At 44.5% G+C, this 115,343-nt stretch carries 95 protein-coding genes and 1 tRNA gene (2 of these 96 only partly in view); 63 read left to right on the forward strand and 33 right to left on the reverse strand.

Translation table 11 applies throughout. From position 1 onward, the window contains the following. From mshL to tldD, 21 genes are all read left to right on the forward strand, one after another. On the forward strand, positions 1–1,342 hold the 3' portion of the coding sequence (gene mshL, locus AC3CID_RS01610; protein ID WP_488526864.1) for a pilus (MSHA type) biogenesis protein MshL. Its footprint begins 326 nt before the window's first position; only the last 1,342 of its 1,668 coding nucleotides appear in the window; its start codon lies beyond the left edge, outside the window; the stop codon is at positions 1,340–1,342. Positions 1,343–1,394: 52 nt separating this feature from the next. Next, positions 1,395–2,234 (forward strand): ExeA family protein, encoded by an 840-nt coding sequence (locus AC3CID_RS01615; RefSeq protein WP_428783951.1) that lies wholly within the window; start codon positions 1,395–1,397, stop codon positions 2,232–2,234. Positions 2,235–2,236: 2 nt separating this feature from the next. Then, positions 2,237–3,388: a tetratricopeptide repeat protein gene (locus AC3CID_RS01620; RefSeq protein ID WP_488526865.1), complete on the forward strand. Its 1,152-nt coding sequence runs from the start codon at positions 2,237–2,239 to the stop codon at positions 3,386–3,388. Beyond that, positions 3,378–5,102 (forward strand): MSHA fimbrial ATPase MshE, encoded by a 1,725-nt coding sequence (mshE, locus tag AC3CID_RS01625; protein ID WP_065207164.1) that lies wholly within the window; start codon positions 3,378–3,380, stop codon positions 5,100–5,102. The genes AC3CID_RS01620 and mshE overlap by 11 nt, the downstream gene beginning before the upstream one ends. A gap of 12 nt (positions 5,103–5,114) precedes the next feature. Continuing rightward, positions 5,115–6,338, forward strand: a complete 1,224-nt coding sequence (locus AC3CID_RS01630) for a type II secretion system F family protein (protein WP_065207165.1) — start codon at positions 5,115–5,117, stop codon at positions 6,336–6,338. Between the two features lie 3 nt (positions 6,339–6,341). Beyond that, the gene (locus tag AC3CID_RS01635; protein ID WP_102454299.1) at positions 6,342–6,797 is read left to right on the forward strand and encodes an MSHA biogenesis protein MshF; all 456 of its coding nucleotides are present in this window, start codon (positions 6,342–6,344) and stop codon (positions 6,795–6,797) included. 79 nt (positions 6,798–6,876) lie between these two features. Then, positions 6,877–7,452 (forward strand): prepilin-type N-terminal cleavage/methylation domain-containing protein, encoded by a 576-nt coding sequence (locus tag AC3CID_RS01640; RefSeq protein WP_017096097.1) that lies wholly within the window; start codon positions 6,877–6,879, stop codon positions 7,450–7,452. 35 nt (positions 7,453–7,487) lie between these two features. Next, positions 7,488–7,991, forward strand: a complete 504-nt coding sequence (locus AC3CID_RS01645; RefSeq protein ID WP_136973955.1) for a type II secretion system protein — start codon at positions 7,488–7,490, stop codon at positions 7,989–7,991. 153 nt (positions 7,992–8,144) lie between these two features. Beyond that, a complete protein-coding gene (locus tag AC3CID_RS01650) occupies positions 8,145–8,636 on the forward strand; it encodes a prepilin-type N-terminal cleavage/methylation domain-containing protein (protein WP_488526866.1) in 492 nt (163 codons plus the stop codon). After that, on the forward strand, positions 8,633–9,202 hold the full coding sequence (locus tag AC3CID_RS01655; protein ID WP_488526867.1) for a type IV pilus modification PilV family protein: 570 nt from the start codon (positions 8,633–8,635) through the stop codon (positions 9,200–9,202). The genes AC3CID_RS01650 and AC3CID_RS01655 overlap by 4 nt, the downstream gene beginning before the upstream one ends. Beyond that, positions 9,202–9,942: a prepilin-type N-terminal cleavage/methylation domain-containing protein gene (locus AC3CID_RS01660; protein ID WP_488526868.1), complete on the forward strand. Its 741-nt coding sequence runs from the start codon at positions 9,202–9,204 to the stop codon at positions 9,940–9,942. The genes AC3CID_RS01655 and AC3CID_RS01660 overlap by 1 nt, the downstream gene beginning before the upstream one ends. Next, entirely contained in the window at positions 9,932–10,360 is a 429-nt protein-coding gene (locus tag AC3CID_RS01665; RefSeq protein WP_488526869.1) for an MSHA biogenesis protein MshP, read from the forward strand. Before AC3CID_RS01660 ends, AC3CID_RS01665 begins: the two co-directional genes overlap by 11 nt. A gap of 2 nt (positions 10,361–10,362) precedes the next feature. Then, entirely contained in the window at positions 10,363–14,256 is a 3,894-nt protein-coding gene (locus AC3CID_RS01670) for a DUF6701 domain-containing protein (RefSeq protein ID WP_488526870.1), read from the forward strand. 150 nt (positions 14,257–14,406) lie between these two features. Next, the gene (locus tag AC3CID_RS01675; protein WP_017080865.1) at positions 14,407–15,450 is read left to right on the forward strand and encodes a rod shape-determining protein; all 1,044 of its coding nucleotides are present in this window, start codon (positions 14,407–14,409) and stop codon (positions 15,448–15,450) included. Between the two features lie 94 nt (positions 15,451–15,544). Next, complete coding sequence (gene mreC, locus AC3CID_RS01680) at positions 15,545–16,432, forward strand: rod shape-determining protein MreC (RefSeq protein ID WP_488526871.1); 888 nt, start codon at positions 15,545–15,547, stop codon at positions 16,430–16,432. Beyond that, positions 16,422–16,910, forward strand: a complete 489-nt coding sequence (gene mreD, locus AC3CID_RS01685) for a rod shape-determining protein MreD (RefSeq protein WP_004735926.1) — start codon at positions 16,422–16,424, stop codon at positions 16,908–16,910. The genes mreC and mreD overlap by 11 nt, the downstream gene beginning before the upstream one ends. Before the next feature lie 7 nt (positions 16,911–16,917). Further along, a complete protein-coding gene (locus AC3CID_RS01690) occupies positions 16,918–17,604 on the forward strand; it encodes a Maf family protein (protein ID WP_488526872.1) in 687 nt (228 codons plus the stop codon). 20 nt (positions 17,605–17,624) lie between these two features. Beyond that, positions 17,625–19,094, forward strand: coding sequence for a ribonuclease G (gene rng / locus AC3CID_RS01695; RefSeq protein ID WP_004735923.1), 1,470 nt, complete (start codon positions 17,625–17,627; stop codon positions 19,092–19,094). 10 nt (positions 19,095–19,104) lie between these two features. Further along, on the forward strand, positions 19,105–22,977 hold the full coding sequence (locus tag AC3CID_RS01700; protein WP_488526873.1) for a YhdP family protein: 3,873 nt from the start codon (positions 19,105–19,107) through the stop codon (positions 22,975–22,977). Positions 22,978–23,052: 75 nt separating this feature from the next. Further along, entirely contained in the window at positions 23,053–23,865 is an 813-nt protein-coding gene (locus AC3CID_RS01705; RefSeq protein WP_488526874.1) for a carbon-nitrogen hydrolase family protein, read from the forward strand. A gap of 19 nt (positions 23,866–23,884) precedes the next feature. Further along, a complete protein-coding gene (tldD, locus tag AC3CID_RS01710; RefSeq protein ID WP_004735920.1) occupies positions 23,885–25,330 on the forward strand; it encodes a metalloprotease TldD in 1,446 nt (481 codons plus the stop codon). 151 nt (positions 25,331–25,481) lie between these two features. On the opposite strand, the gene AC3CID_RS01715 is transcribed toward tldD, so the two are convergent. After that, complete coding sequence (locus AC3CID_RS01715) at positions 25,482–26,861, reverse strand: PhoH family protein (RefSeq protein WP_004735919.1); 1,380 nt, start codon at positions 26,859–26,861, stop codon at positions 25,482–25,484. 465 nt (positions 26,862–27,326) lie between these two features. On the opposite strand from AC3CID_RS01715, the gene rapA reads away from it, so the two are divergent. Next, positions 27,327–30,236 carry an RNA polymerase-associated protein RapA gene (gene rapA / locus AC3CID_RS01720; protein WP_017086997.1) on the forward strand — a complete coding sequence of 970 codons (2,910 nt, stop codon included), beginning with the start codon at positions 27,327–27,329 and terminating at the stop codon, positions 30,234–30,236. Positions 30,237–30,375: 139 nt separating this feature from the next. Here rapA and AC3CID_RS01725 read toward each other — a convergent pair whose 3' ends face one another. Continuing rightward, on the reverse strand, positions 30,376–31,653 hold the full coding sequence (locus AC3CID_RS01725; RefSeq protein ID WP_488526875.1) for an NRAMP family divalent metal transporter: 1,278 nt from the start codon (positions 31,651–31,653) through the stop codon (positions 30,376–30,378). A gap of 158 nt (positions 31,654–31,811) precedes the next feature. Between AC3CID_RS01725 and rluA the strand changes: the two genes are divergently transcribed. Together rluA and AC3CID_RS01735 are read left to right on the forward strand one after the other, a co-directional pair. Continuing rightward, positions 31,812–32,546, forward strand: a complete 735-nt coding sequence (rluA, locus tag AC3CID_RS01730) for a bifunctional tRNA pseudouridine(32) synthase/23S rRNA pseudouridine(746) synthase RluA (protein ID WP_237300563.1) — start codon at positions 31,812–31,814, stop codon at positions 32,544–32,546. A gap of 34 nt (positions 32,547–32,580) precedes the next feature. Continuing rightward, entirely contained in the window at positions 32,581–33,543 is a 963-nt protein-coding gene (locus AC3CID_RS01735; protein ID WP_488526876.1) for a D-2-hydroxyacid dehydrogenase, read from the forward strand. Between the two features lie 146 nt (positions 33,544–33,689). On the opposite strand, the gene AC3CID_RS01740 is transcribed toward AC3CID_RS01735, so the two are convergent. The 4 genes from AC3CID_RS01740 to argR form a co-directional block, all read right to left on the reverse strand. Further along, positions 33,690–34,127, reverse strand: a complete 438-nt coding sequence (locus AC3CID_RS01740) for a universal stress protein (RefSeq protein ID WP_004735912.1) — start codon at positions 34,125–34,127, stop codon at positions 33,690–33,692. 104 nt (positions 34,128–34,231) lie between these two features. Beyond that, positions 34,232–36,811, reverse strand: coding sequence for a TRAP transporter permease (locus AC3CID_RS01745; RefSeq protein WP_017078820.1), 2,580 nt, complete (start codon positions 36,809–36,811; stop codon positions 34,232–34,234). 255 nt (positions 36,812–37,066) lie between these two features. Next, positions 37,067–38,035, reverse strand: a complete 969-nt coding sequence (locus tag AC3CID_RS01750; protein ID WP_017078819.1) for a TAXI family TRAP transporter solute-binding subunit — start codon at positions 38,033–38,035, stop codon at positions 37,067–37,069. A 342-nt stretch (positions 38,036–38,377) separates the two neighbouring features. Next, positions 38,378–38,848, reverse strand: a complete 471-nt coding sequence (gene argR, locus AC3CID_RS01755; protein ID WP_004735909.1) for a transcriptional regulator ArgR — start codon at positions 38,846–38,848, stop codon at positions 38,378–38,380. A 332-nt stretch (positions 38,849–39,180) separates the two neighbouring features. Between argR and mdh the strand changes: the two genes are divergently transcribed. Both mdh and AC3CID_RS01765 read left to right on the forward strand, forming a co-directional pair. Beyond that, positions 39,181–40,116: a malate dehydrogenase gene (gene mdh, locus AC3CID_RS01760; RefSeq protein ID WP_102487784.1), complete on the forward strand. Its 936-nt coding sequence runs from the start codon at positions 39,181–39,183 to the stop codon at positions 40,114–40,116. Positions 40,117–40,240: 124 nt separating this feature from the next. Next, positions 40,241–40,432 (forward strand): hypothetical protein, encoded by a 192-nt coding sequence (locus AC3CID_RS01765; protein WP_054547893.1) that lies wholly within the window; start codon positions 40,241–40,243, stop codon positions 40,430–40,432. 102 nt (positions 40,433–40,534) lie between these two features. On the opposite strand, the gene ispB is transcribed toward AC3CID_RS01765, so the two are convergent. Beyond that, positions 40,535–41,506, reverse strand: coding sequence for an octaprenyl diphosphate synthase (gene ispB / locus AC3CID_RS01770; protein ID WP_004735906.1), 972 nt, complete (start codon positions 41,504–41,506; stop codon positions 40,535–40,537). Positions 41,507–41,774: 268 nt separating this feature from the next. Here ispB and rplU point away from each other — a divergent pair, with 268 nt between their 5' ends. The 6 genes from rplU (at position 41,775) to folA (ending at position 45,792) form a co-directional block, all read left to right on the forward strand. Then, positions 41,775–42,086 carry a 50S ribosomal protein L21 gene (gene rplU / locus AC3CID_RS01775; protein ID WP_004740823.1) on the forward strand — a complete coding sequence of 104 codons (312 nt, stop codon included), beginning with the start codon at positions 41,775–41,777 and terminating at the stop codon, positions 42,084–42,086. Between the two features lie 19 nt (positions 42,087–42,105). Continuing rightward, entirely contained in the window at positions 42,106–42,363 is a 258-nt protein-coding gene (rpmA, locus tag AC3CID_RS01780) for a 50S ribosomal protein L27 (RefSeq protein WP_004735905.1), read from the forward strand. A gap of 326 nt (positions 42,364–42,689) precedes the next feature. Next, positions 42,690–43,862, forward strand: coding sequence for an Obg family GTPase CgtA (cgtA, locus tag AC3CID_RS01785; RefSeq protein WP_009847831.1), 1,173 nt, complete (start codon positions 42,690–42,692; stop codon positions 43,860–43,862). Between the two features lie 169 nt (positions 43,863–44,031). Then, positions 44,032–44,799, forward strand: a complete 768-nt coding sequence (locus AC3CID_RS01790) for a threonine/serine exporter family protein (RefSeq protein ID WP_114632943.1) — start codon at positions 44,032–44,034, stop codon at positions 44,797–44,799. Further along, positions 44,799–45,272 carry a threonine/serine exporter family protein gene (locus AC3CID_RS01795; RefSeq protein ID WP_009847830.1) on the forward strand — a complete coding sequence of 158 codons (474 nt, stop codon included), beginning with the start codon at positions 44,799–44,801 and terminating at the stop codon, positions 45,270–45,272. Before AC3CID_RS01790 ends, AC3CID_RS01795 begins: the two co-directional genes overlap by 1 nt. 40 nt (positions 45,273–45,312) lie before the next feature. Then, positions 45,313–45,792 carry a type 3 dihydrofolate reductase gene (folA, locus tag AC3CID_RS01800; RefSeq protein WP_065207181.1) on the forward strand — a complete coding sequence of 160 codons (480 nt, stop codon included), beginning with the start codon at positions 45,313–45,315 and terminating at the stop codon, positions 45,790–45,792. Between the two features lie 136 nt (positions 45,793–45,928). On the opposite strand, the gene apaH is transcribed toward folA, so the two are convergent. The 6 genes from apaH to lptD all read right to left on the reverse strand — a co-directional run bounded on the left by apaH (position 45,929) and on the right by lptD (position 52,709). Then, the gene (gene apaH / locus AC3CID_RS01805) at positions 45,929–46,732 is read right to left on the reverse strand and encodes a bis(5'-nucleosyl)-tetraphosphatase (symmetrical) ApaH (RefSeq protein WP_065207182.1); all 804 of its coding nucleotides are present in this window, start codon (positions 46,730–46,732) and stop codon (positions 45,929–45,931) included. A gap of 29 nt (positions 46,733–46,761) precedes the next feature. Then, positions 46,762–47,142, reverse strand: a complete 381-nt coding sequence (gene apaG / locus AC3CID_RS01810; RefSeq protein ID WP_004735899.1) for a Co2+/Mg2+ efflux protein ApaG — start codon at positions 47,140–47,142, stop codon at positions 46,762–46,764. A gap of 82 nt (positions 47,143–47,224) precedes the next feature. After that, the gene (rsmA, locus tag AC3CID_RS01815; protein WP_004735898.1) at positions 47,225–48,040 is read right to left on the reverse strand and encodes a 16S rRNA (adenine(1518)-N(6)/adenine(1519)-N(6))-dimethyltransferase RsmA; all 816 of its coding nucleotides are present in this window, start codon (positions 48,038–48,040) and stop codon (positions 47,225–47,227) included. Further along, positions 48,037–49,026, reverse strand: coding sequence for a 4-hydroxythreonine-4-phosphate dehydrogenase PdxA (gene pdxA / locus AC3CID_RS01820; protein ID WP_162808203.1), 990 nt, complete (start codon positions 49,024–49,026; stop codon positions 48,037–48,039). The genes rsmA and pdxA overlap by 4 nt, the downstream gene beginning before the upstream one ends. Beyond that, positions 49,016–50,311 (reverse strand): peptidylprolyl isomerase SurA, encoded by a 1,296-nt coding sequence (gene surA / locus AC3CID_RS01825; protein WP_017087006.1) that lies wholly within the window; start codon positions 50,309–50,311, stop codon positions 49,016–49,018. The genes pdxA and surA overlap by 11 nt, the downstream gene beginning before the upstream one ends. 43 nt (positions 50,312–50,354) lie before the next feature. Then, a complete protein-coding gene (lptD, locus tag AC3CID_RS01830) occupies positions 50,355–52,709 on the reverse strand; it encodes an LPS assembly protein LptD (RefSeq protein ID WP_488526877.1) in 2,355 nt (784 codons plus the stop codon). A 149-nt stretch (positions 52,710–52,858) separates the two neighbouring features. Between lptD and djlA the strand changes: the two genes are divergently transcribed. After that, a complete protein-coding gene (djlA, locus tag AC3CID_RS01835; protein ID WP_065207186.1) occupies positions 52,859–53,713 on the forward strand; it encodes a co-chaperone DjlA in 855 nt (284 codons plus the stop codon). A 57-nt stretch (positions 53,714–53,770) separates the two neighbouring features. Continuing rightward, on the forward strand, positions 53,771–54,316 hold the full coding sequence (locus tag AC3CID_RS01840) for a DUF924 family protein (RefSeq protein ID WP_171308581.1): 546 nt from the start codon (positions 53,771–53,773) through the stop codon (positions 54,314–54,316). A 100-nt stretch (positions 54,317–54,416) separates the two neighbouring features. On the opposite strand, the gene AC3CID_RS01845 is transcribed toward AC3CID_RS01840, so the two are convergent. The 5 genes from AC3CID_RS01845 to leuA form a co-directional block, all read right to left on the reverse strand. Next, positions 54,417–55,199 carry a DUF547 domain-containing protein gene (locus tag AC3CID_RS01845; protein WP_488526878.1) on the reverse strand — a complete coding sequence of 261 codons (783 nt, stop codon included), beginning with the start codon at positions 55,197–55,199 and terminating at the stop codon, positions 54,417–54,419. Positions 55,200–55,393: 194 nt separating this feature from the next. After that, a complete protein-coding gene (gene leuD, locus AC3CID_RS01850; RefSeq protein WP_237291169.1) occupies positions 55,394–55,996 on the reverse strand; it encodes a 3-isopropylmalate dehydratase small subunit in 603 nt (200 codons plus the stop codon). Positions 55,997–56,010: 14 nt separating this feature from the next. Further along, entirely contained in the window at positions 56,011–57,423 is a 1,413-nt protein-coding gene (gene leuC, locus AC3CID_RS01855; protein ID WP_488526879.1) for a 3-isopropylmalate dehydratase large subunit, read from the reverse strand. A gap of 117 nt (positions 57,424–57,540) precedes the next feature. Beyond that, positions 57,541–58,632, reverse strand: coding sequence for a 3-isopropylmalate dehydrogenase (gene leuB / locus AC3CID_RS01860; RefSeq protein ID WP_102298541.1), 1,092 nt, complete (start codon positions 58,630–58,632; stop codon positions 57,541–57,543). Between the two features lie 97 nt (positions 58,633–58,729). After that, positions 58,730–60,277 (reverse strand): 2-isopropylmalate synthase, encoded by a 1,548-nt coding sequence (leuA, locus tag AC3CID_RS01865; RefSeq protein WP_065207191.1) that lies wholly within the window; start codon positions 60,275–60,277, stop codon positions 58,730–58,732. Positions 60,278–60,845: 568 nt separating this feature from the next. Between leuA and AC3CID_RS01870 the strand changes: the two genes are divergently transcribed. From AC3CID_RS01870 to AC3CID_RS01915, 10 genes are all read left to right on the forward strand, one after another. Beyond that, complete coding sequence (locus AC3CID_RS01870; protein WP_065207192.1) at positions 60,846–61,505, forward strand: TetR/AcrR family transcriptional regulator; 660 nt, start codon at positions 60,846–60,848, stop codon at positions 61,503–61,505. Next, positions 61,505–62,842, forward strand: a complete 1,338-nt coding sequence (locus AC3CID_RS01875) for an efflux RND transporter periplasmic adaptor subunit (RefSeq protein ID WP_488526880.1) — start codon at positions 61,505–61,507, stop codon at positions 62,840–62,842. The genes AC3CID_RS01870 and AC3CID_RS01875 overlap by 1 nt, the downstream gene beginning before the upstream one ends. Then, a complete protein-coding gene (locus AC3CID_RS01880; RefSeq protein ID WP_488526881.1) occupies positions 62,839–65,946 on the forward strand; it encodes an efflux RND transporter permease subunit in 3,108 nt (1,035 codons plus the stop codon). The genes AC3CID_RS01875 and AC3CID_RS01880 overlap by 4 nt, the downstream gene beginning before the upstream one ends. A gap of 291 nt (positions 65,947–66,237) precedes the next feature. Next, positions 66,238–66,762 (forward strand): phosphatase PAP2 family protein, encoded by a 525-nt coding sequence (locus tag AC3CID_RS01885; RefSeq protein WP_054547846.1) that lies wholly within the window; start codon positions 66,238–66,240, stop codon positions 66,760–66,762. 56 nt (positions 66,763–66,818) lie between these two features. Continuing rightward, positions 66,819–67,874, forward strand: a complete 1,056-nt coding sequence (locus AC3CID_RS01890) for an MJ1255/VC2487 family glycosyltransferase (RefSeq protein ID WP_488526882.1) — start codon at positions 66,819–66,821, stop codon at positions 67,872–67,874. Between the two features lie 346 nt (positions 67,875–68,220). Beyond that, positions 68,221–69,180 (forward strand): transcriptional regulator LeuO, encoded by a 960-nt coding sequence (leuO, locus tag AC3CID_RS01895; RefSeq protein WP_171308574.1) that lies wholly within the window; start codon positions 68,221–68,223, stop codon positions 69,178–69,180. A 201-nt stretch (positions 69,181–69,381) separates the two neighbouring features. Further along, positions 69,382–71,190 (forward strand): AMP-dependent synthetase/ligase, encoded by a 1,809-nt coding sequence (locus AC3CID_RS01900; protein ID WP_488526883.1) that lies wholly within the window; start codon positions 69,382–69,384, stop codon positions 71,188–71,190. Positions 71,191–71,650: 460 nt separating this feature from the next. Next, positions 71,651–73,408, forward strand: coding sequence for an acetolactate synthase 3 large subunit (locus AC3CID_RS01905; RefSeq protein ID WP_145569906.1), 1,758 nt, complete (start codon positions 71,651–71,653; stop codon positions 73,406–73,408). Between the two features lies 1 nt (position 73,409). After that, on the forward strand, positions 73,410–73,904 hold the full coding sequence (gene ilvN, locus AC3CID_RS01910) for an acetolactate synthase small subunit (protein ID WP_004735875.1): 495 nt from the start codon (positions 73,410–73,412) through the stop codon (positions 73,902–73,904). A 110-nt stretch (positions 73,905–74,014) separates the two neighbouring features. Next, positions 74,015–75,898, forward strand: coding sequence for a sensor domain-containing diguanylate cyclase (locus tag AC3CID_RS01915; protein WP_488526884.1), 1,884 nt, complete (start codon positions 74,015–74,017; stop codon positions 75,896–75,898). A 664-nt stretch (positions 75,899–76,562) separates the two neighbouring features. Here the strand turns inward: AC3CID_RS01915 and AC3CID_RS01920 are convergent. Further along, a complete protein-coding gene (locus AC3CID_RS01920; RefSeq protein WP_004735872.1) occupies positions 76,563–77,186 on the reverse strand; it encodes a GntR family transcriptional regulator in 624 nt (207 codons plus the stop codon). A 221-nt stretch (positions 77,187–77,407) separates the two neighbouring features. After that, positions 77,408–78,820 carry a pyruvate kinase PykF gene (pykF, locus tag AC3CID_RS01925; protein ID WP_054547842.1) on the reverse strand — a complete coding sequence of 471 codons (1,413 nt, stop codon included), beginning with the start codon at positions 78,818–78,820 and terminating at the stop codon, positions 77,408–77,410. 429 nt (positions 78,821–79,249) lie between these two features. Here pykF and AC3CID_RS01930 point away from each other — a divergent pair, with 429 nt between their 5' ends. Together AC3CID_RS01930 and glmS are read left to right on the forward strand one after the other, a co-directional pair. After that, positions 79,250–80,020, forward strand: coding sequence for a DeoR/GlpR family DNA-binding transcription regulator (locus AC3CID_RS01930; protein WP_004736011.1), 771 nt, complete (start codon positions 79,250–79,252; stop codon positions 80,018–80,020). A gap of 107 nt (positions 80,021–80,127) precedes the next feature. Continuing rightward, positions 80,128–81,960 (forward strand): glutamine--fructose-6-phosphate transaminase (isomerizing), encoded by a 1,833-nt coding sequence (glmS, locus tag AC3CID_RS01935; RefSeq protein WP_102453216.1) that lies wholly within the window; start codon positions 80,128–80,130, stop codon positions 81,958–81,960. Between the two features lie 104 nt (positions 81,961–82,064). On the opposite strand, the gene AC3CID_RS01940 is transcribed toward glmS, so the two are convergent. The 6 genes from AC3CID_RS01940 to rpsU all read right to left on the reverse strand — a co-directional run bounded on the left by AC3CID_RS01940 (position 82,065) and on the right by rpsU (position 88,254). Then, complete coding sequence (locus AC3CID_RS01940) at positions 82,065–83,333, reverse strand: O-acetylhomoserine aminocarboxypropyltransferase/cysteine synthase family protein (protein WP_017080208.1); 1,269 nt, start codon at positions 83,331–83,333, stop codon at positions 82,065–82,067. Between the two features lie 182 nt (positions 83,334–83,515). Continuing rightward, positions 83,516–83,591 (reverse strand) — tRNA-Ile (locus tag AC3CID_RS01945). Between the two features lie 163 nt (positions 83,592–83,754). After that, the gene (rpoD, locus tag AC3CID_RS01950) at positions 83,755–85,599 is read right to left on the reverse strand and encodes an RNA polymerase sigma factor RpoD (protein WP_009847799.1); all 1,845 of its coding nucleotides are present in this window, start codon (positions 85,597–85,599) and stop codon (positions 83,755–83,757) included. A gap of 99 nt (positions 85,600–85,698) precedes the next feature. Then, positions 85,699–87,450, reverse strand: a complete 1,752-nt coding sequence (dnaG, locus tag AC3CID_RS01955; protein WP_017080230.1) for a DNA primase — start codon at positions 87,448–87,450, stop codon at positions 85,699–85,701. Between the two features lie 119 nt (positions 87,451–87,569). After that, positions 87,570–88,013 carry a GatB/YqeY domain-containing protein gene (locus AC3CID_RS01960; RefSeq protein WP_009847797.1) on the reverse strand — a complete coding sequence of 148 codons (444 nt, stop codon included), beginning with the start codon at positions 88,011–88,013 and terminating at the stop codon, positions 87,570–87,572. 25 nt (positions 88,014–88,038) lie between these two features. Continuing rightward, the gene (gene rpsU, locus AC3CID_RS01965) at positions 88,039–88,254 is read right to left on the reverse strand and encodes a 30S ribosomal protein S21 (protein WP_004396009.1); all 216 of its coding nucleotides are present in this window, start codon (positions 88,252–88,254) and stop codon (positions 88,039–88,041) included. A gap of 258 nt (positions 88,255–88,512) precedes the next feature. Between rpsU and tsaD the strand changes: the two genes are divergently transcribed. Next, a complete protein-coding gene (gene tsaD / locus AC3CID_RS01970; RefSeq protein WP_004735972.1) occupies positions 88,513–89,529 on the forward strand; it encodes a tRNA (adenosine(37)-N6)-threonylcarbamoyltransferase complex transferase subunit TsaD in 1,017 nt (338 codons plus the stop codon). A 179-nt stretch (positions 89,530–89,708) separates the two neighbouring features. Further along, the gene (locus tag AC3CID_RS01975) at positions 89,709–90,524 is read left to right on the forward strand and encodes an alpha/beta fold hydrolase (protein WP_488526885.1); all 816 of its coding nucleotides are present in this window, start codon (positions 89,709–89,711) and stop codon (positions 90,522–90,524) included. A gap of 92 nt (positions 90,525–90,616) precedes the next feature. On the opposite strand, the gene plsY is transcribed toward AC3CID_RS01975, so the two are convergent. Further along, complete coding sequence (gene plsY, locus AC3CID_RS01980) at positions 90,617–91,213, reverse strand: glycerol-3-phosphate 1-O-acyltransferase PlsY (protein ID WP_004735970.1); 597 nt, start codon at positions 91,211–91,213, stop codon at positions 90,617–90,619. Between the two features lie 138 nt (positions 91,214–91,351). On the opposite strand from plsY, the gene folB reads away from it, so the two are divergent. From folB to AC3CID_RS01995, 3 genes are read left to right on the forward strand one after another with little or no spacing between them, the layout of a single operon-like run. Next, entirely contained in the window at positions 91,352–91,711 is a 360-nt protein-coding gene (folB, locus tag AC3CID_RS01985; RefSeq protein WP_488524763.1) for a dihydroneopterin aldolase, read from the forward strand. Next, positions 91,708–92,190, forward strand: coding sequence for a 2-amino-4-hydroxy-6-hydroxymethyldihydropteridine diphosphokinase (gene folK, locus AC3CID_RS01990; protein ID WP_065605345.1), 483 nt, complete (start codon positions 91,708–91,710; stop codon positions 92,188–92,190). The genes folB and folK overlap by 4 nt, the downstream gene beginning before the upstream one ends. Before the next feature lie 15 nt (positions 92,191–92,205). Then, positions 92,206–93,009, forward strand: a complete 804-nt coding sequence (locus AC3CID_RS01995) for an undecaprenyl-diphosphate phosphatase (protein WP_004735967.1) — start codon at positions 92,206–92,208, stop codon at positions 93,007–93,009. Between the two features lie 100 nt (positions 93,010–93,109). Here the strand turns inward: AC3CID_RS01995 and AC3CID_RS02000 are convergent, their stop codons facing one another. After that, entirely contained in the window at positions 93,110–94,426 is a 1,317-nt protein-coding gene (locus tag AC3CID_RS02000) for a multifunctional CCA addition/repair protein (protein WP_488526886.1), read from the reverse strand. Positions 94,427–94,462: 36 nt separating this feature from the next. On the opposite strand from AC3CID_RS02000, the gene AC3CID_RS02005 reads away from it, so the two are divergent. Next, complete coding sequence (locus tag AC3CID_RS02005; RefSeq protein WP_488526887.1) at positions 94,463–96,133, forward strand: ExeA family protein; 1,671 nt, start codon at positions 94,463–94,465, stop codon at positions 96,131–96,133. Continuing rightward, the gene (locus AC3CID_RS02010) at positions 96,133–97,116 is read left to right on the forward strand and encodes a general secretion pathway protein GspB (protein ID WP_488526888.1); all 984 of its coding nucleotides are present in this window, start codon (positions 96,133–96,135) and stop codon (positions 97,114–97,116) included. Before AC3CID_RS02005 ends, AC3CID_RS02010 begins: the two co-directional genes overlap by 1 nt. Positions 97,117–97,245: 129 nt before the next feature. On the opposite strand, the gene AC3CID_RS02015 is transcribed toward AC3CID_RS02010, so the two are convergent. The 3 genes from AC3CID_RS02015 to AC3CID_RS02025 form a co-directional block, all read right to left on the reverse strand. Beyond that, entirely contained in the window at positions 97,246–97,857 is a 612-nt protein-coding gene (locus AC3CID_RS02015) for a TIGR04211 family SH3 domain-containing protein (RefSeq protein WP_054547835.1), read from the reverse strand. 205 nt (positions 97,858–98,062) lie between these two features. Continuing rightward, a complete protein-coding gene (locus AC3CID_RS02020) occupies positions 98,063–99,325 on the reverse strand; it encodes an inorganic phosphate transporter (RefSeq protein ID WP_054547834.1) in 1,263 nt (420 codons plus the stop codon). Between the two features lie 128 nt (positions 99,326–99,453). Next, positions 99,454–100,134 carry a TIGR00153 family protein gene (locus tag AC3CID_RS02025; protein WP_004735960.1) on the reverse strand — a complete coding sequence of 227 codons (681 nt, stop codon included), beginning with the start codon at positions 100,132–100,134 and terminating at the stop codon, positions 99,454–99,456. 207 nt (positions 100,135–100,341) lie between these two features. Here AC3CID_RS02025 and AC3CID_RS02030 point away from each other — a divergent pair, with 207 nt between their 5' ends. Continuing rightward, on the forward strand, positions 100,342–101,859 hold the full coding sequence (locus AC3CID_RS02030; protein WP_108093268.1) for a CYTH and CHAD domain-containing protein: 1,518 nt from the start codon (positions 100,342–100,344) through the stop codon (positions 101,857–101,859). 51 nt (positions 101,860–101,910) lie between these two features. Here the strand turns inward: AC3CID_RS02030 and AC3CID_RS02035 are convergent, their stop codons facing one another. After that, positions 101,911–102,660 (reverse strand): potassium channel family protein, encoded by a 750-nt coding sequence (locus AC3CID_RS02035; RefSeq protein WP_488526889.1) that lies wholly within the window; start codon positions 102,658–102,660, stop codon positions 101,911–101,913. A gap of 97 nt (positions 102,661–102,757) precedes the next feature. Here AC3CID_RS02035 and AC3CID_RS02040 point away from each other — a divergent pair, with 97 nt between their 5' ends. The 3 genes from AC3CID_RS02040 (at position 102,758) to hldE (ending at position 108,669) form a co-directional block, all read left to right on the forward strand. Beyond that, entirely contained in the window at positions 102,758–104,014 is a 1,257-nt protein-coding gene (locus tag AC3CID_RS02040; RefSeq protein ID WP_488526890.1) for a methyl-accepting chemotaxis protein, read from the forward strand. Between the two features lie 253 nt (positions 104,015–104,267). Next, positions 104,268–107,117, forward strand: coding sequence for a bifunctional [glutamate--ammonia ligase]-adenylyl-L-tyrosine phosphorylase/[glutamate--ammonia-ligase] adenylyltransferase (gene glnE, locus AC3CID_RS02045; protein ID WP_488526891.1), 2,850 nt, complete (start codon positions 104,268–104,270; stop codon positions 107,115–107,117). 121 nt (positions 107,118–107,238) lie between these two features. Continuing rightward, the gene (hldE, locus tag AC3CID_RS02050; protein ID WP_114632966.1) at positions 107,239–108,669 is read left to right on the forward strand and encodes a bifunctional D-glycero-beta-D-manno-heptose-7-phosphate kinase/D-glycero-beta-D-manno-heptose 1-phosphate adenylyltransferase HldE; all 1,431 of its coding nucleotides are present in this window, start codon (positions 107,239–107,241) and stop codon (positions 108,667–108,669) included. A gap of 129 nt (positions 108,670–108,798) precedes the next feature. Here hldE and tolC read toward each other — a convergent pair whose 3' ends face one another. Next, positions 108,799–110,109 carry an outer membrane channel protein TolC gene (gene tolC, locus AC3CID_RS02055; RefSeq protein WP_065207219.1) on the reverse strand — a complete coding sequence of 437 codons (1,311 nt, stop codon included), beginning with the start codon at positions 110,107–110,109 and terminating at the stop codon, positions 108,799–108,801. Between the two features lie 227 nt (positions 110,110–110,336). On the opposite strand from tolC, the gene nudF reads away from it, so the two are divergent. The 6 genes from nudF to parC form a co-directional block, all read left to right on the forward strand. Beyond that, entirely contained in the window at positions 110,337–110,966 is a 630-nt protein-coding gene (nudF, locus tag AC3CID_RS02060) for an ADP-ribose diphosphatase (protein WP_065207220.1), read from the forward strand. A gap of 4 nt (positions 110,967–110,970) precedes the next feature. Continuing rightward, positions 110,971–111,411: a DUF1249 family protein gene (locus tag AC3CID_RS02065; protein ID WP_008222561.1), complete on the forward strand. Its 441-nt coding sequence runs from the start codon at positions 110,971–110,973 to the stop codon at positions 111,409–111,411. Positions 111,412–111,471: 60 nt separating this feature from the next. Continuing rightward, positions 111,472–112,296, forward strand: a complete 825-nt coding sequence (gene cpdA / locus AC3CID_RS02070; RefSeq protein ID WP_065207221.1) for a 3',5'-cyclic-AMP phosphodiesterase — start codon at positions 111,472–111,474, stop codon at positions 112,294–112,296. A gap of 1 nt (position 112,297) precedes the next feature. After that, positions 112,298–112,903, forward strand: coding sequence for an esterase YqiA (yqiA, locus tag AC3CID_RS02075; RefSeq protein WP_121603608.1), 606 nt, complete (start codon positions 112,298–112,300; stop codon positions 112,901–112,903). Between the two features lie 239 nt (positions 112,904–113,142). Continuing rightward, positions 113,143–115,023 carry a DNA topoisomerase IV subunit B gene (gene parE / locus AC3CID_RS02080; RefSeq protein ID WP_017077669.1) on the forward strand — a complete coding sequence of 627 codons (1,881 nt, stop codon included), beginning with the start codon at positions 113,143–113,145 and terminating at the stop codon, positions 115,021–115,023. A 3-nt stretch (positions 115,024–115,026) separates the two neighbouring features. Next, positions 115,027–115,343, forward strand: the start of a protein-coding gene (gene parC, locus AC3CID_RS02085; protein ID WP_017080241.1) for a DNA topoisomerase IV subunit A. 1,942 nt of this gene lie beyond the right edge of the window; 317 of the gene's 2,259 nt are visible here — the first part of the coding sequence; it begins with the start codon at positions 115,027–115,029; its stop codon lies beyond the right edge, outside the window.

The following is a 115,343-nucleotide window of genomic DNA, read 5'->3' on the forward strand; positions in this document are numbered from 1 at the left end:
CCTGACAGATGTGACGTTAGACGAAGTGTTGGCTGTTGCTCAGGATATGTATGGCTACGATATAGAAAAACGCGGCAAAGTTATTCAGATTTACCCTGCTGGTCTACGCACAGTGACGATCCCAGTTGATTACTTACAAGTGAAGCGTTCAGGTCGTTCATTGACGACCATCACCACCGGAACGATCACGACTTCTGACTCGAATTCATCGAGCTCTTCAAGCTCGAACTCAAACTCGTCAAATTCATCCAACTCTTCTAACTCATCGAATTCTACATCGAACGGCGGTACAGAGATTGAAACGACCTCTGAAAGTGATTTCTGGCCACAGCTTGAAGCGGCAGTTGCTCACCTCATTGGTTCTGGTGATGGGCAAAGTGTAGTGGTAACGCCACAAGCCAGTGTGATTACGGTTCGTGCTTACCCTGACGAAATTCGTGAGGTTCGAGAGTTCTTAGGCATTTCTCAGAAGCGTTTGCAGCGCCAAGTTATCTTGGAAGCCAAAATCATGGAAGTGACCTTAAGTGATGGCTATCAACAAGGCATCAACTGGACCAAGATGTTCTCGTCGAATGGTACTAACTATACGATAGGTATGGGCTCTATTGTTAAAGATGCCGCTGGTGCGATTATCCCAAGTACATTGCCAGGCATGGACCCAATCGGCGCTGCTTTAGGTGGTCAATCTAACCTTGTTGTTTCTGGTGGTAGCTTTGAGGCGGTATTGAGTTTCATGGGTACACAGGGTGACTTGAACGTCCTATCTAGCCCAAGGGTGACTGCTGCGAATAACCAAAAAGCAGTGATAAAAGTGGGTACCGACGAATACTACGTAACTGATTTATCAAGTGCAGTTGGTAGTGGTGATAACGCGAATGTGGCCCCTGAGGTTGAGTTAACCCCATTCTTCTCTGGTATTTCTCTGGATGTGACCCCTCAGATCGATGATAAAGGCAGTGTGTTTTTGCATGTTCATCCTGCCGTTATTGAGGTTGCAGAAGAGGTGAAAGAGCTTAACCTTGGTTCAACTACAGGTATTGTTTCACTTCCATTGGCAAAAAGCTCTATTCGTGAATCTGACTCAGTGATTCGTGCGCAAGATGGTGATGTTGTGGTGATTGGTGGATTAATGAAGTCAAACACCAGTGATATCACGTCGAAAGTACCATTCCTTGGCGATATCCCAGCACTCGGTCATTTGTTCCGTAATACCAGTCAGTTGACGCAAAAAACTGAGTTAGTGATCTTACTAAAACCAACGATTGTTGGCGTGAATACTTGGCAAACTGAGTTAGAACGCTCTAGAGATCTGCTGCAGCAGTGGTTCCCTGATGAAGAGTAATCGCTTATTTTCTCAATGTAGATTGGCAGCATCTAACTAAGCTAGGTCACTTATGTATCAAGCTCACTTTGGTTTTGAACAACTGCCATTTACTTTAACGCCGAATACCGATTTATTTTATGGTTTAGCGCCTCATTTCGAAGCGATTCAAACGGTGATCTCGGCGTTAGAAATGGGCGAGGGCGTGATTAAGGTCACCGGAGAGGTTGGTACTGGAAAAACCATGGTTTGTCGGATGTTGGTCAATCACCTAAATGATTGTACAGCTCTTATTTACCTACCAAACCCTATGCTCTCTGGTGCTGATTTACGCCAAGCCGTTGCTAAAGAGCTGGGTTTGACTATCGATAATGAAGCAACCTTAGTTGATAACATTCAGCATAAGCTCATTGAGTTACACAACTCAGGTTTAAGAGTGGTAGCGATTCTTGATGAGGCTCAAGCTCTATCGGATGAAGCTCTCGAAACATTAAGGTTGTTCGGTAACCTTGAAACTGAAGATAAAAAACTGCTGCAAATTGTTTTATTAGGTCAGCCTGAGTTGGATGCTCGATTAGAGGCTTATCACCTTAGGCAGTTTCGTCAAAGAATCACGTTTAGTTCAACACTGAGGCCGCTGACTCTCGATGAAACGGTGGCGTATATTGATAATCGGATTGTTAAATCTGGTGGTAATCCTAGATTGTTCAGTTTGAATCAAAAAAAGGCGATTTGTCGCTCCTCGTTAGGTATTCCAAGATTGATAAATCAACTATGCCATAAGGCTCTTTTGCTCTCGTTCAGTGAAGATAAGAAAAGTATCGACAATCAGCACCTGTTTTCAGCCATGCATGAAACTTACGATGTATGTAAGCCTAAATTTAAAACGCCAATACTGTGGGGTTGGAATTAATTATGAGCGTCATAAATAACGCCTTGTCTGAATTGGCAAAGAAAAAGTCAGCGACGTCGATTGAAGCGGCAGTGGTGCCTAAAGTGAAAACACGCTCCCCATTGGTTTGGTTAGTGACAGGTTTCACTTTGAGCTTAGCGATGGGCGGTTGGGCAATATCACAAGGCCCAGCCGTTGAACATTCAATCTCAACTCGAGGTGCTCAAGTCCAGGTCTCTGTCGTAGAGAGTTCTGGAGAAATGCAGGATGTTGTCACTCAAACACTCTCATCGCCAACCAAGAAATTAGTGACGCTAGATTTAACGCCCCATTCAGCAGAAAACACAGTAGCGGCCAATAACGTTCAAGCTAAGCCAACGACAAGGTCGAGTACTTCTAAAACGACAACCCCTAACGTTACGCCTAAACCGTTAAGCACGGCTAAAGCGACTAATACTGACATTCCAAAGCCGATTTACGTTGCTAGCGTGGCAAAAAAAGATCCGGATCCTATCTCTAATGAGAAAGAATCTTCTGACAGTTCAGAAAATAGCGAAATGTTGATTGAGCAGGTAGAGCTAACGCCTGAGCAATTATCAGTAAATGCACAAGGGCGAGCTCAGAAGGCACTTGATGCGAATGATCTTACTGGTGCTTTGAAAGGTTACACCGAAGCCTTGCGTTATACGCCACGAAATGAAGAGGTTCGTCAGAAACTCGCGATTCTCTATTTTGGCAAGGGTGACACTCGCAAAGCCTACGAGCTGTTTCAATCTGGTATCAAACTTAATATCAACAGCGAAAAGCTACGGTTGGGTTTATCTAAACTGCTGGTTAAAGCTAACCAAGCAGAAGCAGCTTTAAGCCCGTTAATCCACATGCCACCAAATCCTACTCAAGATTATTTGGCAATGCGTGCTGCATTGAGTCAAAAATCTCAGCAAGAAGACATCGCGCTCGAGAGTTACCAAAAGTTAGTCGAGGTTGATTCAGATAATGCTCGCTGGTGGCTTGGCCTTGCGATTCAACAAGAGCGTCAACTTGATTTTTCTGCTGCAAAAGAGTCATACCAAGGTGCCTTAACCAGAGTTGGAATCTCATCTCAATCGCAAAACTTTGTGCGTGACCGCTTAAACATAATCAAAGCTTTAGAGGAGAGTGGCGATGCAAATTAGATTAAGAAAAAGGCTAGGTGATTTGCTCGTCGAAGAGGGAATCATCACTGAGGCCCAAGTTGAACAAGCTCTTGCTGCTCAAAAAAGTACCGGTCGTAAGCTGGGTGATGCGCTGATTGAACTTGGTTTCTTATCAGAACAACAGATGTTGAGTTTCTTGTCCCAGCAACTCGCTATTCCTCTCATTGATTTAAGTCGAGCGGTTGTTGATGTTGAAGCGGTGCAGCTTTTACCTGAAGTACATGCTCGTCGCCTTCGTGCATTGGTTATTGGGCGCCAAGGCGATACGTTACGTGTAGCCATGAGTGATCCTGCGGATCTGTTTGCTCAGGAATCATTACTTGGGCAACTAGGTGACTACGCGCTTGAGTTCGTTGTCGCTCAAGAAAGACAATTAGTGGATGGCTTTGATCGCTATTACCGCCGAACCAAAGAAATTGCGTCTTTCGCCGAGCAGCTTCATGCCGAACACCAAGTCAATGACGCCTTTGATTTTGATATTGCTGGTGAAGACAGTGACGAAGTGACGGTTGTTAAGCTGATCAACTCGTTATTTGAAGATGCAATCCAAGTCGGTGCATCTGATATTCATATTGAGCCAGATTCAAACGTATTGCGTCTTCGTCAGCGTATTGATGGCGTGCTGCATGAAACACTGCTGAATGAAGTCAATATTGCCTCTGCACTCGTACTGCGCTTGAAGTTAATGGCAAACCTCGATATCTCAGAGAAGCGTCTTCCTCAAGATGGTCGTTTTAACATTCGAGCCAAAGGCCAGTCGGTCGATATTCGTATGTCGACCATGCCAGTTCAGCATGGTGAGTCTGTGGTGATGCGTTTGCTTAACCAATCAGCAGGCTTACGTAAGCTAGAAGCGTCGGGTATTCCCAATGATCTTCTTGTTCGTCTTCGCCAACAATTACGCCGTCCTCATGGAATGATCTTGGTTACTGGCCCGACGGGTTCTGGTAAAACGACAACCTTATATGGTGCGCTAAGCGAATTAAACGAGCCGGGCAAAAAGATCATTACCGCGGAAGACCCGGTGGAATACCGCCTCCCTCGAGTGAACCAAGTTCAGGTAAACCCTAAGATCAATCTCGATTTCTCTACTATCCTCAGAACTTTCCTTCGTCAGGATCCCGATATTATCCTTATTGGTGAGATGCGCGACCACGAAACCGTTGAGATTGGCTTGAGAGCCGCACTGACAGGTCACTTAGTCTTAAGTACGCTGCATACCAACGATGCAGTAGACAGTGCGTTACGTATGATGGACATGGGTGCTCCCGGTTATCTCGTGGCAAGTGCCGTGAGAGCGGTGGTGGCACAGCGATTAGTTCGTAAAGTGTGTACTGATTGTAAGGTTGAGGATGAATTGGATGAACCTCGTAAGCAGTGGTTGAGCGTACGTTTCCCTAATCAAGTGGCTGTGCCATTCATGAAAGGTCGTGGTTGCCAGAACTGTAACCTAACCGGTTATCGCGGGCGTATTGGTGTATTTGAAATGTTGGAGCTAGAGCAAGACATGATGGATGCCCTCAGAGCGAATGACGCGGTTGGCTTTGCTCAAACGGCAAGGCGGTCTAAAAACTACAAACCGTTGTTGGCTTCTGCGATGGAGTTAGCTTTGCAAGGTGTCGTGAGCCTCGATGAGATAATGCACCTTGGTGAAGGCGATGCTTCCGGTGCCACAGATCCAATTTATCTGTAGGGGTAGAGTGATATGCCAACGTATCGTTATGTAGGTCGCAGTTCTGATGGCAGCCAGGTTACGGGTCAGTTAGAGGCGAATAACGAAGATCTTGCCGCAGAAAGTTTGATGAGTAAGGGAATTATTCCCACCTCAATCAAGCTGGGTAAAAGTGGTGGTTCAGTCTTGGATATGGATGTATCTAGCCTGTTTTCACCCAATGTTCCGCTTGAAGTCTTGGTTCTGTTTTGTCGACAGTTATACAGCCTAACCAAGGCAGGCGTACCACTATTAAGGTCGATGAAAGGCCTGACTCAAAACTGTGAAAATAAGCAGCTGAAAGCAGCGCTAGAAGAAGTGGTTGCTGAGCTAACCAATGGCCGTGGATTAGCAGCATCGATGCAGATGCATCCCAAGGTATTTAGCCCGTTGTTTGTCTCAATGATTGGGGTTGGTGAAAATACCGGTCGTTTAGACCAAGCTTTGCTGCAATTGGCTGGATACTATGAGCAAGAAGTAGAGACTCGCAAACGAATCAAGACTGCGATGCGTTATCCAACCTTTGTGATCAGCTTTATTTTGGTCGCGATGTTCATTCTCAATATTAAGGTTATTCCACAGTTCTCTAGTATGTTTGCGCGCTTTGGTGTCGACCTGCCGCTCCCAACTCGTATCTTAATTGGTATGTCGGAGTTCTTTGTTAATTACTGGGGCTTAATGCTCGCGGTTATCTTTGGTCTTATTTTTGCTTTCAAAGCATGGGTTAAGACAGACAAAGGATTGGAGAAGTGGGACAGGTTACGCTTAAAAATACCCGTGATTGGTGGGGTAGTGAATCGAGCGCTACTTTCGCGTTTTTCACGCACATTCGCCTTGATGCTAAAAGCCGGTGTACCACTGAACCAATCACTGTCGTTGTCTGCGGAAGCGTTGGATAACCGATTCCTTGAGTTGAGAGTACAAGCTATGAAAGCCGCAATAGAAGCCGGTAGTACGGTTTCTTCAACAGCGATCAATAGCGAAATTTTCACCCCACTGGTGATACAAATGATTTCGGTGGGTGAAGAAACCGGCCGTATTGATGAGCTGCTACTTGAGGTATCCGATTTTTATGATCGAGAAGTCGATTATGACTTAAAGACCTTAACCGCAAGGATCGAACCTATTTTATTGGTGGTTGTGGCTGGTATGGTGCTGATCTTAGCTCTGGGTATTTTCCTACCTATGTGGGGAATGCTGGATGCAATCAAAGGCTAGGGAATGCTAAATAACCTACAACGCTCACGTTTTGTTATTTGGAGTGTCGTTATTCTTTTTCTTATTGTGGGGGTGCTCTCTGCCTTTAAAACGGTAGAAGAAGAAGCGACTAACACGGCATTGATCGTTGCGAGCAAGAGAATTTTAGAGCAAGCAAACCTGTTCAAACAACAGTATTTGTTATCGGGTGCTGAGCAAGATAATGACTCGGAACATCCTAAAAGTTATAGCCGAACAGGCTGGATAATGCCGATTCAAGGAGATGAGCGAGACTGTCATTATTGGCTTGAGGAATTATACCCTCAAGAGAGCATTTTAGGGCTCAGTTCACCGAGTGTTGAAGATAAAAGTGATAACATACAGTTTCATTGTCGTTATCATTATAGTGATAAGTATCAGATAGATATATTGCTCAAAAAAGAAAGATTTAGTGTGAAAGCCAATATTTTGGCTTTGTGAAAATATTGACAGTTTTTCTGTGGTTTTATACGTGTGCAAATGTATAATGCGCGTTAGCAATTAGATGAGTAGGTAGAAAATGCTTAAAAATCAAAAGGGTTTCTCCCTAGTCGAGTTGGTTATAGTGATTGTTGTCGTTGGTTTATTGGCGGTCGCTGCTTTACCTCGTTTCTTAGATGTGACGGATGCAGCCAAGAAATCAAGTATTGAAGGTGTCGCTGGTGGTTTTGCAACCGCCGTTTTGTCGGCAAGAGCACAGTGGGAAGCAGAAGCTAGGCCGTCAGAGAATATAGGTGTTGAAACATATAATACTGTAAATTATGATGGTGTTGATTTTTGGTTAACAAGATCAAAGAACAGTAACAATGTCGATACCGATTTTAGAGATGGCTACCCATGGACTCTGAACAACGACTCGAGCACGGCACCACAAGATATTTCAGATGAAACCTGTTCTGAGTTGATGGAAAATTTACTGCAGAACCCACCTAAAGTTGGTGCGGTTTCAGATGTTGCTAGCGACTCAAATTACAAATATTCAGCGCAAGCGAATTCAGGTGATGCAACGTGTACTTACATTCAATTAGAAGGTAATACCGAGCACCAATTTGTTTACGAAATTAAAACTGGTCGTGTGACCGTAACTTTGCAGTAAGTCTGCGTAAAATTAAACATAGAGAGAGCTTAACTATGAAAAGACAAGGCGGTTTCACCCTAATCGAACTAGTGGTTGTAATTGTTATTCTGGGTATTCTTGCTGTAACTGCGGCACCACGTTTCCTAAACTTGCAAGATGATGCGCGTGCATCTACTCTCGATGGTTTACGAGGTGCTGTAGCTGGTGCAATGGGTATTTCTTATGGTAAAGCCGCTATTGCAGGCATAGAAACGCTTGAAGTAGATGCTGGTGATTTGCCAGCGACTACTAGAGACGATATCGTATATTCTTTCGGTTACCCTACTGCAGCAGAAGATGGAATCTTAGAGTCTATTGATTTATCAGAAGAGTTTGTTGTTCTTCAAAGTTCAACAGGTGACGAAGCTGACCATGAAAATACCACTATTGATATCGGTTTAACTGGCTTTACTACAAACTGTGTTCGTTATACTGCTGCCACAGCCGCTGATGAACCTGCTGAAGTTGCTGTTATAGCTGGTGCTGCTGGGACTGCTTGTGGTGTCCCTGCAAACTAACTAACTGATAAGTTGAATCAATATGAAATGGCCAGCTCCTGCTGGCCTTTTTTCTATCCAAAGCACACAAAGATCAAAGCTATTCACATACATAATATCGTAAGCTTCGTTATCTTGTATAATCAGTATTCGCTAGGCAGTTAGAGGCTCATTATGGATAACAGCCCCATATCCAAAGGCTTTACTCTGGTAGAGCTGATCATCGTTATCATTATCCTCGGTATTATTTCAACTTTTGCCGCGAGTCGCTTCGCTGGTACTTCTAGCTATTCTACTTTTACTGCGCAAGAGCAGGCCATCTCCGTTATTCGCCAAATTCAAGTGAACCGAATGCAATCGAATGTTTCAGCTGCTAATGATAGTTTTCGTCTTGCTATTAATAGTAATTGTCTAGGTTCAGTAACTGCTTGCAGTTTGAATCTATCGAATAGCGCTCAAAAAACACAAGCCGATGCCCGTAGCGATTATGTGAGAGAATCCGACATCTCATTTTTCCCGACGAATACCATTATCGACTTTGATCTATTGGGTAACCCTTCGGTGAGCACTGGGGTTAATATTACTATTAATTCAAATGCCTCCAGTAATAACGCTCAGGTGTGTATTAATTCTCAAGGCTATGTGCATGAAGGTACGTGCCTATGATTCGCTCACGTGGCTTTACTCTAATTGAAAGCATTGTGGTGATTATCGTATTGGGCATTGCGATGGTCACTATTACCAGCTTTTTGGTACCACAAGTTGCAAGTTCGGCCGACCCACACTATCAAAACCGCTCCGTAGCCTTAGGCCAGAGTTTGATGAATCAAATTTTAGCTCGCGGCTTTGATGAACACAGTGATTTTGATGGTGGTTTGATTCGCTGTGGCGATGCAGGTGCGACCGCTTGTTCTGCTCCCAATGAACTCGGAGTGGATGGTTCAGAGGCAACCCCCGCAGCTTTCAATGATGTTGATGACTATATCGGTTGTTGGTACACCGATACAACGGAGTCAGCGTGTGTATCATCAACGAAGTACCCGCTCGCTAATATCCTAGACGAAAATATTGAAGACAGTTACGCCAATTTTCGTGTTGAAATTTCGGTGTTTTATGACCAAAACATGGACGGAACTAACGATAATACTATTGGCACGATGAAGCGCGTTGAAATACAAATATTTGGTGGTAATAACCGCTACAGCGTGATTACCTATAAGGGGAACTACTAATGAAACAACGTGGTTTTACTCTTATAGAAATGATCGTAACCATTGTTGTGGTTGCTGTCATCGGTCTCGCTATCGCAGGTTTTGTTGAATATGGCATGAAAGGGTATGTTGAGACTATCGATCGACAAAAAGTACAAGTAAAAGGTCAATTTGTTGTTGAGAAAATGTCGCGAGAAATCAGTCACGCGGTTCCCAACAGTTTTGATTCGAGTATCACCCCTGCTTCGGCCTTTGCTCAAAAATGTCTTACCTTTTACGCTATTAAGTACTCAGGTTTTTATCACCTTGATGAAGCGACCGACGATCTGAATTTTATTATCGGACAGGACTCCCCAATACTTGATGCAGACGATTTCCTAATTATTAACCCAACCAACTACTCCGAGCTAGAAGCTGGTTCGATTAAACGGATTTCGGTCTCAGGTTTAGTTTCCACGAATAATGTGTTTACCGCATCTCCCGTAAGCCTTAGTAGTCAGTCAATTGCTCAACGCCACTATATTTATGATAGTAGTGCCTCGGTGAGTTACTGTTTAGTGAATGATACTGTTCAGAATCAAGGCTTAATTCAGCGCAATGGAATCACCGTTGCGGATAGCATCAATTATGCTCAAAGTAACTTCCGCTACGAAGAGCCAAGCTTGCAGCGAGGTGGCGTGATTCACATCGATCTTGTGCTTGAGCAAAACAGTGAAGTAAGCGTTTACCAACAAGATGTGCAGGTACTCAATGCGCCATAGAAAATCATCTCAACAAGGCAGTGTTTTGATCGTCGCGATATTTGTTATTGTGGTGATGGGCTTTCTTGCGACCTCTTTAGTACAAGTTCAGTGGTCAAATCACGATACATTAACGCGTAAACAGCTTGGAACACAGGCTTGGCTATTAGCACATTCAGCGAATGAGTGGGCACTTACTCAAGTTTACCCTTTGACGGTATCACCTGCGGTTTCAACAAGTGTTAGCGCTGTCTGTAGCAATTTAAATTCAAATCAATTGAGCAGCGGCATGTCGACTATCTGTACTGTCGGAGAATTAACTTGTAACCAGATTGGAACTTTAGATGGCGTTGGCTTTTTCAAAATAGAATCAACAGCCATTTGTGGTTCGGGTATTAACCAAGTGCAACGAATTCAAGAAGTTTGGGTGAGGGAGTAGTTATGATAAAGCATTTTTCAATATTATTAGTTGCGCTTTTTTTATCTCCATTAGTTCAAGCTAATATTAATACTAACCCTCAGTTTGAGTTCGGTACGATTCCCACCGATAAATGTACTATTTCAGGACCGTCAGTAAGTTGCAACCTTGATTTTGGTAATACTTATACGTCACCTCCGCTTGTTTTTGTTATGGCAACTGTCAATTCTAGTCGCTCAAATTTTAATTCAAACACAACTGAATATCCCTCAGATTTGCGTGTTATGTCAGTATCGACATCTGGAGCATCTGTGAAGCAACTTCTCCCTCCTACCACGAAGGCGTGTGTAAGAATGAAGCCCGGTGGGAAATGTGGCAACCCTAATAACAGTGGACATAAAGTAGTTAATTATGTTGATGCACCCATGGAAAATATCGATTATTTAGTTATTGAACCGGGAGTGCTTGAGTTCGATAACGGTGCAAAAATCGTTGCGGGTGAAGTTAGCTACGATAAAACATATTCTAATGCCGGGGGCTTGGGAAATAAGAATAAGACAGTGCGTTTTAGTGATTTTGGATTAAACCAAAGCTTTAATAGCTCTCCAGGTGTGTTAGTTCAAATTCAAACAGTTCAGAATCGCACTAATGGTTCTCCATTGTGGTTGACTCCTATAGCATTAAACCCCTCTCGTTCTTCGTTTTCTTTGGTACTTGACCGATCTGAGGTTAGTCGTAATAGTGATTCAATAACTCCAGAAAAGGTTGGTTTTGTCGCAGGATTAGGACAAGGTTTTGTTAATGGTCGTAAATTTTGGCTTGGTCAAGGTTCCACTAAACAAACAACAACCTTGAATGACAATATAATTAAACCGATTACTGAAGGGTGCAAACTTGTTAGCCCTTTTTCAGTATCAGGCTTTACTTCTACACCGACTTTACTTGCATCTAAAAGAACTCGGAACGGTAACAATGGTGGTTGGCTACGTAGATGTTCGGTAAGCAAAGCAGGGGTTTCTCTTATCAACGAAGAGGATATGACCAAAGACCCTGAGAGAGGGCATGTTGTTGAACCTTTTTCTTATTTCCTATTTGATAAGCCACCTATATCTGAGATCTGTGAGCTATTTCCATCTCCAGCCCAAACATGGGCAAGTAGTAGTTCAGCTGCATTGCGTTTATCTAATCAATCAAACATCTCTGGAGCTCCAATGTCTGGTGGGCAACGCTTTGTTGGTTTTAGCCAGGAGAGTATTACCGATGAGAATACCCCTGGGTGTGATGGTTTGTGGTGTTCTGGGGACTCCGGTTTGATGGTTGATAAGCAGGAGTTGGAAAGCTTTAAAGTATCGTCAGAGGTCATTAATGTTTGGCAAGAAGATCGTACTTTCTCTAATGATGAGATCATTGGTCAGTTAAGTGTAGGTAAAGGTACCGTAACTTTTACTTCTGGCACTTATTGGATTGATGAGATTGATATCAATAACGCGGGTAATATTGAAATTCCTGACGGGCATAAGGTTACGATTCACGCACGTAAGGTGAGCGTGAGCAATAATAATAGCTCGTTCAGTGCTTTAGGTGAAGCTGAGTTCGTTCTTTTGGTCCATGCAAAGTCAGGTGGCGGCCTGACGTTAAGTCAAAATGCCGTGTTTACCGGGCTTATCTATAGTGAATCTGTTGTACGGTTAAGTAATTCGAGCATTGTTTACGGTGCGGTAACTGCGAATGAAATTTATATGGCGAATTCAGCTCAGATTATTGCGACTGACAATCATTGTTTTCAACCTTCGGATGACTATGAAATTGATATTTCCCCGGCAACCGATTTAGCTTTGATGTGTGGCGACGACTCCCCTCAATTTACCATTAATACCTCTAATAATGGTGTGGCTGAAAGTCTAGGCGTTACCGTAGTTATTACGCCAGACGCTGATGAATTCGACGTTTCTCTGCTACAAGGTTCAGGTACTTACCCGAATTATGTTTCAGATGACGATGGTGAATTAACTTTAAAAGTTGTCGCTAAAGATACTGCCAATATTGATTTTGATACAGGTTATAAGCTAACAGCGACATTAGTCGATGATTCTGGCAAAGAGGTCGAAAGTCAGTTCAAGTTCGTGCCATTTAAATTCTCTTTAGTGGATGGCAATACTCCAACAAATCGCCTTGACGTTATTGCGGGGCAGGCTACACCGACAGTAACTAAAGTTTTAGCGTGTGATTCTGGTGATTCAATCGTAGTTGCTGAAAACTATGTGGGTGAAGCTGGGGATGAAGTTACTATTGCTCATGAGCTTGATAGCTCTTGGAGTGGTTCCGATGGTTCGCTGACTTACTTACCTGAGTTCAAAAAAGGCAGCGCCTCAACAGACTTAACTATTTCTGAATCAGGTCTTTTCAATGTTACTTTAAAAGATAGTAGCTTTGATTGTACTGGTTTCGCTGGTTGTCCCGAAGATGGGAATTATGATGTAGAGGGAAGTTTCTCGGTCTACTCTCGCCCTTGGAAATTTGCTATTTGCACCAACAAGAGCTCAGATGGAAACAGCAACGAGAAAGACTCAGATAGTTTTGCTGCTGCCGGAGCGCCATTTGATGTTTATGCTCGTCCAATAAAGCATACCGATTCATCTGCAGTTTGCACTAATGATAACTTGTTGACGAACAATTACTTTAAGTCGACAGCAAGCGTCGAAGTTACAACGACTTTAGATACACCTCTAATTACGGTTTATCCTGACGCTAAGTTAGGTGATTTAACCCCTGTAGCCCAGCTAACTAAACAAATTTCGTCGAATGACCAGGCGAGTAAAGGCTATAAGTTCGATAGTTTGAAGTACTCAGAAGCGGGTAGCTTTAACTTTATTGCGACAGAAACTGGGAGTTTCTACGGTTCAATTTTAGGTGGCTTATCTGGCAGCAAATCGATAGGTCGCTTTTACCCTAAATACTTTGTGCAAGCTACTCCGGAATGGAATGTCGCCAATCAAAATGATATCGCATACCTAAGTCAACCTTATGATTCTACAGTTCACCAAGTATATCCAATGGCTTCTGGTGAAGATGATACGGATAATGTTCTTAATAATTACCGGTTCTTTAATGCAGAGTTACAAGCAAAGTTTGGTGTTTTAGATGATAGCAACACTGATAACGGCTTCTTGTTAGATACGGGCTCTGGAACATGGTCAGCTGATCGTAAACATTGGTTGCTGAATGACAATGCAGCTGAGCTTCAACGAGTTGTGGATTTAGATGGTGTTAGCCGAAGAGATACACCGTTTAATACATCAGATGCTAACTCGACGATTACAAACTTTGGTTTAACGATCGAGGGAACGGATCCTGTGTCATTTACAGATTCTGACCCTGTTACCAGTTCGGCAGCATTCCCAGTTCAACCTCCTGCCCGCTATGGCCGAATGGCGCTTGATGATATTGGCGGTAACTCCGGTAGTACTTTGACGATTCCACTTCGTGCTGAGTTTTGGGATGGTAGTGACTTTGTTGTGAATGACGATGATGATCGCAGCACCTTTAATGGTTCAAATTTCTGTAAGCAAGTCATTTGGACCAGTAATACAGTCAAAACTACACTAGCTTCACTCAATGGCAGTGGAAGTGTTGATGATGGCGAAGAAGAAGTAACAGCGAATCAAAATACGCCTGCTGGTGCAGATGCGCCACGTGAGCAGGTACGATTGTGGTTAAGAATGGATGACTCTGCACCAACGGCTAAAACTGGTGAAAACCCTGTTGTTTGTTCAGGTAGCGATCAAGATCAACCATGGCTACGTTACAACTGGCGCCAACTAGGTGATGAAGATCCCTCCACCGTTGTCACATTCGGTATCTACCGCGGTAACGATCGAGTGATCTACCGAGGTGAAAGTGGGTTAACAGGTCAGTGAAAATATAATTTTTGCCCCTTAAGTTAGGAATCTGTAAGAAATTGCGGGTTTCAGTCCATGTTTATACTTCAATGCCTTGCCGTGACAGCAAGGCATTGGTACATTTAGTGCAATTTTTGTCTTCTAATTCTTGCAGGATGAGCGAAGAATATGTTTAAAAAACTTCGTGGCATGTTTTCAAACGACCTATCGATTGATTTAGGTACAGCCAATACCCTTATATATGTAAAAGGCCAAGGCATTGTTCTTGATGAGCCTTCCGTTGTCGCTATTCGCCAAGATCGTACGGGGTCTGCAAAGAGTGTGGCTGCTGTTGGTCACGCTGCTAAGCAAATGCTTGGTCGTACGCCTGGTAACATTTCAGCGATCCGTCCAATGAAAGACGGTGTAATTGCTGACTTTTACGTAACCGAAAAAATGCTTCAGCACTTTATTAAGCAAGTGCATGACAACAGTGTGCTTAAACCAAGCCCTCGTGTTTTGGTTTGTGTACCTTGTGGTTCAACTCAGGTTGAGCGTCGTGCTATCCGTGAATCAGCATTAGGTGCTGGTGCTCGTGAGGTTTACCTAATCGATGAGCCTATGGCTGCTGCGATTGGTGCTGGCCTACGTGTATCTGAGCCAACAGGTTCAATGGTTGTTGATATCGGTGGTGGTACGACTGAAGTTGCGGTAATCTCACTAAACGGTGTGGTTTACTCGTCTTCTGTACGTATCGGTGGTGACCGTTTTGATGAAGCGATCATCAACTACGTTCGTCGTAACTACGGTAGCTTGATCGGTGAAGCGACAGCAGAGAAGATCAAACACGAAATCGGTTCAGCTTACCCTGGCGATGAAGTCGATGAGATCGAAGTACGTGGTCGTAACCTTGCTGAAGGTGTTCCTCGTAGCTTTAGCCTAAACTCAAACGAAATCCTAGAAGCGCTTCAAGAACCGCTATCAGGTATTGTATCTGCAGTAATGGTTGCACTAGAACAGTGTCCACCAGAGCTTGCTTCTGATATCTCAGAAAACGGTATGGTACTAACGGGTGGTGGTGCACTGCTTAAAGATATTGATCGTCTGCTAACAGAAGAAACGGGTATCCCTGTTGTTGTGGCAGAAGAGCCATTAACGTGTGTTGCTCTAGGTGGCGGTAAAGCTCTAGAGATGATCGACATGCACGGCGGCGACCTGTTCAGCGAAGAATAATATCTAGTGTTAGGCTCTTTTCTTATCTAGTTTTATGTAAAGAGCCTAGGACCTTGTCTATAGGATCAAATGTAGCTCTAGGACCAAATATAGAATGAAGCCAATTTTTGGTAGAGGTCCCTCTCTACAATTGCGCCTGTTTTTTGCTGTAATTTTATCAGCCAGCCTTATGCTGGCTGATAGTCGTTTAGATGCTTTCTCAAATGTACGCTATCTATTGAACAGCATGGTTGCACCTATTCAATATGCAGCCAACTTACCTCGTACTATGTTCGATGGTGTCTATGACCGTTTTAGTACTCGTAAAGGCCTTATCGAATCCAACCATAATATTAAACGAGAAGTCTTGCGCCTGAAGAGCGAGCTAATTCTGCTTGAGCAATACCAAGAAGAAAACAAGCGCCTCCGTAAGTTGTTAGGATCTCCGTTTATCCGTGATGAGAAGAAAGTCGTCACAGAAGTTATGGCGGTAGACACTTCACCATATCGTCATCAAGTTGTGATCGACAAAGGTCAGATTGATGGGGTGTATGAAGGACAACCGGTGATCAACGAAAAAGGCATTGTCGGCCAAGTGACTTTTGTTGCTGCTCACAATAGTCGTGTCCTGCTACTCACTGATGCAAATAATGCGATTCCTGTTCAAGTCATCCGTAACGATATTCGAGTGATCGCTTCGGGCAATGGCATGATTGATGAGATCCAACTAGAGCACATCCCAACCAGTACCGATATACAAGAAGAAGATCTATTGGTGACATCTGGACTCGGTGGAGTATATCCAGAAGGTTACCCAGTCGCCTACGTTACTGCCGTTGATTACGACCCGAAACGTGAGTTTGCCGTTATCAAAGCGGAGCCTGTGGTTGAGTTCGATAAGCTCAGATACTTGCTGCTAGTATGGCCTAATGAAAACAAACAGATGCAAGCGGATCAATCCAGCATAGAACAAGCATTGTTAGAGGGCGAAGATGGCCAATAGCGTTTTAAGAAGCAAGGTAGTCATTGGCTGCTCATTTTTAGTAGCACTAATTCTGCAAACGATCCCTTGGCCTGGTAGTTTGGATCTATTTAGACCATCTTGGTTACTACTGGTTACCTGTTACTGGGTTTTGGCTCTACCTCACCGTGTTAACGTGGGTAGCGCTTTGATTCTGGGCTTATTGTGGGATCTGTTGATAGGCTCGACGTTAGGTATTCGAGGCATGATGATGGCAATCGTTATGTACATTATTGCGATGAATTTCCTAGTCATTCGTAATATGGCGCTATGGCAACAAGCGATGATTATTGCCGCGTTAACGGTATTGTTTGAGGTGTTGATCTTCTTTGGTGAATATTTGATCCAAGATGTCGTTTTCAATCCATTATCGTTATGGAGCGCATTGATTAACTGTATACTTTGGCCTTGGATGTTTCTATTAATGAGACGCGTACGTCGTCATTGGCATGTAAGGTAGAGTGACAATGGAAAAGAAGCATTTAGTTTTGGCATCCGGTTCACCACGCCGCAAAGAACTGCTATCTCAACTTGGTTATGAGTTTTCTGTCCTGGTAACTGATGTTGAAGAGTGTAAACACGCCCAAGAAACCGCCGAAGAGTATGTTAAGCGACTATCTTTAGATAAAGCCTTAGCTGCGTTGTCTTTATTGAAAGATAACCCTTCTGAAAAGCAGCATGTCGTTCCTAGTTCTGATAATGTAGTTTCTAGTGTTGATAATGTAGCTGTTGGCTCTGGCATCGTAGCTCTTGACTCTGATGCTATTTCTCTTGATTCTGAAACAGTCGTTCTTGGTTCTGACACAGTCGTCGTAAGCCAAGGGCAAGTGCTCGAGAAACCCACCGATTTTGCCGACTCTAAGCGCATGCTTACTCAGTTAGCAAATGAGCGTCACCAAGTGATGACAGCAGTGTCTGTGGTTTCAGAAGACAAACAAAGAACAGAAATCATTATTACCGACGTATGGTTTAAACCCCTCAGTGAACAAGAAATAGAACAATACTGGCAAACAGGGGAGCCATGCGATAAAGCCGGTAGCTATGGGATCCAAGGTTTGGGTGGGCGCTTTGTTACCCGAATCGAAGGTAGTTATTACGCCGTTGTCGGCTTGCCTTTATATGAAACGGACCAGCTACTGCAAGAATTCTTATAATTACTAATCTGAGGTGCACCATGAGTGCTGAATTGTTGCTGAACGTGACCCCGAGTGAAACTCGCGTGGCCATGATTGAAGGGGGGGCTCTTCAAGAGATCCATGTCGAACGAGATGCTCGACGCGGTATCGTAGGAAATATCTATAAAGGACGTGTAAGCCGTGTTCTTCCGGGAATGCAGGCGGCTTTTGTGGATATAGGCCTTGAGAAAGCAGCTTTTCTACACGCCTCTGATATTGTTCCACACACTGAATGTGTCGCTGAAAACGAAAAGAAGCAATTTCAGGTCCGTGACATCTCTGAGCTTGTTCGCCAAGGACAAGACATTGTGGTTCAAGTCGTCAAAGATCCTCTTGGTACCAAAGGTGCCCGTTTAACGACTGATATTACTTTACCGTCTCGTTATTTGGTCTTTATGCCGGGCGCAAGCCATGTCGGCGTTTCTCAACGTATCGACAGTGAGTCTGAACGTAACCGCCTTAAAAAAGTCGTGTCTCGTTACTGTGATGAACATGGTGGCTTTATTATCCGTACTGCAGCAGAAGGCGCAGACTCGAATGAGTTGGCACAAGATGCGGCATTCTTGAAGCGATTGTGGCTAAAAGTGTTAGAGCGTCGTGGTAAACACAAAGCTCGTACTCGTCTATACGGTGAACTTTGCCTAAGCCAACGTATCTTACGTGACTTTGTTGGTACTGAGTTGAGCCGAATCCAGGTCGATTCGCGTTTAGAATATGAAAACCTAAAAGAATTTACTTCTGAGTACGTGCCAGAGCTGACTGAAAAGCTTGAGTTGTATGAAGGTGACAAGCCTATCTTTGATATGTACGATACCGAGAACGAAGTTCAACGCTCTTTGGATCGTAAAGTCGAATTAAAGTCTGGTGGGTATCTGATTATCGACCAAACGGAAGCGATGACGACCGTCGACATCAATACCGGTGCTTTTGTCGGTCGCCGTAATCTAGAAGAGACAATTTTCAACACCAACGTAGAAGCGACGCAAGCCATTGCTCGTCAGCTGCGTTTGCGTAACTTAGGTGGCATCATCATTATCGACTTTATCGATATGCTGTCTGAGGAACATCGTAAGCGAGTACTAACTTCTTTAGAGGCGGCGCTAGACAAAGATCGTGTGAAAACCAATATCAATGGCTTCACACAGCTTGGCTTGGTTGAGATGACGCGTAAACGTACTCGTGAAAGTATTGAGCATATTCTGTGTTCGAGTTGTCCTGCCTGTGAAGGCCGCGGCAGTGTGAAAACAGTTGAAACCGTTTGTTATGAAATACTTCGAGAAATCACACGTGTGAATCGTGCGTATGACGCTGACAAGTTTGTTGTGTATGCGGCAGCCGCTGTTGCTGAAGCGTTAGAGGGCGATGAATCTCACGCGCTCGCTGAGCTTGAAGTGTTTATTGGTAAACAAGTTAAAATCCAGGCTGAGCCTCTGTACATACAAGAGCAGTTTGATGTTGTTATGATGTAATGGATATTTTGTGAGCTCAAGCGTTACTCTGATTCTTCGTGCATGTTTATGGTTAGTGGTTACTCTCTTAGTAACGCTAGCCATTGCCGTTACTACACTGCGTGTAGCCTTACCCAATTTAAACAAGTATCAATCTGAAATTGAAGTTTGGGTAAATCAACATTCCGGTTTTGAATTTTCTATTCAAGACGTGGGTGGTTTTTGGCGCAACACTCACCCTTCTATTGCCCTACAAGGTGTTAAAGCCAGCCTTCCAAATGCTGAAGATGTGACCTTCTCTGTTGAGCGTGTTGAAGTCGAGTTTGACTTGATTCAATCGCTTGTTCAGATGCGTCCGGTTGTGGCCGATCTGGTCATGAATCAAATGTACCTTGATATCCGCTCTATTGATTTGTTTGCTGGGCAAAACGGCAAAGATAAACCTAAAGAATCGAACTCTTCAAAGCGAATTATGCAAGAGCTGGATAACTTGTTGTTGAAAACATTAGTGGATGTTACCGCTAAAAATTCAACCCTTGCCTATCGGACTATTTCTGACGAAGACCGCCAACTCGACATTGAAACTTTAAAATGGCAAAACTCAGGTAAACATCACCTTGCGGAAGGTGTGGTGAGTATTAAAGACGCCAACCTAAATTCCTTGTCAGTGAGTGCTAACTTTGTTGATGGTGGATCGTTGACCGATATGACGGGCGAGTTCTATGTGAGCGCGGATAATATCTCGGTGAAGCCTTGGTTAACCCGCTACATGCAGGCGGAGTCAGGTGTTGAAACCGGTACGGTCAGCCTTAATAGCTGGTTAACGTTGAAAAACAGTAAGCCAGTTAATGCTTATGTTGAGGTATTACCTTCTGAACTGACTTGGAACGAGGATGGCCGCCACGATTTGATGATTGAATCTGGTGTGTTTAAGCTTTCTCCATTGGAAGATGGTTGGCAAGTAAATGGTCACTCACTTAATTTGAGAACCGATGACACGCCTTGGCCTGAACTTGATGTCGCATTTAAGTGGAACAAAGGTCCGTGGCAACTCAATGTTTCTGAGCTTGATGTTGCAACACTAACGCCGTTGATTAAGTTGTTGCCGGATTCTGAACAGTCCACCCAAATGATTAACTCGTTGGCTCCCGGTGGTTTGGTTTCTGATATTCGAGTTTCAATGGATTCAGGTATCGAAAGCTTACGTTATTCTGCGAGTTTTTCTGATGTGGCTATCGAGCAATGGGAATTAGTCCCGGGTTTTAGCCAAGTTTCAGGGAGTGTGTTTGGTTCTGCCTCAGAAGCGAAAGCCAGTTTGCATGTTATTGATGATGTGTTTCCTTATGGCGATGTATTCCAAGCCCCTCTAAATATCAAACAAGGTCAGGTTGATATTGTTTGGCAACAAGATGAAAACGGTTGGAAGCTTTGGTCCGATAAAATCACGGCAGCAACGCCAGATTTACAAGTTTTGGGCGCATTCCGCTTGGATTTCCCGAATGATGCAAGCCCATACCTGTCTTTTTATGGTGAGGCGGACGCTTACAATGTGGGCGAAACATGGCGTTACTTACCGACATTAGCGCTTGGCCAAGATTTAACTGATTACCTTTCTACTGCGATTCAAGCCGGTAAAGCCGACACCGTTAAGTTACTTTGGCATGGTGAGTTAGCCCAATACCCCTACACCAATAACGATGGTATTTTCCAAGTTTGGGTTGGGTTAGAGAACGCGAAATTTAGTTTTGATACCGGCTGGCCACTGATTACCGATCTTCAACTTGATCTGCTATTTGAAAATGATGCGATGCATCTAGATTCTCGTTCCGCTCAATTGATGGATGTGACGGCAGACCGAATCACAGGACGCATTCCTTATTTAGGGGAAGGCGGCCATATTGAAATTGAAGCTAAAGCGACGGCGTCAGGTAATGCGGTTCGTGATTACATGACGGCTTCACCATTGGTTGATTCTGTGGGTGCCGCCTTAACGGCGCTGCAAGTGAGTGGCGATGTATCGTCTGAATTCCAACTCAATATTCCTTTTGATTCCGAAAAAGAGCCAAGAGCGTGGGGTTATGCTGATCTCAAAGATAACCATGTAGAGATTGAAGCTCCGCCAATGGTGCTTGAAAACACGACAGGACGTATTGAATTTGATAATGATGTGATTACGGCCAACGGTCTCGCTGCCGATTTATTAAAGCAAGGTATTTCCGTTGACTTTAAAGGGCTCAATGATGGGCCTGGATATACCGTTGATATCGATGTATTGGGCGATTGGGACGTTAAGCCTCTAGAGCCTTATATTGGCGAGCAATGGTTAAGCCGTTTATCGGGTCATGCTCAGTGGCAAAGTCAGATTGATATTCAGCTCAACGATATCGGTTTTAGTTACCAACTGGATTTGCAGTCAGATCTTAAGTATTTGGCCAGTGATTACCCATACCCATTGGCGAAAAAATCATTAGAAAGTGGCTCAGCAAGGCTACAGGCATCGGGTAACCAAGAAGCGATTACTGCACGTTTACAGCTCCCTAGCACCAAGTATCAGGCTGAAATTGATATTACAGGCGATGTTCCCAAGTTAACGGCGACTAACTTAGTGCTTGGTCGGGGTGGTTATAAAATTAGTCCTGTCGTTGGCCATCATGCGTTAATTCGCACTGACAAGTTCAATGCCGATGATTGGTTATCGGTTGTTATGGAACCGGTGAAGCCTTCAGATGCTGTGCTCAGTCAAATGAACACGCCAACCATTCCTGCACCAAGTCGCATTACGTTCGAGAGTAAGGAGCTGATCTTAGGTGGTATTCCTTGGAATGATGTCGATTTTAGCGCTCGTAAGAACAAACAGGCGTGGCAGATGGAAGTGTCTAGCCAAGAGATCGAAGGGGATATTAATTATCTGCCTCCATACGATTTAACGGTTTCGCTGGATCGCCTACATTTGTTCGTTCCTGAGTGGAGTGACAAGAAAAACCAAGAACAATTGCTTCAACGAAAAGAGCAAGAAGCCCCATTGATCTCTGAATTGGATAGAAAGATCCATGATGCGATGCCAAATCTAAAATTGACCCTTAACGATTTTTGGTTGCAAGGCTATAAGGTCGGTAAGGTCGATGTTGAACTGGCTAGGCAAGACGATCGTATTGAGTGGAAGAAGATTCAGGTTCGAAGCGGCGGAAACAAAGCGGATGTGAGTGGTTGGTGGGAGTTGAAAGGCGATAAGAGTCATTCATCGCTAGCCGTTGATGTTGAAGGCGAAAACAACAGTGAATTAATGGAACGTTTTGGTATTACTTCAGGGATTCAAAAAGCGCCTTTCGCACTGGAAGGTCAACTGCAGTGGGATGGATCTCCTTGGGGTATTAAAATGGATACCCTTGACGGAAACGTTGAAACCAAATTCGGCAAAGGCATTATTTCAGACGTAAGTGGTGCTGCTCGATTGCTTGGTTTGTTTAGCCTAGATTCAATCATTCGTAAGATGCAACTCGATTTCTCTGATGTGTTTGATAAAGGCATGGCGTTCAACAGCATCACAGGTACGGGTAAAATTCAAAATGGCATATTCCTGACGAATGACTTGAACATGGATGCCGTCGCAGGCGAGATGCAGATCAAAGGTATCGCTAACCTGAATACGCGTCAGGTTGATGCTGAAGTGAACTTTACTCCTGATATTACCTCGGGCATTCCAGTCTTAACGGCCTTTGCGGTAACGCCTCAAACAGCGCTGTATGTATTGGCGGTGACTACGGTTATATCGCCGGTGGTTGAAGTCTTTACTCAAGTGAATTACTCGGTAAAAGGCCCATTGGATTCACCTACGGTGAGTGAGCTTTCTCGTAGTTCTGGCGAGTTCCAGCTACCAGAAAAATTGAGAAAACTAGCTGAGTAGTTGTTAACAAGCCAGTCGGTTAATATACGGTCAAATGCCGATTTCTGAATCATAATGAATAGAGGAGCGAGACACATGGATAGTGTTGGGTTGATTCAAATGACATCTGGCCCTAGCCCTGAATTGAACCTTGCTTACCTTGCTCAAGAAGTAGCAAAGTGCAAAGCGTTAGGGGCTAAGTGGGTTGTTTGCCCTGAAAACACGTTAGTTTTTGGTAGCAAAGCCGATTATCACCAGTATGCAGAGCCCTTAAATGATGGCCCATTACAGAAGAAACTGTCTGAGTTAGCTACGCTTCATCGAATCTGGATTATTGTCGGTAGCATGCCGATAAGTACGATTAAAGGCGTGACTACTACAACATTGGTGATTGATGATTTTGGCAGCTTAGTGGCTCATTACGACAAGCTACATATGTTTGATGTTGATGTGGCCGATGCGCATAAGTGTTATCGAGAGTCCGATATTTTCACTCCGGGTGACCGAGTTGTGACGACAGAAACGCCTTTTGGTCGCTTAGGTTTGAGTATTTGTTATGATGTGCGCTTTCCACACTTGTATTCAGAGTTACGTAAGCAAGGTGCGCAGATCATTATCGTTCCAGCGGCGTTTACAGCAGTGACTGGTCAAGCGCATTGGGAAGCCTTATTAAGGTGCCGTGCGATCGAAACACAATCGTGGATTGTCGCGGTAGGGCAAGGTGGTAAACATCCTTGCCAAAGAGAAACATGGGGACACTCAATGGTGGTTGATCCATGGGGACGAGTGGTCGCACAATTGGACCAAGAGCCTAAAAGTATGGTGGTTGAGATAGACACATCCAGTTGTGAGTCAATTAGGCAAAATATGCCAATAGCGCAACATTCTCGATTCACCAATCAATTTTAATTACAAACAAGAGCCATTTATGAGCATTAATCAAATTGAAGAAGCACTACTGAACCCAACAGGGCTGACGGAGCAAAATATCGCAGATACATTGGCGAGCATTGCTACCCGCCAAATTGATTATGCTGATATCTACTTTCAGTCAAGCTGGCACGAGTCATTAGTGCTAGAAGACAGCATCATTAAAGACGGCTCTTTCAATATCGATTGTGGTCTTGGTGTACGAGCCGTCTCTGGTGAAAAAACCGGTTTTGCTTACTCTGACCAAATCCAATTGGATGGCCTTAAACAGAGTGCAATCGCGGCTCGCGGTATCGCTAAGCAAGGCCAAAACGGCAAGGTACAAGCTTTCAAGCGCAACTCTAACCAAGCTTACTATGACGCGGTAAACCCGCTAGCAAGCTGGGAAAAGCAGCAAAAGACAGAATTGCTTAAAGCGCTTGATGCTTACATTCGTACTAAAGAGCCGATGGTGACTGAAGTATCAGTAAGCTTAAGTGGTGTACATGAGCAGATGCTGGTTGCGGCGACGGACGGAACTTTCGCGGGTGATATTCGTCCGCTTGTTCGTTTGTCTATCAGCGTACTGGCACAAAAAGGCGATCGTCGTGAGCGCGGCAGTGCTGGCGGTGGCGGTCGTTTTGGTTACGACTTCTTCTTAAGTGATGCTAATGGTTCTCAGGTTGCTTACCAATTTGCTGATGAAGCAATCCGCCAAGCGTTAGTTAACCTTGAAGCGGTTGCAGCACCTGCTGGTGCAATGCCTGTCGTTCTTGGTTCGGGTTGGCCGGGCGTTCTTCTACATGAAGCGGTAGGCCACGGTTTAGAAGGTGACTTCAACCGTAAAGAGTCTTCAGTATTTTCTGGCAAAGTAGGCGAGCAAGTCACATCAAGCCTATGTACGATTGTTGATGACGGGACATTAACGGATCTACGTGGTTCATTGAACGTAGATGATGAAGGCGTTAATGGTCAGTACAACACGCTAATCGAAAACGGCATCCTAAAAGGTTACATGCAAGATAAGCTTAATGCTCGTCTAATGGGTGTAGCGCCTACAGGTAACGGTCGTCGTGAGTCTTATGCGCACCTTCCTATGCCGCGTATGACAAACACTTACATGCTGCCGGGTGAACATACTCCTGAAGAGATTATCTCAACGGTTGAAAGAGGCATCTATGCGCCAAACTTCGGTGGCGGCCAGGTTGATATTACTTCTGGTAAGTTCGTGTTCTCCGCTTCTGAAGCGTACATGATTGAAAACGGCAAAATCACTCACCCAGTGAAGGGTGCAACGCTCATTGGTTCTGGTATAGAAGCGATGCAGCAAGTGTCTATGGTAGGTAACGACCTTAGCCTTGACCGTGGTGTTGGTGTGTGTGGTAAAGCCGGCCAAAGCGTTCCAGTCGGTGTTGGTCAACCAACATTGAAGCTAGACTCTCTTACAGTAGGTGGTACTGAGTAATTCAGGCTAACCCCGTTTGATTAGAGTTTCAGTTTCTTAGAAAATAGAAGCTAGAAGCTAGAAGTTAAAAGTTAAAAGCGCCTCCAATGTGAGGCGCTTTTCTGTTTTTGGGCTTTTCTGTTTCTGGAGTACGATTTACTAAACCGAACAGTTACATATTTTCTTCAGCAAACTCGGCCAGTCGGCTTCGTACCACACCATTGAGGTGAATATTGGCACTGCCTTCGAAGTCTTTAAAACGCTCGACCATGTAGGTTAAGCCTGAAGTTACAGGGGTTAAGTAGGATGAATCTATCTGAGCTAGGTTTCCTGAACAGACGATCTTGGTGCCTTCACCACAACGGGTGATGATGGTTTTGATTTGTGAAGCGGTGAGGTTCTGACACTCATCCAAAAGGACAAAGGCATTTTGAATTGAGCGGCCTCGCATGAAGTTAATCGATTTGAACTGGATATTGGCTTTGTCACAGATGTACTTCATTGACCCTTCGGTGCAGTGATCGTTCTTGTGCAGAGCTTCCAGTGTATCGGTCACTGCCGCTAACCAAGGCAGCATTTTTTCTTCCTCGGTGCCGGGAAGGAACCCAATCGACTCACCGATATCGGGCGTGTTTCGGGTTACGATGATCTTATCGAATTGTTTACGCTCTATGGTTTGCTCAAGTGCGGCAGCCATGGCTAACAGTGTTTTACCACTGCCTGCAGCGCCGGTGAGAATCACCAAATCAATATCAGGGTCGAGCAGTGCATCAATCGCCATCCCTTGATAGACATTCTTAGGTGTAATGTCCCATGTCTTGCGGTTCATTAACCTTTCTCGACTGAGATCTCTGAGCGTAATGCGTTCGGCCTCAATCTCTTCTACACGACCAGCAAAGTCACTTTCTTCGTCAATCACATATTGGTTGAGGAAGGTTGGATCGAAAGGTGCTCTTGCGAGGGTGTGCAGCGTTTTTCCGCCTAAACTTCTACTCTCGACGTTATCGACGCCATCCCAGAATGAGCCTTCGAGTTGTTGAAAGCCTTTAGTGAGGTATTGGATGTCATCAATCAATTGGTCGGTTTGATAGTCTTCAACAAAGCGGACCCCAGCGCCTTTGGCTCGTAAGCGCATGTTGATGTCTTTAGTGATAAGAACCACTTCGCGTGGCGCGCGTTTGTTTTGAAGGTAGAGGACTGCGTTGAGGATTCGGTTATCGCCTGCCTTGTCATCGGCGAAGGCTTTGATGCTTTCTTGAAGTTCGTAATCAGCGAGTATTGAAATACTGCCAGATGCGTTTATGTCTTTAGAAAAAGGAATGCCTTCCGATATTTGGTCTGGTGTGGCTTCCCTGAACAAGTCTTCGAGCGTTCGAATCGCAATTCTCGCATCTCGAGCAACGTCTCTTTTACTGTCTTTAATTCTGTCGAGTTCTTCTAGCACCGTCATGGGGATAACGACATCGTGCTCTTGGAAAGAAAATATAGCGAAGGGTTCGTGAAGTAGGATATTAGTGTCTAAAACAAATAGCTTCCGGTTGGTCTCGCCCATAGCATCTCCTTGCCGACGTGCGGCTTGCCTTGCATTCATTGAACGTAGATAAAGCTCATATAAAGATTAGTATCTCATTCCGGTGATAGTCAACTACTCACCTAAACTTCATCTAGAGAAATATCGCCATATCGTTGTGAATGAATATGGCGTGTTCATTTAAGAGCAGCAATCTGCTACCTATAGATTAACCATGATTTTTTGACAGTTTGATTGCATTGGCGAAAACAGAAAAAAAGTGTGAAATCATCGCCTTTAGGCGTGACCTAAATCACAGCATCGAGTAATATTAGCGACCTTTTTCTGCACCATTTTCTTGAGATATTTATTATCGAGAGCGCACTTAAAAAGTGGCTGCAAACTAGGCATTTTTGGCTATATTTTTAATGCAGGAGCGATAACGCTCTTGTTTAAATTGCAGTTCAAATGACCAAATTCCAACTATAAGATTGAGGTAGTCGATTCATGACATTTGCTTTGGGGCAACGCTGGATAAGCGATACGGAGAGCGATTTAGGTTTAGGTACCGTTGTAGCAATGGACGCTCGAACAGTGACAGTAATGTTTGCAGCATCAGAAGAGAATCGTGTCTATGCACGCACTGATGCTCCCGTAACCCGAGTAACGTTTAATGTTGGCGATGTCATCGAATGCCAAGAAGGCTGGTCTCTATCTGTCGAAGAAGTTATCGAAGATAAAGGGCTACTGACTTATTTGGGCACTCGTGAAGACACTCAAGAGACAGAGGTGACTCTGCGTGAAATATTCTTAAGCAACCAGATCCGCTTTAACAAACCACAAGATAAGCTGTACGCAGGTCAAATCGACCGTATGGATAACTTCGTACTGCGTTACCGTGCGTTAAGCAATCAATACCAGCAACATAAGAGCCCGATGCGTGGCTTGTGTGGTATGCGCGCTGGTTTGATTCCTCATCAGTTGTACATTGCTCATGAAGTGGGTCGTCGTCACGCTCCGCGCGTTTTACTAGCTGATGAAGTGGGTCTAGGTAAAACCATTGAAGCAGGCATGATCATTCACCAACAGGTGTTGTCTGGCCGTGCTGAACGCATTCTGATTGTGGTCCCTGAAACTCTGCAACACCAATGGTTAGTAGAGATGATGCGCCGTTTCAACCTGCACTTCTCTATCTTTGACGAAGAGCGTTGTATTGAAGCCTTCGCGGAGTCAGATAACCCATTTGATACACAGCAATACGTTCTGTGTTCTTTAGATTTCCTACGTAAGAGCCGTAAGCGCTACGAGCAAGCACTTGAAGGTGAGTGGGATTTGTTGGTTGTCGATGAAGCGCACCACCTTGAGTGGAGCCAAGATAAACCGAGCCGCGAATACCAAGTGGTTGAAGGATTAGCTGAAAATACTTCTGGCGTACTGCTACTGACAGCAACCCCTGAACAGCTGGGTCGTGAGAGTCACTTTGCACGTCTGCGTCTGCTTGACCCTGATCGCTTTTACGATTACGAAGCTTTCGTTGAAGAAGAGGACCAATATGCCCCTGTTGCTGATGCAGTAACGGCATTGTTCTCTGGCGTGAAGCTTGAAAACAGCGCGAAGAACCAGATCACAGAGCTTCTGTCTGAGCAAGATGTTGAGCCTCTGTTCCGTGTTATTGAAGGTGATAGCAGCGAAGAAGAGCAAGCCTTAGCTCGCCAAGAACTTATTGATAACCTTATGGATCGCCATGGTACTGGCCGTGTTCTTTTCAGAAACACGCGTGCTGCAATCAAAGGCTTCCCTAAGCGTAATGTAAACCTACTGCCGATGGACATTCCAACGCAGTACACAACCTCGATGCGTGTATCGGGCATGATCGGTGGCAAGATGGCACCAGAAGCTCGAGCGATGAAGATGTTGTACCCAGAAGAGATCTTCCAAGAGTTTGAAGGTGAAGACTCAAGCTGGTGGCAGTTCGATTCACGTGTGAACTGGTTGATTGAAAAGATCCAAGACAAGCGCAGCGAAAAGATCCTAGTGATTGCGTCGCGTGCGAGTACCGCTCTGCAATTGGAACAAGCTCTGCGTGAGCGTGAAGGTGTGCGTGCAACCGTATTCCATGAAGGCATGTCGATTTTAGAGCGTGATAAAGCGGCGGCTTACTTTGCTCAAGAAGAGGGTGGCGCTCAGGTTCTTATCTGTAGCGAAATCGGCTCTGAAGGTCGTAACTTCCAGTTTGCTAACCAGTTAGTGATGTTCGATTTGCCATTCAACCCAGACTTGCTTGAGCAACGTATTGGTCGTTTGGACCGTATCGGTCAGCTGCGTGATATCGACATTCACGTTCCTTACCTAAAAGGCACATCGCAAGCGATTCTGGCGCGTTGGTTCGATGAAGGTCTGAACGCATTTGCAGAGACGTGCCCTACAGGTCGCACGGTTTACGACAAGTACTCTGATGTTCTTATTGAGATGTTGGCTTCTGGTAACACTGAGCAACTTGATGAAGTGATTGAAGAATCAGCCAAGCTAAACCAAAGCCTGAAATCGGATCTAGAGAAAGGCCGAGATCGCCTACTAGAAATGCACTCAAATGGCGGCGAAAAAGCGCATGAGATTGCAGAAAAGATCGCGTCGACTGACGGTGATACTAATCTAGTGTCTTTTGCACTGAGTCTGTTCGATACCATTGGTTTGAACCAAGACGATAAGGGTGAAAATGCGCTAGTTGTGACGCCATCTGAGCACATGATGGTTCCAAGCTACCCAGGCCTACCTTATGAAGGTGCAACCATCACGTTTGATCGTGAAACTGCGCTGTCTCGTGAAGACATGAACTTCATTAGCTGGGAACACCCAATGATTCAGGGCGGTATTGATCTGCTATTGAGCGAAGGTGTGGGTGCGTCTGCGGTATCGCTATTGAAAAACAAAGCGTTACCTGTTGGTACTATCCTGCTTGAGCTGGTTTACCTTGTTGATGCACAAGCGCCAAAGCGCAGCGGTATCAGCCAGTTCTTACCTAAGACGCCGATTCGTTTGATGATGGATGGTCGTGGTAACGATTTATCTGCTCAGGTTGAGTTCGATAGCTTTAACCGTCAGCTAAGCCCTGTGAACCGTCACTTGGCAAGCAAGTTGGTGAATTCAGTACAGGGTGAAATTCACAAGCTAATTGAAGCTGGTGAGACGCATGTACTGCCGAAGGTTGAAGAAGTTCGTCAGCAAGCCCAGAAAGATATGCAAACCAACTTGAACGGTGAGCTAGAGCGTCTACAAGCGCTTAAAGCGGTGAACCCTAACATTCGTGATGAAGAGCTAGAAGTTATCGAAGCTCAAATCAATGAACTGACCGGTTACATCAGTAAAGCTCAGGTTCAGCTGGATTCGTTACGCTTGATTGTGGTTTCTCACAACTAAGCCAGAACTAGAATATCGCTAGCTTGACGCTTTAACGAAATAAGGCCTTCATCACGAAGGCCTTATTTGTATCTGTAGCTTGGTTAACAGTTTAGTTCAGAGTTCGGTTAGCAGTTTGGCTAATAATTTGGAGAGCTGATTACATCAACCATTTCCACCAAACGAACAGAGCTAAGAAGCCAAATAGGTAAACCAGACCTGCTACAGACAACCATTTTAGCTTAGTGCCAATCGCAAGCGCTTTAGGTAGTTCTGCTTTGCTCACCAAAATGAAATTCAGTAATGCGAAGAAGGGGGTCGTGATAAAAGCGAGTATCATCGCGAAATCGAGCATTGGCATCAGTGCTGCGCTGAAAAACATCACGATTGCTAGCGCAGCGATAGATACGATGATTATCCACCCCTGTAGCATTCTTGGGCTGCTCTCTTTTTTAAGCAGTAGACGCTGTGATTCAGCAAGTACGCGTGAGTAGCCATCGATAACAGTAATGGTACTGCCAAAAATACAGAAGAAGGCGACGATTGCGATCAGTGGACGAGACCATTCACCAATTGTTGAGGCGTAAATACCGACCAACTGATGAGTGAAGCCAACGCCAGAGCGAGACAATTCAACTCCTGAGCCGTGAAGTACCAGAGCACCTAAAGCAACGAATACCAGTGCAAGCAGTGCCGTACCAATGTAGCCTACATTGAAATCGAACAGGGCAGATTGAGCGGTCACGTCTTGTTTCTCTTTTTGGCTTTTTAGCCACATAGAGGTGATGCTTGAGATCTCGATAGGCGCAGGCATCCAACCCATAGTCACCACGATAAATCCGATAGCAGCCAATGACCAAGGTGATGGTGGCACAAAAGCGGCATCAGGTTCGACTGGAGAGCCAATAGCAATCGCAACAGCGGCTAGAGTGGTGATGGTCAGGACAGCCATGATCGCTTTAGATAGCGTATCGAGAGCACGATAATGACCTGCAAAAAGAATGATCAAACAGGTCGCTAAAACGATCATGCACAAGGTGCTGGTGGCTAAATCAAAAGGAATAAAGTAGCTAAGTAGGCTTGCACTGAACAACAGCAAGGCTGCGGTATTGACCACGGCGGAAATGGCACTCAGTATCGAAAAGATAACAAGGTAAGGTCGGCCAAGGTTAGAGTATCCTTCCACCAAACTTTGTCCGGTGCCAAGGGTATATTGGATACCAGCTCTAAAGAATGGGTACTTAAATACGTTAACTAAAAGAATCAATGCGACTAGTTGCCAACCATAAATGGCGCCAGCTTTCGTTGAAGCGACTAAGTGAGAGCCACCAACAGCTGCTGCGGCCATCATAATACCTGGGCCAAGAGACTTAATTAAACTTGATAGGGGAGCTGAGGTTGGTGTTTTTTCTGTGGTGGCTTTAACCGTACTTTCCATCATTTTTCCTTTGATGCTGACTTCTTATAATCCGTTATCCTATCAATACCATGTTTTGTAAGATCGTCAACTTTTATGTACGGAAATGTTGAAAATTGTATTTATTAATAAACGAATCAACCGTAAATTATTTATTAACCAGTAATTAAGAGGCTTTAATGGCGTTAGAACAGTACACACCACCGCGTGAACCGTGGATTGATATTGTTTATCAAGATGACGATATTCTTGTGGTGAACAAGCCTGCAGGCCTGCTTTCGGTGCCAGGGAGATTGCCAGAGCATTACGACAGTATGTGGAGTCGGTTGGTTGTCGAATTTGCGGAGATTCAGGTGGTGCATCGACTGGACATGTCGACATCGGGCTTGATGCTGCTCGCTAAACACAAACAAGCTGAGCGTCATTTGAAGAAGCAATTTCAATATCGACTGACACACAAACTCTATTACGCCCGAGTATGGGGTTCAGTAGAAGAAGTAGAAGGTTTGATTGATCTGCCGCTCATTTGTGATTGGCCAAATCGACCAAGACAAAAGGTGTGCTTCGAGGATGGCAAGTCATCACAGACTCGCTATGTGGTGGAGCAGCAAGAGCCTCAAACGACATTATTGAAATTGCTGCCGATCACTGGTCGCTCTCATCAGTTGCGTGTTCATTGTATGGCGATAGGGGCTCCAATTGTTGGCGACGAGTTTTATGCCACGCCAGAGGCGTTTGAGTATAGCGATAGGTTAGCTTTGCACGCGTGCGAACTGAGTTTTTATCATCCGGCTAATAATCAGCTCTTCAAAGCCTTCGTGCCATGTAATTTTTATCCTCAAGCATTGCCACAAATAGAACAGCACTTTGAAATTGCGCCTGAGCTTCCAGACTACAGCAAGCTAAAAGCTTAGAATGGTTAAATCAATACCAATACAAGGACGTACAATGCGGAAGTTGAAAGTGGTCTTTCTTGACAGAGCCACCATCCCATCTCAAATTCATTTAAAACCTATCAGCTTTGAACATCAGTGGGTTGAGTATGATTTTACTTCGCCGGAGCAAGTGTCTGAACGAATTGAAGGCGCTGATGTGATTATTACCAATAAGGTGGTGCTCAACGAATCGAATTTAGCTCAAGCACAACAGCTTAAGCTAATAGCTGTTTCAGCTACAGGTGTGAACAATGTCGATGTTGGTTACTGTAAGAGTAACAACATCGCGGTGACAAACGTGCAAGGTTACGCGACTCAATCGGTACCTGAACATGTTATCGCGATGCTGTTTACGTTAAAGCGAAACCTCGTTGGTTATCATCAAGACATCGAAGCTGGCGAGTGGCAAAAGGATCAACAATTCTGCTTCTTTACTCATCCGATTCAAGATGTTGCAGGCAGTACATTAGGCTTAATCGGTAGTGGCAGTTTAGGGCAAGCGACTGCGATATTAGCAAAAGCGATTGGTATGAACGTAATCTTTGCTGAGCGTAAAGGGGCTGACTCTTGTCGAGAAGGGTATCTGCCTTTTGATACGGTGTTACAACAAGCAGATGCAATCAGCTTACATTGTCCATTGACCAAAGCGACTCGAGACCTGATTTCAGAGCGAGAGCTAGCAATGATGAAACCAAATGCGGTGTTAGTTAATGCTGGCCGCGGTGGACTCGTGGATGAACAAGCTTTAGTTGAAGCTTTGAAAAATCAAGAGATTGCGGGCGCGGGTATGGATGTGTTCACACAAGAACCGGCTGACAACTCGAATCCATTACTGGCTAACAGTCATTTGCCAAATTTACTGTTAACGCCACATGTGGCGTGGGGCAGTGATAGCTCAATTCAAAAGCTGTCTGATATCTTAATCGATAACATTGATGCCTTTGCTTCAGGTAAGCCGCAGAATCTCGTCAGTTAATTCACAGTAAGCGGTTATACGCTCAGCTTCAGACATAAAAAAGGTTGGCTTTGAGCCAACCTTTTTAGATGTTTTGTCTGTAGTTCGACTTAGCTTATCTGCCAGAAGCCAGAAGCCAGAAGCCAGAAGCCAGAAGCCAGAAGCGATTAGCCTTGAGGTTTGATGACCAATACATTGATTGGTGAATTCTGTACGACTTTACTCGCCACTGAACCCAGTACCACTTTGTCGATTTTCGAGCGCTTATGACTAGGCATCACAATCAGGTCTGCCCCAAGCTTTTCTGCGTAATCTAGAATCGTTGTGTAGGTTTTACCTTCTGCAACGTGAACCTTATAAACTACTTCATCGTCGATGTACTTGTCTGCAAACTCTTTCAGCTGATTTTTCACATCGAGCTTCATTTGGTTTGCTGCATCTTTCGGGAAGTAAGACGCAACCATCGACATGTGAATGCCCGGCAATACGTTCAAGATGTGGATTTCAGCATTACTGTGCTTTGCGTGCCATACCGCTAATTCAACAGCTTTGTCAGAAAAGCCTTTGTCGTTAAGATCAACAGGAACAAGGATTTGTTTATACATGTGTTTTTCTCTTTTTTATCAGCGCTTAGTCTTGACCAAGCGCTGTGATTATCCTTTCCATGTAATAAAGCCAAATAGAGTTGAGCACTACTTGGCTCTATCCATTACGCGCTAATCTCATCCTTACGAGCACGCCTTCTTTGGTTCATCGCTAAGCCAATTAGAATCAGTAGGGATGGTAAGAATACCCACTCTTTCATTGGTCTTTCTGCGTCTTGGATAACTGATTTAATTTCCCAATCAAAGTCAATGCCAGCCGCTTCTGCTGGGCTACCGAACTCAACCATGTCGACAATCATCTTGCCTTCAGATTTCGTCAGCATTAAGCCCATTGAAGCAATGCGGTCTTCACTTGTTGTCGCAGAATCTTCAAATGGAAGGCGAACCGTCTTCTCAGAATAGTCACCTTCTAAGTTTTCGCCACCCACTCTTAACTCAAGAGATTGTCCCACAGATAGACCTTCTGTGATTTGAGCGATCTCAACTCCAGGTGAAAGAACTTTCTCTGGATAAATCATGTCCCACCAGAAGCCAGGGCGGAAGAAAGAGAAAGTTAGAACCAATAATAGGATCGTTTCCCACCATTTGTTCTTGGTAAACCACCAACCTTGCGTTGCAGCGGCAAAGATAAGTACCGCAGTTACAGAAGAGAAAATAGTGAGGAATAGATGCCACCAAGAATCAATGCCCATCAACAGTAGTTGGGTATTGAAGATGAACATGAATGGCAAGATCGCAGTCCGGATATCGTAGGTAAAGCCTTGAATACCAGTACGGATCGGGTCTGATTTCGCAATCGCGGCGGCCGCAAAGGCTGCCAAGCCAACCGGAGGTGTATCATCGGCTAAGATACCGAAGTAGAACACGAATAAGTGAACTGCAATCAGAGGAATGATCAGGCCATGCGCCGCGCCTAAGGTAACAATTACCGGAGCCATCAGTGTTGATACAACGATGTAGTTCGCCGTTGTTGGTAAGCCCATACCTAGGATTAAGCTGATTACCGCAGTAAATAGCAGCATAAGGATGATGCTACCGCCTGAGATGAACTCAACGAAGTCCGTCATTACCAAGCCGATACCCGTGAGAGTCACCACGCCGACAACCGTACCCGCTGCAGCTGTCGCTACACCGATACCGATCATGTTGCGCGCGCCTGAAACCAAGCTCTCTAATAGATCAACGAAACCGGCTTTAGTTTGCTCTGCAAGATCGTCCGATTTGTTCATCAGAGTCATCAAAGGACGCTGTGTGATCAAAATGAAGATCATGAATACCGTTGCCCAGAAGGCAGAAAGACCTGGAGAGAATCGCTCTACAGTCAGACACCAAACAAGCACCACGATAGGCAGTAGGAAGTGCAGGCCAGACTTAATGGTTGGGCCTGGATCGGGTACTTCTGTTAGCTCGGCATCGATGTCCATGCCACCTTCAGCGGCATATTTTGCTGATACTCGAACCAAGGCTACATAAGAGATCAATAGAGCAACGGTAACAATAGGTGTCGCTGCATCGCCAAAGACATCTTTCGTCCAGCCGACACCGTAGTAAACCGCAGCACTGATGACACATAGCCCAAGAATGGTACCAGTGAAAGACAGTAGGCTTTGAACGATAGTTGGTGTGTGGCGACGAGGTAGGCCAGTCATACCAGCTTTACATGCTTCTAAGTGAACAATGTAAATCAGGGCGATGTAAGAGATAAGAGCAGGCAATAGCGCTGCTTTAATCACTTCTACATACGAGATACCCACATATTCAACCATCAAGAATGCAGCAGCACCCATGATTGGTGGAGTTAATTGACCATTGGTTGAAGCGGCAACTTCTACAGCACCGGCTTTTTCACCTGAGAATCCGACTCTTTTCATGAGAGGGATCGTGAAAGTACCCGTGGTTACAACGTTAGCGATAGATGAACCAGACACAAGACCGGATAGGCCAGATGCAACAACGGCTGCTTTCGCTGGGCCGCCTTTCATGTGGCCAAGTAAAGAGAACGCAACCTTGATGAAGTAAGCGCCTGCGCCTGCGCGTTCTAGCATTGCACCAAACAGTACAAACAAGAATACGAATGACGTAGAAACGCCAAGAGCAACACCGAATACACCTTCAGTTGTTAGCCACAGATGCGACATTGCCTTGTTCAGGCTTGCACCTTTATGGGCGATAACGTCTGGCATGTGTGGACCGCCAAAGGTGTAAAGTAGGAATACTGCAGCCACAACCATAAGAGGTGGACCTAAAGCGCGTCGTGTTGCTTCAAGCAGTAGAACCATACCAAATACAGCAGCAACAATATCGAATGTTGTTGGTGCGCCTGAACGTTCAGCGAGTTGAGTATAGAAAATATAGATATAAGAAGCTGAAAAGCTACCAACCAGCGCTAATATCCAGTCGACCGCAGGAATTCTATCCCGAGGCGAATTTTTCATTGCTGGGTAAGCGGTAAAGGCTAGGAAGATGGCAAACGTAAGATGAATTGCTCGAGCTTCAGTGTCGTTTAAAATTGCGAAGTTAAAAATGAACGGCAGCGGAGATGCATACCAAAGTTGGAACAGTGACCAACATAGAGGCACAAACCATAAAATACGGCCTTGGATACCGCGAGGGCTACGCGCACCAGTGTCTGATTGTGCCACCATTTCTTGCACATCTGGAGACGGTGATGTTGTCTGCGTCATGTACTTTATCCTTATTATTGATGGTCTGCCTTTCTTACGAACAACGAGACGTTATTTATTTCCTATCTAGTGTAGTGAATCGATAGGGAAATGCGTTTTTTGTTCGTCTTTGTCTTAGGCTTGATACGAAGGTAAGTTCGCCAAATTGGAGAAACTTAAAGGTTTGTCTCTTTTCACTTGGGTTATTTTTATAAAACGTGAAAAGCCAATAAGGAGGACATGCCTCCTTATTGGTAGAGCAGGCTTAAAGTAGAATTACTTTAGAAGGCCTACTTCTTTGTAGTATTTTACTGCGCCAGGGTGAAGAGGGATTGAGATACCCGCTTTAACCATGTCTTCTTTCTTCAGGTTCGCAAATGCTGGGTGCAGGCGTTTGAATGTAGCGAAGTTTTCAAATACCGCTTTAGCAACGTTGTATGCGACTTCATCAGAAACGTCAGACGTTGTTACCATAGTTGCTGCAACACCGAAGCTGTTTACGTCAGCATCTGTACCACGGTACATGCCAGCTGGAACTGTGCTGTATGCATAGTATGGGTTTTCAGCTACGATCTTGTCGATCTGTGGACCAGTTGCTGAAACCAATTTTGCATCACAAGAAGTCGTTGCTTCTTTGATTGATCCGTTCGGGTGACCAACCATGTAGATGAATGCATCAATCTTGTTGTCACAAAGAGCTTGTGAACGCTCAGAACCTTTAAGTTCAGAAGCAAGCTTGAAGCTATCGTTAGTCCAACCCATAGCGTCCATTACAACACCCATGGTTGCACGGTCACCAGAGCCTGGGTTCCCAATGTTTACACGCTTACCTGCTAGGTCAGACACATTGTTGATACCAGCATCGGTACGAGCGATGATGTTGAACGGTTCTGTATGTAGAGAGAACATAGCGCGAAGTTTTTTGTATTCGCCCTGATCTTTGAATTTACTTGTACCGTTGTAGCCGTGGTATTGCCAGTCCGATTGAACAACACCGAAATCTAGTTCACCAGCACGGATGGTGTTAACGTTGTAGATCGAACCACCAGTAGATTCTACAGAACAACGAATGTTGTGGTCTTTGCGGCCTTTGTTCACAAGCTTACAAATAGCACCACCAGTTGGGTAGTAAACACCCGTTACTGAACCTGTACCAATTGTGATGAACTCTTGAGCGTTAACTGCGCCAGCGCCCATTACAGCAGCTGCAATAGCCCCAACTTTAATAAGTTTGGTAAATGCCATGAATTTCCCTTCCTTTATTCATTATTAACCCTGAAACAAGTGTAGTCGTTTCTGGAGTTTCCTATTTGGAAACGGCACCTTTTTCAATCCATGTGATGAAAAAGTGGCTGAATAATATCAAAAATTGGCAGAAAATTACTCAAATGTTAAAAGATATAGCTAAAAAATCTAACAAATGACGGTTAGATCTTGTGTTTGATTTGCTACTGAGTTTTTTAAAATCAATGGTTTAGTGGTGTTTGAGGAGGGGGAGATAGATATTCTAGGATGTGATTTGGATCACGAAGCGAATCGGTGTTCGTGATCCATTAATCAGGTTTATGGTTATGAAACTGTGACCAATTATCCTGCGTATTCAAACAGTTCGCACACAGAATCAAACAATTGCTTCGTGGTAACTGACAAGGTTGGCGTGATGAAGATAGTATCATCGCCTGCAACGACACCTAGTATACCTTCCGACTTACCTAATGAGTCCAATAAACGAGCAATAAGCTGCGCCGCACCTGGGCCGGTGTGTATCACCACCAATGCATTGTTGTGGTCGATATCTAATACTAATTCTCTCAGAGAGCTAGAAACTGTCGGAACACCAAGTTCAGCAGGAAGACAGTAAACCATCTCCATTTTTGCATTACGAGTTCGAACTGCACCAAACTTAGTTAACATACGCGAAACTTTAGATTGGTTGATACTTTCAAAACCTTCATGTTTGAGGGCATCGACAATCTCGCCTTGCGAACCAAAACGTTCTTCTTTTAGTAATGATTTAAAAGCACGAACTAAGTTGTCTTGTTTTTCTGTATTGCGCATATGTCATTCTTATTCATTAACAAAGATGTTTGCATATTCTCGCATACATATTCAATTTTAGCTAAAATATCACGGCAATTTGTTAGTCATATCACTGTAAAAATTTAATAGAATAATGTGTTATTAGTGTCGACTTATTTTGTTATTTCAGTCGATTATCGCCATAATGCGAACTTGCTGTGTAGCACGGTTTTATTGACTTGCGCGAAGTCGCAAAGCTGGCGTTAATTGATTGTAATCACTTTGTGATTAATATATTTTTTTAACGATAATTTAGCTCAAGAACTACCCTACCAAGAATTTATAAGAGAAAGCTCTCAAGGAGAATAACAATGAAAGTAGCTGTTATTGGTGCCGCTGGTGGCATCGGTCAAGCCCTAGCCCTACTACTAAAGAACCGCCTGCCTGCTGGTTCAGATCTTGCACTTTACGACATCGCTCCGGTAACTCCGGGTGTTGCTGCCGATCTTAGCCATATCCCAACACCTGTTTCGATCAAAGGTTACGCGGGTGAAGATCCAACACCAGCACTAGAAGGTGCGGATGTTGTGCTTATTTCTGCGGGTGTTGCTCGTAAGCCTGGTATGGATCGTGCGGATCTTTTCAATGTGAACGCTGGCATTGTTAAGTCTCTTGCAGAGAAAATCGCAGTTACTTGTCCTACTGCTTGTGTTGGTATCATCACTAACCCAGTAAATACAACAGTACCAATCGCTGCTGAAGTACTTAAGAAAGCGGGCGTTTACGACAAGCGTCGTTTATTCGGTATTACTACTCTTGATGTTATTCGTTCTGAAACGTTTGTTGCTGAGCTGAAAGATAAAGATCCAAGCAACATCCGTGTTCCTGTTATCGGCGGTCACTCAGGTGTAACGATCCTTCCTCTACTTTCTCAAGTTGAAGGCGTAGAGTTTACTGATGAAGAAATCGCAGCGCTAACAACTCGTATCCAAAATGCGGGTACTGAAGTAGTAGAAGCTAAAGCTGGCGGCGGCAGTGCAACACTATCGATGGGTCAAGCGGCTTGTCGCTTCGGTCTTGCTCTAGTGAAAGCGCTTCAAGGCGAAGAGAACGTAATTGAATGTGCATACGTTGAAGGTGAAGGCGAGCACGCACCGTTCTTTGCACAGCCAGTTAAGCTAGGCAAAGAGGGCGCAGAAGCGATTCTTAGCTACGGTGAACTGAGCGACTTCGAACGTAATGCTTTAGATAGCATGCTTGAAACGCTAAATGGCGATATTGAGATCGGTGTTGAATTCGCTAAATAAGCGGGACACCATTTAACTCAGCCAAAAGATAGTTAATAAGAGCCGATCATTATGATCGGCTTTTTTGATCCTAAAATTCAAGTTGCTCGTATCTGTCTATATAACCAAGGTCGAGGTAAAGTTTATGGCTACTGTTGAAAAGGGTATGAATGTCCACTATTTGGGGCGCTTAGGAAAAATATTGGTCATTGATGAGCAAGAGCAGTACGCCTTGGTAGAGACTTACAATGGGCATGAGCAATACGCAGTGCCAATGGAAGAACTTGAAGAAATTGAAGTACAACTGCCGCTGTCATTAGAAGCGAGCCGATATTGAATTTGATTCTCTTACAAATATTTGTTCAAAACTAAAAAAGAGCCCTGAGGCCCTTTTTTGTTATTTATATAGAAGCTAGAAGCGAGTTGTCTATTAACCTGCTTACTTGCTACGTTTAACAGCTAAGTGTGCGAGCGTGGTTAGCGCTTGCTTATATTCTGAATCAGGAAGTACAGAAAGCTCAGCAATCGCTTTATCTGCTTCTTCATAGGCTTTATTTGTTGTGTACTCTAACGAGCCTGTCTCTTTCATCACAGCCATAATGTCGTCGAGACGCTCCATACCATTGGCTTTTTCAATCGCTTCTCGAATCATACTGGTTTGTTCAGGAGAACCATTATGCATTGCGTAAAGTAGAGGCAGTGTTGGTTTGCCTTCTGCAAGATCGTCACCAACGTTCTTACCCATCTCTTTACCATCAGCAGTGTAATCCATCACATCATCAATCAATTGGAATGCAGTGCCTAGGTATTTACCGTAGTTTTGCATAGCCGTTTCGATTTCAGGTGATGATTCGCTAAGAATTGCACCGATTTGCGTTGCAGCTTCAAACAAGCGAGCGGTCTTCGAGTAGATGACCTGCATGTAACTTTCTTCTGTGGTGTCTGGGTTATTACAGTTCATTAATTGTTGAACTTCACCCTCGGCAATCACGTTAACTGCTTCACTCATTAACTCAAGGATCTTTAAGGATCCTAGCGTTGTCATCATCTGGAACGAGCGAGTGTAGATAAAGTCACCCACCAAAACGCTAGCGGCATTACCAAAAGCTGCGTTGGCTGTCGCTTTACCGCGTCTCATGTCCGACTCGTCGACGACATCATCATGGAGAAGGGTTGCGGTGTGAATAAACTCGATAAAAGCTGCAGAGGTGATATGAGCTTCACCTTGATAACCAAGTGCACGAGCAGATAAAAGAGCAAGCAAAGGACGTAGGCGTTTGCCACCACCGCTAACGATATAAAAACCAAGCTGGTTGATTAAACTTACGTCAGAATTAAGTTGGGCTTGAATTGTTTCATTCACTTTTGCCATATCATTGGCAGTAAGCGTTTGGATAGCTTTAAAATCCATTGTTCATCCGGCTGAAGTTAGACCCTGTAAGGCTTATACGTTGTATATAATTGTTGAATAATACACTAAAAAACGTTGATTAATACATCACTTAAAGGCATCATTGCCGCACTTTTCTTTGGCGAACATGTTTTCGCCAATATTTTAAAAATATGGCTTGTCATAGCGGCATGATTCCCGTAGAATCTGCGCCCTATTGATTAGTTTAGCGCACACCCGAGTTGTAGAATTAACAACCATAGGCTGTGCGGAAAAAGCGGAGTAAAATATGTACGCTGTTTTCCAATCTGGTGGCAAACAACACCGAGTAAGCGAAGGTCAAACACTTCGTTTAGAGAAATTAGACGTTGAAACTGGTGCAACTGTAGAATTTGATAAAGTTCTTCTTGTTGCTAACGGCGAAGAAATCGCTGTTGGTGCACCTCTTGTTGAAGGTGGCAAAGTTACTGCAGAAGTAGTACAACACGGTCGTGGCGATAAAGTAAAAATCGTTAAGTTCCGTCGTCGTAAGCACTCGCGTAAGCAAGCTGGTCACCGTCAGTGGTTCACAGAAGTGAAAATCACTGGCATTAACGCTTAAGTATTAGGAGAGTTTAACAATGGCACATAAAAAAGCTGGCGGTTCTACTAATAACGGCCGCGATTCAGAAAGCAAACGTCTTGGTGTTAAGCGTTTTGGTGGTGAATCTGTTCTTGCAGGTAACATCATCGTTCGTCAACGTGGTACTAAGTTCCACGCTGGCACAAACGTTGGCATCGGTAAAGACCATACTCTTTTCGCTCTTACTGAAGGTAAAGTGAAATTTGCAGTAAAAGGTCCTAAAAACCGTAAGTTTGTAAGCATCGAAGCTGAGTAATTTAATCTTTTATTAGATTATTTATACTAGCTTTCAAGCTGAATTCAAAAGCCCTGCCGATTCGGCAGGGTTTTTTATTTATAGCGAGAATAAAAAAGTAGACGCTCTTGTTTTGGTTTTGATAAGCCGTTCTATTTTTGAGAAACAGTTTGGTTTTATTAAGAAGCCGTTTGTTTTTTAAGATACAGAAAGCAAAGAACCTCTCCTTATTTGTTCCTTGGTTGCAGATCGATCTAGATCTTAGGTGATCGATCTAAACACGGATCTGCTAGAATTTATATCACTCCTTGATGAGTGGTAACGCAACGTAAGTGCGGAGTTAAAAAATGAAATTCGTTGATGAAGCATCAGTAAAAATAGAAGCCGGTGATGGCGGTAATGGTACAGTAAGCTTTTGGCGCGAAAAATTCGTCGCTAAAGGTGGTCCTGACGGCGGTGATGGCGGTGATGGCGGTGATGTTTACATTCAAGCGGATGAAAACTTAAACACACTGATCGATTACCGTTTCCAACGTTTTTACAATGCTGAGCGTGGCGAAAATGGCCGCGGTGGTAACTGTACTGGTAAACGTGGTAAAGATATGACGATGAAAGTACCGGTAGGTACTCGCGCTGTTGATATCCACACGAATGAAATCGTTGCTGAAGTTGCTGAGCATGGCAAGAAAGTTATGGTTGGTAAAGGTGGTTGGCACGGTCTTGGTAACACGCGCTTTAAGTCGTCTGTTAACCGTGCTCCTCGTCAAAAGACAATGGGTACTAAAGGTGAAGTTCGCGAACTGCGTTTAGAGCTTCTTCTGCTAGCGGATGTTGGTATGCTTGGTTTGCCAAACGCTGGTAAATCTACGTTTATTCGCTCAGTATCTGCTGCGAAACCAAAAGTGGCTGATTACCCGTTTACGACGCTAATCCCTAGCTTAGGTGTGGTAAGTGTTGTCCCTGAGAAGAGTTTCGTAGTTGCCGATATCCCTGGCTTGATCGAAGGCGCAGCTGATGGCGCTGGTCTTGGTATTCGTTTCTTGAAGCACCTTGAGCGTTGTCGCGTTCTTCTGCATATGATCGATATTTTGCCGATCGATGGTTCTGATCCTATTCAGAATGCACTGACGATCATCGATGAGCTTGAGCAATACAGTGAGAAAGTTGCACAGAAACCTCGTTGGTTAGTGTTCAATAAAGTTGACCTAATGCCTGAAGAAGAAGCGGACGAAAAGATTCAAGAAATCGTTGAAGCTTTGGGTTGGGAAGGCGAGTACTTCAAGATCTCTGCTGTAAACAAGATCGGTACCAAAGATCTTTGCTTTAAACTGGGTGAGTTCATGGAGAACCTACCTCGTGAAGTTGAAGCAATTGAAGAAGAAGAAAAAGTTAACTTTATGTGGGATGACTACCATAAAGATGCAATGGCCGGTAAGAATGTCGTTACTGAAGATGACGACGACTGGGATGATTGGGATGACGAAGAAGATGACGGTCATGTTATCTATGTTCGTGATTAATAATCCTCGTAGTTTCTTATAAGCACTTTGGTCGCTTTTTCTAAGATACGCTGATAGTTTTATTAAACCGCAATGAAAATTGCGGTTTTTTTGTATCTAAATCATGACGTCTTGCTGTTTTTTATGCAAAATTTATCTTTAGATAATTAACGCCTATGGGAAGGAAATCATGGCATCAAAACAAAGAGCGATCTCAAGGTTAGTCGCTCAATCAGGACAAATGTTATTAGCTCATGGCGCCGAGAGCACATTGGTCGGTGACATTATGCGCCGCATCGGTATTGCTTGTGGGGTGAATGAGGTTGAAGTTGCACTGTCAGCCAATGCGTTGGTTGTGACAACAGTAATGGATGATCATTGCATAACGACGACTCGAAGTTGCGCTGATCGTGGCATTAATATGCAGGTGATAACCGAGATTCAACGCGTGTGTATCATGATGGAGAAAGGGATTCTAGATTATGATTTAGCTTATAATAAGATCCAAGGGATCAGTCCTGAACGCTACAACCGTTGGTTAGTTGTCGTAATGATAGGGCTATCGTGTGCTTCTTTTAGCCGTCTTGCTGGCGGAGATTGGCATGTCTTTATGATGACGTTTATAGCTTCGGCTTGCGGTATGATTGTGAGACAAGAGATCGGTCATCGTCATTTCAATCCGTTATTAAATTTTGCTATTACCGCTTTTGTCACCACCACCATTTCAGCTCAGGCGGTGCTCTACAATATTGGAGGTCAACCCACCATCGTGATGGCTTCTTCAGTATTGATGTTAGTGCCTGGTTTTCCTTTGATTAACTCTGTAGCAGATATGCTTAAAGGCCACATTAATATGGGGTTAGCGCGTTTTACTATGGCCAGTCTATTAACTCTAGCGACAAGCTTAGGTATTGTCGCAGCGATGAGCCTATCTGACGTATGGGGGTGGGTGAACTGATGACTATTTTTGAACTTTTTGTTGGGTTACTCAACGACATGTTTTTTGCTGCGATTCCTGCGGTTGGTTTTGCATTGGTGTTTAACGTACCGCAACGAGCATTAATTTATTGTGCGCTGGGAGGTTCCATTGGTCACGGTAGCCGTTATTTGATGATGCACTTTGGTATTCCTATTGAATGGGCGACGTTCTTTGCTGCTACATTGGTAGGCATGATAGGGGTGCATTGGTCGCATAAATTGTTAGCACACCCGAAAGTATTTACGGTTGCAGCCTTGATTCCGATGGTCCCTGGCGTGTTTGCCTTTAAGGCGATGATTGCCATGGTTGAGATTAACCGAGCCGGATACAACCCAGAACTATTGGCATTGTTGATGGAGAACTTTTTGAAATCGATGTTCATTATCGCAGGGCTTGCGGTTGGCTTAGCAGTGCCTGGGCTGTTATTCTACCGTCGTAGACCTATCGTCTAGCTTCAACTTCATTTTCAAGTAAGGACAGGACTTTCGATTTATGATCATCAGCATGATAGCGGCAATGGCGAACAACCGTGTAATTGGTAAAGACAATCAGATGCCTTGGCATTTACCTGCAGATTTCGCATGGTTTAAACGTTCAACTATGGGCAAACCTGTCGTTATGGGGCGTAAAACTTACGATTCAATTGGTCGCCCTTTGCCGGGGAGGCTGAACGTTGTAATCAGCCGCGACGAGAGTTTAGAAATCGAAGGCGTAACGACGGTAACTTCGATTGAAAAAGCACTAGAGCTGGTAAGTGATGTTGATGAAGTGATGATCATCGGTGGTGGTTCAATCTATGAAACCTGCTTACCAAGAGCGAACAAGTTATACCTGACTTATATCGATTTTGATGTGGATGGTGATACTCAATTCCCAGACTGGGGAGAAGGTTGGAAGCAGAGCTTTAATGATACTTATCAAGCGGATGAGAAAAACAAGCACGATATGGAGTTTGTGGTTCTCGAGCGTTAACGGTGGTTATTAAGAGTTAGGCTCTGAAAATGCTTGCGTTACTGTGCACAGCTAGCGCAAGCTTCTCGTATCTCGTATCTCGTATCTCGTATCTCGTATCTCGTATCTCGTATCTCGTATCTCGTATCTCGTGTTTCTATAGCGCTTTTTGAGTGAAAAACTGTTTGTCTTCCCAGCGAAGTATCGTCAAGTCTCCCCCCCACACACACCCAGTATCAAGTCCAATCACATCTTTTCCTGAGTAACCTTCTAGCGCAGCCCAGTGTCCAAAAATAACTGTTTTATCCAGCTTTATACGTTGTGGTAGGTCAAACCAAGGCACTAACGGCTCAGTGGTAATTTCGCTTGGCGGAAGTTTACAGGCCATATCGAGTCGGCCATCAGTAAAACAGAAGCGCATTCTAGTCAGGCTGTTTATCGCATAGCGATAGCGCTCAATCCCTTCTAAATTTTGACACCATGAGTCAGGCGTGTTGCTGTACATGTTTTCGATAAGCCATTGCCACTGCTCTGATTTTAATAAATCAGCTATTTCCAGACTTTCAATACGCGCTCGCTCTAGATCCCATTGAGGTGAGATGCCAGCATGAGACATTACGAACTCTGGATGTTCTTGAATCAAAGGCTGTTGTCTTAACCATTCGAGCAGCTGTTCTCGGTCTTCTGCATCAAGAATGGGTTGAGTCTTGTCTTTTGCTTTAGCTGGAAATAGCCCTAAGGAAACCGCAAGTAGATGCAAGTCATGGTTGCCTAATACAACCTTAGCAGCGTTACCTAGGCTACGAATAAAGCGTAGCGTCTCCAATGATTTAGGACCACGGGCGACTAAGTCACCAGCAACCCATAAGGTATCTTGCTGCTTATCAAAATTGACGGTTTTAAGCAGTAATTGAAGTTCGTCGAAGCACCCTTGGATGTCTCCGACAATATAATTCGACACAATAATTTCCTGTAGATACGGATGTACGACTAATTAAGAATATTAGGGATTGCGAGTCTGAATGGATCAACTTCAGTTATGAAGTCGATGCCTTTGTTATCAGTCATCACATAATGACCTTGCATAACACCCACAGGAGTTTCGATGACGGTACCACTGGTGTAAGTGTATTCGTCGTTGGCTTCAATCACGGGTTGTTGCCCAACCACGCCATCACCTTCTATGGTGAGTTGTTTGCCGTTGGAGTCGGTAATCAGCCAGCGGCGAGACATTAGTTGAACCGTTGTTTTACTGAGATTTTTGATGGTAATAATGTAGGCGAAGACGTAGCGGTTCTTCGTTGGTTCAGATTGTTCCTCTATGTATTTAGAGTGAACCTGACATTTGATACAAGGCGTAGATATATCCATATTCGCACCTTTTGTTGTTGGTATACTTTAAAGTATTACATAAAAAACAGGCTCCTCACCGAAGTGTAGGAGCCTTTTAGAATTATTTGTCAGCGCTGTGAGTGTCGTACAACCAGTTTGCCATGTCGACAAACTGCTCGAGCGTTAAATTTTCAGGACGCATGCCTGGGTTAACACCCAACTCTTCAAGTACTTCCTTGTCGATTAGGCTCTTGTAGCAGTTACGAACCGTTTTACGACGCTGGTTAAAGCCTTCACGACATACACGATCTAGCCATTTCAGATCTTTTGCCGGGTAAGGTAGCACTTCGTATGGCTGTAGGCGTACTACTGCAGAATCTACTTTCGGTGGCGGAACGAAGGCCGTTGGTGGCACTTCTAGCACAGGCGTCACTTTACAGTAGTATTGAGCCATTACCGTAAGACGACCATAAGCTTTAGTACCTGGGCCGGCCGCTAATCGGTTAACCACTTCTTTTTGAAGCATGAAGTGCATGTCTTGCACGTCTTTATGGAACTCAAAAAGGTGGAACATCAATGGTGTCGAGATGTTGTATGGCAAGTTACCGAAAATACGTAGCTTGTTGTTTGGCTTAACAAGTTGTTCGAAATCGAACTTCATTGCATCGCCTTCATAGATCGTTAGCTTATCAGCCAGATCGGGATGGTTGCGAAGACGTTCAGCCAGGTCTCTATCCAATTCGATAACTGTAAATTTATCGACAAGCTTACCCACTGGCTCAGTAATTGCGCCTAGACCAGGACCGATCTCTACCAAGTTTTGACCTGGTAGTGGGTTAATGCTAGATACGATGCCATCAATAATGTATGGATCGTTAAGGAAGTTTTGACCAAAACGTTTACGCGCTTTGTGCCCTAAGTGGACATCATTTCTCATTGCTTTTTCTCTACTAATTCAATGGCGTGCGTGAGCGCTGTTCTAAAGCTCCCTGTATCGGCTTGGCCTTTCCCTGCCAAGTCTAAGGCGGTACCGTGGTCGACTGATGTTCGAATAAACGGTAAGCCAAGCGTGATGTTCACTGAACGACCAAACCCTTTGTATTTCAATACTGGGAGTACTTGGTCGTGATACATACCTAAAACAGCATCTGCATCTTGCAAATATTTTTCATTAAAGATGGTGTCTGCTGGCAATGGGCCAACTAAATTGATGCCATCTTTTTGGCGAATTTTTTCTAGCGTCGGGGTGATGGTTTCTATCTCTTCACGTCCCAAGCAACCATCTTCACCTGCATGTGGATTCAAGCCACACACGTAGATAGTTGGTTTCTCAATAGCAAACTTTTCAACCAAATCTTTATTCAGAATTGCAATAATTTGCTCTAATCTGTCTTCGGTCACTGCTTGAGATACATAAGCTAGTGGGATGTGCGTTGTTACTAGCGCAACACGCAGCCCTTCTGTTGCCAACATCATCACCACGAGCGGTGTATTGGACTTCTCTGCAAAGAACTCGGTATGGCCACTAAAAGCAACGCCAGCTCGGTTAATTACACCCTTGTGAACAGGGCCGGTGACAATAGCATCAAATTCATCATTCATACAGCCAATTGCTGCGGTTTCTAATGTATTTAATACGTAGTGGCCGTTCGCTTCATTAAGTTGACCCGCAACGGCGACTTCAGCGAGTGGAACATGTTTCACAACCAATGTTCCAGAGCGTTGAGGTTGCTTGGGCGCGGTTGAATCGTAATCCAACAGCTCCACCTCGATCCCTAACATTTGAGCTCGCTCTGCTAGTAGGGTTTTGTCCGCACACACCACGAGCTGATGTGGCCAGCTTTCTTGGGATAAGGCGAGAGTTAAATCTGGCCCAATTCCCGCAGGTTCACCTGCCGTAATGACAAGGCGTTTAGTTGTCATCTTGGTCATCCTCAACCATTTCAACAAAAGCACTCGCTCTTACTTCTTGTAGCCAAGCGCCAGCTTCTTCGTTGAACTTACGGTTAAATAGAATTTGGTATGCTTTATTTTTCAAAGCAGAGTCTGTACGGTCTACTTCTCTGCGATCAAGCACTTCAACAATATGCCAACCATGCACGGTTTTGAATGGTGCACTGATTTTACCTTCAGGTAGTGTTTCTACTTGGTGCTTGAATTCAGGTACATACAAATCCGGTGTTTGGTAGCCTAGTTCACCATCTTGCACTGCAGAGCCTGGATCTTGGCTGTATTGCTGCGCAAGTTCACCAAAGCTCGCTTCACCCGCGTTAACACGACGCGTGATTTCCTCTAATTGCTCCTTGGCACCGTCGTCACTTAAGATGACGGTCGGCTTAATTAGGATATGACGAGCATTAACTTCCGTTACCGCTACCGTTTCCAAGCCTTTCACATCTTCAATTTTCAAAATATGGAAACCAACGCCGCTTCGGAAAGGACCGATGATGCTGCCTTTATTCTGCATTTTGATTTGGTCTGCAAAAATGGTAGGCATCTCTTCTTTACGCATCCAACCCCAGTCACCACCTTGTAGCGCTTTAGGGCCTTTTGAATAAGTATAAGCCATGGTGCTGAAATCTTTGCCTGAGTTAAGCTCCTCAACCACTTCTTTAGCTTGAGCTTCTAGCTCTTCTTTGGTTTGGTCATCATTAAAGCGAAGTTGGATGTGTCCGATTTTGTATTGAACGGTCGCGTTAGTCTCTTGCGCCAAGATATCCGCAAGGTTATCGACTTCAGCTGGAAGAATGTTGATACGACGACGCACTAAGGCGTTACGCGCTTCACTTGCCGCAATCTCTTTTCTTACTTGTTCGCGAAATGCATTGTAACTAAGGCCTTCTTCAGCAACCGATGCTGTTAATTGTTCTACAGTCTGGTTGTTGTCTTTCGCGATGCCTTCGATTGCTTGATCAAGTCGAGCATCATCAATACGAACGCCAATACGTTCCGCTTCTTGTGTTTGAATGGTATCGATGATCAGCTTTTCAAGCACTTGCTCATTGAGCACGTCTTGCGATGGTAGTGTCTGGCCGCTTTTCTTAGCATTTGCGCGCAGCGTCTTCATTGAAGCATCGATGTCACTTTGTAAGATAACGCCTTCGTTAACGATAACTTTTACGCTGTCTAGTTCTACCGGCGCTGCGTAGCTTACTGATACAGTACAAGCCGCTGCGATGGCAATTAATGTGCGTTTCCACAATGTCATGTGTAATCCTTTAAATTTACTGACGTTTTATCAGTAAAGAAAATTAGTTGTTTAAGAAGAATGGACGGCCGTATTCTAAAGAGTTTCCAGAGCTATCAAAGCCTGAAATGTTTGATCCCGATCCCGCCGATGTACCGAAGCCCACAATACCAAAATTGACACTAAAGTTGTTTTCGTAGACAGGATCAGCATTGATGTCTGAATAGCCGCTACCAGTCCAGCTTCGGAGTTCGTTGCTATAGGTAACTCCCACGTACCAACAATCATCTTTATAGCGCAGGTTAGCTAACCACTCGATAGCAATGTTTTCGTTCATATCATGGTAGTACTGGGCGCTGGCGTACCATTTCGGAGTGAATTGATAACCTGTGACTAAACCTGCTTGTGAGATACCTTCCCGTGTAATCTCATCAATATTAGTAATTGTCTCGCCGACATTATCTTCAATGTACTCTTTAGTGACGTAGCGGTAGTTTGCTTGCACAAAACCGTTACTGTCTATTCGATATTCAATTGTACTATTAGCTAGTTGCATTTCTGCTGAGTCGATATCGTATTGAACGCCACCATGGTAAAAAAGGTAGTCATCGTAATTAAAGTCGACCTCAACTGCCCAAGATGAATAATTAGATTTTTCTGTTGAATCGTTGTTGCCAGTTGATTGCTTTGTTTCTTTATCGATATAAAAAATTTGACCGAAAGAAATATTAAGACGTTCTTTGTACTCGTCATCAAAGAAGCGAGAAGACGCACCATAGCTTAGCTGATTTGCAGCTGCTATAAAATCAACCCCACTGTATTTCCTACTTCTAAATAAGCCGTAATAATCTGTCTGTAAAAGAGTAGTATCGTAGCGAGCAATGTTATTTTGTTCTTCTTCGGGAACGTAAAGGTATTGAACTTGTGGTTCAAGAGTTTGTGTGTACCCGTTCATTAATGTAGTGTCGCGCTCAAGTACAATACCGGCATGACTTCTAAATTCGGGTATAACTCTGCTAACACTTTCTTCTAAATCAGCATACTCTGCTAGAGATGTATCTACACCACTCAGGTCTTGGTTATAGTATGTTCCAAGTAGACGAGCCTCGGTTGTCCATGTACCCCAAGTTGTACTTAATGGTACTTTTAACCCTGGTTCTATGTGCAATCGTGTTGCTGTTGGTTTTCCTTTTGCATCTGTATCAAATTGAGAGATATGACTAATCATATCCACCTCTACAGAGTCCCATATAATAGGAGCGTAATAGTTAAATGTTAGCTGCGGCATTAAACGATAGGCTTGGTTATCTCCATCGGTAAGTACTTGGAAGTCACGAACTGCGATGGATGCATCCCAGTTTAGAGATCGGTAAGTAACTTGTCCTGATTGTAAAAGCTGACCGTCTTCTCTATTACCGATATTTGAATCCACATCTGAAAAATAATTAACATCACTAACCTTTGAATAGTCGATGTCAAACTTCCATGCTTGTTGATAGATCCCTTCAAAGTTGAACTGCCCACCCCAACGACTGCCTTGTTCCGGGTATTTATCATCACTTTCTAGGAACTCAAACTTTAAGTTACTTTCACCAAAATTACTTAAATGACGGAACTCGTTATTCAGTTGCGTTCCACGTTCTGCCATATATTTAGTTGTGATAAGTAGATCGTAGTTTGGTGCTATATTCCAATAAAATGGTACTTCGGTTTCGAAACCATCACTAGAGCCGTATGAAATCGTTGGGTACAAAAAGCCAGTTTTACGTTTATCACCCACTGGAACGGTGAGATACGGTAGATAGAAAACAGGAACATCTAGAATTTCAAAACGCGGATTGTAGAATGTGGCTTCTTCTTCATCTTGATCGAGTTCAATACTAGAAGCTTTTAACCTCCATGATTTATCACCTAGTGGGCAGGATGTGATAGATCCGTCTTCCATGGTATAAACCGCTTTGCCAGTGCGAGATATATATTGGGCATCTCCTCGGCCTGGTTCACAAAGAAACTGATATTGAGTGTTCTCTAATTCGATTTGATCAGTATTTAGATTATTTGTCGCTTTATCGGAAATGGATTTTATTTGACCATCACTAAAGTTTACGTTGCCTTCAGCTACAACGATATTTTCTTGTTGGTGTAGGGTCACATTATCAGCAAGGATGATCTTGTTCCCTTGCGTAACTCTTACGTCACCCGAATAGATTGCCTTGTCACCATTGATAGCTTCTAAGCGATCTGACTCAACATGAGCGGGTAGCTGTGTCTCGTTTTCTGCAGCGGGCTCGATCAAGCATTGATCTATAGAGGGCATTTCCTGCACACTACTATCGGTGATTGTTTCAGCTTGAGTTGTCGACACGTATAATGCCGTACTTATAGACGCGGCTAACAAGGTGCGGGAAAAAGATTGCATGAAGTTGAACTATCCTGTGTCACTAGATGAAGGGTTGATCTAGTATCAATCCAATTAATAAAGCATTTTCCTTATGATAAAGGAAATATTAGCATTCAGCATCATCAGACAGCGTTACTCAGATAAAATTCATAGATAGAGAACACATAATGCAAATATTTGGCAAAATTTTGGGCGCGTTTTTTGGCTTTTTATTTGGAGGGCCGCTCGGTTTAGTTTTTGGTCTGTTTTTAGGGCATCAATTTGATAAGGCTCGACGTTTAAGCCAATCGGGCTTCAATAGCTCTGGTTTTGGCCGAGGTCCAAGCCAAGCTGAAAGACAAAACGAGTTTTTCAAATCTGCTTTTGCAGTTATGGGACACGTTGCTAAAGCTAAGGGGCAGGTTACACCAGAAGAGATTCAGCTCGCTTCTACAATGATGGAGCGTATGAACCTGCATGGTGAACAACGTAAAGCGGCTCAAGAGGCTTTCCGCGATGGCAAAGAGAGTGACTTTCCATTAAGTGATGTACTTGAGCGTGTGAAAATCTCATCGGGTGGTCGTTTTGACCTTCTGCAGTTTTTTCTTGAGCTACAAGTATCTGCAGCATTTGCCGATGGAAGCTTGCACCCAAGTGAGCGTCAGGTTTTGCATAAGATAGCGCAAGGTCTTGGGTTTTCTGCGGAACAGCTAGAGCGCCGTTTACAGATGCAAGAAGCAGCATTTCGTTTTCAACAGCAAGGTGGAAGCTTTGGTGGGCATCAAGGTCACGGACAGTCATCGGGGTGGCAACAAGCTTCACAGCAAAACCAGTTGGCAGATGCTTTTAAGGTGTTAGGAGTGAGTGAAAGTGCCGATGGTAAAGAGGTGAAGAAAGCCTACCGTAAGCTGATGAATGAACACCACCCTGATAAGTTGATGGCGAAGGGCTTACCACCAGAAATGATGAATGTCGCGAAAGAAAAGTCGCAAGAAATTCAAAATGCTTATGACTTGATAAAGAAGGTCAAAGGTTTTAAGTAATCGAACACTAAACCGAGTAATAACAAAATTACTCGGTTTTTTATTAAAGGGAATTATATGACGGTAACGTATCAGAATGTTCTAGAGTTTTGGTTCGATGAATTGACGCCTAAAGATTGGTTTACTGGCGGTGGAGAGATCGATACTTTGATTGAGTCTCGTTTTGCTAAACTGCACAAAGCCGCTATCCAAGGTGAGCTATTTGAATGGCGACAAAATGCAGAAGGACGCTTGGCTGAAATTATCGTGCTTGACCAGTTTTCTCGGAATCTTGGTAGAAATAGTCCAGATGCGTTTACTGCAGATCCTATGGCGTTGGTTCTAGCTCAAGAAGCGGTAGCGGGTGGCTTTGATCACCAACTCAATCAACAACAGAAAAGCTTCCTGTATATGCCTTATATGCACAGTGAATCTTTGCTGATGCATGAACAAGCGGTGCTGCTTTTTTCTCAGACAGGGCTAGAGAATAACCTTGATTTTGAGTTTAAGCACAAGGTGATCATTGAGCGTTTTGGTCGTTACCCACACCGCAATGAAGTACTAGGTCGAACTTCGACTCCTGAGGAAATTGAGTTCTTACAGCAACCAGACTCAAGCTTTTAATTGTGGAGATACGGTCAAAGAATTGAGAAGAGGCTAGTGGTTAATAAAACCTCTAGCCTCTTTTTTTGTTTAGCTTTAGTGATTAACTCTCGCGTTAGAACTAGTTTGCTTGGTTAAGTGACCAATCATAGTCATAACTGGTTTTTTCAGTGTTCGTCACCGGCTTTGTTCGATACTGGTCTAAGTGTTGAATGAGTTGTTTTTCTGTACCAAAATCCACAGCAAACCATTCGTAAATCGATGATAGTTGAAGTTTGTTGTTTTCAATTAACACGCCCTTATCACTATTTACAAAATCACTAGCAGCTTGTTCTAACAAGGCTTCAGTGTTGTCAGAGGTAAAAGCTTCAGACTGCAAGTTAGGGCAACCCAAACTCGCACAATTCACTGCATAATGCGTACGTGGATCTTGCCAAATCGGTCTTAAGATTCGATGTTCAATATCATTGAGTGTCAGCGACTTCCCATTTACCTTCACTACATCATCTCCCCACGGTCCAAAACTAAACAGTCCGCCGAGCTTGGTGATGGATTTAATCGGGTACGCATCAAGAATCAAATCGACAGTCACGGCGTTATATAAATTAACCCAGTAGGCATACTGCTCTGCTTTTGAATAGTCGAGTGGATTCAACTGCTCTAGCCTCTTGATGTATTGCTTGAGCTTTGTCTTATCTACAGTGCTCACAGCTTGATAGCGAACTAGGGTGTTTTGCCCTTGTTTAACTAAGTAGCTATCGATAAATTGCTGCCAGTCTTGATGAGATACCTGTTCTTGGTTGGTTTCATTGCTTTGGTTCCAGTATGGCCAAAGATCAGGTTTAGGCGCAGACCAAGCTAAGGTTGAGAAAAGTAGGCTGACAATAAAAAGTAGTTGTTTCATGGCATTCTCCTGATGACTGACTACTTAGACCTTATGCTTTACGATTTTCTTTCATAGCTCTTCAGTTAAATAGCGGAACTGCTCTAAATAAAGGGCAGAGCTTAATAAGCACATTAAGTTAAGCTAAAAGCTCAGCCAAATAAAAAAGGTTGGCACTAGGCCAACCTTTTATATGTACACAAAACTGTGTGATGCTATTTCAGGAAGCTAGGAATCTTAGCTTCAAACTCTGAAATCTTATCTGCGTGTTGAAGCGTTAGGCCGATGTTATCTAGGCCATTCAGCAAGCAGTGACGACGGAACTCATCAATTTCAAACGAGTATTCTTTTCCATTGGCAGTGACTTTGAGTGCTTCAAGATCAACTGTAATTTCTGCGCCTTCGTTTGCTTCAACGAACTGGAAGATTTCATCAACTTCCTGCTCTGTAAGACGAACAGGAACCATCTGGTTATTGATCGAGTTACCGTAGAAAATGTCTGCAAAGCTTGGCGCGATCATCACTTGAATACCGTAATCTGCAAGCGCCCAAGGTGCATGTTCACGAGATGAACCACAACCAAAGTTTTCACGAGCCAGTAGAATTGAAGCGCCTTTATAGCGTGGTGCGTTCATTACAAACTCAGGGTTTGGCTGTTGGCCTGCGTCATCTAGGAAGCGCCAATCGTGGAATAAGTGCTTACCAAAACCGATACGGTTCACTTTCTGTAGAAACTGTTTTGGAATGATCGCATCGGTATCGATGTTGGCCGTATCTAGAGGAACGACTAATCCGGTGTGTTGTTGAAAACCTGACATGTTAAATCCTCTAATTAAAGTTCACGAATATCGACAAAGTGACCAGCGATTGCTGCTGCTGCTGCCATTGCTGGGCTAACTAGGTGCGTACGACCATCACGGCCTTGGCGACCTTCAAAGTTACGGTTTGATGTAGAAGCACAGCGCTCTTGTGGACCTAGACGGTCGTTGTTCATTGCAAGACACATAGAGCAGCCTGGTAGGCGCCATTCAAAACCTGCTTCGATGAAGATCTTATCTAGGCCTTCTGCTTCAGCTTGCGCTTTTACTTGCTCAGAGCCTGGAACGATCAATGCTTGAACATGTTTCGCTACTTGGCGGCCTTTTGCTACGGCAGCAGCTGCACGCATGTCTTCGATACGCGAGTTAGTACAAGAACCTACGAAGACTTTATCGACGTTGTAATCCGATAGCGACTTACCCGCTTCAAGACCCATATAAGCCAGAGCTTTTTCTGCCGATGCCTTTTCAACAGGGTCTGCGAAGCTTTCTGGTGCAGGGATTGGTGTGTCTACTGAGATAACCTGACCTGGGTTGGTTCCCCAAGTGACTTGTGGTTTGATGTCTGTAGCTTCTAGCGTAACAACCGCATCGAACTCTGCATCAGCATCGGTTTTCAATGTGTTCCAGTATTCAATAGCTGCTTGTAAGTCTTCGCCCTCAGGAGAGAACTTACGACCTTTGATGTATTCGTAAGTGGTTGCATCTGGAGCAATTAGACCCGCTTTAGCGCCAAGCTCGATCGCCATGTTACATACCGTCATACGACCTTCCATTGTAAGGTCCGTAATGGCCTCACCACAGAATTCAACCACATAGCCTGTACCGCCAGCGGCTGTTGTCTTGCCGATGATAGCTAGTACGATATCTTTTGCGGTAATGCCTTCAGCGACTTTGCCTTTTACTTCGATCTTCATGGTTTTAGCGCGAGCTTGTTTTAGCGTTTGAGTTGCTAGAACGTGCTCAACTTCTGAAGTACCGATACCGAATGCTAATGAACCAAATGCACCATGTGTTGCTGTGTGTGAGTCACCACATACGATGGTCATGCCCGGCAGAGTAATACCTAGCTCAGGGCCCATTACGTGAACAATACCTTGGTATTTGTGGTTTAAGTCGTAAAGCGTGACACCAAACTCTTCACAGTTTTTCGATAGCGTTTCCATTTGGATACGAGCCATCTCACCAGAAGCGTTGATGTCTTTCGTTTGTGTCGATACGTTGTGATCCATGGTTGCAAAAGTTTTGCCTACTTGGCGAACTTTACGACCTTTTTCTCGTAGGCCATCAAAGGCTTGTGGCGACGTTACTTCATGGACTAAGTGGCGATCGATATAAAGAATTGGCGTTTCGCCTTTCGCTGCAACCGCAACGTGAGCGTCATAAACTTTTTCGTATAAGGTTTTTGCTTGCTGGTTTGTCGACATAGCTTTTCTTCCTTGGGAGCATCAGTCCCAGTGTTTGTTTCTAGCCAAGTCATGCTATTTAAGCTGACTTGGCTTGATATTATTCTTATGTACTTGCTTCTAATCTAAGCATCTAGCTTATGAAGCTAAGATGTACTCAGCGATCTTGTCACCCATTTCAGAGGTAGTCAGCGCTTGGTTTTTGCCTGCAAGGTCAGCGGTTAGCTCGCCTGCAGAAAGTGCTTTAGATACCGCTGTTTCGATATCTTGAGCTGCGGCTTCTTCGCCTAGGCTGTAACGAAGCATTAGCGCCGCAGAAAGAATTTGCGCTACTGGGTTCGCGATGTTCTTGCCTGCGATATCTGGCGCGCTGCCACCTGCAGGTTCGTATAGGCCGAAGTTACTTTCGTTCAAGCTTGCAGAAGGAAGCATACCCATAGAACCCGTGATCATTGCACACTCATCAGAGATGATGTCACCGAAGATGTTTGAACATAGCATTACGTCAAACTGAGATGGATCTTTGATTAGCTGCATGGTCGCGTTATCGATGTACATGTGGCTCAGTTTCACATCTGGGTAGTCTTTCGCGACTTCTTCAACCACTTCACGCCATAAGATAGAGCTCTGTAGAACGTTCGCTTTATCGATTGAGTAAACGTTTTTGTTACGTAGACGTGCAGATTCAAACGCAATCTTTGCAATACGTTCGATTTCGTAACGGTGGTAAACCTCAGTATCAAAGGCTTTTTCAGTTGCGCCTTCGCCTTCACGACCTTTAGGTTGGCCGAAGTAGATACCGCCTGTTAGTTCACGAACAACAACGATGTCGAAACCATTACCTGAAATATCAGCACGTAAAGGAGAGAAAGACTCTAAACCCTTGTGGATTTGCGCTGGACGTAGGTTACAGAACAGTTGGAAATGCTTACGCAGAGGAAGTAGGGCACCACGCTCTGGTTGATCGTTTGGTGGAAGGTGTTCCCATTTAGGACCACCAACTGAGCCAAAAAGTACCGCATCAGATTCTTCACAGCCCGTGACTGTCGCTTCTGGAAGTGGACAGCCGTGATTATCAATTGCAATACCACCAACATCATACTCTTCGCGAGAAAAGCTAATCGCGTGCTTCTTTTCGATCGCGTCTAACACTTTATGTGCTTGTTGCATTACTTCTGGGCCAATGCCATCACCAGGTAGTACGGCAATTTTGTATGATTTATCTGTCATGTTAATCCTTTAATTCTTGTTACTGAGCGGTTTGGCTCGTTTTAAATTTTGTCCCTAAAGCCAACAACATCGGCTCTAGGGCTCTGTTATTGGGGTCTTAAACTGTCGCGAATTTTTGCTGCTTCATTTCAGCAATAGTGTCTGCGCGTTGAATGCTATTGATAACGTGTAGCAACGCTTGACCAGAAGCTTCAACGATATCCGTTGAAACGCCCGTACCGTGGTACTTACGGCCTTTATAGTTAGCAATGATGTCCGCTTGACCTAAGCCATCTTCGCCTTCACCTTTCGCAGTAAGGTCGAATTTATCCAACGCGATTTCGTAGCCTGTTAAGCGGTAAATACATTGGTATAAAGCATCAACAGGACCGTTGCCGACAGCCGCTTCGCATTTCTCTTCATCACCACATTGCAGCTTGATGCTGGTGGTAGACATAACACTACCAGATTGTACGCTTAGGTAGTTAAGTTTATAGAAGTCATCTTCGTCACGTAGATTCGCGAAGTGCATTAATGCTTCTAGGTCGTAATCGAAGACTTGTCCTTTACGGTCAGCAAGTTTCAAGAAGTCTTCGTACAATGAATCTAGGTTGTACTCATTATCTTTATAACCCATTGCGTCCATGTGGCTCTTAACTGCCGCACGGCCACTACGGCTTGTTAGATTCAATGCTTTGTTTTTCAAACCAATCGACTCAGGCGTCATGATCTCGTAAGTGTTCTTGTTCTTAAGCATGCCGTCTTGGTGAATACCTGAAGAGTGGCTGAATGCGTTAGCACCGACGATTGCTTTGTTGTCTTGAATTGGCATGTGGCAAAGTTGGCTAACCAACTTACTGGTACGGTGAATCTCTTTATGATCCAAGCCGGTGTGAACCCCCAAAAGCTCTTGACGAGTTTTGATGATCATTGCGATTTCTTCTAAAGAACAGTTACCCGCACGTTCTCCAATACCATTGATTGTGCCTTCAATTTGGCGAGCGCCCGCTTGCACAGCAGCAATTGAGTTCGCAACCGACATACCTAAGTCATCGTGACAGTGAACAGAGATGATCGCTTGATCGATGTTGGGTACGCGATCGAATAGCGTTTTGATAATGCCACCAAACTCATTCGGTACTGTGTAGCCAACGGTGTCTGGAATGTTGATGGTTTTCGCGCCCGCGTTAATCGCGGCTTCAACCATGCGACATAGGTTATCGATAGGGGTACGACCTGCATCCTCACAAGAAAACTCCACATCGTCAGTGTAGTTACGCGCATGTTTGACGGCTTTCACTGCCATCTCGACAACATCGTCGTAGCTGCGGCGTAGCTTATCTTGTACGTGTACCGTCGATGTTGAAATGAAAGTGTGAATACGGAATTGGTCCGCTACTTTTAGTGCTTCTGCAGCGGCGTCTATATCTTTTGCAACGGCACGAGAAAGCGCACAAATACGGCTGCCTTTGATGTGTTTTGCAATCGTTTGAACCGATTCAAAATCACCTGGAGAAGAGATAGGGAAGCCAGCTTCGATAACATCCACACCCAGTCTCTCAAGAGCATAAGCGATCTGTAACTTCTCTTTTACCGTAAGGCTTGCTGCCAATGCTTGCTCGCCGTCACGTAAGGTAGTATCAAAAATTATTACTTGATCGTTCATGGGTGCTTCCTTATATCGATAATGAATCGATTGCTATCCAAATTATTATTAAGAATGATGTTCTTTTAAAAGTGCCAGTTACAAAAAAACCCGCTCAGTGCGGGTTTTAATATTTGTGTAGTTCTTGACCCACAACTTACCCGCGCGATTGGTTCACGATAAGGAGAAGTTTCAGCAGTAGAGAAGAAGAAAAAATCATTACACAAATATCCGTAAATAAACTGTTAACACCATATTTACCGTAATTTATTCTGAGCGTCAAACAAGAAAATCCAATATCAGCGTACATTGGCAGTGTTTTGGTTTGGTTTGTGCTGTTTTTTATCTCCTCTTTGGCTAAATCGACTGATTGGTGGTTTTGTATTGGCGGGTTAGTTTATCGTTTGGCTGATGTGTAGGTTAAAACTTTGTAGTAAATCTTTTTGATGGAACGATTCACCAAAAAAATTATAAGTGTGACCCTATTAATTAATCACTTGATTAAATAGTGAGTAATTAATCTTCTACTGTTACGTCTGTTTATCTCTATAATTAATCGGATGATTAATTATAGGGATGGATTTTTGCCATGACGGCACGAAAAGCGGGGCGGCCTCAGCAGAACTTAGATGTTCGACAGTTATTGATTGAGCATGCTCGCGATCTGTTTGTTGTTCAGCCATACGACAAGGTCTCGACACGCCTGATCGCTGAGCGTGCGGGTGTGAACATTGCGATGATCCGTTATTACTTTGGCAGTAAGGCTGGGTTATTTGAGGCGATGCTACGTGAAACCCTACGACCGATGCAGCTACAAATGCAGAAGTTAGTTGAAGAGAGCAGTCATGAAAACTTTCTCGATTTAATGCGGACTTACTACAAAGAGATGGTCAAGGTGCCCAAGTTTCCTCGCTTGATTGCCCAAGTGATGAATATGCCTCCCTCGGAAGTGCAAAGAGAGTTGCTCGAAAAGGTTTTCCTCGATGTGGCGAAGCCAGCCCAAGATGTCATTTTTGAAAAGTTGGTGGCACAAGGTGTCTTGAGAAAAGAGATGGATCCCAAGCTCTGTCGCGTGTCGTATATAAGCTTAATGGTATTTCCATTCATTGCACCGCCCCCTCTATTAGCAATCCATGGTATTGAGATTAATGAAGAATTTCTTAACCGTTTAATCGAACACAACATTCAATTGATGACAGAAGGCTTTATAAACACGCCTAGCCCTTCTTCCGTGCAGGATCAAAGATAATGAAAATAAATAAAAAACTACTCTTCTTTCCGGCACTTGCGGTTGGTGTCATTGGCCTTGTGGTTGCGATTAACTTGAAGCCGGATCTGCCAACCAAGCCTGCGGGTGATAGAGCTCGCTTAGTTGACACAGTAAGCCTAGAGCAACAACTGATAGCACCGTTAGCGGTTGGTTTTGGCAAAGTGGTGCCGAAAGTCGAATGGAAAGCGATTGCCGAGGTGACAGGACAGATCGTTTATCGTCATCCGGATCTTGAGAAAGGTCAGGTGATCCCTGCGGGAACGGTCGTGCTCAAGGTTGATCCACTGGATTACGAATTGAAGCTGATACAAGCAGAGGCCGATCTTAAATCAAGTCAAACCTCATTAGCGAAATTAAATCAAGAAGAAGACAACCTGAATCAGACTCTTAAGATCGAAAAGAATCGCTTAGTGATCAGCAACAAAGAGCTACAACGTAAACAAGATCTGCGTAAGAAAGGGCTGACTTCTCAATCGGATGTCGACCTGCAACAGCAAAGTGCACTGTCTCAACAGAAGCTAGTGTTGGATATCGCGAACCAAATCGCTTTAATGCCTGATGAAAAACGAGTTGCGGAAGCGGTGATAAAGGTCAATGTGTCTAAAGTGAAAGAGGCGCAGCGATCTCTCGATAAGACCACCATCATTTTGCCAAGAGCGATGCGAATTGCTCAGGTTGATATCGAACAAAATCAAGTGGTTAACCTTCAGCAAGAGATGTTTGTTGCTCACGGGATTAATGTCATGGAAGTGGAGGCGCAACTTTCTATTCACGATATGCAAACTTTAGCCTCGAGCTTTAATCAGTTCCCTCGCGATGCTGCAGGGATCCCTAATCCTTATGAAGCGCCAATCAAAGCGACGATTCAACTTAACAGCGGCAACCTGAACCTGAGTTGGCCTGCGAAGGTGGCAAGAATCAGTGAGACGGTTGATGAAAACCAAGCGACAGCAGGGATTATTCTCGAGATCGCTCAAGACTATTCACAACTGCAGCCAAGCAATGCGACCCCGTTGGTCAACGGCATGTTTGTAAAAGCTGAGATTGAAGGTGTCGCGAATCTAAGTTGGGTGGTTCCAGAGCGAGCATTGCACGGTGACAAGGTTTACCTGATGGATGACAATCAGCGCTTGCAAGTGGTGAGTGTTGAAGTGCTTTATCGCAGAGATAACCAAGTGGCTGTGAGTGGCGAGCTACAAACGGGAGATAAATTGGTTCTTAATGACGTCCTGCCAGCTATCGAAGGCATGTTACTGAAAGAGTCGAACTCTGAAGAGGTTAAGCTTGAATCTGATACTCAGGAGAGTGCGTCATGATCAAGTTCTTTTCTAGGCACCCAACAGCGGCAAACTTGTTGATGCTTGGGTTATTGATCATGGGTATCAGCTCATTATCAACCATCAAGCGTGAAACCTTCCCCGCTTATGATCCGCCTTATATTATGGCTGCCATCGTTTATCCTGGTGCATCACCACAAGAAGTGGAAGAAAGCTTGTGTGTACGAATGGAAGATGCCGTCGATGGCCTAGCCAACATTGAAGAAACTCAGTGTGAGGCGATTGAAGGCAGCGCGCGTTTAATTCTGAAGCTCAATGAGAAAGCAGACATCGGTCGAATGCTGGTGGACGTGCAAACTCAGATCAACTCGATCAATGATTTTCCGAGCGAGATTGAATCTCCAGTTGTTCAAGAACTGGATTGGAATGAACCGGTTGTTGATATCGCCATCACAGCAGAAACGTCGTGGCCGGAGCTTAAGGCCTACGCTGAAGACCTCAAACGTATCATGAAGCTTGATTATGATGTTTCACTGGTCGATGTTAGCGGCTTCTCTGATCATCAATACCGTGTGGAACTGGATACCCAAGCCATTCGTCAGTTAGGTTTGAGTGTCGGTGATATTGCAGACCAGATTGGTCGTCAGAATGTAAAGCTACCGAGCGGTAATGTTGAAACGCCAGACAAAAACTTCCTGATTCGTTTTGATGAGAGACGGGTCACGCCTGTTGAGCTTGAGAGTATTGTTGTTGGATCGGCACCAAATGGTTCTGTGATCCGTTTAAGAGATATCGCGAAGATCACCGATCGTTTTGAGCTTGATGAACAGAAAGTCCTGTTCGATGGCAAGCCTTCTGCTTTGTTGAAGATCAGCAAAAACAAAGAAGACGATGCGCTTCGAATTAAAGAAAACGTGACACGCTTTGTTGAAGATCAGAGCGCGATTGCTCCCGATGGCGTGACATTGCAAATGACCAACGATCTCTCGTCTGTGCTGTGGGATCGCCTCACCATGATGGTACGTAACGGCTGGCAAGGTATTGTGCTGGTATTTGCCACCATGTGGCTGTTCTTCAGCTTACGCTATTCATTCTGGGTTGCGGCTGGTTTGCCTGTTGCCTTTCTTGGTGGCTTATTCTTAATGGCTAACCTTGGTCTATCGATCAACATCATGTCACTGGTCGGCTTATTAATGGCGATTGGTATTATGATGGATGACGCCATCGTGATTGCCGAATCGATAGCCTCCCATTTAGATCGGGGGCAAAACGTTGATGATGCGGTGTACAACGGCGTTAAGAAAGTGCTTCCCGGAGTCTTATCTTCTTTCTTAACTACGGTGTGTATTTTCGGTAGCTTGTTGTTCCTCGATGGAGAGATGGGTGCGGTGCTTAAGGCTGTTCCTCAAGTATTGATATTAGTGCTCTCGTTGAGCTTGATTGAAGCCTTCCTGATTCTACCTAATCACTTGTCTCATTCATTACACAAAGAAAAGAATGACAAGCCAGCGCTGCGCTTCAAAGTGGTGTTGCTTGAAAAATTTGAGAACTTCCGCAATACAACTTTGATGAACATGGTCGAGAAGGTCGTGACGTTCCGCTATGCCTTTATGGGCGGAGTGCTGACACTGTTGTTACTTTCTATTGCCTTGATTGCGGGTGGTGCTGTTAAGTTCCAACCCTTCCCCGAATTGGATGGAGACATCGCTGAAGCGCGTATCATTCTTCCGCCGGGTGCGTCATTGTCTCAAACCGAGAGAGTCGTCGATAAAATAGTCGCGTCTGCTGAACGTTTGAACGTGCAGTGGAGTGAAGAGGTCGAAGAGGGCAATGAGTTGGTGGAACACATCACCAGCCAATTCAATGCTAATGCTGATGCCAGTGAGTCAGGCCCACATTTAGCCACTGTGCGTTTAGACTTACGCGGTGCAGAGAGCCGTAACACGGTTATCGATGATTTCATCAATGCATGGCGCGAAGATATCGGTGAGCTGGCGGATCCTATTTCATTAGTGTTCAAGCAGCCAACCATGGGGCCGGGTGGTCGTGCTATCGAGATCCGTGCCAAGCATGATGATCTGGCTGAATTGAAGTCTGCTTCTCTGGAGATTCAGGAGTACCTCAATCAGTTTGACGGGGTGCATGGTGTGCTTGATGACATGCGCATGGGTAAAGAAGAGATCTTAGTCAAGCTGCGCCCTGGAGCCGAAACCTACAATGTGAATGGGCAGATGATTGCTTCTCAGTTGCGTGCTGCATTCTTCGGGCAAACGGCGGATGAGGTTCAAATCGGTGTTGAGAACATCTCGATTGAGGTGCGTCTTGATAAGGAACAAGCGGGCGACATACAGCAGCTGGCTAATTTCCCGATCATTACCGCCGACGGCAGTCAGATCCCGTTAGCAACGTTGGCGACATTAGATTTCCAACGTAACTACGTGCGAATTCAGCGTATTGATGGGCTGAGAACCATCAGCATCTTTGGTGATATTGATAATAAGAAGGCGAGCTCGTCGGCGATTTTGGCTCAGTTCCAAAAAGATGAAGCAGCCAAGCTTATTCAGAAGTACCCAGGCTTGCGCTTTGATTTCGAAGGGGAAGCTAAAGATGCGGCTAAGACTGGAGCCTCGATGGGCAAAGGCTTCTTGCTCGGCTTATTCGGCGTGTTTGCGATTCTTAGCTATCAGTTCCGAAGCTATTTAGAGCCTGTGGTCGTGATGTTAGCCATTCCACTCGCCTTTATTGGGGTGGTCGTTGGGCACTGGATACTTGGGCACTCTTTGAGTATGCCAAGCATGATGGGCTTTGTGTCGCTTGCCGGGATTGTGGTTAATGATTCCATCTTGTTAGTCCAGTACATTCGTCACCATGTCGATGAGGGAGATAGCGTGCATGACTCGGTGGTGAAAGCCAGTCGCGAGCGTTTCCGAGCGGTATTTTTGACCTCAATGACGACCGCAGCTGGTTTGCTCCCGCTGTTGACGGAAACCAGTTTGCAGGCTCAGGTTATCCAGCCATTGGTCATTTCGATTGTGTTTGGCATATTTGCCTCGACCTTACTGGTGTTGTTTATGATCCCTGCGGCCTACGCGATACTGGCGGACTTTGGTTTGGTGAAAAAGCATGAGCCATTAGCGCTATAACCTTTAGCGCTATTATCATTTGCGAGCACTATTATCATTAGCGAGCACTATAACCATTAACACGATAGAAGTAGCGTTTGCTTGCTTATATACAGAAGTAAAAACATAGAAGAATAAAGCGGCCTTGGGTCGCTTTATTTTTATCGGCAGTTTCTAGGCCTCATCAGCTTGCTTAGCGAAAGCGGTCAATTTGCCTCAAAATTCATTTTAGTTCATTCAAAACGTCACTTAACTGTCATTTCAGGGGCATAACTTGAGCCTTAACTGAATAAGGATTGTTAAGGAGATTGTATGCGTACTATCGAACCTATTGTCCGCTGGGATGTGGCATTTTCTGTTTTTTGTTTAAAGAACCGTTATAGCGGACAACAGGCGACACTCAGTAAGGCGGTGTCTCATACCGGGGATGGTCATCTATATGTGTTGATTGCTTTGATTGCGCTGTTAGTTGATGGCTATACAGGTCGTGAATTTTTAATGGTTGGTCTAGCCGCTTTTGCGATAGAGCTACCGATTTATTGGTTAGCCAAGAACACCCTTAAGCGCCGTAGACCCGCCGAATTCTCTTCATTGCTTTATTCCCATATTGTGCCATCTGATAAATACAGCCTCCCTTCTGGGCATTCCGCTGCGGCTTTTGTTATGGCGACTCTAATCGGACATTTCTATCCGAGCTTATATCTCTTTAGCCTGATTTGGGCGGCAGCGATTGCTGGCTCTCGAATCCTACTTGGTGTGCACTTTTTAACGGACGTACTGATTGGCGCAGCCTTGGGCATCGCTTGTACTAGCCTTGCTATCAGTTTCATCCTGTAATCATTTTTTGGCAACAACCACTGCCGAGCTTAAGTGGCAAGCATAAAGGAACATGCATGAAAATTTTATATGGCGTACAAGGCACAGGGAATGGGCACATCGCTCGAGCGAGAGCAATGGCTGTGGCTTTTCGTCAGCAAAATATCGATGTCGACTTCCTGTTCTCTGGGCGAGACGAGAGCAAGTACTTCTCGATGGAAGCATTTGGTAATTATCAGACCCGCAGCGGCTTAACCTTTTACAGTGAGCAGGGGCAGGTTAAATACGGCAAGACATTCATCAAGAACAACATCTGGCGATTTCTCAGTGAGATTAATCAGATCGATTTGACGCCTTATGACTTAGTGTTGAATGACTTTGAACCTGTGACTGCATGGGCAGCTAAGAGGCAAGGTGTGCCATGCATTGGCATAAGCCACCAGAATGCGTTCCGCTACGATGTACCCAAAGAAGGGGGCAACTGGATTGAACATTCGGTGATTCAACATTTCGCCCCAACTGAGCATTCGATTGGTTTGCATTGGTATCACTTTGAACAACCAATACTGCCGCCTATCGTTCACACGCTGGCTGGTGATCAACAAACCAAAACAGCACAAGACTTTACGTTGGTCTATTTGCCGTTTGAGGATCTTGAGTCGATCTCGGATCTGTTGATGAAGTTTATTTCGCACAACTTTGTCTGTTATCACCCGAATGTCATTGAGCACCGTCGAGTCGAAAATATTGAGTTCAAACCACTGAGTCATACCGGATTCCAATTCGACCTCAATCAATGCTCTGGTGTAGTGGCTAATGGCGGTTTTGAATTGCCATCGGAAGCCCTAACCTTGGGTAAGAAATTGCTTCTCAAACCACTTGAGGGGCAGTTCGAACAACAGAGTAATGTTGCGACGCTTGAAGCGCTCGGGTTGGCTCAAAGCATGAGCTTTTTAGACGCGGCTACCTTGCGTGGTTGGCTCGGTGAAAAGCAGGCCGAAGTGGTTACTTATCCCGACGTGGCAAGTGCACTTGTTGAGTGGGTGTTAGCGGGCAATTGGTCCAACCAAGATGACTTAAGAAAGCAACTTTGGGACAAGGTAGATTTTCCTAGTTATGCATCGCTCACTTAACTCATAAGTGTTATTTCTGAATCAACCAGTCAAACAATTCATGAGTTCAATAAATTGTAACAAATGTAACCAAACGATAGAACAGCTAAATAAGTCGAAATGAAACTCATAAGTGATGCATTTTATGTTTTTTTATAACTCTATAAATAATTGATTTTTAGATGTTATTTAATCATTAAGGTAAAATAAAATTATTCTTTATCAATCTTGTTGGTAGCTCGAGATTTATTGGTTAATAGTAATGGTAATCCGAAAAACATCGGTCTGATAAATATAAGAATTAGTGGTTATCTATTCCTATACCATTACCAATTTAACGCTGTCGAACCGACAAGAGGCAACTTGAATGTTAGAGAAAAAAGACGCAATGAGTGCTATTGCAAGCTACAGAATGGAAAGCACACTTCGTGGAGTCGACTTAAATCTTTTGACTGTATTTGATGCAGTTATGCAAGAGCAAAACATTACACGTGCAGCTCATAATCTGGGTATGTCTCAGCCTGCTGTAAGTAACGCTGTTGCTCGTCTAAAAGTGATGTTTAACGACGAACTATTCATGCGTCAAGGTCGTGGTATTCAGCCGACTCAACGTGCTCGTCAGTTGTTTGGTCCAATCCGCCAAGCACTGCAGTTAGTACGCAATGAACTGCCAAGTTCTGTGTTCTCTCCAGAGTCGTCTTCTCGTCTGTTCAAACTTGCGATTTGTAGCCCTTGTGACATGCGTTTTGCACCTAAGATTATGTCGACAATCAACGACCAAGCACCTAGCGTTAAACTGCACATGGATGCAGAATTCGATCGTCAACTTTCTGAGCGTATGCGCTACCAAGAAATCGACTTCGTTATTGATTACGCTCGTTTTGATGAGCAGGGCTTTTCAAGCACAGAGATCTTCCAAGACGAATTAGTTGTTGTTGCTTCTGCTTCTCACCCACGTATCAACGGTGAAGTTTCAGCGACAGAGCTGCTTAACGAAAAGCACGCAAAACTGTCTCGCATCCATGGTCAACGCAGCTTCTCAGAGCAAGCTTACCGTGACCTAGATTGCACGCCTTTCTACGAAGGTACTAGCTTAAGCAACGTACTTTACGTTGTTGGTCAATCTGAGCTTGTGACAATTGCACCTCGTTGGATGGTTGAGCATGCCGCGAACAAAGATCAGCTTCAGATTCTAGATTTCCCATTCGATAATGCGGCAATTTCTGGCTTCCTAAGCTGGCACGAATCAAGTGAAAAGGATAAAGGACACATTTGGTTACGAGATCAGTTAATGATGATCTGTGGCGAAGTAGTGGCGCTTAACTAAGCACTAATCCCTATGATTTATAAGCCCTAAGCTGGGAGTCTGGCTTGGGGCTTTTTTGTACCTGCTATTTTTGTTGATAGAAAACTTAGCGTGAGACGTACTATTACTTATAACTTTGAGCTTCATCAGTTGCCTTTTCCATGATCAGAGGTACACTTGTGCGCTCAAAAAAGCTTACAGGTGTAAGCCAAAGGTAAAGAGATGGCCAATTTAGATTTTCATATCGTAAAAAGACTTCGTGACCAAATTGCCCAAGGTGGCAACCGTACAGCTTTGAAGCATAAAGTCGACAATGTATGGCAAGGTATTAGCTGGGAACAGTTTGGACAACAGATCGATACGCTTTCGTTAGCACTGTTGGCTCACGGACTGAGAGTTCAGGATAAGATAGGCATCTTTTCGAACAATATGCCTCAGTGGACTGTGGCAGATTCTGCATCTTTACAAGCGCGTCTTGTAACGGTACCAATCTACCCAACCAACACAGCGGCGCAGTCTTCTTACATTATCCAAGATGCAGATGTGAAGATCTTATTCGTTGGCGAGCAAGCTCAATTTGATGCGGCGGTTAGCCTTTTTGAAGAGTGTGAACAGCTAGAAGTTGTTGTGGCGATGTCTGCTGATATCGACACTCAAGAACATAGTTTTGCTGTTTCATGGCAGGACTTCATGGCTCGTGGTGTTGAAGCTCAACAAGCGGAACTTGACGTTCGCTTAGCTGATGCAAACATGGATGACTTACTGACCCTTATCTATACCTCTGGCACGACAGGCCAACCAAAAGGTGTGATGCTTGATTACACTAATATTGGCTATCAATTGAAAGGTCACGATGAACGTCTTAGCTTAACTAAAGATGACGTATCACTGTGTTTCTTACCTTTGTCACACGTATTTGAGCGCGCTTGGACTTTCTATGCCCTTTATAAAGGTGCAACCAACTGTTACCTGCAAGACACGATGCAAGTACGCGATGCTCTAAGCGATGTAAAACCGACAGTAATGTGTGCAGTTCCCCGTTTCTACGAGAAGATTTTCTCAGCGATTCACGAGAAGGTATCTAAAGCACCGTTTATCCGTAAAGTGCTGTTTACTTGGGCGGTCAATATGGGAGCGAAGCTTTCTGTTTGTCACCAAGAAGGTCGTACTCCATCATTCATGCTGAAGAAGAGCCATGCGCTTGCCGATAAGCTTGTGTTATCTAAACTGCGAGCTCTGTTAGGCGGAAACATTAACTTTATGCCATGTGGTGGTGCGAAGCTTGATGAAACCATTGGTCGCTTCTTCCACGCGATTGGTATCAACGTAAAACTTGGCTACGGCATGACAGAAACCACGGCAACAGTATCGTGCTGGGATGACCGCTGTTTTAACCCTGATTCGATTGGTATGTCGATGCCGGGTGCTGAAGTCAAAATTGGTGCGAAGGACGAGATTCTTGTTCGTGGTCCAATGGTGATGCGTGGCTACTACAAGATGCCCGAAGAGACCGCTAAGACATTTGACGAGCACGGTTTCCTAAAGACTGGTGATGCGGGACATTTTGATGAAAATGGTAACCTGTTCATTACTGATCGTATTAAAGAATTGATGAAGACCTCTGGCGGTAAGTATATTGCACCGCAAGTGGTTGAAGGCGCGATTGGTAAAGATCACTTTATCGAACAGATTGCCGTTATCGCTGATACGCGCAAATTCGTTTCTGCGTTGATCGTTCCTTGTTATGACTCGCTAGAAGAGTATGCCAAAGAGCTGAATATCAAGTATCACGACCGTGTTGAGCTTGTTAAACATCACCAGATTGTCGAGATGCTAGAGAAGCGCGTGAATGACTTACAGAAAGAGTTGGCTAAGTTTGAGCAAGTGAAGAAATTCAAGTTGCTGCCAAAAGCATTTTCTATGGATGATGGCGAACTGACACCTACTCAAAAATTGCGTCGTAAAGTTATCAACGATAAGTATCAAGACGAAATCGAAGAAATGTACAATGAAAAGCCTAAAGATAAGTAGTTTTCTGCTTAGATAAATTTTCAGTTGTTTAAAAATCCCCCTACGAATGTGATTGCATTTTTAGGGGGATTTTTTATGCCTGCTGACACAGCACAATGTGCGAAAGCGCACACCAATAAGGGCGTAATTAATCGATAAACCGTGATTCATTTGAATATTAAGCTCTTTTTTTTAGGTGTTAATTGGTTTTTAAATCTAACTATTGGGTTTGGTTTGGGTTTTATTTAATGCTTTCAGCTAATAGTTGGTTTTTTGACGTAATTATCGGATAACAGGTGTTAGACCAGATGATAATAAAGCGTTAAAGTTGTTTCGTATTACTGTTTGTTGTTATCACGACAGACAGCCATAGCCGAAAAAGTGGAAGTATTTCGAATTAGGCTACGAATAAGCCCTAGACTATGAAAAACCAGCCCAACATGTTCACCAAATATGGTTGGAAACTGGTGAGGAGAGCAATATGACAACAAAACCTGAAACAGCCATGTCATCCGGCGCTGAAATGTTATCCGGCGCTGAGATGGTGGTGCAGTCTCTAATTGAAGAGGGTGTAGAACAAATCTTTGGTTACCCTGGTGGTTCTGTACTTGATATTTATGATGCACTGCATGCTAAAACTGCTGAAATTAAACACGTATTAGTAAGACACGAACAAGCCGCGACCCACATGGCCGATGGTTATACTCGTTCTACCGGTAAACCTGGCGTAGTACTTGTGTGTTCTGGTCCTGGCGCAACCAATACCGTTACTGGTATTGCGACAGCTTACATGGACTCAATCCCAATGATTGTTATTTCTGGTAACGTACCAAATAGCTTAATTGGTAATGACGCCTTCCAAGAGTGTGACATCGTGGGTGTATCCCGTCCGATCGTTAAACACAGCTTCCTCGTTAAAAAAGCGGAAGATATCCCTGAAGTCGTTAAAAAAGCATTCTATATTTCAACGACAGGACGTCCTGGTCCTGTGGTTATTGATCTGCCAAAAGACATCTTAAACCCACAAATCAAGCTTCCTTATGAATACCCAGAAACGATCAAAATGCGTTCATATAACCCAACGGTTACGGGTCATAAAGGTCAGATCAAAAAGGCGCTAAAAGCCCTTCTTGAAGCGAAGAAGCCGGTACTTTATGTCGGTGGTGGTGCGGTTATTTCTGAGGCAGATAAGCCGCTGTTAAAATTAGCAGAGGCACTGAATTTACCCGTGGTAAGCACCCTAATGGGGCTTGGCGCTTTCCCTGGTACCCATAAAAATTCTTTGGGTATGTTGGGCATGCATGGTTTGTATGAAGCCAATATGGCGATGCACAATGCGGACTTGATCTTTGGTATTGGCGTGCGTTTCGATGACCGCACCACCAATAACTTAGATAAATACTGCCCTGATGCGAAGATCATGCACATTGATATCGACCCATCTTCTATCTCTAAAAACGTAAAAGTTGATCTACCGATTGTAGGCTCAGCAGAGAAAGTTCTAGAGAGCATGGTTAACCTGCTTGTCGAGCAAGGCGGAACCAACGACGCGCAAGCGATGGAAAGCTGGTGGAGTGAAATTAAACAGTGGCAAGAACGTGACTGCTTAGCGTATGACAAAACGTCTGGTCGTATTAAGCCACAACAAGTTATTGAAACACTTCATAAAGTAACCAATGGCGATGCCTATGTTGCTTCTGATGTAGGTCAACACCAAATGTTTGCTGCTTTGTACTACCCGTTTGACAAGCCACGCCGTTGGATTAACTCTGGTGGTCTAGGCACTATGGGCTTTGGCTTACCTGCTGGTATGGGCGTTAAGTTTGCGAAACCAGATGAAGAAGTTGTGATTGTTACTGGTGACGGCAGTATTCAAATGAATATCCAAGAGCTGTCGACTGCGCTGCAATACAATATTCCCGTTAAGATTATTAACCTTAACAACCGTTTCTTAGGCATGGTGAAACAGTGGCAAGATATTGTTTATCAAGGTCGTTACTCTAATTCATATATGGACTCTGTTCCTGATTTTGCTGCGATTGCCGAGGCTTATGGCCACGTTGGCATGCGTATTTCGTCTCCGGATGAACTGGAATCAGGTTTGGAAAAAGCACTAGCGATGAAAGACCGATTGGTATTTGTCGATATCAGTGTGGATGACACCGAGCACGTATACCCAATGCAGATTAAAGGCGAGGGTATGGATAACATGTGGCTAAGCAAAACGGAGAGAACATAATATGAGACACATCCTTTCACTATTAATGGAAAACCAACCAGGTGCACTTTCTCGAGTGGTTGGCTTGTTTTCTCAGCGTGGCTACAACATTGAGTCTTTGAACGTATCTCCAACCGATGATCCGACGCTTTCTCGTCTGAATGTCACCACTAACTCGAGCGAAATGCAGCTTGAGCAGATCCAAAAACAGCTACACAAGTTAATCGACGTACTTAAGGTACAAGAAGTGTCTGAGCTTGAGCATATCGAGCGTGAACTTTTGATGGTAAAAGTACGCGCTAGCGGCTTTGCTCGCGCGGAAGTGAAACGCACAGCGGATATCTTCCGTGGCCAGATTGTCGATGTGACAGCTTCTCAATATACGGTTCAAATGGCTGGCACTAGCGAGAAGCTGGATGCTTTCATTCAGGCATTGTCTGAAGTGACGGAAGTTCTTGAAGTTGCTCGAAGTGGTGTTGTTGGTATTGCTCGAGGTGAACGGGCGTTGAAGGCCTAAACGATAAGTCTGTAAAAATAGTTTTTAAGCCGCTTTTTTAAGCGGCTTTTATTTTGTTAATTTTATAGAGTGCTATAATCCTCCGCTCTCTTTTTCCTTCTGAGCTAGTAATGAGAAATAAAAAATCAATAATTACATTACTAATTATCTCAATCACACTCTGTTCTGCCGTTGCTCTTTATTACTTACAGCGCTACAAAGAAGTAAAACAACAGAGCTTTGACTATTCGGCTAGACAAGCTGTCTATCAATTAGTGTATGCCAAGCGAGACTATGATCTTCTTAAGACTCAATTAGCCTCGGTGATGGGGTTGCTCAGTCACAGTCAAAGTCTTGTCAATTTTGCTGAATCTCCGTCGGAACAAACCAAAGATCTACTCGAAGAAGTTTGGCAGTCTGTCTTAGTGAACCAGAAGTGGTACACGAAGATTCATCTGTTGGACATTACGGGCAAAGAGCTGGTGCGCGTTAATTACTCGGCTGATACCGGGAGTGTGGCGGTCCCTCAAGAGCTACAAGACAAGTCTGATTCTAGCTATTTTCAACATGCACAAAATCTTGAAGCCGAGCAAATTGGTGGCTGGGGGATTGAACTTGAAACGGAGCATGGTGAGCTAACCTTCCCTTATGTACCTGTAATCCGTGTATTTACTCCTGTTGAAACACCAGAAAAACGCGTTGGTTACCTTGTTATCAATTTGGATGTATGGGGCTTATCGTCACGTCTTAGCTTTTCACCTGATAATGACCTAAGAGCGGAAATCATTAATGAATCCGGTTATTACATTGCGAGTAATAACAGCAGTAAGCTGTTTGGTGATTCTATCCCTGAAAGAAAAGGGTATAACCTGAAACACATCGCACCACAAACGTGGGAAGCGATTAACAACGATCAGGTTGGACACGTTTTTGAAGATGGTAACTTGTTTGCGTTTAACACCGTTATGCTCGCGAATAATCAAAAAGCTCACTTGCTGATTCAACTCAATCAGAAGCAGTTGATGGATAGGGCTGAACAGAGTCTAAATGATCTCTCTCAAGAAGAAGTTTTTGTATTACTGACGGTACTTGTTTTTGCGTTTCCGTTTGCATATTTAGTGACCCATTATCGACGTCGGAGCTTAGAAAGTAAGTTGGCGCGCGCCGCATTGAGCGGCATGTCGGCCGTCATGATCTCTGATAAGCAGCATCGTACTATGATGATCAACAACGAGTTTGAGAACATGACGGGGTACAGCAAAACTCAAGTTATCGGAAAGAACGCATTGCAGCTATTGCTTGAGAATACCGACCAAGAGCTCTCAAGTTCTGATATCTGGAGTCATTTAGAGCAAGAAGAAGTATGGGAAGGGGAAGTCCTGTGTAAGAACAAGTTACGTATCCCTTTCACCGTCATCATGCGAGTACAAGCTGTTAAGAATCGTTCTGGAAAGATCAGTTACTATATTACGTCCTTGGTTGATATTTCTGTTAGGAAGGAGCTTGAGGTGCGTTTGAGGATCTTAAGTGAACGAGATTCTTTGAGTAACCTTTGGAACCGACGCAAGTTCGAAGAACAGCTCGCGTATTATTCTCGCTTGGTCGAGCGTTACCCTAATGAAGCGACCATTTGCTTAGCTTTAGTCGATATTGATAACTTTAAACGAATCAATGACGAACTTGGCCACGATGAAGGCGACCGAGTGATTGCAAGTGTTGCAAGGCTTCTACAAGACAGTCTACGCAGTACTGATTTTGTTGCTCGCGTTGGGGGGGAGGAGTTTGCATTACTGATGCCACACACCTCACTGCCGGAAGCGAAACGTGTGTTGGATCGATTACGAATAGAAATAGAGCTATCCTCAGGGACTAAAGTGACGGTGAGTGTCGGTTTCACTGATTTGACAAGCAACAGCACTCGCTCATACAAATGTGCCGATGTTGGGCTCTACGAATCTAAATCGTCTGGGCGCAATACCGTCTCTATGTGCCCTAGTCATGCTGATGTCGCTTAATCTTTCATTACTCGATTAGTTTTTAATATTTCACTTGGCTTTCAACAGACTTAGCCCTTAAAAAGATTTACGTTTTAAGTGACTAACCACTTTCCTATCAAGCCATCTTTCTCGCTTCGTATCTTTTAAAGCTAGCCTTCAGCAGTTCCTTTCAACATCTATAATAGGAATCTCACTTTTGAGGCGACCTATGTCACAAGTCTTATGTAGTTAGACTAAAGTCTAATGCTGATGAAAATTTGAGCTAAAATAAACAATAAGTAAACTACCTTGCTTCAGGTTGCGTCGTGTTAAGCGAACCAATAAACAGAGTGTTTACCCGATATAAAAGGGATGACACCGTTAACTTAATTCAGCTGGTTAGCTCGCCTTATCAATGGCTTGAGAGATAACAGTAGAATTAGGTTAGCTGTAGCAAGAGTTTGGGGATCATACTGTCTGGTTAAAAGAGGCGTGGTATGTTTGTCGATTTTTTAGTGAGGTTAACCATAGGCACATTGGTCATTCTTGGCTTTCAACTGAGTGCACTGTATTTTTTACCTATGGTTGTACTGCTCAATACTCATCACAAAGAGTTTTTTGGGTGGTAGTTCAGTCGTGATACTGGAAACAAAAAACGGAGCCGTTGGGCTCCGTTTTTATTTGGTTAGAATCTATCTTGGCGTTATGCCGCTTCGATAACTTCTTCAATTCGTTTCATTGAACCTAGTAAATGTTGATCAAGTAACTCTGTTGCTTGTTCTGCATTCTTAGAGAGTACTAGCTTCATGATCATTTCGTGCTCATCAATATTGAACAGATCATCAGATGCTGTTTCAGCTGACATTGCTAAGAAGCGGTAACGTTTAACTTGGTTAATAAGTTCATCAAAGAACTTAAACATGTTCTCTGAATCAGCACCTTCAAGCAACGCGACATGGAATTGTTGGTGGCGTTCTTCCCATTCAACAGAATCAAATTCTTCTTCTACGTTCTGAAGGCGTGATAGTTTGTGGTAAGAGGTCAACACTTCTAATTCCCAGCTTTCATCACCAGCTGAGATCGCTTTTTTAAGCAGAACGGAAGAGACCAGTCGAAGGCTTTCGTATAGGTCATTGAGTTCTTTCTTTGATACCGGAGATACCCAGCAGCCTTTCTGTGGCTCTAGCTTTACGTATTTACTCCAAGATAACTGCACTAAGGCTTCACGAATTGGAGATGCGCCTACGTTGTATCGTGCTTTTAGATCAGCAACAACGAGTTTTTGGCCAGGGGTTAACTCACCATTGAGAATATCTTGGCGAATCATCTTTGATACTTTGTCTGTGAGCGTAGGACTAGACATTACAAACCTCATGCATATTTGATTCTAGTCTGCTAATCCGTCTCTTAGAAAGAGCCCATGGAAGTTAACAGTACGTGATTCTACTGTGATTGATAATACAGCGTACTGAAAAGTTAGGCAAGATTTGTTTCATAAAAAAAGAGGGCCGAAGCCCTCTTTTATATTTTATGCGTATCGGTTCATTCTTATAGAACGTGAACAGATGCCGTGTTTGTAGTACCAGAAGCTACTAGAGCACCAGAAACCATAACTACGATGTCGCCTTTGTTACCTAGGCCAGATTGTAGAGCGATTTCTTTACCGTTGATGTAAAACGTGTCTGTGTTCTCGATAGAGTCAACAAGAACTGGTTTAACACCTTTAGTAAGAACTAGCTGTGCAGCTGTCTTTTCGTTAGTTGTTAGAGCAAGGATGTTTGCAGTTGGGAAGTACTTACGTACTGAACGTGCAGACTTACCGCCTTCAGTTGCAACAACGATTAGAGGAGCCGCTAGCTTCTCTGCTGTGTCTACCGCACCTTTACATACTGCTTCAGTAATGCGTAGGCGTGGGCTGTCTAGACGAGAACCTAGCTCAGCTTTAAGAGCTGAATCAGTGCGGTTCGCGATTTGAGCCATGATAGTTACAGCTTCAACTGGGTACTTACCTTTAGCAGTTTCACCAGAAAGCATTACTGCATCAGTACCATCCATGATTGCGTTCGCAACGTCACCCGCTTCAGCACGAGTTGGACGTGGGTTGCTGATCATAGAGTCAAGCATTTGAGTTGCAGTGATAACCATCTTACGTGCGCGGTTACACTTCTCGATCATCATCTTCTGAGCGAAGATTACTTCTTCAGCTGGGATTTCAACACCTAGGTCACCACGAGCAACCATGATGCCGTCAGAAGCTTCAAGGATTGAATCGAAGTTATCTACACCTTCTTGGTTTTCAATCTTAGAAATGATGTGGATGTTCTCGCCGCCGTTAGCGTTTAGAAGCTCACGGATTTCTTTAACGTCGTCTTCTTTACGGATGAAAGAAGCAGCTACGAAATCAACGCCTTGCTCACAACCAAACTTAAGGTCAGCTTTGTCTTTCTCAGAAAGAGCTGGAAGTTGAACAGAAACGCCAGGAAGGTTAACACCTTTGTTTTCGCCTAGAGCACCGTTGTTAAGAACTTTACACTTAACTTCAGTTTCTGTTGTTGCGATAACTTCCATTTCGATTAGGCCGTCATCAACAAGGATAGTGTTACCAGCAGTTAGGTCTTTAGCGAAACCTAGGTAAGTTACTGCTACTACGTCTTTGTTACCAACAACTGTTGCGTCAGTTGTGAAAGTGAACTCTTGACCAGCTACTAGATCTACGTCGTTACCATCTTCAAGTTTGATAGTACGGATTTCTGGACCTTTAGTATCTAGAAGGATAGCAAGTTGCTCACCTTTTTTTTCCATTACTGTACGGAAGTTCGCGATACGAGTGCCGTGTTCTGCGAAGTCACCGTGAGAGAAGTTAAGACGCATAACGTTCATGCCAGCATCTACTAGTTCAGTTAGCTTCTCTACAGATTCAGTTTTAGGGCCAATCGTACATACGATTTTGGTCTTTTTCATGGAAGGTACTCTCCGGTAAGTATTGTTACAATTTGAAATTTATTTAAGGTCTGAAGATTGGTCCGCTACATCAACATTTTGTGCCTGTTGTGTAAAAGCGCGGGACTTCCAATATGTCCTTCAGAGTTGTAAGTCTTTCATCAATTTTAGTCATTTTATGACCAAAAGATTTTGATTCAATATCGGTTTTATGTGACTTACCCCACTATATAAGAGGTAAGTTGCAAAAAAATAACAGTCAGTTTTGTAATTTTTTTTCTTTTCGGGTGCGGATTCTACCACCTAATCAGTTCAATATCACTGCTTAACAATTGTCTTAGGACAAGGTTTTATCGCTATTTATTAATTTTTTGGATCAAAATAAATGGACTAAATAGTTTCGTTGTAACTATAATATGTTTCAAATCGAAACTTACTGGCCTTTTTTAAATGTCGAAACGAAACACCCAGCTCAGAAGACATGCTATTTCTAACCTCGTTAATGAAAAGGGGGAGGTTAGTGTTGATGAACTATCCGCTAAATTCGAAACCTCAGAGGTCACGATTAGAAAGGACTTAGCGTCTTTAGAGAAAAACGGTCAGCTTTTGCGCCGTTATGGTGGTGCGATTTCATTACCGAAAGAGGTTGTGAACGAAGAACTGGGTCCACAAGTTTCGACTCGAAAGATTTCATTAGCGAAAGCCGCTGCAGATCTAATTCGCGACCATAATCGCATTGTGATCGATAGCGGTAGCACGACAGGAGCGCTAATTCAGCAGCTCAATAGCAAACGTGGTTTGGTTGTAATGACCAACTCGTTGCATGTTGCTAATGCACTTAATGAGTTGGAAAGCGAACCAACACTGCTAATGACCGGCGGCACTTGGGATACCCATTCGGATTCTTTTCAAGGCAAAGTCGCAGAATCAGTACTTCGAGCTTACGATTTTGATCAACTATTTATCGGGGCTGATGGTATCGATCTTGATAGAGGCACGACCACGTTCAATGAATTGGTTGGCCTAAGTAAAGTAATGGCTGAAGTGTCACGAGAAGTGATCGTGATGGTTGAGTCGGAAAAGGTGGGACGAAAGATCCCGAACTTAGAGCTGGCATGGGAACACATTGACATCTTAATTACCGATACAGACTTAGGCGAAGAATCCAAAGCAAGTATCGAATCACATGATGTTCGAGTGATCCTGACCGATCCAGCGTAAAAACAAATTTAAGTATTATGCATTTACCTTCCTATAATTGATCTTAATAAAGATCTGGCCTTTGCTTGCTGCCAATAGGAATAAAACGAAATTGATGGAGTGAAACTATGTGTGGAATTGTTGGTGCAGTAGCACAGCGTGATGTAGCTGAAATTTTAGTAGAAGGTCTTCGCCGCCTAGAATACCGAGGCTACGATTCAGCGGGTGTCGCTGTAGTTGATAGCGAATCTAACCTAACTCGTGTACGCCGCCTTGGTAAAGTACAAGAGCTAGCAGACGCAGTCGATCAACAACATGTCATTGGCGGTACTGGTATTGCTCATACACGTTGGGCGACACACGGTGAGCCTTCTGAAGCAAACGCACACCCACACATGTCTGGCGATATTGCTGTTGTACACAATGGCATTATCGAAAACCACGAAACACTGCGCGCCCTGCTGCAAGAGCGTGGCTACGTGTTTACTTCACAAACAGATACTGAAGTTATCGCTCACTTAGTTGAATGGGAACTTCGTACTTCTGATTCATTGGTTGAAGCGCTTCAAAAGACAGCGAAACAATTAGACGGTGCATACGGCACAGTGGCGGTTGATCGTAAAGATCCTAGCCGTATTGTTGTGGCTCGTTCTGGTAGCCCAATCGTTATCGGTTTTGGTGTGGGCGAGAATTTCCTTGCTTCTGACCAACTAGCGCTATTAAGCGTAACTCGTCGCTTCATGTACTTAGAAGAAGGTGATGTTGCTGAGGTGACTCGTCGTGATGTAACAGTATTTGATGTGGCGGGCGAGCGTGTTGAGCGTGAAATCGTTGAATCAAACGCAGAACACGATGCCGGTGACAAAGGTCAATACCGTCACTTTATGCAGAAAGAGATCTTTGAGCAGCCAACAGCGCTGATCAACACAATGGAAGGCCGTATCTCTGACACTTCAGTTATCACTAACGCGATTGGTGTTAAAGCGGAAGAGATTCTAAGCAAGGTTGAACACGTGCAGATCATCGCATGTGGTACGTCTTACAACTCAGGCATGGCAGCTCGTTACTGGTTTGAATCTCTAGCAGGCGTAAGCTGTGACGTAGAGATTGCTTCTGAATTCCGTTACCGTGATTTCGTTGTTCGTCCGAATAGCCTATTGGTGACTCTGTCTCAGTCTGGTGAAACGGCTGATACGCTTGCTGCACTTCGTCTTGCAAAAGAGAAGGGTTACATGTCAGCAATGACTATCTGTAACGTTGCAGGTTCTTCGCTAGTTCGTGAATCTGATTTTGCCTTTATGACTCGCGCAGGAACAGAGATCGGCGTAGCTTCAACTAAAGCTTTCACAACTCAACTAGCTGCAATGCTGATGATGGTAACGTCAATTGGTCGTCTACAAGGTCGCATCAATGAAGAGAAAGAAGCAGAGATCGTTCAAGCACTGCATCAACTGCCTGCTGATATTGAAAAAGCACTCGCATTTGATAAAGAGATCGAAGCGCTAGCACCTGATTTTGCAGATAAGCACCATACACTGTTTTTAGGTCGTGGTGAGTTCTACCCAATAGCAATGGAAGCGTCTCTTAAACTGAAAGAGATCTCTTACATTCACGCAGAAGCATACGCGGCTGGTGAGCTTAAGCACGGTCCTTTGGCTCTTATCGATGCAGATATGCCTGTTGTGGTTATTGCACCAAGCAACGACTTGCTAGAGAAGCTGAAATCAAACGTTGAAGAAGTACGTGCTCGTGGCGGTCTACTTTACGTATTCGCAGATGAAGATGCAGGCTTTGAAAGCGATGAGAACATGAAGATCATCAAGATGCCTCACGTAAGTGAAGTAACAGCACCTATCTACTACACAGTACCGATGCAGCTGTTGTCTTACCACGTAGCACTAATCAAAGGTACCGATGTTGACCAACCTCGTAACCTAGCGAAAGCGGTTACGGTTGAATAATCGTTAGCTTGTCTAAGAAAATTAGATAATAAGAAGCCCATCCTGTGATGGGCTTTTTTGTGTCTGTTAGCTAACGATCAGCGTTAGATCTAGCTTTAACGGCATTAAGCATTAAGTGCTTGCTCTAGGTCAGCCAATATATCGTCAATGTGCTCAATACCTACTGAGAGGCGAATCATCTCTGGTGATACACCTGCTTGCTTTTGTTCCGCTTCGCTTAATTGACGGTGTGTTGTAGAAGCAGGGTGACAAGCGAGAGATTTTGCATCGCCGATGTTCACCAAGCGCTTGAATATTTGCAGCGCATCATAGAAACGAACACCGGCTTCATAACCATCTTTCAAGCCAAAAGATAAAATGGCAGACGGCTTACCTTGCATGTACTTCTCAGCCAATGGGTAGAACTCAGAGGTTGGTAACCCCGCGTAGCTTACCCAACTCACGTTCTCATGTTGCTTAAGGTATTCTGCTACTTTCAGTGCATTCTCGGTGTGTCGCTCCATACGTAGCGACAACGTTTCTAGACCCTGCATCAACATGAAGGCGTTCATGGGTGATAGTGCTGCGCCTGTATTACGTAATGGAACGGTTCGAGCGCGGCCAATAAATGCGGCTTCGCCAAAGGCTTCGGTATACACCACACCGTGGTAAGAAGGTTCTGGTTGATTAAAGACCGGGAAGCGATCTTTGTGTTCTGCCCATGGGAATTTCCCTGAATCGACAATAACACCCCCCAACGTTGTTCCGTGACCACCAACGTATTTGGTGAGTGAGTGAACCACAATATCGGCACCAAAGTCGATAGGTTTGCATAGCACTGGTGTAGCCACCGTATTATCAACAATCACAGGTACGCCTTGTGCGTGAGCAAGCTCAGCAACACGTTCTAAGTCGATAATATTGCCTGCTGGGTTACCGATACTTTCGCAGTAAACCGCCTTGGTTTTTTCATCGATCAGTGCCGCTAAGCTTTCAGGTTTATCGTCTTTGGCAAAGCGAACCTCTATGCCTTGGTTTGGTAGCATGTGAGCAAACAGGGTGTAAGTACCGCCGTAAAGCTGAGGTGTTGAAACGATGTTGTCACCGATTTGTGCCAACGTTTGAATCGCGTAGTTGATCGCCGCGCTGCCTGCACTCACCACTAAGCCTGCAATACCACCTTCTAAGGCTGCCATGCGCTTTTCTAGTACATCATTGGTTGGGTTCATTATACGAGTGTAGATATTACCTGGTACCGCAAGGTTAAACAGGTCGGCGCCGTGTTGTGCGTCATCGAATTCGTAAGCAACGGTTTGGTAAATAGGAGTCGCAACCGATTTGGTTGTTGGATCAGTGTCGTAGCCGAAGTGAATCGAGAGCGTTTCGTCTTTCATGAGTCTTCCCTGAACTATTGAATGATTTGTGTACTCTCATATTGCCGATTTTTTTATAAAAGAAAAGTATGTTTAGTCACATAGAAGAAATTGGACGAATGGGACAGAGCGTTGAGCTAGAAGATAAAGGACTAGAAAAGCAAAAAGCCAGAGCAGCGTGAACTGTTCTGGCTTTTCTAATTTGGTGGCCCCTCCCAGATTTGAACTGGGGACCGAACGATTATGAGTCGTGCGCTCTAACCACTGAGCTAAGGGGCCGTAGGGCATAGATTATAGGGGAACCAATCAATGGTGTCTAGACACTATGAGGGGCAATTCCGCTTACATCTTAGCCACTTAAATCACGTAGGCACAAAAAAGGTGAGCCAACGCTCACCTTTTTTATTTTATGCTTAAAAGCTAACCACACTAAAGCGTGTAATTACTCGTCTAGGAAGCTACGCAGAGTTTCTGAGCGGCTTGGGTGACGAAGTTTACGCAGTGCTTTTGCTTCGATCTGACGGATACGTTCACGAGTTACGTCGAACTGCTTACCAACCTCTTCAAGAGTGTGGTCAGTGTTCATGTCGATACCGAAACGCATACGCAGTACTTTCGCTTCACGAGGAGTTAGGCCTGCAAGAACGTCTTTAGTTGCGCCGCGTAGGCTGGTTGCCGTTGCAGAGTCTAAAGGCAGTTCTAGCGTTGTATCCTCGATGAAATCACCTAGATGCGAATCTTCGTCGTCACCGATTGGTGTCTCCATTGAGATAGGCTCTTTAGCGATTTTCAGTACTTTGCGGATCTTGTCTTCAGGCATTTGCATGCGCTCAGCCAACTCTTCCGGAAGCGGTTCACGACCCATCTCTTGTAGCATTTGACGAGAGATACGGTTTAGTTTGTTGATCGTTTCGATCATGTGAACAGGAATACGGATAGTACGAGCTTGGTCGGCAATCGAACGAGTGATTGCTTGACGGATCCACCAAGTAGCGTAAGTAGAGAATTTGTAACCACGACGGTATTCAAACTTATCTACCGCTTTCATCAGACCGATGTTACCTTCTTGGATCAGATCCAGGAATTGTAGGCCACGGTTTGTGTACTTCTTAGCAATCGAGATTACTAGACGTAAGTTCGCTTCAACCATCTCTTTCTTCGCACGACGAGCTTTCGCTTCACCGATAGACATACGACGGCTGATATCTTTGATGCTTTGAACAGTAAGAGACGTTTCACGTTCGATGATATCCAGCTTTTGGATAGAGCGACGGATGTCGTGTTCGTTACGTTTGATCTTTTCTGCGTATGGCTTGTCTGAAGCAAGAACTTCGTCCAACCATGCTTCGCTAGATTCATTGCCAGTAAATAGAGCAATGAAAGATTTCTTCGGCATTTTGCCGTACTCAACCGTTTGACGCATGATTAGGCGTTCTTGAGTACGTACGCGATCCATTGAAGTACGCAGTTCGTTTACTAGGTAATCAAACTGTTTTGGCGTCAGACGGAATTCTTTGAATACGTCTTGCATCATTGTTGTTGCAAGCGTTGCTTTCGGGCTTTCGTGGCCGTATTCATTGATTGCTAGTTGACGGTTTTGGTAGCTAGTGCGAAGCGCTGTGAATTTCTCAAGAGCAAGCTCAGGATCAATACCTGTATCTTCCTCTTCTTCTTCCTCGTCGTCTTCTGCTTCTTCTTTGTCTTCGTCTTCTAGATCAGTTTTAGCGAGCTCTGAACCGATGTGAGTCGCCGTTGGCGCAGCTGTGCCATCGTCGTCTGGGTCAACAAAGCCATTGATTAGATCTGTTAAGCGAATCTCTTCAGCGAGTACGCGGTCAAACTGTTCCAAGATGTATGGAATCGTGCCTGGGTACTCAGCAACAGATAATTGAACGGTATTGATACCATCTTCAATACGCTTCGCAATGTCGATTTCGCCTTCACGAGTCAGTAGTTCAACTGTACCCATTTCACGCATGTACATACGAACTGGGTCAGTTGTACGGCCAATCTCGCTTTCTACGCTTGAAAGCGCAGCAGCAGCAGCTTCAGCTGCATCTTCATCTATATTGGCATCGTCATCATTAAGAGCTAGATCATCAGCGTCAGGTGCAGTTTCTACTACCTTGATACCCATGTCATTGATCATTTGAATGATGTCTTCTACCTGTTCAGAATCCACGATTTCTGCAGGTAGGTGGTCGTTTACTTCGGCGTAGGTCAGATAGCCTTGTTCCTTGCCTTTAATAACAAGTAATTTTAGCTGTGACTGCGGATTTTGATCCATAGATGATATCCAACTTCAGGTCTGGTGAAGGACGTTGCATTCTCAAATGCAAACCAATTATGTTAACAAATTTATTAAATGCTGACTAATCAAACAGGGTTACGCTTTTAGATCTAGCATTAAAGCTAGTAGCTCCCTTTTTTCTTCGGCTGATAAACCGACACTTCTTGCTTTGGCCTGCAGGTTTTCAATTTGTTTTTCAACGCACTGGGCAAGGATATTGTCCAATGAGTCTAAAAATATGTCTTCTTGATTGTCTTCGTCGAGGGGGATTTCCCAGCTCGCGAGACGAGACAGAAGTGCCTCATGTTTGTTCTCTCGCCAATGTTCTAATAATTGGCCTGTGCTGATATGGGGGTTCACTCGGCAGATATCAAGTACTTCGACGAATAAACTTAGTCCAGGCAGCTGTAAGCCTTTGACACTTGATAAATCCGGTACCATATCAGCATAGCTCGGATTTTGGATAAGCAAAGCGATAACTTCACGCATTGGAGTGCGCTTGAGCTCTTTATGCGGTTGAGGTGTCGGGTTCTTTGTGTGAACGCGAGCACGCCTCAATTGGTTATCAAATCCAGTTCGCTCATCGAGCAATTTTTCGAGCAGTTCTTGGAAGTAACTGTCAGGAATTTTACTAATCAAGGCGCTGGCATGTGCACGCAGTGCCGATTTTCCTTCTGTTGTTCCTAAATTCAGCTTGTGTATTTCAATCAGGTTATCGAACAAATAGGTCGAAAGCGGCGTCGCATTGTGGACGAGCTGTTCGAAAGCAGCCTGACCGTGTTCTCTAATATAGCTGTCTGGGTCTTCACCGTCTGGCAAGAACAGAAACTTGAGTGTGTTACCTGTTTTCAGGTATTCAAGCGCATTTTCTAGTGCGCGCCACGCGGCCTCTTTACCTGCTCTATCACCATCGTAACAACAAACCACAGTATTGGTCTGGCGGAACAACATCTGAACGTGGTCACCGGTTGTTGAGGTACCCAGTGATGCCACTGAGTAATCGACACCGTATTGCGCTAGTGCGACAACATCCATATAACCTTCAACCACAAGTACTTGAGGCGGTTCACGGTATGCTTGTAACACTTCATAAAGGCCGTAAAGCTCTTTACCTTTATGGAAGATCGGCGTTTCTGGCGAGTTTAGATACTTTGGTGTGCCGTCTTCTAAAACACGACCACCAAACCCGATTACTCGGCCTCGACGGTCACGAATCGGGAACATCACGCGTCCACGGAATCGATCGTATCGGTTGCCTTTATCGTTTTCTATCAACATGCCGCCAGTAACGAGCATGTCTTGAGCTTCTTTTTGTTGGCCAAAGTTCTTACGAACCAAGTCCCATTCATCAGCGACGTAGCCAATCCCAAACTTCTGTACGATTTCACCAGAAAGGCCGCGATTTTTTAGGTAATCAATCGCAGGCTTGTTCGCTGAGATTTTTAGCTGAGAGCGGTAAAAATTACTGATGCCGCCCATCAAATCGTAGAGGTTACGTTTTTGTTCGCTGTTGGCTCTTGGCGCCGTGGATATTTCACCGCTGCGCTGTTCCCTAGGAACATCAAGCCCTAAAAATGAGGCCAGCTCTTCAATCGCTTCAACAAAATCGAGACGTTCGAACTCCATAATGAAGTCGATAGCATTGCCATGTACGCCACAACCAAAGCAGTGATAAAACTGTTTTTCTTGGCTTACGCTGAAAGAAGGGGTCTTTTCGTTGTGAAATGGGCAACAAGCACCATAGTTTTTGCCTTTTTTCTTAAGTTTCACGCGTGCGTCCACAATATCGACAATGTCGAGACGCGCTAGGAGATCATCGATGAAACTACGCGGGATGTGTCCTGCCATAAAACCTTAGAAAAATGCACTAACTGAGAGTGTGGATAATAATAGTTTGAATAGGTTACAGATACAAACAAGCCGTGCGTTCCGAAGGATTGCACGGCTTGTTGCAATTTGATTTGGGATTAAGCGAGTTTAGAACGAACTAAACCACTAACTTTACCCATATCTGCACGCCCTTGAATTTGTGGTTTCAAGATAGCCATTACTTTACCCATGTCTTGCATGCCCGCAGGTTGAGCTTCCGCGATTGCGCTATCAAGTAGTGCAATAACTTCTTCTTCAGTTAGCGGTTGAGGCATAAAGCCTTCAAGTACCGTAATTTCTGCTTTTTCCACGTCAGCAAGATCTTGACGATTTGCCGATTCATATTGAGCAACAGAATCGCGACGTTGCTTAACCATTTTAACTAATATAGCAATAATGTCGTCGTCGTTCAGAGTGATCCGTTCGTCAACTTCACGTTGCTTAATTGCTGAAAGAGCTAAGCGGATAGTGCCAAGGCGCGGTTTGTCCTTGGCTTTCATCGCTAATTTTTGCTCTTCTTTGAGTTGTTCAATAAGAGCCATAACTCAGTCCTTATGGATTAAGTTATTAGTACAGACGAACGCGACGTGCGTTTTCGCGAGCTAGCTTTTTAGCGTGACGCTTTTGAGCTGCTGCTTTAGCGCGTTTGCGAACTGTAGTTGGCTTTTCGTAATGCTCACGACGACGCACTTCAGAAAGGATACCTGCTTTTTCACAAGAGCGCTTGAAACGACGTAGTGCAACGTCGAACGGTTCGTTTTCACGTACTTTAACTATTGGCATATGCCTTTCACCTCAGGGGTTATTCATTATCGCTGGTTACTCAGTACCAAATCAGAGAAGTTACCCATCGAGCTAACTCTCTATTCGCGTTTGGCCATTAACCAGCTTGATCAAAAATGGTGCGGAATTTTAATCCGATCACAGTGGCTTTGTAAAGCACTTTGTCGATTATAGTCTGTACAATATTTGTTTGAAGAGCTTAGGCAGGGTAATATTGCGCTAATTTCCCATTTTAGACGAAAGCGTGCCGAGAAAATTATGCGCATTATTGGTATTGAAACCTCTTGTGATGAAACAGGAATCGCAATTTATGATGATGAGCAAGGGCTGCTTTCTCATCAGTTATACAGCCAAGTAAAACTGCACGCCGATTACGGTGGTGTGGTACCTGAGCTAGCGTCGCGTGACCACGTAAAAAAAACCATTCCACTGATTAAAGCGGCATTGGCAGAAGCGAACCTAACGTCGAAAGACATTGATGGCGTGGCTTACACAGCTGGTCCCGGTTTGGTTGGTGCATTGCTTGTGGGTGCAACGATTGGTCGCAGTATTGCTTATGCGTGGGGCGTGCCTGCTGTGCCAGTGCACCATATGGAAGGTCACCTTCTTGCGCCAATGCTAGAAGACAATCCTCCACCATTCCCATTTGTTGCTCTGCTGGTTTCTGGCGGTCATACCATGATGGTCGAAGTAAAAGGCATTGGTGAATACCGAATCCTTGGTGAATCGATTGATGATGCGGCGGGTGAAGCGTTTGATAAAACCGCGAAGCTGATGGGCTTAGATTACCCGGGTGGCCCGTTGTTATCTCGACTAGCAGAAAAAGGGACTCCGGGGCGTTTTAAGTTCCCACGTCCAATGACCGATCGCCCCGGGCTAGATATGAGCTTTTCTGGTTTGAAAACGTTCGCGGCAAATACCATTCGCGCTAATGACAATGATGACCAAACTCGTGCTGATATTGCTTACGCGTTCCAAGAAGCCGTTTGTGCGACCTTGGTAATAAAATGTAAGCGTGCCTTGGTAGAGACGGGCATGAAACGTATCGTGATTGCTGGCGGTGTTAGTGCCAACAAACAGCTACGTATTGAGCTTGAAGCGCTGGCGAAGAAAATCGGTGGTGAGGTTTACTACCCACGCACTGAGTTCTGTACTGATAATGGTGCGATGATTGCTTACGCGGGTATGCAACGCCTTAAAAATGGTGAAACGGCTGATTTGTCTGTTCATGCCACGCCGCGTTGGCCAATTGACCAACTAGAGCCAATTGCTTAACTAGTAGCAATCGTTCAACGAGAAACCGTCGATCAACAAGAAACCGTCGGTCAACAAAAGCTAAGCGCAGAATAAACCAGTGTGTTTCGATAAACGGTCGCCTTGTGCGGCCGTTTTTATATCCTAGCTTACCGACTATATGTCGATAAATAATTGCTAATAGAGATTAGGGAAGAACAATGAACAAGTTTACAGTAGACAATCAGTCGATGGCGTACCTGGATGAAGGTCAAGGCCCTGTTGTTGTGTTAGGTCACAGCTACCTTTGGGATAGTGCAATGTGGAAGCCGCAGATCGATGCATTAAAAACTCAGTATCGCTGTATTGTTCCAGAGCTTTGGTCTCATGGTGAGTCACAAGCTGCACCAGTTTCGATGCGTAACTTGAAAGATTACGCTCAGCACGTTTTGGCTCTGCTTGATCATTTAGAGATCGAAGAATTCTCTGTGGTTGGCTTATCGGTTGGCGGTATGTGGGGAACAGAGTTGGCGGAGTTAGCTCCCGCACGAATCAAGTCTCTGGTACTTATGGATACCTTTGTTGGTTTAGAGCCAGAAGTTGCTCATGCTAAATACTTCAGCATGTTAGACACCATTACTCAAACCAAAATGGTTCCTCAGCCGATTGTAGAAGCGGTTGTTCCACTGTTCTTCGCCAATGATGCTCAAACTAACTCACCAGCTTTAGTGGAAGGTTTTACTCAGCAGCTATTATCACTTGAGGGTGAGAAAGCAGCAGAAGTCGCACGAATCGGTCGAATGGTGTTTGGGCGTCGCGATATGATTGAAGCGGTAGAGAGCTTTGCTCTGCCTGTTTTGATTGCCGTTGGACAAGAAGATAAGCCACGTCCGGCACTTGAGTCATACCTAATGCACGATTGCATTACGGGCAGTGAGTTAGTGGTGATTCCTGGTGCTGGTCATATTAGCTCGCTAGAGCAACCCGAGTTTGTGAACACAATGCTGAAGACGTTTTTAGATAAACATCTGCTGTAAGCTCTTAAAGGCTGAATAGTCTTGATCGACAGAGACTTGTGTCGGTTTAAATTTATCCCAGTTTAAAAATGATTCGGCTTAGACATGACAGTTTAAGCCGATTTTTTTTGCCCGAGTTTGGGTTCACTGCCATCGAGTAGGCGACGAATATTCTGATGATGACGTAGGACGATCAAACAACACAACATGGCCACAGGCAGTGTGTATTGAGGTTTGACTAACCAAGCGTAGAAAGGTGCGAGCAACACAGTAACCAGTGCCGCTAAAGAAGAATAACGAAACAAAAATGCCACAACCAACCAAGTCGCCATGATCATGCCCGTTAGATCGAATCCAATTGGGGCGATGGCTCCGAGTGCTGTTGCGACGCCTTTACCACCTTTAAAGTGGAAGAATATAGGGTACATATGACCAAGGCATGCAGCAATCGCCACGACGCCTAAAATGATCGAGTCGATATTGAGGTAGTAGCCAAGCCAGACTGGAATGGTGCCTTTAAGCATGTCACAAAGTAGCACGGCTGCAGCGGCGCCTTTGCCGCCCACACGCAGTACATTGGTGGCCCCTGGGTTGTTGGAGCCTACCGTTCTTGGATCAGGAAGTCTTAAGACTCGGCATATCAAGACCGCACTCGAAATTGAACCTAGCAAATAGGCTGCAATGATCATGATAAGTGCCAAAGGGGTCATGTTTTTCCTTAAACGGTTATAAGTCTAACGATGGGAAAATAATGCTCAATCCAAGAGTAATTGATATCATATCTGGAATTACACGAATAATACGTTTTTTTCCCCCATATGGGTATCCGACCTCTAAAAGGACAAGTCATGGCACTGGATAAAGTTTTCATTGAACAGCTAGAAGTAATTACAACGATCGGTGTTTACGATTGGGAACAAGAGATTAAACAAAAACTTGTGCTTGATATTGAAATGGCTCATGACAACCACCCTGCTGGTAAGAGTGATGATGTTGTCGATGCTTTGGATTACTCAACAGTCAGCACTGCCGTACTTGACCACATTGCGAATGGCCGATTCCTATTGGTTGAGCGTGTGGCAGAAGAAGTCGCTGAATTAATCATGACTCAGTTCTCAGTGCCTTGGATTAAAATCCGTTTAGCGAAGCCTGGCGCAGTGCCACAAGCAAAAGCAGTCGGTGTGATCATCGAACGAGGTCAAGCATGACAATAGCCTATGTTGGTGTTGGCACGAACATAGACCGCGACAAGCATGCAAGGGTGGCATGGACAGAGCTTCAATCGTTAGGGACTAACCTTAAATGCTCTAAGATCTATCATTGTGAGCCTGTAGGGTTTGAAAGCCATTCGTTTTATAACTTTGTGATAGAGCTCGACACATCACTCTCATTGACTGAATTTTCACAGCAACTTCGTAAAATTGAGTTTAAATGGGGTCGCTCTCAAGATGCGCATAAACTTCAAGACCGAAAGCTCGATCTTGATATTGTGCTGTTTGGAGACGTGGTTTCTGAAAGGGAACCAGAATTACCACGCAGTGATATCTATAAATATCCTTTTGTAACACAACCACTTTATGATCTCTGTCCTGCGAGAGTGATCCCGCAAGATGGAAGAACCGTCAGTGAAATATGGCAGAAGATGCAGCAATTAGATTCGCTCTCTGTCGTAGATATAAAACTATAATTTTTAAGGTAAGTAATGAGTTATTTTGAAGCGTTTATGTTGGCGTTGGTGCAAGGCTTTACTGAGTTTTTACCTATTTCCAGTTCTGCACACTTAATCCTTCCTTCGGCTGTTTTAGGTTGGGAAGATCAAGGCTTGGCTTTTGATGTTGCGGTCCACGTTGGTACTTTGGCCGCAGTAGTTATCTATTTCCGCAAAGAAGTGGTCTCTCTTTTGAGCGCATTCTTTGGCTCCGTGTTTAAAGGTGATCGTAGTAAAGAAGCAAAGCTCGCGTGGATGATCATTCTCGCGACGATTCCTGCGTGTATCTTTGGTTTGTTGATGAAAGATATTGTTGAGCTTTACTTGCGCAGTGCATGGGTGATCGCGACGACCACGATTATCTTTGGTCTGTTGCTATGGTGGGTGGATAAGAACTCAAGCCTGCGTGATGACGAATACCAAGCGGGTTGGAAAAAGGCGCTGTTTATTGGTCTTGCTCAAGCAATGGCGATCATCCCGGGCACGTCTCGTTCTGGCGCGACGATTACCGCAGCACTTTACCTTGGTTTCACACGTGAAGCCGCTGCTCGATTCTCTTTCCTAATGTCTATCCCAATCATCACTCTGGCGGGTGGTTATTTGGGTCTTAAGTTAGTGACCAGTGGTGACCCTATCCATGTTGGCACTTTGCTAACGGGTATCGTGGTTTCTTTCATCAGTGCTTATATCTGTATTCACTTCTTCTTGAAGCTTATCTCACGTATGGGCATGACACCGTTTGTTATCTACCGCCTGATTCTAGGTTTTGGTCTGTTTGCTTTCTTGATGATGCAGTAGCACTCGACGTACGTAGACCAATGTTTCGTCCTACAGATTGAAACGGAAAAACCCGCCTAGTCGCGGGTTTTTTAATGCATGGTAATCAGCGTTATGGCGATTAATTATCAGCGATTTCTGATAGGGCATTTTCAATTGCGATGGCTCTACGTTTCTCTTGTTCTTCTCGAATATCTTTACCTTGAAAACCATCGGCAATGATCACTTTGACTTCGACTTGAAGCGCTGCTTGGTAAGCCACTTCAAAACGCGCTTTCTGAGGGTAAGGCTGATCTTCTAACCCTTTACGACCAGCATGATCGGCTTGGCAGCAAAGCAGTATGTCGTTGAGCCTGTCTGGTTTACGCCAAACATCAAACTTGTTCAGAACCTTGAGAAAGGTGGTTGGCTTGAGCTCGCCTGCACGGTGGATATTAGAATGTTGCTCGCAAACTAACAGTGCGAGATCTCTGAATTCATTGGGCACTCTGACTCTTTCACACAGCTTCTTAATGATTTTTAAGCCTGTATGGCAATGCATTTTGTGGCTTGGCCATTCGCTTTCTGGCGTGACGCCTTTACCTAAATCATGTACTTGAGCGGCAAAACGCACGGGTAATGATGAGCTTAATCGCGCAGCTTGTTGAGCAACCATCAGAGTGTGGATGCCCGTGTCGATCTCAGGGTGCCATTTTTCAGGTTGAGGTACACCAAACAGCGCGTCAATTTCAGGCAACACAACAGCCAATGCACCACACTCTTTCAGTACAGAAAGGAACACTTCAGGATGCGGAGTGCTAAGGGATTTATGCCACTCTTGCCAAACTCGTTCGGCAGTGAGGTGCGCCAGTTCACCGGATTGGACGATCTCGCTCATCATCATCATGGTTTCTGGTGCAACCGTAAAGTTGAGATGATGGAGTTTGGCAGCAAAGCGAGCCACACGCAGCACACGCAGAGGATCTTCAACAAAAGCATCCGAGACGTGTCTTAAAACTCGATCAGACAGATCTTTCTGTCCATGGTAAGGATCGTAAAGTTGGCCTTTATCGTCTTGAGCGATGGCGTTGATCGTTAAATCTCGGCGCATCAAGTCTTCTTCCAAACTCACGTCTGGAGCAAAGTAACATTCGAAACCTGTGTAACCCGAACCTGACTTTCTTTCGGTGCGAGCCAGTGCGTGCTCTTCTTTGGTCTTTGGGTGTAAAAATACGGGGAAGTCTTTGCCCACTGCAGTAAAGCCAAGGTTTTCCATCTCTTGAGGGGTACTCCCTACCACGACCCAATCTCTATCATAGCTATCAATGTTGAGCAGCTTATCGCGCACTGCTCCACCGACTAGGTAGCGTTGTAGCCCATTGTCTTTTGGTAGGCTATCGTATATTTGCAACTTATCACCTCGAAATGTTTTATCACTGCTGGACTTTACTGCAAGCAATGGTACTTTCCATTAATCGTAATTATAGGGCAGCACATGTATAAGGAATATTTTGGCTTCGTTGAGATGCCATTTTCGATTGTACCAAATTCTCGCTACTTGTTTTTAAGTCAGCGCCATCAAGAAGCGATGCAGAACCTACAAGCCGGTTTAGGCGAAGGTGGGGGCTTTGCGATGCTTACTGGTGAAGTCGGTACAGGAAAAACAACGGTCGCCAAAGCGATGTTGTCATCACTCGATAATCAGACTCAAGCTGGCCTTATACTTAACCCTACGTTTTCGAATACGGATTTACTGGAAGCTATCTGTGATGAGTTTGAGGTTGAGTACCCTGAACAAGCATCGTTGAAACAGCTGAGTCAGGCCATTCATCATTTCCTGCTCGATAGTCATGCTGAAGGCATTCAAACCTTATTGGTAATTGACGAGGCCCAACATCTCGCAGCCGATGTGTTGGAGCAGCTACGCCTTCTAACCAATCTAGAAACAGACAGTCGTAAGTTGTTAAAAGTGCTGTTGGTTGGCCAACCGGAATTGCAGCAGCACTTACAAACCACTCAATTACGTCAGCTAGCACAGCGTATTACAGGTCGCTATCACTTACTGCCTCTTAATACTGAAGAGACAGGCAAGTACATCGCGTTTCGTTTAGAAACGGCGGGTGGCGAGCAGATGCTGTTTTCGAATCGTTCAATCAAGTTGATCGCCCAATATACTCATGGTATTCCAAGGCTCATTAACTTGGTGTGTGACAAAGCCCTGCAATTGTCTTTTCATGATGGTGAGCCATTACCGAACAATGAAACGGTTAACCGAGCGTGTCAGCAAGTTATGTCGTTTCAGGCCGATGTGTATCATGTCGAAAAGCCTCGAGCTTCTCACGTCGTACCTAAGTTATTCCAATACGCTGGGATTGCTACATTAAGTGTCGGCCTCGCAATGGCGACCTTTAATTTTGCTCCAAGCTATATCAATTCATGGCAGTCGGCTGAGACTTCAAGTGAAATGAAAACAGAAGTGTCTGCACAGACTCAGCGCTCTTTGGTGGCGAATGAACCTCAGTTGGTTGCTGAGCCAAAACCTTCCAAGTTTGCTTTACCACAAGATATTCAACAGCACTTGATGCAGGGAACCAATCGTTCTCTCGCTATTAAGGACTTGTATACGCTCTGGGGATATCAGTCTTCACTGCGTGATGGCTTGTGCTTAAGTGAGCCGCAAAGTGTATTTGTGTGCGAGCAACAACAGTCAAATTTGGATACATTGTTAGAGCTTGGCGTACCCGTGGTCCTTAATCTGGATATCGCTCAAGAGCCAGTGTTTGCTGTGCTTTATGGTGCGTCTGAGGAGTCTGTCGAGCTCCTCGTTAACGAAAAGCTTTTGGTGATGCCTAAGCGTACCTTAAAGAAAATCTGGCAAGGTGATTATGTCGCGATTTGGAAACAGCCACTCAGAGAGACGCTCAAAGAGGGTTATCAAGGTGAGGCGATTGCACTACTTGATCTGCTATTGTCTGAAGTTTTGGGTGAAGACGTATCGGGCAGTGATGTATTTGACTATGAGTTAAAAATGAAAATTGAAGCGTTTCAAATGTGGCAAGGCATGTCAGTCGATGGCATTGCAGGAAAACGCACGCTGGCAAGATTACAAAGATTGGCTCAACTCGACTCGCCTAAGTTGATGTCACTCGATGGAGGCGCAAGTTAATGTCACGCATTATGCATGAGCTTAATCAGTCGTCTGCTAAGCAGCCGCCTCTTAACCAAGCGTCTCTTAAACAATCATCTTTTAATAGCCCCAGCTTCAAAGGCTACCAAAATCATCATGTGCCAAGTTCTGTTAAAGGGATTAGCAATAAACGAGGCTCATCGTTAGCCATAGGGCTACTCCTTATCTTGGTGCCTTCTTTGTTGGTGGGTGGTGTTCTGGCTTATCAATCGTATAACCAACAAAAAAATTCGGCTAGCCAAGCTACCTATATCGCTCTGCCTGAATCAAAATCTCAATCAGACCTTGAGCCTCAAATCGCTGATGCTGATATAGCCAATGTGGATGCTGTGTCAGTGGATGCAGAAGATGAAGTATTATTCGCAGTTCGCCCAGCACCAGTAAGCCAACCTTTGAAAGTACTGCCACGCCAAGAGGTGTATGCGCAGATTGGCTCTGAAAGTACGAATGTCGCTGGTGGAGCTATTGTGCCTGTGGCTAGTTCAGAGAGTAGTGCGCGAACATCAGAAGAGTCAGAGTTATCACTAGCTCAGCAAGAGGTTCAGCCAGGTGTAAGCAATGAGAATACGGCTCTGCAATCGGACAGTGATTTACTGCAAGGGCTAGATCTCAGTGAGTTACCACCTGATTTGGCCTTAAAGCTTGAATCAATGATGGGTGAGCAACAAAGCGCACCTGAGCCAATGGACTCACGTCCAGCAGGGCAGGTAGGGTCTCAGGTCATAGAGTTAGAGTCTCACAGTAATAGTTTATCTGGGGTATTACCTAAGCTAGACCTGCAAACTCACATGTATTCGAGTAGTGAAACCAAGCGTTGGGTAAAAGTGAATGGCCAAGAAGTGGCGCAAGGAGATTGGATTGGACAAGACATTCAATTACTGGAGATTAAGCCACAATCAGTGATTATCGAGTTCAATCAACAGAAAATAGAAATCCCCGCTCTGTACGAGTGGAAAGGCTAAAAGTTAGATAGCCCCAAAGACCTAGAGAACAGACAAATAAAAAGGAGCACCGAGGTGCTCCTTTTTGATATTCGATACTGAATTTACCCTGTTTAGCGCAAGATAAGCCAAACAGGTAAAGTGATCAGCTTACGACCAGCCGTTTGGTGACTTTCTGCGACGAGGTATAATGTGTGGCAGGACAAGGCCAAGAAGTAGACCAATACCAGCAACACCACCACCATACATAAAGTATTTCAGTAGTAGATCATCTTTTTGAGTGTCTAGCTTAGCGCGTAGCTCACGGTTCTCTGTTTGAGAACTCGTAAGTTGTTGGCTAATCTCGCTGTAGTTTTGCTCAAGTTCAGAAATTTGCTTGTTACGAGAGTCTAGAGAGCTCGCTAGGCCAGCTTTTTCGCTGTCAGCACTTTGACGAGCATTCGCTAGCTTGCCTTTAACTTCAGTCAGCTCTTTCTCTAGCTTAGGCATACGCAGAGCCATGCTTTCTTGAGTGCTTACAAACTTACTTTCTACCCAGCCTTTACGGCCGCGGCTGTCTTGAACCTGGGTGTAACCCGTGCTCTTGTTAGTTTGTAGATAGGTAATCTTTTCACCAGCATCAACACTACCGATGATACGGAATGTGTTGTTTGGGCCAGAATGCATATAAGTAAATAGTTTGTCAGCAATATAACGGTCTTGTGCAAAGGCAGCTGGAGCCGCAAGCATTGCGAGCAAAACTAAGCTAATCAGTTTTTTCACAGTAAATCCCTTAACGATTCAAATTGGGTAGGCGTATGAGTCAGCCTCAATGAGCAAATAATATTTAGTTTCTTTATGCGGTGCAACAAAGAAGGGAGGCAAAGCCTCCCTTTCTGTGCGTTTGAGTCAATAATGACATGGTATTTACATATCATTACCGAAGCTCACCGTTTTCTGACGCTAATATTTACTAACGCCAGGGCTATTACATAGTAAACATAGCCTGAATTGCGTAGAAGAACACAACAGCAAGTAGAGCACCTGCAGGTAGCGTTACAATCCACGAAGCAACGATGTTACGCACAACGCCTAGGTTGAGTGCTGCGATACCACGAGCAAAACCGACACCTAAAACCGCACCAACCAATGTTTGCGTGGTTGAAATCGGAAGGCCAGTACCAGAAGCAAGTACAACCGTACATGCCGTTGCTAGTTGAGCGGCAAAGCCACGGCTAGGTGTTAGTTCTGTAATACCAGTACCCACGGTTGCCATTACTTTATGACCCATGGTAGCAAGACCAACAACGATACCAATACCACCGAGTGGAAGAATCCACCATGCGATAGTGCTCTTACCTGAGATTTCACCCATGTGCTCAACCGTTGAAACAACAGCAGACAGTGGACCAATCGCATTCGCAACGTCATTTGAACCGTGTGCGAATGCCATCGCACAAGCTGTGATAACCATTAGTACGCTGAAGATACCTTCAACGCCAGCAAAGCCATGGTCTTCTTCGCGATTAGCAAATTTCTTTTGAATGTATAAGTAACCGCCAACCATGACTAGAGCAGAAACACCAGCTGCCCATAACCAGGCTTCAGTACCGGTTAGGTGAAGGCCAACGTGCTTAAGACCTTTCTTGATTGTTACAAGTGCAATGACCATGGTAGTAATGAACATGTACACAGGCACAAAACGCTTAGCGTTAAACAACGGATTTTCTGTATCGAATATCAGTCGTTGGGCACTGACAAAAATAAGATAGGCGAAGATGCCGGAAATCAACGGTGTGACAATCCAACTACCCACAATACCTTGAACGCTGTTCCAGTCTACAGCTTCTGTACCTACAGACACACAAGCGAAACCGATGATTGCACCGATGATTGAGTGAGTCGTTGATACTGGCCAGCCCATGTATGATGCTAGAAGCAACCATGTACCAGCAGCCAGCAGCGCCGACATCATGCCGTACACAAGTACGTCAGGTTGATGAGCGAATAGAGACGTTTCGATAACACCTTTACGGATCGTGTCTGTTACTTCGCCGCCCGCAAGATAAGCACCTGCGAATTCAAAGATCATTGCGATAATGATCGCTTGTTTTACGGTTAGAGCTTTAGAGCCTACTGAAGTGCCCATTGCATTCGCAACGTCATTTGCACCAATACCAATAGCCATCAAGAAACCGAAAGCTGCTGCAACAATAATCAGGACAGTGCCGTAGTTAGCAAGGATATCCATCGTAATACCTAGTTGTTTGATAACAAGCGGAACAAATTTAGACGCAAAAAACCGCTCAGCGAGAGGAATACTCAGCGCATAAGTGGTTTGGTTAAAAAATGCTCTTCGTTATATAGTTAGCGTATGATTTAAGATCGAGAAAGCATTACTTCAAGACGAGCGCCTACACGCTGTGCTTGATCTGCAATACCACCAACCCATTCAAGAATTTTGTATAAGAACATGATGTCAACTGGATTCATATCGTCTTCAATCGCCATTAATTGTTGGCGTAATTCGATCTGCATCGCGTCCGTGTCATCTTCAATTACATCTAACTGATGAATCATTTCAGCAACGAGTGTTACTTCACGGCCCTTAAAGCCAGTCTCAAGTAATTCGTCTAATTCATTGATTACGTTTTGTGCTTGGTTCGCTGCATCTAGACAGCGTTTAACGTAAGCGATGAAGTTTTCTTGCATTGGAGCAGGAATGACAAGTTGACGACCATATACACGGCCAGCAATGTCTTTCGCTAGGTTTGCGAGTTTGTCTTGTTGAGTTAATAGCTCCAACATATCGGTGCGATCAACTGGCATAAACAAACCACGAGGAAGTTTAAGGCGAATTTCACGTTTTAGTACGTCAGCTTCTTTCTCAAGGTGAGAAATTTGAGCTCGAATTTCTGATGCTTTCTCCCAGTCACCCTTTGACGAAACTTCAAAGAAATTAACTAGGTGAGAACAACATTCGTTCACGCATACTACGTGACGCTGCAAAGGTTTAATTGGGGACTTTGCAAATAACCCCATAATTGTATTTACTGGCATGGTCATCCAACCTAATAAATAATAACCTTAAAACAACATACACCATATTCATGGTGAAATGTTAAGCGATGGCTACAAAGTCGCGCATGTTAACCTAATCAATGTCTCATTAAAACTGTTTTAGATCATCATAAGGGCGATATTTCTGACTTGCTGAGTTTTCAAATTGGCAATATCCTGTCCCTATCTTCACAGAAAGGTATAACTATGGAAACCGAGATAGAACTGAAGTTTTTTGTTTCTCCTGATTTTTCAGAGACTTTACGCAATAAAATTGCTGAAACTAAAGTACTTCAGCACAGTTGTCGCGAGCTAGGTAACATCTACTTTGACACCCCTGACAACTGGCTACGTAAGCACGATATTGGCTTGCGTATTCGACGTTTTGATGACGTATTTGTACAAACCGTAAAGACGGCTGGTCGTGTGGTTGCTGGCTTACATCAAAGGCCTGAATACAATGCAGAACACGATAGCAATGAACCTAAGCTAGCCCTACATCCAGAGGATATCTGGCCAGCGGGTAAAGACATCGAAACGTTGCAAGCTGAGCTGACTCCTCTGTTCTCTACCAACTTCACGCGTGAGCAGTGGTTGATTGGTATGCCAGATGGCAGCCAGGTTGAGGTTGCGTTCGACCAAGGCTTTGTTGAGTCAGGCGATCTGCAAGAACCGATTTGCGAAGTCGAATTGGAACTTAAATCGGGTCAAACGGATGCTCTATTTACATTGTCTCGTCAATTCTGCGAACAAGGTGGCATGCGCTTGGGGAATCTCAGCAAAGCTGCTAAGGGTTACCGCCTTGCTCAAGGTTATCAAGGAGATGAAGTCACTCCTTTGACCTTAGTTGATACTGACAAAAGTGATACTGTTGAATCGTGTTTCATTCAATCTTTAGAGCATGCTCTCGCTCATTGGCACTCTCACGAGCAGATTTTTACTGAGCGTCAATCGATTGAAGCGTTACATGAGATAAGCCATTCGCTAAGTTTTATTCGTCAAACCTTCACTATCTATGGTGACATTGTTCCAAGACGCGCGAGTGCTATTTTACGCCAAGAACTTAAGTGGCTTGAGCAAGAACTTGATTGGCTAAAAAGTTATGACCACTTCGAAGATTTGCTCGAAGATAAAGGCCACGTGCTGCGTAAGCTAGATGCACGTAAGTTCTTGGTCGCTGAGCTTAAAGATATGCAAGAGCAACTGCCAGATCGTGAAGACCTGCTGACCTTATTGAGTTCTGCTCGATACACTGGGTTATTATTAGATCTTAGCCGTTGGATCTTGTCTCGTGGCTGGCAACCTTTCTTAGATGAAAAAGCACGTGAGCAAATGGCTCGTGGTATCGAATGGTTTTCCGTGCAGCAACTCGATCGCACATGGGCCGATTTGATGGAAGCTTTCCCGCCAGAGCGAGTGATGACCAGCCAAGCGTATATTGATCAGCAATACCGTTTGATGCGTAATCTGTATTCTGGCGTTGGTTTCGCGAGTTTGTATGATGACGATGAACGAAACAGCTTCCGCTTGCCATGGGCCGATATGGTACAAGGCATTGATGACTTGCTGGCACTTAAAACGTTAGAGCCTTTGACTGAGAAATTGGAAGGCGATGAGAAGGTTCAGCTAGAGCGTTGGTTGGCTCGCCAAGAAGTGTCTATTCTGCATGCGATGGAACAGACACGCCAAATCAGTGTTGAGGTTGAGCCATACTGGCAAGACTAAACTCAATACCGGCATCAGTATAAGTATGAATTTGAAAATAGGGCTTCGGCCCTATTTTTTTGTTTGTTGCTCGAGCTTTTCTAGTCGCTCTAGTATTTTCTGTTGTTGCTCTATGATCTTTTCAAGATGCTTCTCTTTGTTTTCTGCTCGTTGATTCTCATGGTGAGTTGGGGAGGTGATCAGAGAAGTAATCAAGCCTGAAATCATACCGAAAACACCCACACCACAAATGATCACCAGAGAGGCGACTAATTTCCCTGAGTTCGTCACGGGGTAATGATCGCCGTACCCTACGGTACTGATGGTAACGAAAGCCCACCACAAAGCATCTTGGCCAGTGGTAATGTTGGCATTGGGATCTTTGTGTTCTAACAGAAGTATTGTTCCAGCTCCTATGGTTAGGAGAATAACCAGCAGCAGAATAATCGAGGCGAGCGTGGTTTCTTTGCGATTACGAAACAGCTCTCTGAAAACACGTTTACCTGAACGCAAAACGAGAATCACACGCAAGATCTGAAAAATGCGAGCGAAACGAAGAGGTTCGATCATTGGGATGCTTGCTAAGAAATCGATCCAGTGTACTTTCAGATATTCTTTCTTGTTTTGTGATCTGAATAGATCAATCGTGAGCTGAAAAAGAAAAACACTACAGATTATAAAATCGAGGCCGATAAGGACTTGTTTTGATTCTTTATCAATCGGTACAAACAATAAGCCTGAGATCACAAATAACGCTAAGAAAGAGAGAATCAGTGATAATAAGCTCATCGGCTTGGTTGTGTCTTTGGTACTATTTAACATTCATACGAGGCTCAAAATAAATCGCGAACTTTGACTGACATAGCCACCTCGCGGATATAGAAGCCATCAATATATAAGAATTAATGGAGAACTGACAATGACTAAACTGTCATTCAAGCCGTGGGAAAGGGTAATCTCTGACGTTCGTCTCGTTCCAAAAATGGTCATGCTGATGATATTCAGCACTATCTTGATCATTTCGAAGCAGTTATGGGACGCAAGTACGTTTTACGATTCATTGCTTGCTGTAACCAATAATGCGCAAGTTGCGCAGCAGCATTATGAGACTTACCTAGTTCAAGTGGCTTGGCAAACAGCCTTGATGATCATTGTGTTTGTGGTTCTTCTATTAGCGGCGGCGCGCGTTATGCTTCGCCAAACTCAGTACCTTAATGACGCCATTAAAACCATGGCCGATAAGAATCTATCAGTGCCGATTGAAATGGACTGTAAAGATGAATACGGCGATGTGGCACGCGAGCTTGAAAAAACTCGCGTCCAACTGAACGACATGATCAAAACTCAAGTGGCTTCTTCTGACGAGCTATTCGCTCTGACAGAAGTGATGACCATTAGCATGTCAGAAACCAAAGATTCGGCTCAAGAAGAGTTCAACGAGATCGATCAGCTAGCGACAGCAATGAGTGAGATGACGTCTACCGTGCAAACTGTCGCTGAGCATGCGCAAAGTGCTTCTTCATTGACTGAACAGGCATCAGGCCAAGCATTGACTGGTCAGAAGTTCGTTCAAGGCTCAGTTTCTAAGATGAGTGAGTTATCTTCAGATATCGCAGCATCTGCAGCAGCGGTAAACCAAGTAGAAGAGCGCGTTGACTCAATTGGTAGCGTTGTGGGTACTATCCAAGGTATTTCAGAACAAACGAACCTGTTAGCACTGAACGCAGCGATTGAAGCCGCGCGTGCAGGTGAAGCGGGACGTGGTTTTGCGGTTGTTGCCGATGAGGTTCGTAACCTTGCGCAGCGTACTCAACAAGCGACAGTCGAGATTCAAGATATGATCAGTCACCTACAAAGCAGCGCTAATTCTGCGGTAGAGTTGATGGAGAAGAGTGTTGTAGAAGCGGCTGAAGGCGTTGATCTGGTAACCAATGCTGGTTCAGAGCTAGATGGCATCGTAAGCCAAGTCAACCAAATCAATGATATGAACTTCCAGATCGCGACCGCTGCAGGCCAACAGAGCAGTGTTGCTGAAGAGATGAGTGTAAACCTAACGAATGTTCGTGAGCTTGTTGAAGCCTCTGTAGTGGTCGTTGGTGAACTGTTAGAGACTTCTCAGCTCATGGAAACCAACGCGCAAGAACTGGACGGTAAGATTAAACAATTTAAGGTTTAATCATGGGATCTTGGCTTTTATTCCTCAGAGGTACTTCTAGTATTCGATAGCTAGGAAAGACCCGATTCGATAAGTTAACCGATAAAACGCCCACATTGCTAATGTGGGCGTTTTTTATTGGCGTAACTTTGGTATAACTTATCCTTAGATATTAAAACAGGTTCTCAAAGCTCGTTGTTAAACTTGCCTGTTAAAACTATTTACTAAAGAACAGAACCAATTGTTCGGCGCGCAGCTTACACAAGGAAGAAACATGCCATTGCCTTCTCAACTCACCACGCATTCCCAGTCTGCTTTTGAGCAATTATTAGAGCATCAAAGTGAAGCCATCAATGCTTGGCCAGAGCCAATGATTGAAGATCTTAAACGTGTACTCGGTTTAAGTTGTTTTGTTGCTGATTGCTTACAGCGTGATACGGTTTTATCCAACTCTCTACCTGATATGCTGGCATGTGAAGAGCGTGCTGAAGGGTATCGTCAGCGATTAGCCGAGTTACTTTCAGGTTGTGCCGATGAAATGAGTGGTCAGCGTGTGCTGCGTCAATTCCGTAATCGAGAAATGACCTACATTGCTTGGCGTGATTTTTTGGGCGAGTGGGAGCTAGAGCAGAGCTTAAGCCATCTATCGATGTTGGCAGAGGCGATGATCTTCGAGACCTATCAGTGGCAGTACGATATTTGCTGTAAAGAGTGGGGCACACCTTGTAATGATCAGGGTGAAGCGCAGCCGATGTTGATCATCGGTATGGGCAAGCTCGGTGGCGGTGAGCTTAATTTCTCTTCTGATATCGATCTGATTTTTACTTACCCTGAAAATGGTGAAACCCAAGGGGCACGACGAAGTATCGCCAACGCCCAATTTTTCACGCGTTTAGGGCAACGGATTATCAAGGCGCTTGATCAGCAAACCTTTGATGGATTCTGTTATCGAGTAGACATGCGTCTGCGTCCATTCGGTGAGAGTGGTCCACTGGTCATGAGTTACGCTGCGCTAGAAGATTACTATCAAGAACAAGGCCGAGATTGGGAACGCTACGCGATGGTTAAGGCGCGAGTGATGGGTAGTGAAATGTACCCTGAATATCAAGAGCTTCGCCAGATGTTGCGCCCGTTTGTGTTTCGTCGTTATATCGATTTCAGTGCGATCCAATCTCTGCGTCGAATGAAGTCGATGATCAGCAGTGAAGTTCGCCGTCGTGGCCTCTCCAATAACATCAAGCTTGGTTCTGGTGGTATTCGTGAAGTTGAATTTATTGCGCAAGTTTTTCAATTGATTCGTGGCGGGCGCGAGCCTAGCCTGCGTGGTCGAGGGTTACTAGAGACGTTAAGTGCTATTGAGTCTCTCAATTTATTAGAGACCAAAGAAGTCGGTCATTTACGTGAGGCCTACCTGTTTTTACGTCGCCTTGAAAACTTATTGCAAGCGATGTCTGATAAGCAAACTCAAACCTTACCAGATGGTGAGATCGAGCAACTTCAGCTCGCTGTCGCAATGCAATTTTCTGATTGGGATAGTTTGATTACGGCAACTCGTGTTCATATGGCGAATGTACATACTGTGTTCGAAGATCTGATTGGTGTCGATGAAGATGACGCCAATCCAATCGCGAGTCACTTTAGTGAACTGTGGGATATGGCCCATAAACAAGACGTGATTGAGCAGGTTCTTGAGCATGACATCGCGATTGCTAACCCGCTGGAAGCGGCGAAAACCATTATCCAATTTAAAGCGGATTTAGCGAAGAAAACCCTTGGTCCACGTGGGCGGGAGGTTTTAAATCGCTTGATGCCTAAAGTGTTCCAAGCGTTGTACACCGCCAAGGATGCAGAGTTTGGTTTATCTCGAGTGTTGCACCTTCTCCATAAAATAGTCACGCGTACCACTTACCTTGAGCTATTGGATGAGCACCCAGCCGCGTTAACTCAGTTAGTTCGTTTATGTACTGCGAGCCCGATGATTTCGGAGCAGCTTGGCCGTTATCCAATTCTATTAGATGAACTTATTGACCCTCAACAACTCTATAATCCAGTACCTTTAGAGTCTTACAAGACTGAACTGAGAGATTACCTAGCTCGAATTCCTGAAGATGATATGGAGCAACAGATGGAAGGTCTGCGTCAGTTTAAGCAGACTTGTATCCTGAGAATTGCTGCCGCGGATATTGCGGGCGCATTACCTGTTATGAAGGTGAGTGATCACCTTACCTATTTAGCCGAAGCGATTGTTGAGGCGGGTATTAACCAAGCTTGGTTACAAGTATCGGCCAAGTTTGGTGAACCGACTCATGTAAAAGATCGTGAAGGCCGCGGCTTTGCGGTTGTTGGTTATGGCAAAGTTGGCGGATGGGAGCTTGGCTATAACTCAGATCTCGATATCGTGTTCATGCACGATTGCCCGGTACACATCTATACTGACGGTAAGAAAGAGATTGATGGACGCCAGTTTTATTTAAGGTTGGCACAACGAATTATTCATATTTTCTCAATGAGAACCGCTTCCGGTATTTTGTATGAGGTCGATACTCGTCTACGCCCTTCTGGTGCCTCTGGTCTATTGGTTAGTCCAACGGATGCATTTGACGAGTATCAGCACAATGATGCGTGGACTTGGGAGCACCAAGCTCTAACTCGCGCTCGCATGATCTACGGTGATGACTTATTGGCTTCTGCATTTAACAAAACTCGCCATGAGGTTCTGTGCTTGGCTCGTGATGAGGCAACGCTCAAAAAGTCCGTTGTGGATATGCGTGAAAAAATGCGCGGTCATTTAGGCGGTAAAAAAGCCGATCGATTCATGTTGAAACAAGATGCGGGCGGTATTACTGATATTGAGTTCTTGGCGCAATACTTAGTGCTGAGATACAGCAACGAAAAACCTAAGCTCACCCGTTGGTGTGACAATGTACGAATCTTTGAAAGCTTGTTGTCACAGGGGATTATGGATGAGCAGCAAGGCATCGAATTAACCAACGTCTATACGACGTTAAGAGATGAGATCCATCACCGTAATCTACTCAACCTTGATGCGGATGTGGCGATTGAGAAGTTTGAGATGGAAAGGGAACATGTTGTTCAAGCATGGAAGCAATGGATGGAAGCATAACCAAGTCATAGCGTAGTGACTGATGTGTCTATCTTGATAGGCTTTTACTCATTTTTATATGGTTTAGCCACTGTAATCAGTGTGCTAGACTCTAGCCAGATTCGATTTTTGGAGATCCATAATGAAACCAATTCTACCTGACTACAGCCAATCAGGCGTTCTTGTTGTCGGTGACGTAATGCTTGACCGTTACTGGTATGGCCCAACTGGCCGTATTTCACCAGAAGCACCTGTACCCGTTGTGAAAGTAGAAAATAACGAAGAGCGTCCTGGTGGTGCTGCCAACGTAGCAATGAATATTGCCTCTCTTGGTGGGCATGCTCATATCGTTGGTTTGACTGGAAAAGATGAGCCTGCTGAGGTGTTAAAAAACACCCTAGGTGCATTAAAAGTTAAATGTGATTTCGTTGAGTTAGAGGATTATCCAACCATCACTAAATTGCGAGTGATGAGCCGAGGACAACAGCTAATCCGCCTTGATTTTGAAGACAAATTTGAGAACACGGATCCCGAGCTTGTTTTGTCTCGCATGGAGCAAGCGCTTCCTAATGTACGTTCGGTAATCCTATCTGATTACGCAAAAGGTGCCTTGGAGCATGTGCAGAGCTTCATTCAAAAAGCACGTGCGGCAAAGGTTCCTGTATTCATTGACCCGAAAGGCGCAGACTTTGAACGTTACCGTGGTGCGACTTTGCTTACGCCAAATATGGCTGAGTTCGAGTTGGTTGCGGGTAAAGTAAAATCTGAAGATGAAATGATCGAAAAAGGACTCGCGTTAATCGAAGAGTTTGATTTCGAGGCTTTGTTGGTAACGCGCAGCGAACATGGTATGACTTTGCTTCGCAAAGGTTTAGAGCCATTCCACTTGCCGACTCAAGCGAAAGAAGTGTATGACGTGACAGGCGCGGGTGATACGGTGATCTCGGTACTCGCGGCTTCTGTTGCTGCTGGTAAGCCACTGGATGAAGCGTGTGCATTAGCGAACGCTGCGGCTGGTGTGGTAGTTGGCAAACTTGGTACATCGACGTTGTCTACGATTGAATTAGCGGAAGCGATTCATGGTAGCCAAGACACTGACTACGGCGTGATCTCTGAAGCGGCACTGGTTGAAGCGGTGAAGCGTGCTCGTGCGAAAGGCGAGACAGTGGTTATGACCAATGGCTGCTTTGATATTCTGCATGCCGGCCATGTTTCTTACATGAACCACGCGGCTGAGCTGGGTGATCGTTTGATCGTTGCAGTGAATACCGATGAATCAGTCAAACGTTTGAAAGGTCCAGGTCGCCCTGTGAACCCAACTGATCGTCGTATGGCGGTATTGGCTGGCTTAGGCGCTGTTGATTGGGTGGTTCCGTTTTCTGAAGATACACCTCAACGTTTGATCTCTGAGGTTCTACCAAGCATTCTAGTGAAAGGTGGTGATTACAAACCTGAAGAGATAGCTGGTGGTGAAGAAGTGATTGCGGCTGGTGGTGAAGTGAAAGTACTTAACTTTGAAGATGGTTGCTCTACGACTGAAATCATTAAAGCGATTAAAGGTGGTCGAGGCTAACTTTTAGCCTTCTCGTTTTCTAGTCTCAAGGCTTAACCTTTGAGTTAGGCTGAGAATTAGCTTTTAATCGATAATAAAAATGCCGCTCAATGAGCGGCATTTTTGTAACGGTAACTGAGTAATTAAGAATTACTTACTTGCTACTTTTAGACCTGCGTTTACATCAACGATGTCTTGTTCGCTTAGCGTACCGACGGCTTGACGAAGCTGAAGCACACTTAGGATGTAGTTATAACGAGCATCTGAAAGGTTTTTGTTCGCATCGTATAGACGACGAGTCGAATCTAGTACGTCAACGATAGTACGAGTACCGACATCAAAACCTGCTTCTGTTGCTTCTAGAGCAGACTGAGCAGAGACAACAGACTGTTCGTAAGCACGTAGAGCGCCGATCGAAGCTGTGATGTTGTTATTGAATGCACGAACGTCTTTTACAACGCTACGATAAGTGGCTTCTAGATCTTCACTTGCTGCAACGTAGTTGTATTCAGCCTGTTTAGTCAAAGAAGTTGTATTACCACCCGTATATAGAGGTACAACTAAGTTCAAACCTAGGTTTAGGTTATCTTGGTCGTAATTATTTGAGCTATTTGATTGATCCGCAAGAGAGTAACTACCATCTAACGTCAAGCTTGGTAGGTGACCAGAACTTGCTAGTGTGATGTTATCTTTCGCTACATCTTGAGAAATACGAGATGCTAAAAGGCTCAGGTTCTTTTGCTCTGCTTGTTCAACAAGTGCTGCTGCAGATTCAGAAGATTTGCTTGCTGAGAAACGATCAGTGTCTAGGATGCTTAGGTTAGAGTGTTCCTGACCTGTAATCTCACGTAGACCTTCGTAGTTATTAATCAGAGTGTTCTCTGCTAAAACTTCATCAGCTAAAACGCCATCGTACTGAGCTTGCGCATCATGTACATCGGTGATTGCTGAAAGACCTACTTCAAAGCGCTGCTTTGTTTGTTCTAGTTGACGAGCAACAGCGGCTTTCTCTGCACGAACAAATTCTAGGTTATCTTGAGCTCGAAGTACTTCAAAGTATGCCGTTGCTACACGTAGGATCAAAGCTTGTTGCTCTGCCGCGTACGCTGAATCAGATTGACGAGCAGTTTTCTCTGCCGTATCTAGCGTGATCCATGAAGAGCGTTGGTAGAGCTCTTGAGAAAAGTAAATCCCAGCTCCCCATTGGTTATTGTCATTGTTTTTATCGCTTAAATCACCACGGTTGATATCGTAGTTAGCTCTTAAATCAATTTGTGGTAGCAAATCACTACGGCTTGACGTTACTGCTTCAAAAGCGGCATCGCGCTGCGCTGCGGAACGAAGAAGTTGTGGATCGTTCTGTTTTGCTTGGTCGTAAACTTCAGCTAGCGTATCAGCAAAAGCTGATGAACTCAGGCTGCCGATTGCTGCACTGATAAATAGTGGAAGCAGTTTTTTCATTTTCCTATTCCTGCCTTTAATGGAATTTTCTTCAAAAGAGTTTAACCCAGTTTGGTGGTAATTTACTCGAAACTTTGCACTTTTTTACATTTAACTATCCACTTGTGCAATATTTATTTTTTAAAACTTAACTTTAATTATAAATTTTATATAAAAAGTTGAACCTTATCCTTGGTAGTTAACTCGGACAATGAGTAAACTATAAAGATCACTTAGTGAGGTACCAAATGCAACAGTATGACAATCAACGACATGAGTTTACTCCTCAAGATGTGGAAATAGTCTCAAAAGAGACGCTGTTTCGTGGTTTTTTCAAAATGGTTAAATACACATTTAAACATAAGCTGTTTGAGGGGGGCTGGAGCCAACCAATAGAGCGCGAGATGTTTGAACGTGGACATGCTGCCGCTTTGTTACCTTATGATCCTATTCGTGATGAAGTGGTGATCGTTGAACAGATCCGTGTTGGTGCTCTAGAGCATGAGAACCCATGGCAATACGAAATTGTTGCTGGGATTATTGATACCGATGAATCACCACAAGATGTCGCCCGACGTGAAGCGATGGAAGAAGCGGGCGTTGAAGTCGGATCTGTATTGCCTATCACTTCGTATTACCCTTCATCTGGCGGTTGTTCAGAAAAGCTCGACGTATTTGTTGGCTGTGTTGATGCAACGACAGCCAAAGGGGTACACGGATTGGACTACGAAGGTGAGGACATTCGTGTGCAAGTGATGAGTCGCGAAGCGGCTTATCAGTTGGTAAAAGACGGTGTGTTTGAAAATGGCGCCACGATCATTGCACTACAGTGGCTACAATTGAACTACCAAGAATTACAGTCAGAGTGGATAGATTAACGTCATGCCAAATATAGCAGTCAAAAAACCGTATCATGTTGATCTTGCTGAATTGATGCGAGTTTACGAGACTAACTATGCCAAACTTAACGCTCTGTTACCGGTTGGGCATGAGGTTGGTGACGTTCGCTGTTACCAAGCCGTTAATATGGTGTATCAATTGACAGTGAATGAGGTCACAAAATACACCACTTTAATAGATATATGTCAGAGTGACGCGATGCCAGTGTTTCCTTTGCCAAAAATGTCTGTCAGGCTATATCACGACGCTCGAGTTGCAGAAGTGTGCGCTAGCGGGGATTTTTCGCGAGTCAAAGCGAAATATGACTACCCCAACACTAAGCTTTTGCAAAAGGACGAGAAATTTCAATTGAATAAATTTCTTGGGGAATGGTTAACGTTTTGTTTAAAAACGGGTATCAGCCGAACCCCAATTGCCTTTTAATTGAACCTACTTAAACAACACTTTTAAAGTCTAAACAGTAACGTATCTGGATTTGTTATTTTGGAATTATCACACACTTCAAAATTTGATGAGAGCACTATTAAGCTTGTGCAGCTAACGGACACGCATTTATTTGCGCCGAGCAATGGCAGCTTATTAAGCATCAACACTCAAGATAGCTTTCGTGCTGTAGTCGATGGCATTGTTAGTCAGGGCTTTGACTATCAAGCGGTTCTAGCAACTGGTGATATCTCTCAAGATCACAGTGCTGAGTCGTACCAGAAATTTGAGTCAGGGATAAAGCCTTTGGAAAAGCCATGTTACTGGCTACCCGGGAACCATGACTTCAAGCCTAATATGGGCAGTGTTTTACCATCACCACAAATACAGTGTGTTGAGCATGTCTTGCTAGGCGATAACTGGCAGATGGTTATGCTGGACTCGCAAGTGGTGGGTGTACCTCACGGGCGCCTTAGTGATCAACAGATTGACCTACTAGAACAAAAGCTGACTGAATTCCCTGAGCGTAACACCTTGGTTTTGCTGCACCATCACCCTTTACTGGTCGGTAGTGCGTGGCTTGATCAACATAACCTGAAAGATGCTGAGCAGTTTTGGGATGTGGTTCAACAGCACACCAATGTGAAAGCGGTACTTTGTGGTCATGTTCATCAAGATATGAATCGCAATCATCATGGTGTACAAGTCATGGCAACCCCATCGACTTGTGTTCAATTCAAACCAAACTCGAACGACTTTGCGGTTGATACTTTATCTCCAGGCTGGCGAGAGATTGAATTGCACCAAGATGGAACGGTAACTACGCAGGTTCGCCGCTTGCCTAATGGGCAGTTCTCGCCAGACTTTGATGCAGGTGGCTACTAATATGCCGGACTTTAATCAGCAAACCGCTAAGCCATCGCTGCTTCTCTATATTCACGGTTTTAACAGTTCATCACGTTCTCACAAAGCGAACGTAATGGCTGATTACTGTGCGAAGCATCGCGCTGATATTAAAGTTGTGACGCCTCAACTACCGAGCTTCCCTCAGCAAGCAGCTCTGCATTTACAGCAGCTGGTGGAGCAATATAAAGATCAATATCAGATCGCGTTAGTCGGTAGCTCGTTGGGTGGCTATCTTTCAACATGGTTAAATAGCCACTATGGTTTCAAGGCGGTGGTTGTAAATCCAGCCGTGAAGCCGTATGAGCTTCTGGCTGATTATTTAGGTGAGCAAGTAAACCCATACACAGATGAACGATATGTACTGGAAACAAAGCATATCGATGAACTGAAGGCGTTAGAGGTTCCGGCTATCGCTAAGCCGAGTGACTTCTGGTTACTTCAGCAAACGGAAGACGAAGTTCTGGATTACCGACAAGCGGTAGAGAAGTACCAAGGTGCGACACAGACAGTAGAAGAGGGCGGGGATCATAGCTTTGTTGATTTTGAACGTTACCCACAACAAATCGTCACTTTTCTAAACCTCTAATCTGTTTCATCAACAGAGTGATTTTCTCTTGTTTGCCTGTTATTTCATCTATCAATGGTGAAATATCATAGTTTGATGTCTTAGTTTTTGAACTAGCTTGACATCATTACTCAGCTTCCAGACTATATTCCCCAATACTTCGCTCGTTCGCTCTACTATGAAGGTTCATAGTAATGATTCTGCTTTAGTGAAACTAGAGCCAGCGAACAGACGCAAACTTTTTGAGTAAACTCCGTATTATGACTGAACAATATAATGCAAAAGACCTCGAGGTACTTGAAGGTCTCGATCCCGTGCGACACCGCCCGGGAATGTATACAGAGACAGAAAGACCAAACCACCTTGCCCAAGAAGTCATTGATAACTCGGTCGATGAAGCACTAGCGGGACACGCTAAGAAAATTAAAGTTGTGCTTCATGCTGACCAATCGTTAGAAGTTACCGATGATGGCCGTGGTATGCCGGTTGATATCCACCCTGAAAAAGGCATCTCGGGTGTTGAGCTGATTCTAACTAAGCTCCACTCAGGCGGTAAATTTTCAAACAACAACTATAAGTTTTCAGGTGGTTTGCACGGGGTAGGTATCTCGGTGGTAAACGCGCTGTCAAAACGCGTTGAAGTAACGGTTCGTCGTGACGGTCAGGTACATGAAATCGCCCTTGAGGGTGGTCATGCCGTAACCGACCTTACGGTTACGGGGACTTGTGGTCATCGCAATACCGGTACTACCGTGCATTTCTGGCCAGATCCCAAATACTTCGATAGCTCTAAGTTCTCTGTTTTACGCCTTATTAATAACCTGCGAGCTAAAGCCGTACTTTGCCCTGGTTTAGAAATCACCTTTATCGACAAGGTTGGCGGTGAAGAACATAAATGGTTCTATGAAGACGGTCTAAAAGACTACCTTGCTGAAGGTGTGAAAGGTTATACCTTATTGCCTGAAGAACCTTATGTTGGCGAATTCGTTGCTGAAACTGAAATGGCGAACTGGGCGATCATTTGGCAGCCAGAAGGCGGTGATATGATCACCGAAAGTTACGTGAACTTAGTACCAACTAAGCAAGGTGGTACACACGTAAACGGTCTTCGACAAGGTCTGCTTGATGCAATGCGTGAGTTCTGTGAATTCCGTAATCTTCTCCCTCGTGGTGTTAAGTTGACTGGTGATGACATCTTTGACCGTTGTTCTTACGTTCTATCGGTGAAAATGCAAGATCCACAATTTGCGGGTCAAACAAAAGAGCGCTTATCTTCTCGTCAAACTGCTGCGTTTGTTTCTGGTGTGGTAAAGGATGCTTTCAGCTTGTGGCTGAATGAAAAGCCTCAACTAGCAGAATTACTTGCAGAAGCTTGTATTGCTAACGCACATCGTCGTATGCGCGCAAGCAAAAAGGTTGTACGTAAAAAGATTGCTTCTGGTCCAGCACTGCCGGGTAAGCTAACCGACTGTTCGGTTCAAGATTTAAGCCGCACCGAAATCTTCTTCGTGGAAGGGGACTCGGCGGGTGGTTCTGCTAAACAAGCACGTGATCGTGAGTTCCAAGCTGTTATGCCACTTCGCGGTAAGATCCTAAATACGTGGGAAGTGTCAGCAGACCAAGTATTGGCTTCACAAGAAGTACATGATATTTCAGTTGCTCTGGGTATCGACCCAGATAACGATGATTTGTCAGGCCTGCGTTACGGTAAGATCTGTATCCTTGCCGATGCGGACTCGGATGGCCTTCATATCGCGACACTGCTATGTGCACTATTTACTCGTCATTTCCATGCTTTGGTTGAAGCGGGTCATATCTATGTGGCAATGCCTCCTCTGTATCGTATCGATTGCGGTAAAGAAGTGTTCTACGCACTCGATGACTCAGAGAAAGATGGTGTGCTTGAGCGACTATCGCAGAAGAAAGCCAAAATCAACGTGCAACGATTTAAAGGTCTGGGTGAAATGAACCCACTTCAGTTACGTGAAACCACTATGGATCCAAATACTCGTCGTCTTGTCCAATTAACGATTGATGACAACGACGCGACCAACGAGATGATGGACATGCTGCTTGGTAAGAAACGTGCAGATGATCGCCGTACATGGCTACAGACTAACGGTGATATGGCCGAGGTATAATGGATGTCTAACGAAATTACATATGATGGCGTTGAACAGTTGCCAATGCGCAAGTTCACCGAAGATGCCTATTTAAATTACTCAATGTACGTGATCATGGATCGTGCATTGCCGTATATCGGTGATGGCTTGAAGCCAGTACAGCGTCGTATTATCTACGCGATGTCTGAGCTGGGCCTATCCGCTGCATCGAAATACAAAAAATCAGCACGTACCGTTGGTGACGTATTAGGTAAGTATCACCCACACGGTGACTCTGCTTGTTACGAAGCGATGGTATTGATGGCGCAGCCTTTCTCTTACCGCTACCCATTGGTAGA

This window comes from Vibrio sp. QJM3NY_21 (assembly GCF_057785975.1).

Coding starts and splice junctions, on each gene's coding strand:
- AC3CID_RS01845 (WP_488526878.1), bottom strand. CDS start 55,199: ATGAAACAACTACTTTTTATTGTCAGCCTACTTTTCTCAACCTTAGCT.
- leuD (WP_237291169.1), bottom strand. CDS start 55,996: ATGTCAGGTTTTCAACAACACACCGGATTAGTCGTTCCTCTAGATACG.
- dnaG (WP_017080230.1), bottom strand. CDS start 87,450: ATGGCAGGACACATCCCGCGTAGTTTCATCGATGATCTCCTAGCGCGT.
- rapA (WP_017086997.1), top strand. CDS start 27,327: ATGACATTTGCTTTGGGGCAACGCTGGATAAGCGATACGGAGAGCGAT.
- AC3CID_RS01790 (WP_114632943.1), top strand. CDS start 44,032: ATGGCATCAAAACAAAGAGCGATCTCAAGGTTAGTCGCTCAATCAGGA.
- rsmA (WP_004735898.1), bottom strand. CDS start 48,040: ATGAGAAATGATGTCCACTTAGGGCACAAAGCGCGTAAACGTTTTGGT.
- djlA (WP_065207186.1), top strand. CDS start 52,859: ATGCAAATATTTGGCAAAATTTTGGGCGCGTTTTTTGGCTTTTTATTT.
- nudF (WP_065207220.1), top strand. CDS start 110,337: ATGCAACAGTATGACAATCAACGACATGAGTTTACTCCTCAAGATGTG.
- plsY (WP_004735970.1), bottom strand. CDS start 91,213: ATGACCCCTTTGGCACTTATCATGATCATTGCAGCCTATTTGCTAGGT.
- AC3CID_RS01640 (WP_017096097.1), top strand. CDS start 6,877: ATGCTTAAAAATCAAAAGGGTTTCTCCCTAGTCGAGTTGGTTATAGTG.
- hldE (WP_114632966.1), top strand. CDS start 107,239: ATGAAACCAATTCTACCTGACTACAGCCAATCAGGCGTTCTTGTTGTC.
- AC3CID_RS01670 (WP_488526870.1), top strand. CDS start 10,363: ATGATAAAGCATTTTTCAATATTATTAGTTGCGCTTTTTTTATCTCCA.
- AC3CID_RS01715 (WP_004735919.1), bottom strand. CDS start 26,861: ATGGGCGAGACCAACCGGAAGCTATTTGTTTTAGACACTAATATCCTA.
- rpsU (WP_004396009.1), bottom strand. CDS start 88,254: ATGCCAATAGTTAAAGTACGTGAAAACGAACCGTTCGACGTTGCACTA.
- leuC (WP_488526879.1), bottom strand. CDS start 57,423: ATGTCGACAAACCAGCAAGCAAAAACCTTATACGAAAAAGTTTATGAC.
- lptD (WP_488526877.1), bottom strand. CDS start 52,709: ATGCAATCTTTTTCCCGCACCTTGTTAGCCGCGTCTATAAGTACGGCA.
- AC3CID_RS01725 (WP_488526875.1), bottom strand. CDS start 31,653: ATGGAAAGTACGGTTAAAGCCACCACAGAAAAAACACCAACCTCAGCT.
- yqiA (WP_121603608.1), top strand. CDS start 112,298: ATGCCGGACTTTAATCAGCAAACCGCTAAGCCATCGCTGCTTCTCTAT.
- AC3CID_RS01665 (WP_488526869.1), top strand. CDS start 9,932: ATGCGCCATAGAAAATCATCTCAACAAGGCAGTGTTTTGATCGTCGCG.
- AC3CID_RS01960 (WP_009847797.1), bottom strand. CDS start 88,013: ATGGCTCTTATTGAACAACTCAAAGAAGAGCAAAAATTAGCGATGAAA.
- AC3CID_RS01635 (WP_102454299.1), top strand. CDS start 6,342: ATGCTAAATAACCTACAACGCTCACGTTTTGTTATTTGGAGTGTCGTT.
- AC3CID_RS01750 (WP_017078819.1), bottom strand. CDS start 38,035: ATGGCATTTACCAAACTTATTAAAGTTGGGGCTATTGCAGCTGCTGTA.
- AC3CID_RS01905 (WP_145569906.1), top strand. CDS start 71,651: ATGACAACAAAACCTGAAACAGCCATGTCATCCGGCGCTGAAATGTTA.
- AC3CID_RS02020 (WP_054547834.1), bottom strand. CDS start 99,325: ATGGATATCCTTGCTAACTACGGCACTGTCCTGATTATTGTTGCAGCA.
- ilvN (WP_004735875.1), top strand. CDS start 73,410: ATGAGACACATCCTTTCACTATTAATGGAAAACCAACCAGGTGCACTT.
- AC3CID_RS01995 (WP_004735967.1), top strand. CDS start 92,206: ATGAGTTATTTTGAAGCGTTTATGTTGGCGTTGGTGCAAGGCTTTACT.
- AC3CID_RS01675 (WP_017080865.1), top strand. CDS start 14,407: ATGTTTAAAAAACTTCGTGGCATGTTTTCAAACGACCTATCGATTGAT.
- AC3CID_RS01615 (WP_428783951.1), top strand. CDS start 1,395: ATGTATCAAGCTCACTTTGGTTTTGAACAACTGCCATTTACTTTAACG.
- AC3CID_RS01840 (WP_171308581.1), top strand. CDS start 53,771: ATGACGGTAACGTATCAGAATGTTCTAGAGTTTTGGTTCGATGAATTG.
- AC3CID_RS01900 (WP_488526883.1), top strand. CDS start 69,382: ATGGCCAATTTAGATTTTCATATCGTAAAAAGACTTCGTGACCAAATT.
- parE (WP_017077669.1), top strand. CDS start 113,143: ATGACTGAACAATATAATGCAAAAGACCTCGAGGTACTTGAAGGTCTC.
- argR (WP_004735909.1), bottom strand. CDS start 38,848: ATGCGCAATACAGAAAAACAAGACAACTTAGTTCGTGCTTTTAAATCA.
- folA (WP_065207181.1), top strand. CDS start 45,313: ATGATCATCAGCATGATAGCGGCAATGGCGAACAACCGTGTAATTGGT.
- ispB (WP_004735906.1), bottom strand. CDS start 41,506: ATGGATTTTAAAGCTATCCAAACGCTTACTGCCAATGATATGGCAAAA.
- AC3CID_RS01645 (WP_136973955.1), top strand. CDS start 7,488: ATGAAAAGACAAGGCGGTTTCACCCTAATCGAACTAGTGGTTGTAATT.
- mreD (WP_004735926.1), top strand. CDS start 16,422: ATGGCCAATAGCGTTTTAAGAAGCAAGGTAGTCATTGGCTGCTCATTT.
- AC3CID_RS01920 (WP_004735872.1), bottom strand. CDS start 77,186: ATGATTCGCCAAGATATTCTCAATGGTGAGTTAACCCCTGGCCAAAAA.
- pykF (WP_054547842.1), bottom strand. CDS start 78,820: ATGAAAAAGACCAAAATCGTATGTACGATTGGCCCTAAAACTGAATCT.
- AC3CID_RS01630 (WP_065207165.1), top strand. CDS start 5,115: ATGCCAACGTATCGTTATGTAGGTCGCAGTTCTGATGGCAGCCAGGTT.
- folK (WP_065605345.1), top strand. CDS start 91,708: ATGACAATAGCCTATGTTGGTGTTGGCACGAACATAGACCGCGACAAG.
- AC3CID_RS01940 (WP_017080208.1), bottom strand. CDS start 83,333: ATGAAAGACGAAACGCTCTCGATTCACTTCGGCTACGACACTGATCCA.
- AC3CID_RS01880 (WP_488526881.1), top strand. CDS start 62,839: ATGATCAAGTTCTTTTCTAGGCACCCAACAGCGGCAAACTTGTTGATG.
- AC3CID_RS02025 (WP_004735960.1), bottom strand. CDS start 100,134: ATGCCAGTAAATACAATTATGGGGTTATTTGCAAAGTCCCCAATTAAA.
- tsaD (WP_004735972.1), top strand. CDS start 88,513: ATGCGCATTATTGGTATTGAAACCTCTTGTGATGAAACAGGAATCGCA.
- AC3CID_RS01765 (WP_054547893.1), top strand. CDS start 40,241: ATGGCTACTGTTGAAAAGGGTATGAATGTCCACTATTTGGGGCGCTTA.
- AC3CID_RS01745 (WP_017078820.1), bottom strand. CDS start 36,811: ATGACGCAGACAACATCACCGTCTCCAGATGTGCAAGAAATGGTGGCA.
- AC3CID_RS02030 (WP_108093268.1), top strand. CDS start 100,342: ATGGAAACCGAGATAGAACTGAAGTTTTTTGTTTCTCCTGATTTTTCA.
- AC3CID_RS02005 (WP_488526887.1), top strand. CDS start 94,463: ATGTATAAGGAATATTTTGGCTTCGTTGAGATGCCATTTTCGATTGTA.
- AC3CID_RS01735 (WP_488526876.1), top strand. CDS start 32,581: ATGCGGAAGTTGAAAGTGGTCTTTCTTGACAGAGCCACCATCCCATCT.
- AC3CID_RS01655 (WP_488526867.1), top strand. CDS start 8,633: ATGATTCGCTCACGTGGCTTTACTCTAATTGAAAGCATTGTGGTGATT.
- rluA (WP_237300563.1), top strand. CDS start 31,812: ATGGCGTTAGAACAGTACACACCACCGCGTGAACCGTGGATTGATATT.
- rplU (WP_004740823.1), top strand. CDS start 41,775: ATGTACGCTGTTTTCCAATCTGGTGGCAAACAACACCGAGTAAGCGAA.
- pdxA (WP_162808203.1), bottom strand. CDS start 49,026: ATGACAACTAAACGCCTTGTCATTACGGCAGGTGAACCTGCGGGAATT.
- rng (WP_004735923.1), top strand. CDS start 17,625: ATGAGTGCTGAATTGTTGCTGAACGTGACCCCGAGTGAAACTCGCGTG.
- AC3CID_RS01620 (WP_488526865.1), top strand. CDS start 2,237: ATGAGCGTCATAAATAACGCCTTGTCTGAATTGGCAAAGAAAAAGTCA.
- apaG (WP_004735899.1), bottom strand. CDS start 47,142: ATGGATATATCTACGCCTTGTATCAAATGTCAGGTTCACTCTAAATAC.
- AC3CID_RS02065 (WP_008222561.1), top strand. CDS start 110,971: ATGCCAAATATAGCAGTCAAAAAACCGTATCATGTTGATCTTGCTGAA.
- cgtA (WP_009847831.1), top strand. CDS start 42,690: ATGAAATTCGTTGATGAAGCATCAGTAAAAATAGAAGCCGGTGATGGC.
- mdh (WP_102487784.1), top strand. CDS start 39,181: ATGAAAGTAGCTGTTATTGGTGCCGCTGGTGGCATCGGTCAAGCCCTA.
- glnE (WP_488526891.1), top strand. CDS start 104,268: ATGCCATTGCCTTCTCAACTCACCACGCATTCCCAGTCTGCTTTTGAG.
- AC3CID_RS01705 (WP_488526874.1), top strand. CDS start 23,053: ATGGATAGTGTTGGGTTGATTCAAATGACATCTGGCCCTAGCCCTGAA.
- AC3CID_RS01690 (WP_488526872.1), top strand. CDS start 16,918: ATGGAAAAGAAGCATTTAGTTTTGGCATCCGGTTCACCACGCCGCAAA.
- mshE (WP_065207164.1), top strand. CDS start 3,378: ATGCAAATTAGATTAAGAAAAAGGCTAGGTGATTTGCTCGTCGAAGAG.
- folB (WP_488524763.1), top strand. CDS start 91,352: ATGGCACTGGATAAAGTTTTCATTGAACAGCTAGAAGTAATTACAACG.
- tolC (WP_065207219.1), bottom strand. CDS start 110,109: ATGAAAAAACTGCTTCCACTATTTATCAGTGCAGCAATCGGCAGCCTG.
- leuA (WP_065207191.1), bottom strand. CDS start 60,277: ATGAACGATCAAGTAATAATTTTTGATACTACCTTACGTGACGGCGAG.
- leuO (WP_171308574.1), top strand. CDS start 68,221: ATGTTAGAGAAAAAAGACGCAATGAGTGCTATTGCAAGCTACAGAATG.
- mreC (WP_488526871.1), top strand. CDS start 15,545: ATGAAGCCAATTTTTGGTAGAGGTCCCTCTCTACAATTGCGCCTGTTT.
- AC3CID_RS01740 (WP_004735912.1), bottom strand. CDS start 34,127: ATGTATAAACAAATCCTTGTTCCTGTTGATCTTAACGACAAAGGCTTT.
- leuB (WP_102298541.1), bottom strand. CDS start 58,632: ATGACAGATAAATCATACAAAATTGCCGTACTACCTGGTGATGGCATT.
- AC3CID_RS01795 (WP_009847830.1), top strand. CDS start 44,799: ATGACTATTTTTGAACTTTTTGTTGGGTTACTCAACGACATGTTTTTT.
- AC3CID_RS01915 (WP_488526884.1), top strand. CDS start 74,015: ATGAGAAATAAAAAATCAATAATTACATTACTAATTATCTCAATCACA.
- AC3CID_RS02010 (WP_488526888.1), top strand. CDS start 96,133: ATGTCACGCATTATGCATGAGCTTAATCAGTCGTCTGCTAAGCAGCCG.
- AC3CID_RS01975 (WP_488526885.1), top strand. CDS start 89,709: ATGAACAAGTTTACAGTAGACAATCAGTCGATGGCGTACCTGGATGAA.
- rpmA (WP_004735905.1), top strand. CDS start 42,106: ATGGCACATAAAAAAGCTGGCGGTTCTACTAATAACGGCCGCGATTCA.
- AC3CID_RS02035 (WP_488526889.1), bottom strand. CDS start 102,660: ATGTTAAATAGTACCAAAGACACAACCAAGCCGATGAGCTTATTATCA.
- glmS (WP_102453216.1), top strand. CDS start 80,128: ATGTGTGGAATTGTTGGTGCAGTAGCACAGCGTGATGTAGCTGAAATT.
- AC3CID_RS01870 (WP_065207192.1), top strand. CDS start 60,846: ATGACGGCACGAAAAGCGGGGCGGCCTCAGCAGAACTTAGATGTTCGA.
- surA (WP_017087006.1), bottom strand. CDS start 50,311: ATGACATTGTGGAAACGCACATTAATTGCCATCGCAGCGGCTTGTACT.
- rpoD (WP_009847799.1), bottom strand. CDS start 85,599: ATGGATCAAAATCCGCAGTCACAGCTAAAATTACTTGTTATTAAAGGC.
- AC3CID_RS01650 (WP_488526866.1), top strand. CDS start 8,145: ATGGATAACAGCCCCATATCCAAAGGCTTTACTCTGGTAGAGCTGATC.
- AC3CID_RS01660 (WP_488526868.1), top strand. CDS start 9,202: ATGAAACAACGTGGTTTTACTCTTATAGAAATGATCGTAACCATTGTT.
- AC3CID_RS01885 (WP_054547846.1), top strand. CDS start 66,238: ATGCGTACTATCGAACCTATTGTCCGCTGGGATGTGGCATTTTCTGTT.
- tldD (WP_004735920.1), top strand. CDS start 23,885: ATGAGCATTAATCAAATTGAAGAAGCACTACTGAACCCAACAGGGCTG.
- AC3CID_RS02040 (WP_488526890.1), top strand. CDS start 102,758: ATGACTAAACTGTCATTCAAGCCGTGGGAAAGGGTAATCTCTGACGTT.
- AC3CID_RS01890 (WP_488526882.1), top strand. CDS start 66,819: ATGAAAATTTTATATGGCGTACAAGGCACAGGGAATGGGCACATCGCT.
- AC3CID_RS01930 (WP_004736011.1), top strand. CDS start 79,250: ATGTCGAAACGAAACACCCAGCTCAGAAGACATGCTATTTCTAACCTC.
- AC3CID_RS01875 (WP_488526880.1), top strand. CDS start 61,505: ATGAAAATAAATAAAAAACTACTCTTCTTTCCGGCACTTGCGGTTGGT.